This window comes from Rhodococcus sp. GA1, from assembly GCF_024321955.1.
Taxonomy (GTDB): Bacteria; Actinomycetota; Actinomycetes; order Mycobacteriales; family Mycobacteriaceae; genus Rhodococcus; species Rhodococcus pyridinivorans.
On sequence record NZ_CP097186.1, the window covers coordinates 2697690 to 2811570 of the forward strand.

At 67.2% G+C, this 113881-nt stretch carries 113 protein-coding genes and 6 pseudogenes (1 of these 119 running past the window's edge); 60 read left to right on the top strand and 59 right to left on the bottom strand.

The window, feature by feature from the left end; genetic code table 11:
* Positions 1–80 precede the first annotated feature (80 nt).
* A complete protein-coding gene (locus M3330_RS12735; protein ID WP_235367013.1) occupies positions 81–257 on the bottom strand; it encodes a hypothetical protein in 177 nt (58 codons plus the stop codon).
* A 17-nt stretch (positions 258–274) separates the two neighbouring features.
* On the opposite strand from M3330_RS12735, the gene M3330_RS12740 reads away from it, so the two are divergent.
* Genes M3330_RS12740 through M3330_RS12750 form a run of 3 tightly spaced genes read left to right on the top strand, consistent with a single transcriptional unit; the run spans position 275 to position 2368 of the window.
* Positions 275–664, top strand: coding sequence for an Atu4866 domain-containing protein (locus M3330_RS12740; protein WP_255024907.1), 390 nt, complete (start codon positions 275–277; stop codon positions 662–664).
* 22 nt (positions 665–686) lie between these two features.
* Positions 687–2087 carry an amidohydrolase family protein gene (locus M3330_RS12745; RefSeq protein WP_064852022.1) on the top strand — a complete coding sequence of 467 codons (1401 nt, stop codon included), beginning with the start codon at positions 687–689 and terminating at the stop codon, positions 2085–2087.
* Positions 2088–2110: 23 nt separating this feature from the next.
* On the top strand, positions 2111–2368 hold the full coding sequence (locus tag M3330_RS12750; protein ID WP_006550703.1) for an Atu4866 domain-containing protein: 258 nt from the start codon (positions 2111–2113) through the stop codon (positions 2366–2368).
* Between the two features lie 21 nt (positions 2369–2389).
* On the opposite strand, the gene M3330_RS12755 is transcribed toward M3330_RS12750, so the two are convergent.
* On the bottom strand, positions 2390–3181 hold the full coding sequence (locus M3330_RS12755) for a nucleotidyltransferase domain-containing protein (protein WP_255024908.1): 792 nt from the start codon (positions 3179–3181) through the stop codon (positions 2390–2392).
* 734 nt (positions 3182–3915) lie between these two features.
* On the opposite strand from M3330_RS12755, the gene M3330_RS12760 reads away from it, so the two are divergent.
* Together M3330_RS12760 and M3330_RS12765 are read left to right on the top strand one after the other, a co-directional pair.
* Positions 3916–5052 carry a tyrosine-type recombinase/integrase gene (locus tag M3330_RS12760; protein WP_255024909.1) on the top strand — a complete coding sequence of 379 codons (1137 nt, stop codon included), beginning with the start codon at positions 3916–3918 and terminating at the stop codon, positions 5050–5052.
* 2 nt (positions 5053–5054) lie between these two features.
* Positions 5055–6071: a hypothetical protein gene (locus M3330_RS12765; RefSeq protein WP_100167943.1), complete on the top strand. Its 1017-nt coding sequence runs from the start codon at positions 5055–5057 to the stop codon at positions 6069–6071.
* Between the two features lie 130 nt (positions 6072–6201).
* Here the strand turns inward: M3330_RS12765 and M3330_RS12770 are convergent, their stop codons facing one another.
* Positions 6202–6402 carry a hypothetical protein gene (locus tag M3330_RS12770; protein WP_006553262.1) on the bottom strand — a complete coding sequence of 67 codons (201 nt, stop codon included), beginning with the start codon at positions 6400–6402 and terminating at the stop codon, positions 6202–6204.
* A gap of 182 nt (positions 6403–6584) precedes the next feature.
* Positions 6585–7120, bottom strand: a pseudogene (locus M3330_RS12775) (HAD-IC family P-type ATPase); the annotation flags it as partial.
* Between the two features lie 15 nt (positions 7121–7135).
* Here M3330_RS12775 and M3330_RS12780 point away from each other — a divergent pair.
* Positions 7136–7372: pseudogene (locus M3330_RS12780) on the top strand (arsenic resistance protein); the annotation flags it as partial.
* 84 nt (positions 7373–7456) lie between these two features.
* Here M3330_RS12780 and M3330_RS12785 read toward each other — a convergent pair.
* Positions 7457–8380 (bottom strand): cation diffusion facilitator family transporter, encoded by a 924-nt coding sequence (locus M3330_RS12785; RefSeq protein ID WP_039958313.1) that lies wholly within the window; start codon positions 8378–8380, stop codon positions 7457–7459.
* Between the two features lie 176 nt (positions 8381–8556).
* Between M3330_RS12785 and M3330_RS12790 the strand changes: the two genes are divergently transcribed.
* The 7 genes from M3330_RS12790 to M3330_RS12820 all read left to right on the top strand — a co-directional run bounded on the left by M3330_RS12790 (position 8557) and on the right by M3330_RS12820 (position 16220).
* A complete protein-coding gene (locus M3330_RS12790; RefSeq protein WP_228045308.1) occupies positions 8557–10599 on the top strand; it encodes a cytochrome c oxidase assembly protein in 2043 nt (680 codons plus the stop codon).
* A 319-nt stretch (positions 10600–10918) separates the two neighbouring features.
* A complete protein-coding gene (locus M3330_RS12795) occupies positions 10919–11632 on the top strand; it encodes a M23 family metallopeptidase (RefSeq protein ID WP_225623919.1) in 714 nt (237 codons plus the stop codon).
* Between the two features lie 36 nt (positions 11633–11668).
* Positions 11669–12031, top strand: coding sequence for a BlaI/MecI/CopY family transcriptional regulator (locus tag M3330_RS12800; protein ID WP_033098755.1), 363 nt, complete (start codon positions 11669–11671; stop codon positions 12029–12031).
* Positions 12028–12975, top strand: coding sequence for a M56 family metallopeptidase (locus M3330_RS12805; RefSeq protein ID WP_006553269.1), 948 nt, complete (start codon positions 12028–12030; stop codon positions 12973–12975). The genes M3330_RS12800 and M3330_RS12805 overlap by 4 nt, the downstream gene beginning before the upstream one ends.
* Positions 12976–13086: 111 nt before the next feature.
* Complete coding sequence (ctaD, locus tag M3330_RS12810; RefSeq protein WP_255024910.1) at positions 13087–14865, top strand: cytochrome c oxidase subunit I; 1779 nt, start codon at positions 13087–13089, stop codon at positions 14863–14865.
* Between the two features lie 40 nt (positions 14866–14905).
* The gene (locus tag M3330_RS12815; RefSeq protein WP_085989315.1) at positions 14906–15436 is read left to right on the top strand and encodes a hypothetical protein; all 531 of its coding nucleotides are present in this window, start codon (positions 14906–14908) and stop codon (positions 15434–15436) included.
* Positions 15437–15584: 148 nt separating this feature from the next.
* Positions 15585–16220 (top strand): hypothetical protein, encoded by a 636-nt coding sequence (locus M3330_RS12820; RefSeq protein WP_006553272.1) that lies wholly within the window; start codon positions 15585–15587, stop codon positions 16218–16220.
* Positions 16221–16326: 106 nt separating this feature from the next.
* On the opposite strand, the gene M3330_RS12825 is transcribed toward M3330_RS12820, so the two are convergent.
* Both M3330_RS12825 and M3330_RS12830 read right to left on the bottom strand, forming a co-directional pair.
* A complete protein-coding gene (locus M3330_RS12825) occupies positions 16327–16956 on the bottom strand; it encodes a vitamin K epoxide reductase family protein (protein ID WP_006553273.1) in 630 nt (209 codons plus the stop codon).
* Positions 16953–17624, bottom strand: coding sequence for a thioredoxin domain-containing protein (locus M3330_RS12830; RefSeq protein WP_006553274.1), 672 nt, complete (start codon positions 17622–17624; stop codon positions 16953–16955). Before M3330_RS12830 ends, M3330_RS12825 begins: the two co-directional genes overlap by 4 nt.
* Before the next feature lie 173 nt (positions 17625–17797).
* On the opposite strand from M3330_RS12830, the gene M3330_RS12835 reads away from it, so the two are divergent.
* Both M3330_RS12835 and M3330_RS12840 read left to right on the top strand, forming a co-directional pair.
* Complete coding sequence (locus M3330_RS12835) at positions 17798–18367, top strand: copper resistance CopC family protein (RefSeq protein WP_006553275.1); 570 nt, start codon at positions 17798–17800, stop codon at positions 18365–18367.
* A 123-nt stretch (positions 18368–18490) separates the two neighbouring features.
* Positions 18491–19726 carry an Nramp family divalent metal transporter gene (locus M3330_RS12840; protein WP_006553276.1) on the top strand — a complete coding sequence of 412 codons (1236 nt, stop codon included), beginning with the start codon at positions 18491–18493 and terminating at the stop codon, positions 19724–19726.
* A gap of 34 nt (positions 19727–19760) precedes the next feature.
* Here M3330_RS12840 and M3330_RS12845 read toward each other — a convergent pair whose 3' ends face one another.
* The 10 genes from M3330_RS12845 to M3330_RS12890 form a co-directional block, all read right to left on the bottom strand.
* On the bottom strand, positions 19761–20033 hold the full coding sequence (locus M3330_RS12845) for a DUF4229 domain-containing protein (protein ID WP_006553277.1): 273 nt from the start codon (positions 20031–20033) through the stop codon (positions 19761–19763).
* A gap of 59 nt (positions 20034–20092) precedes the next feature.
* The gene (locus tag M3330_RS12850; protein ID WP_033098562.1) at positions 20093–20830 is read right to left on the bottom strand and encodes a DUF305 domain-containing protein; all 738 of its coding nucleotides are present in this window, start codon (positions 20828–20830) and stop codon (positions 20093–20095) included.
* Entirely contained in the window at positions 20823–21530 is a 708-nt protein-coding gene (locus M3330_RS12855; RefSeq protein ID WP_033098563.1) for a DUF3105 domain-containing protein, read from the bottom strand. Before M3330_RS12855 ends, M3330_RS12850 begins: the two co-directional genes overlap by 8 nt.
* A 202-nt stretch (positions 21531–21732) precedes the next feature.
* Entirely contained in the window at positions 21733–22572 is an 840-nt protein-coding gene (locus tag M3330_RS12860) for a M23 family metallopeptidase (RefSeq protein ID WP_033098564.1), read from the bottom strand.
* 84 nt (positions 22573–22656) lie between these two features.
* The gene (gene lnt, locus M3330_RS12865) at positions 22657–24129 is read right to left on the bottom strand and encodes an apolipoprotein N-acyltransferase (RefSeq protein ID WP_226950135.1); all 1473 of its coding nucleotides are present in this window, start codon (positions 24127–24129) and stop codon (positions 22657–22659) included.
* Positions 24130–24303: 174 nt separating this feature from the next.
* Positions 24304–25281: a c-type cytochrome biogenesis protein CcsB gene (ccsB, locus tag M3330_RS12870; protein WP_006554179.1), complete on the bottom strand. Its 978-nt coding sequence runs from the start codon at positions 25279–25281 to the stop codon at positions 24304–24306.
* A 3-nt stretch (positions 25282–25284) separates the two neighbouring features.
* Positions 25285–26901, bottom strand: a complete 1617-nt coding sequence (locus M3330_RS12875) for a cytochrome c biogenesis protein ResB (protein WP_006554180.1) — start codon at positions 26899–26901, stop codon at positions 25285–25287.
* On the bottom strand, positions 26898–27713 hold the full coding sequence (locus M3330_RS12880; protein WP_033098587.1) for a cytochrome c biogenesis CcdA family protein: 816 nt from the start codon (positions 27711–27713) through the stop codon (positions 26898–26900). Before M3330_RS12880 ends, M3330_RS12875 begins: the two co-directional genes overlap by 4 nt.
* A gap of 2 nt (positions 27714–27715) precedes the next feature.
* Positions 27716–28339, bottom strand: a complete 624-nt coding sequence (locus M3330_RS12885) for a TlpA disulfide reductase family protein (protein ID WP_051121670.1) — start codon at positions 28337–28339, stop codon at positions 27716–27718.
* A complete protein-coding gene (locus M3330_RS12890) occupies positions 28336–28968 on the bottom strand; it encodes a TlpA disulfide reductase family protein (RefSeq protein WP_006554183.1) in 633 nt (210 codons plus the stop codon). Before M3330_RS12890 ends, M3330_RS12885 begins: the two co-directional genes overlap by 4 nt.
* A 234-nt stretch (positions 28969–29202) precedes the next feature.
* Between M3330_RS12890 and M3330_RS12895 the strand changes: the two genes are divergently transcribed.
* Positions 29203–32217 (top strand): Tn3 family transposase, encoded by a 3015-nt coding sequence (locus M3330_RS12895; RefSeq protein WP_039583599.1) that lies wholly within the window; start codon positions 29203–29205, stop codon positions 32215–32217.
* A 23-nt stretch (positions 32218–32240) separates the two neighbouring features.
* Here the strand turns inward: M3330_RS12895 and M3330_RS12900 are convergent, their stop codons facing one another.
* Positions 32241–32909 (bottom strand): TetR/AcrR family transcriptional regulator, encoded by a 669-nt coding sequence (locus M3330_RS12900; RefSeq protein WP_039583585.1) that lies wholly within the window; start codon positions 32907–32909, stop codon positions 32241–32243.
* 129 nt (positions 32910–33038) lie between these two features.
* Here M3330_RS12900 and M3330_RS12905 point away from each other — a divergent pair, with 129 nt between their 5' ends.
* The 13 genes from M3330_RS12905 (at position 33039) to M3330_RS12965 (ending at position 42209) form a co-directional block, all read left to right on the top strand.
* The gene (locus tag M3330_RS12905) at positions 33039–34610 is read left to right on the top strand and encodes an MFS transporter (protein WP_039583601.1); all 1572 of its coding nucleotides are present in this window, start codon (positions 33039–33041) and stop codon (positions 34608–34610) included.
* A gap of 12 nt (positions 34611–34622) precedes the next feature.
* On the top strand, positions 34623–34904 hold the full coding sequence (locus M3330_RS12910; RefSeq protein ID WP_225623914.1) for a universal stress protein: 282 nt from the start codon (positions 34623–34625) through the stop codon (positions 34902–34904).
* Positions 34905–35032: 128 nt separating this feature from the next.
* Positions 35033–35650 (top strand): recombinase family protein, encoded by a 618-nt coding sequence (locus M3330_RS12915; RefSeq protein WP_006553200.1) that lies wholly within the window; start codon positions 35033–35035, stop codon positions 35648–35650.
* 143 nt (positions 35651–35793) lie between these two features.
* Complete coding sequence (locus M3330_RS12920) at positions 35794–36045, top strand: hypothetical protein (RefSeq protein ID WP_255024911.1); 252 nt, start codon at positions 35794–35796, stop codon at positions 36043–36045.
* A 340-nt stretch (positions 36046–36385) separates the two neighbouring features.
* Positions 36386–36781 carry an iron dependent repressor, metal binding and dimerization domain protein gene (locus M3330_RS12925; protein ID WP_006554184.1) on the top strand — a complete coding sequence of 132 codons (396 nt, stop codon included), beginning with the start codon at positions 36386–36388 and terminating at the stop codon, positions 36779–36781.
* A 109-nt stretch (positions 36782–36890) separates the two neighbouring features.
* Positions 36891–37268 carry a BlaI/MecI/CopY family transcriptional regulator gene (locus M3330_RS12930; RefSeq protein ID WP_033098566.1) on the top strand — a complete coding sequence of 126 codons (378 nt, stop codon included), beginning with the start codon at positions 36891–36893 and terminating at the stop codon, positions 37266–37268.
* A complete protein-coding gene (locus M3330_RS12935; protein ID WP_006554186.1) occupies positions 37265–37699 on the top strand; it encodes a hypothetical protein in 435 nt (144 codons plus the stop codon). Before M3330_RS12930 ends, M3330_RS12935 begins: the two co-directional genes overlap by 4 nt.
* Positions 37660–38181: a M56 family metallopeptidase gene (locus M3330_RS12940; protein ID WP_051121672.1), complete on the top strand. Its 522-nt coding sequence runs from the start codon at positions 37660–37662 to the stop codon at positions 38179–38181. Before M3330_RS12935 ends, M3330_RS12940 begins: the two co-directional genes overlap by 40 nt.
* A 196-nt stretch (positions 38182–38377) precedes the next feature.
* On the top strand, positions 38378–38977 hold the full coding sequence (locus M3330_RS12945; RefSeq protein ID WP_006554188.1) for a cadmium resistance transporter: 600 nt from the start codon (positions 38378–38380) through the stop codon (positions 38975–38977).
* Between the two features lie 58 nt (positions 38978–39035).
* A complete protein-coding gene (locus M3330_RS12950; RefSeq protein ID WP_081263498.1) occupies positions 39036–39398 on the top strand; it encodes a helix-turn-helix transcriptional regulator in 363 nt (120 codons plus the stop codon).
* The gene (locus M3330_RS12955) at positions 39395–41353 is read left to right on the top strand and encodes a cation-translocating P-type ATPase (protein ID WP_033098567.1); all 1959 of its coding nucleotides are present in this window, start codon (positions 39395–39397) and stop codon (positions 41351–41353) included. Before M3330_RS12950 ends, M3330_RS12955 begins: the two co-directional genes overlap by 4 nt.
* The gene (gene lspA, locus M3330_RS12960; protein WP_051121673.1) at positions 41350–41865 is read left to right on the top strand and encodes a signal peptidase II; all 516 of its coding nucleotides are present in this window, start codon (positions 41350–41352) and stop codon (positions 41863–41865) included. The genes M3330_RS12955 and lspA overlap by 4 nt, the downstream gene beginning before the upstream one ends.
* Positions 41862–42209, top strand: coding sequence for a DUF3703 domain-containing protein (locus tag M3330_RS12965; protein WP_033098568.1), 348 nt, complete (start codon positions 41862–41864; stop codon positions 42207–42209). The genes lspA and M3330_RS12965 overlap by 4 nt, the downstream gene beginning before the upstream one ends.
* 447 nt (positions 42210–42656) lie before the next feature.
* Here the strand turns inward: M3330_RS12965 and M3330_RS12970 are convergent, their stop codons facing one another.
* From M3330_RS12970 to M3330_RS12995, 6 genes are all read right to left on the bottom strand, one after another.
* Positions 42657–43469: an SURF1 family protein gene (locus M3330_RS12970; protein WP_039958570.1), complete on the bottom strand. Its 813-nt coding sequence runs from the start codon at positions 43467–43469 to the stop codon at positions 42657–42659.
* Positions 43457–44011 (bottom strand): DUF6308 family protein, encoded by a 555-nt coding sequence (locus tag M3330_RS12975; protein ID WP_006554193.1) that lies wholly within the window; start codon positions 44009–44011, stop codon positions 43457–43459. The genes M3330_RS12970 and M3330_RS12975 overlap by 13 nt, the downstream gene beginning before the upstream one ends.
* A complete protein-coding gene (locus tag M3330_RS12980) occupies positions 44008–44982 on the bottom strand; it encodes a hypothetical protein (RefSeq protein ID WP_255024912.1) in 975 nt (324 codons plus the stop codon). Before M3330_RS12980 ends, M3330_RS12975 begins: the two co-directional genes overlap by 4 nt.
* Positions 44983–45222: 240 nt before the next feature.
* Entirely contained in the window at positions 45223–47019 is a 1797-nt protein-coding gene (arsA, locus tag M3330_RS12985; RefSeq protein ID WP_006554195.1) for an arsenical pump-driving ATPase, read from the bottom strand.
* 54 nt (positions 47020–47073) lie between these two features.
* A complete protein-coding gene (gene arsD, locus M3330_RS12990; RefSeq protein ID WP_006554196.1) occupies positions 47074–47469 on the bottom strand; it encodes an arsenite efflux transporter metallochaperone ArsD in 396 nt (131 codons plus the stop codon).
* 29 nt (positions 47470–47498) lie between these two features.
* Complete coding sequence (locus M3330_RS12995; protein ID WP_231414144.1) at positions 47499–47861, bottom strand: low molecular weight phosphatase family protein; 363 nt, start codon at positions 47859–47861, stop codon at positions 47499–47501.
* A 118-nt stretch (positions 47862–47979) separates the two neighbouring features.
* On the opposite strand from M3330_RS12995, the gene M3330_RS13000 reads away from it, so the two are divergent.
* Genes M3330_RS13000 through M3330_RS13015 form a run of 4 tightly spaced genes read left to right on the top strand, consistent with a single transcriptional unit; the run spans position 47980 to position 50640 of the window.
* Positions 47980–48387, top strand: coding sequence for a helix-turn-helix transcriptional regulator (locus tag M3330_RS13000; protein WP_006554198.1), 408 nt, complete (start codon positions 47980–47982; stop codon positions 48385–48387).
* A 35-nt stretch (positions 48388–48422) separates the two neighbouring features.
* Entirely contained in the window at positions 48423–49463 is a 1041-nt protein-coding gene (gene arsB, locus M3330_RS13005) for an ACR3 family arsenite efflux transporter (protein ID WP_006554199.1), read from the top strand.
* 25 nt (positions 49464–49488) lie between these two features.
* Positions 49489–50139 (top strand): arsenate reductase ArsC, encoded by a 651-nt coding sequence (locus M3330_RS13010; protein WP_006554200.1) that lies wholly within the window; start codon positions 49489–49491, stop codon positions 50137–50139.
* A 45-nt stretch (positions 50140–50184) separates the two neighbouring features.
* Positions 50185–50640: an arsenate reductase ArsC gene (locus M3330_RS13015; protein WP_033098575.1), complete on the top strand. Its 456-nt coding sequence runs from the start codon at positions 50185–50187 to the stop codon at positions 50638–50640.
* A 28-nt stretch (positions 50641–50668) separates the two neighbouring features.
* Here M3330_RS13015 and M3330_RS13020 read toward each other — a convergent pair whose 3' ends face one another.
* From M3330_RS13020 to M3330_RS13035, 4 genes are all read right to left on the bottom strand, one after another.
* Positions 50669–51646, bottom strand: a complete 978-nt coding sequence (locus tag M3330_RS13020) for an arsenic resistance protein (RefSeq protein ID WP_064061720.1) — start codon at positions 51644–51646, stop codon at positions 50669–50671.
* Between the two features lie 83 nt (positions 51647–51729).
* On the bottom strand, positions 51730–52497 hold the full coding sequence (locus M3330_RS13025) for a MerR family transcriptional regulator (protein ID WP_039586197.1): 768 nt from the start codon (positions 52495–52497) through the stop codon (positions 51730–51732).
* Between the two features lie 60 nt (positions 52498–52557).
* Positions 52558–52875, bottom strand: coding sequence for a hypothetical protein (locus M3330_RS13030; protein WP_006554203.1), 318 nt, complete (start codon positions 52873–52875; stop codon positions 52558–52560).
* An 18-nt stretch (positions 52876–52893) separates the two neighbouring features.
* Complete coding sequence (locus M3330_RS13035; RefSeq protein WP_064061719.1) at positions 52894–53781, bottom strand: metalloregulator ArsR/SmtB family transcription factor; 888 nt, start codon at positions 53779–53781, stop codon at positions 52894–52896.
* Positions 53782–53881: 100 nt separating this feature from the next.
* Between M3330_RS13035 and M3330_RS13040 the strand changes: the two are divergent.
* Both M3330_RS13040 and M3330_RS13045 read left to right on the top strand, forming a co-directional pair.
* Positions 53882–55095 (top strand): annotated as a pseudogene (locus M3330_RS13040) (NAD(P)-binding domain-containing protein).
* Between the two features lie 176 nt (positions 55096–55271).
* A complete protein-coding gene (locus M3330_RS13045; RefSeq protein WP_065996612.1) occupies positions 55272–55655 on the top strand; it encodes a hypothetical protein in 384 nt (127 codons plus the stop codon).
* Between the two features lie 920 nt (positions 55656–56575).
* Here M3330_RS13045 and M3330_RS13050 read toward each other — a convergent pair.
* The 4 genes from M3330_RS13050 to M3330_RS13065 form a co-directional block, all read right to left on the bottom strand.
* A complete protein-coding gene (locus tag M3330_RS13050; RefSeq protein ID WP_052040179.1) occupies positions 56576–57553 on the bottom strand; it encodes a hypothetical protein in 978 nt (325 codons plus the stop codon).
* The gene (locus M3330_RS13055) at positions 57550–58539 is read right to left on the bottom strand and encodes a hypothetical protein (protein WP_006554208.1); all 990 of its coding nucleotides are present in this window, start codon (positions 58537–58539) and stop codon (positions 57550–57552) included. The genes M3330_RS13050 and M3330_RS13055 overlap by 4 nt, the downstream gene beginning before the upstream one ends.
* Positions 58540–59190: 651 nt before the next feature.
* Positions 59191–60447, bottom strand: a complete 1257-nt coding sequence (locus tag M3330_RS13060) for an IS701 family transposase (RefSeq protein WP_006554210.1) — start codon at positions 60445–60447, stop codon at positions 59191–59193.
* 794 nt (positions 60448–61241) lie between these two features.
* Positions 61242–62813 (bottom strand): FMN-binding glutamate synthase family protein, encoded by a 1572-nt coding sequence (locus tag M3330_RS13065; RefSeq protein WP_255024913.1) that lies wholly within the window; start codon positions 62811–62813, stop codon positions 61242–61244.
* A gap of 122 nt (positions 62814–62935) precedes the next feature.
* On the opposite strand from M3330_RS13065, the gene M3330_RS13070 reads away from it, so the two are divergent.
* On the top strand, positions 62936–65311 hold the full coding sequence (locus M3330_RS13070; RefSeq protein ID WP_255024914.1) for an FdhF/YdeP family oxidoreductase: 2376 nt from the start codon (positions 62936–62938) through the stop codon (positions 65309–65311).
* Between the two features lie 7 nt (positions 65312–65318).
* On the opposite strand, the gene M3330_RS13075 is transcribed toward M3330_RS13070, so the two are convergent.
* A complete protein-coding gene (locus M3330_RS13075) occupies positions 65319–66317 on the bottom strand; it encodes an MBL fold metallo-hydrolase (protein ID WP_037216366.1) in 999 nt (332 codons plus the stop codon).
* 98 nt (positions 66318–66415) lie between these two features.
* On the opposite strand from M3330_RS13075, the gene M3330_RS13080 reads away from it, so the two are divergent.
* Both M3330_RS13080 and M3330_RS13085 read left to right on the top strand, forming a co-directional pair.
* Complete coding sequence (locus M3330_RS13080) at positions 66416–66895, top strand: TspO/MBR family protein (protein WP_006553109.1); 480 nt, start codon at positions 66416–66418, stop codon at positions 66893–66895.
* A 512-nt stretch (positions 66896–67407) separates the two neighbouring features.
* A pseudogene (locus M3330_RS13085) lies at positions 67408–67839 on the top strand (carotenoid oxygenase family protein); the annotation flags it as partial.
* Here the strand turns inward: M3330_RS13085 and M3330_RS13090 are convergent.
* Complete coding sequence (locus M3330_RS13090; RefSeq protein WP_255028904.1) at positions 67818–68009, bottom strand: hypothetical protein; 192 nt, start codon at positions 68007–68009, stop codon at positions 67818–67820. The pseudogene M3330_RS13085 and the gene M3330_RS13090 overlap by 22 nt on opposite strands.
* A 94-nt stretch (positions 68010–68103) precedes the next feature.
* Positions 68104–69387, bottom strand: a complete 1284-nt coding sequence (locus tag M3330_RS13095) for an APC family permease (protein WP_006553112.1) — start codon at positions 69385–69387, stop codon at positions 68104–68106.
* A 68-nt stretch (positions 69388–69455) separates the two neighbouring features.
* On the opposite strand from M3330_RS13095, the gene M3330_RS13100 reads away from it, so the two are divergent.
* The 4 genes from M3330_RS13100 to M3330_RS13115 all read left to right on the top strand — a co-directional run bounded on the left by M3330_RS13100 (position 69456) and on the right by M3330_RS13115 (position 72265).
* A complete protein-coding gene (locus tag M3330_RS13100) occupies positions 69456–70214 on the top strand; it encodes an ArsR family transcriptional regulator (RefSeq protein WP_024102393.1) in 759 nt (252 codons plus the stop codon).
* A gap of 13 nt (positions 70215–70227) precedes the next feature.
* Positions 70228–70614, top strand: a complete 387-nt coding sequence (locus M3330_RS13105) for a VOC family protein (RefSeq protein WP_006553114.1) — start codon at positions 70228–70230, stop codon at positions 70612–70614.
* A gap of 42 nt (positions 70615–70656) precedes the next feature.
* Positions 70657–70839, top strand: coding sequence for a hypothetical protein (locus M3330_RS13110; protein WP_006553115.1), 183 nt, complete (start codon positions 70657–70659; stop codon positions 70837–70839).
* A 79-nt stretch (positions 70840–70918) separates the two neighbouring features.
* Positions 70919–72265 carry a phosphotransferase family protein gene (locus M3330_RS13115; protein ID WP_033097489.1) on the top strand — a complete coding sequence of 449 codons (1347 nt, stop codon included), beginning with the start codon at positions 70919–70921 and terminating at the stop codon, positions 72263–72265.
* 4 nt (positions 72266–72269) lie between these two features.
* On the opposite strand, the gene M3330_RS13120 is transcribed toward M3330_RS13115, so the two are convergent.
* The 3 genes from M3330_RS13120 to M3330_RS13130 are packed head-to-tail and all read right to left on the bottom strand — an operon-like array spanning position 72270 to position 74751.
* Positions 72270–73886: a cation acetate symporter gene (locus tag M3330_RS13120; RefSeq protein ID WP_016692584.1), complete on the bottom strand. Its 1617-nt coding sequence runs from the start codon at positions 73884–73886 to the stop codon at positions 72270–72272.
* Positions 73883–74257, bottom strand: a complete 375-nt coding sequence (locus M3330_RS13125; RefSeq protein WP_006553118.1) for a DUF485 domain-containing protein — start codon at positions 74255–74257, stop codon at positions 73883–73885. The genes M3330_RS13120 and M3330_RS13125 overlap by 4 nt, the downstream gene beginning before the upstream one ends.
* Positions 74254–74751 carry a nuclear transport factor 2 family protein gene (locus tag M3330_RS13130; protein WP_006553119.1) on the bottom strand — a complete coding sequence of 166 codons (498 nt, stop codon included), beginning with the start codon at positions 74749–74751 and terminating at the stop codon, positions 74254–74256. Before M3330_RS13130 ends, M3330_RS13125 begins: the two co-directional genes overlap by 4 nt.
* Positions 74752–74876: 125 nt before the next feature.
* Between M3330_RS13130 and M3330_RS13135 the strand changes: the two genes are divergently transcribed.
* From M3330_RS13135 to M3330_RS13155, 5 genes are all read left to right on the top strand, one after another.
* Positions 74877–75476: a TetR family transcriptional regulator gene (locus M3330_RS13135; protein ID WP_019288842.1), complete on the top strand. Its 600-nt coding sequence runs from the start codon at positions 74877–74879 to the stop codon at positions 75474–75476.
* 86 nt (positions 75477–75562) lie between these two features.
* On the top strand, positions 75563–76759 hold the full coding sequence (locus tag M3330_RS13140; protein ID WP_006553121.1) for an acyl-CoA dehydrogenase family protein: 1197 nt from the start codon (positions 75563–75565) through the stop codon (positions 76757–76759).
* Entirely contained in the window at positions 76756–77496 is a 741-nt protein-coding gene (locus M3330_RS13145; RefSeq protein WP_255024915.1) for a hypothetical protein, read from the top strand. The genes M3330_RS13140 and M3330_RS13145 overlap by 4 nt, the downstream gene beginning before the upstream one ends.
* Complete coding sequence (locus M3330_RS13150; protein ID WP_024102387.1) at positions 77493–78368, top strand: alpha/beta fold hydrolase; 876 nt, start codon at positions 77493–77495, stop codon at positions 78366–78368. The genes M3330_RS13145 and M3330_RS13150 overlap by 4 nt, the downstream gene beginning before the upstream one ends.
* The gene (locus M3330_RS13155) at positions 78365–80062 is read left to right on the top strand and encodes an AMP-binding protein (RefSeq protein ID WP_255024916.1); all 1698 of its coding nucleotides are present in this window, start codon (positions 78365–78367) and stop codon (positions 80060–80062) included. The genes M3330_RS13150 and M3330_RS13155 overlap by 4 nt, the downstream gene beginning before the upstream one ends.
* 38 nt (positions 80063–80100) lie before the next feature.
* Here M3330_RS13155 and M3330_RS13160 read toward each other — a convergent pair.
* Positions 80101–81097, bottom strand: a pseudogene (locus tag M3330_RS13160) (MFS transporter).
* A gap of 75 nt (positions 81098–81172) precedes the next feature.
* Positions 81173–81502: a GYD domain-containing protein gene (locus tag M3330_RS13165; RefSeq protein ID WP_006553126.1), complete on the bottom strand. Its 330-nt coding sequence runs from the start codon at positions 81500–81502 to the stop codon at positions 81173–81175.
* Between the two features lie 127 nt (positions 81503–81629).
* Between M3330_RS13165 and M3330_RS13170 the strand changes: the two genes are divergently transcribed.
* Positions 81630–82037 carry a TIGR03618 family F420-dependent PPOX class oxidoreductase gene (locus tag M3330_RS13170; protein ID WP_024102384.1) on the top strand — a complete coding sequence of 136 codons (408 nt, stop codon included), beginning with the start codon at positions 81630–81632 and terminating at the stop codon, positions 82035–82037.
* A gap of 25 nt (positions 82038–82062) precedes the next feature.
* On the opposite strand, the gene M3330_RS13175 is transcribed toward M3330_RS13170, so the two are convergent.
* On the bottom strand, positions 82063–82644 hold the full coding sequence (locus M3330_RS13175; protein WP_033097483.1) for an HdeD family acid-resistance protein: 582 nt from the start codon (positions 82642–82644) through the stop codon (positions 82063–82065).
* 98 nt (positions 82645–82742) lie between these two features.
* On the opposite strand from M3330_RS13175, the gene M3330_RS13180 reads away from it, so the two are divergent.
* Together M3330_RS13180 and M3330_RS13185 are read left to right on the top strand one after the other, a co-directional pair.
* Entirely contained in the window at positions 82743–83555 is an 813-nt protein-coding gene (locus tag M3330_RS13180; protein WP_024102382.1) for a DUF72 domain-containing protein, read from the top strand.
* A complete protein-coding gene (locus tag M3330_RS13185; RefSeq protein WP_006553130.1) occupies positions 83552–84067 on the top strand; it encodes a hypothetical protein in 516 nt (171 codons plus the stop codon). The genes M3330_RS13180 and M3330_RS13185 overlap by 4 nt, the downstream gene beginning before the upstream one ends.
* Positions 84068–84080: 13 nt before the next feature.
* Here M3330_RS13185 and M3330_RS13190 read toward each other — a convergent pair whose 3' ends face one another.
* Positions 84081–84593, bottom strand: a complete 513-nt coding sequence (locus M3330_RS13190; RefSeq protein WP_006553131.1) for a MarR family winged helix-turn-helix transcriptional regulator — start codon at positions 84591–84593, stop codon at positions 84081–84083.
* Positions 84594–84663: 70 nt separating this feature from the next.
* On the opposite strand from M3330_RS13190, the gene M3330_RS13195 reads away from it, so the two are divergent.
* The gene (locus M3330_RS13195; protein WP_255024917.1) at positions 84664–86076 is read left to right on the top strand and encodes an FUSC family protein; all 1413 of its coding nucleotides are present in this window, start codon (positions 84664–84666) and stop codon (positions 86074–86076) included.
* A 63-nt stretch (positions 86077–86139) separates the two neighbouring features.
* Here the strand turns inward: M3330_RS13195 and M3330_RS13200 are convergent, their stop codons facing one another.
* Both M3330_RS13200 and M3330_RS13205 read right to left on the bottom strand, forming a co-directional pair.
* Entirely contained in the window at positions 86140–86538 is a 399-nt protein-coding gene (locus M3330_RS13200) for an Lsr2 family protein (RefSeq protein ID WP_006553133.1), read from the bottom strand.
* A gap of 37 nt (positions 86539–86575) precedes the next feature.
* Positions 86576–87652, bottom strand: a complete 1077-nt coding sequence (locus M3330_RS13205; RefSeq protein ID WP_006553134.1) for a nucleoside hydrolase — start codon at positions 87650–87652, stop codon at positions 86576–86578.
* Positions 87653–87711: 59 nt separating this feature from the next.
* On the opposite strand from M3330_RS13205, the gene M3330_RS13210 reads away from it, so the two are divergent.
* Together M3330_RS13210 and M3330_RS13215 are read left to right on the top strand one after the other, a co-directional pair.
* A complete protein-coding gene (locus tag M3330_RS13210; protein ID WP_006553135.1) occupies positions 87712–88518 on the top strand; it encodes an acyl-CoA thioesterase domain-containing protein in 807 nt (268 codons plus the stop codon).
* A 19-nt stretch (positions 88519–88537) separates the two neighbouring features.
* On the top strand, positions 88538–89188 hold the full coding sequence (locus M3330_RS13215) for a cyclase family protein (RefSeq protein ID WP_006553136.1): 651 nt from the start codon (positions 88538–88540) through the stop codon (positions 89186–89188).
* 49 nt (positions 89189–89237) lie between these two features.
* Here the strand turns inward: M3330_RS13215 and M3330_RS13220 are convergent, their stop codons facing one another.
* A complete protein-coding gene (locus M3330_RS13220; RefSeq protein WP_006553137.1) occupies positions 89238–89909 on the bottom strand; it encodes a FadR/GntR family transcriptional regulator in 672 nt (223 codons plus the stop codon).
* 277 nt (positions 89910–90186) lie between these two features.
* Here M3330_RS13220 and M3330_RS13225 point away from each other — a divergent pair.
* A pseudogene (locus M3330_RS13225) lies at positions 90187–91603 on the top strand (2-isopropylmalate synthase).
* On the opposite strand, the gene M3330_RS13230 reads toward M3330_RS13225, so the two are convergent.
* Positions 91572–92303, bottom strand: a complete 732-nt coding sequence (locus M3330_RS13230; protein WP_006553139.1) for a M50 family metallopeptidase — start codon at positions 92301–92303, stop codon at positions 91572–91574. The pseudogene M3330_RS13225 and the gene M3330_RS13230 sit on opposite strands and share 32 nt — an antisense overlap.
* A 53-nt stretch (positions 92304–92356) precedes the next feature.
* Between M3330_RS13230 and M3330_RS13235 the strand changes: the two genes are divergently transcribed.
* Entirely contained in the window at positions 92357–93055 is a 699-nt protein-coding gene (locus M3330_RS13235; RefSeq protein WP_006553140.1) for an AzlC family ABC transporter permease, read from the top strand.
* On the top strand, positions 93048–93377 hold the full coding sequence (locus tag M3330_RS13240; RefSeq protein ID WP_006553141.1) for a branched-chain amino acid transporter permease: 330 nt from the start codon (positions 93048–93050) through the stop codon (positions 93375–93377). Before M3330_RS13235 ends, M3330_RS13240 begins: the two co-directional genes overlap by 8 nt.
* On the opposite strand, the gene M3330_RS13245 is transcribed toward M3330_RS13240, so the two are convergent.
* Entirely contained in the window at positions 93347–94585 is a 1239-nt protein-coding gene (locus M3330_RS13245) for a glycosyltransferase 87 family protein (RefSeq protein WP_006553142.1), read from the bottom strand. The two genes, M3330_RS13240 and M3330_RS13245, sit on opposite strands and share 31 nt — an antisense overlap.
* A gap of 232 nt (positions 94586–94817) precedes the next feature.
* On the bottom strand, positions 94818–96059 hold the full coding sequence (gene aztD, locus M3330_RS13250) for a zinc metallochaperone AztD (protein ID WP_255024918.1): 1242 nt from the start codon (positions 96057–96059) through the stop codon (positions 94818–94820).
* A 217-nt stretch (positions 96060–96276) separates the two neighbouring features.
* On the opposite strand from aztD, the gene M3330_RS13255 reads away from it, so the two are divergent.
* Positions 96277–97464: an ATP-binding protein gene (locus M3330_RS13255; RefSeq protein WP_006553144.1), complete on the top strand. Its 1188-nt coding sequence runs from the start codon at positions 96277–96279 to the stop codon at positions 97462–97464.
* A gap of 22 nt (positions 97465–97486) precedes the next feature.
* On the opposite strand, the gene M3330_RS13260 is transcribed toward M3330_RS13255, so the two are convergent.
* Positions 97487–98161, bottom strand: coding sequence for a nitroreductase (locus M3330_RS13260; protein ID WP_019288835.1), 675 nt, complete (start codon positions 98159–98161; stop codon positions 97487–97489).
* A 110-nt stretch (positions 98162–98271) separates the two neighbouring features.
* Positions 98272–99279: an NAD(P)H-dependent glycerol-3-phosphate dehydrogenase gene (locus M3330_RS13265; RefSeq protein WP_200358909.1), complete on the bottom strand. Its 1008-nt coding sequence runs from the start codon at positions 99277–99279 to the stop codon at positions 98272–98274.
* A gap of 157 nt (positions 99280–99436) precedes the next feature.
* Between M3330_RS13265 and M3330_RS13270 the strand changes: the two genes are divergently transcribed.
* From M3330_RS13270 to M3330_RS13280, 3 genes are all read left to right on the top strand, one after another.
* Positions 99437–99886: a helix-turn-helix transcriptional regulator gene (locus tag M3330_RS13270; RefSeq protein WP_039958298.1), complete on the top strand. Its 450-nt coding sequence runs from the start codon at positions 99437–99439 to the stop codon at positions 99884–99886.
* A 5-nt stretch (positions 99887–99891) separates the two neighbouring features.
* Entirely contained in the window at positions 99892–100302 is a 411-nt protein-coding gene (locus tag M3330_RS13275) for a VOC family protein (protein ID WP_006553148.1), read from the top strand.
* An 80-nt stretch (positions 100303–100382) separates the two neighbouring features.
* Positions 100383–102782 carry an excinuclease ABC subunit UvrA gene (locus tag M3330_RS13280; protein ID WP_247848111.1) on the top strand — a complete coding sequence of 800 codons (2400 nt, stop codon included), beginning with the start codon at positions 100383–100385 and terminating at the stop codon, positions 102780–102782.
* Here the strand turns inward: M3330_RS13280 and M3330_RS13285 are convergent.
* The 9 genes from M3330_RS13285 to M3330_RS13325 all read right to left on the bottom strand — a co-directional run.
* Positions 102772–104013: a benzoate/H(+) symporter BenE family transporter gene (locus M3330_RS13285; RefSeq protein ID WP_024102367.1), complete on the bottom strand. Its 1242-nt coding sequence runs from the start codon at positions 104011–104013 to the stop codon at positions 102772–102774. The genes M3330_RS13280 and M3330_RS13285 overlap by 11 nt on opposite strands.
* 12 nt (positions 104014–104025) lie before the next feature.
* Positions 104026–106755 (bottom strand): LuxR family transcriptional regulator, encoded by a 2730-nt coding sequence (locus tag M3330_RS13290; RefSeq protein WP_220666994.1) that lies wholly within the window; start codon positions 106753–106755, stop codon positions 104026–104028.
* Positions 106752–108095 carry an aromatic acid/H+ symport family MFS transporter gene (locus M3330_RS13295; protein ID WP_200358905.1) on the bottom strand — a complete coding sequence of 448 codons (1344 nt, stop codon included), beginning with the start codon at positions 108093–108095 and terminating at the stop codon, positions 106752–106754. Before M3330_RS13295 ends, M3330_RS13290 begins: the two co-directional genes overlap by 4 nt.
* Before the next feature lie 100 nt (positions 108096–108195).
* On the bottom strand, positions 108196–108993 hold the full coding sequence (locus M3330_RS13300) for a 1,6-dihydroxycyclohexa-2,4-diene-1-carboxylate dehydrogenase (RefSeq protein WP_006553153.1): 798 nt from the start codon (positions 108991–108993) through the stop codon (positions 108196–108198).
* Complete coding sequence (gene benC / locus M3330_RS13305; RefSeq protein WP_019288829.1) at positions 108990–110609, bottom strand: benzoate 1,2-dioxygenase electron transfer component BenC; 1620 nt, start codon at positions 110607–110609, stop codon at positions 108990–108992. Before benC ends, M3330_RS13300 begins: the two co-directional genes overlap by 4 nt.
* A 32-nt stretch (positions 110610–110641) precedes the next feature.
* The gene (gene benB / locus M3330_RS13310; protein WP_006553155.1) at positions 110642–111145 is read right to left on the bottom strand and encodes a benzoate 1,2-dioxygenase small subunit; all 504 of its coding nucleotides are present in this window, start codon (positions 111143–111145) and stop codon (positions 110642–110644) included.
* Positions 111146–111159: 14 nt separating this feature from the next.
* Positions 111160–112533, bottom strand: coding sequence for a benzoate 1,2-dioxygenase large subunit (gene benA / locus M3330_RS13315; protein ID WP_006553156.1), 1374 nt, complete (start codon positions 112531–112533; stop codon positions 111160–111162).
* Between the two features lie 321 nt (positions 112534–112854).
* The gene (locus M3330_RS13320; protein ID WP_255024919.1) at positions 112855–113847 is read right to left on the bottom strand and encodes a 2Fe-2S iron-sulfur cluster-binding protein; all 993 of its coding nucleotides are present in this window, start codon (positions 113845–113847) and stop codon (positions 112855–112857) included.
* Positions 113848–113849: 2 nt separating this feature from the next.
* Positions 113850–113881 carry the end of a cytochrome P450 gene (locus M3330_RS13325; protein ID WP_255024920.1) on the bottom strand. Its footprint extends 1180 nt past the window's final position, so only the last 32 of its 1212 coding nucleotides appear in the window; its start codon lies beyond the right edge, outside the window; the stop codon is at positions 113850–113852.

Sequence of the window (113881 nt, forward strand, 5' to 3'; positions counted from 1 at the left end):
ACCCAGGCACACACCGGCCTGTTCCGGCCGCCCATCCGCCCCGACAGTGGAACTCGCCGGATCTCCCGGCACCCCGATCCTCATCTGGAGTACACATGACCATCCCCTTCACTCCCGAATTGTTCGAACTCATCCGCGAGAACGCCGGCGGGCATCGTCCGCTCCTGTTCGGCAATGCCCGGATCATCACCGGCGACGCCCTGATCGGCGATTTCGACCGCGGCGACGTCCTGCTCGGTGGCGCTCGTGTCCGGCAACCTTCGCAATCCTGTCCGTGTCTCGCGACGACTCGGAAACAGATGTGCTGCAACGATTCATCGATGATGCCGACGCCGCGCACACGGTCGTCGTCGACGGTGAGATAACCCTCTGGGGCGGTCGATCGGTCCACGCCGACGACCCGACGGAGACCCCGACCGCCACGGACGTGGCATCGGACCGTCATCTCGGAACTTGGATCGACGAAACGGATTTCGTGCACCAGCACCTGACCGCGGACGGTCGCTACGACGAGACCCGCGGTGGACGCCCGCATGCATATCAGGGCTCCTATCGGATCACCGGCGGCCGCATCGACTACCGCGACGACCTCGGATTCTGGGCCTTCGGCGAATTCGTCGACGGCACCCTGCAGCACGCCGGTTACACCTTCCACCGCGCCTGACACTCATCGGAAAGCCACCACAATGAAGACAACTCTCGCCGATTTCACCGCGGCCCACGACAGCGACCGTCCGATCCTGCTGACCGGTGGCGCCGTCGTCACCATGGACCCCTCGATCCCGGACCTCGATGCCGGCGACGTCCTGCTCGTCGGCCCGCAGATCATCGCGATCGGCGCCGACCTACGCTCCGATCCCGGGCACGGTGCCGCAGCAGCCTCGGCACTCGTGGTCGACACCCGCGGCGCGATCGTCGGCCCCGGTTTCGTCGACACCCACCGTCACGCCTGGGAAGCGCAACTGCGCCGGAGCATTCCCGACGTTTCCGACCTCGGCGAATATGTCATGTCGACCCTGGCCGGCGTCGCCCCGAACTACGCACCGGAGGACATGTACATCGGTACCCGTCTGGCCGCGCTGACCGCGCTCGACTCGGGCATCACCACCATGCTCGACTTCTCGCACAACTCCCGCACTTCCGCGCACTCCGATGCTGCACTGAATGCGCTCATCGACACCGGAATTCGGGGCGTGCATGCCTCGATGGGTCCTCACTTCGGTGAGTGGGATCGTCAATGGCCCAAGGATATGAACCGGTTGGTGAGCGACTTCCACGGCGCCGCAGACGGTCTCGTCACGGTGCGGCTGGCCGCCCTGGCGACCGACGAGATCGCCGGACCTGCGATCGCCTACGGGCCCGAACTCGCTGCTTTCGCACGTGATCTCGGTGTGTGGACGAGCATCGACGCGGTTTTCGGGATACCGTCGTCGGAGGCGATCCTGCGCTGGGCACGGATGGGGATCCTCGATCCGACCCTCACCTTGATCCATGCGACCGGCCTGACCCCCGAGGCGTGGACGGCGATGGGGGATGCCGGTGTCACGGTTTCCCTCGCCCCGACCTCCGACGCCCAGATCGGCCTCGAATCGGCGGTGCCCGCTGTGGACGAGGCTCTCGCCGTCGGGATCCGGCCGGGTCTGAGCATCGACGTGGAGGTCGCGCTCGCGAGCGACATGTTCACCCAGATGCGGACCCTGCATGCCATCCAACGCATGCGCGCCACCAATGCTGCATACGGAACGGAGGAGACCCGCAACCGGATCACCACCCGCGACGTCCTCGACTTCGCCACCCTGCAAGGCGCGCATGCCAACGCGCTCGGGCACGTCACCGGTTCGCTGACACCGGGCAAGGAGGCCGACCTGCTCATCGTCCGCGCCGACGACATCAACAACATGCCGCTCAACGACGCCGTCGGCACCCTCGTGCTCGGCTCCGACGCACGCAACATCGACACCGTCCTCGTCGCCGGCAACCCGCGCAAGTGGGCGGGTTCGCTGGTCGGCGAGGACATCGACGCCCTGCGCGAGGCCGTGATCCGTTCCCGCAACGCCATCATCGGGCGGGTGGCGGCGACACTGTGACGACCTCCAGGGAAGTGAAGGACATGAAACAAGCCGGGCACCCGTTCGTCGGACTGTGGGTGACCGCCGACGGTAACATCCGCCAGCGTCTGCTGCCGGAGGGGCGATACGTCGAGGCCCGCGGCAGCCGGGAAGCTGCCTACACCGGTGACTACCGGATCGAAGGAACGATGATCTACTACCGTGACGACACCGGCTTTTCCGCCGACGGTGAGTTCCGCGACGACGTGCTGTACCACGCGGGAATGGTCATGTATCGGCACCTGAGAGCGCGGCAATAGGAGTGCCGATCCGGACGATGGTCATGCGGGCCGTTCGGTCGCAGCCAGGAGCTCGTGCAGCACGCCTTCCTGGAAAGTCCGTGCTTGCCGACCTGAAGGCGGAAGCTCACCGGAGCGTGCTGCGATGGACTGTTCGATCGCCTCGACCGGCTGGTAGCCGGTCCCGAGTAACCGTCGGCCGGCGTCGATTTTGGACAGCCACTTCCCGTAGCGATGTCGAACCAGCGCGCGACAGGCTCCGAGGACCGCGTCGTCGGCTCCGGGTGCGGGCCGGTCATCGGCTGGGCCGGGCAGCGCCATCCACCAGCGCAGCGAGTCGACCAATAGGCTCTGTAGTTCCTCCGGTGCCAGCTCGGCGAATGTCTCCGGGGCCGGCGGTCCCGCCAACACCCGGCCGCTCTGGTGCAGGATGCTGCGGTCCAGTCCGTACCAGAACGTCCCGTCGGCTGCCGGGCGGTCTGTGGGCTGAAGTGTCTGCCGGAAGGTCATGTCCGGCCCGTCGTTCAACTCGAGCTCGAAGCCCGGTTCTCCGGTGCCCGACTGCGCCGTAGCTATGGTGTAGACCACCAGTTCCAGACCTCGGGCCGGACATGGCAGGGCGCTGTGCCGCAGCCGAGCGATCAACTCCCGCTTCATCGTTTCGCTCAGGGGGTCGCGGCAGAGCAGGGCGATGTCGATGTCGCTGCGGCCGGGATGGAAGGCGTTCAGGGCGAGCGACCCGGCCGCGTACGCCCCGACGAACTCCGCACCGAGCACCTCCCGGGCAGTGTCCACGACGGCTTCGAGGTATGGCTCTACATCGATATTCGGCACCACCCCATCATGCGCGGCACACCGTGCCGTGCACACGATGCATGCCTCTACGTAGTGAGGCGCACGATGCAGGCCACCCAAGTATGGTCACTGAGCTTTCCGGTCTCCTCCGTGATGGCCCACGTCCGCAGACCTGTGCAGGCCAGGTCGGAAGCGATGTGATCGATCCACGGCCCGTGCTCGACCTCACCACCGGTATGCAGACTCCATCGGCTCATTACCGCCATGGATCGTGGATTACCCCGGTAACCGTGGTTCGTGTCGACAGGCCACGCGAGCATGCCACCGAAGCGCCTCGATCCGCAACCGAGAGGCGACCAAATTACTGGTTGACACAACAAGTTCTTGGTATCTGGCACAGTACATCGACAGTCTGATCTCGGTCGCACGTTTTGGTAAGGAATGACAGGGCACGTGTGCCGAAAACTATTGTGGGAAAATCGGTTTAATCATAAGGCTATGACTTGGTGTATCTGATGTGGCCCGATCGGTTCGGATGGGGCTGAAGAGTTGAGACGCTCTACTTCCGGAGGGAAGGACTGGGTCGGGGATGAGCGCTGGAGTTTGGCTGCTTATGTCAAACACGCGTGGTGGTGCGCTAATTGTCATTAGCGCACCATCGCCCCCGAAACACCTGTTGAGCGCCTTTTCCTGCTCGAGAGCGTCGGTGCGGGACGGTAGGCTCCTGTTTCGTGCCCGATGACCTGATCAGCCACCGTCCGGACGACGTTTCCGTGCCTGTGCCGACCGAGTCGGCCCCAGCTGCGCCGTCGGTGCCGGTGTTGCCGACCGAGACCCTCGTGCAGGTGGCCGGGACAGCGGGGCGGTCGCGGTCGGAGTCGACCCGCCGCAACTACGCCGCCGACTGGCAACGCTTCACCGCCTGGTGCCAGCGCGAAGGACACGCCCCGCTGCCGGCGCATCCGCTCACCGTCGCCGCCTACCTCCACGACGCGGCATCGACGGTGTCGGAGGTGGGGGAGCGGGCCTACTCACCCTCGACGTTGGCCCGCTGGGTCGCCGGGATCGGCTTCCACCACCGCCGCGCCGGCCACCCCGCCCCCGGAGCGGACGAGCTGGTCACCGCGACCCTGTCCGGGATCCGCCGGGACTATGCGGCGGCGGGGGAGCGGCCCCGCACCCCGCGGGCGCCGTTGCTCACCGCCGACATCGTCACCATCGTCGAGAAGATGCGCGCCGATACCGGCAGTTGGGCCGCGGAGGTCCTCGAACGCCGCGACTCCGCCATCTTCTTGGTGGGCTTCGCCGGGGCGTTTCGCCGCAGCGAACTCGTCGCGCTCACCTGTAGCGACGTGTCGCTGCACCGGCTCGACGGGCTGCACATCAAACTCCGGAAATCGAAGACCGATCAGGAAGGGCGGGGGAGTATCCGGGCCCTGCCGTTCACGCACAGCCACGTCAGTTGCCCGCCGTGTGCGTGGATGCGGTGGGCGCAGGTCGTCGCCGCCTTCGACACCGGGGGCCGCCCCGCCGTCATCCGGCTGCTCCGCACCGCCGAACCCTTCGAGGCGCACGTCTGCCGGGGATCGCGACCACGCATGGCGCCGTCCTCGCCGTGGTTGCGGGCGATCCGCAAGCACGGCAACCTCTCCGACACTGTCCTGTCGGGGGCGGCGGTACACAAAGCGATCCGGCGCCGCGCCGAACAGGCCGGCTACGACCCCGACATCGTCAAACAGCTCGGTGGTCATTCGTTGCGGGCCGGATTCGTCACCCAGGCCTTCCGCAACGGCGCCTCCGCGCACGCGATCATGCGCCAGACCGGTCACACCACCCCCGCCATGCTCGAGACCTACGCCCGCGAACACGCACCACTCATCGGCAACGCCGTCACCAATCTCGGCCTGTGACCGTGAGCGCCAGCGCCGGACGAGAGTTCTTCCGCAGCACCGATGTTCACGATGCCGACCTCGACCTGCGGATCCCCGCCCGCTACCGCCATGACTGGGCCCTGTTCACCGACTGGTGCACCGCCGCCGACCACCATCCCATCCCCGCCGCACCCGAATCCCTGGCGTTGTTCCTGCACGAGCACCCGGCCGTGGTCGCGACGCAGCGGCGCCGCTTGTCGGCGATCAACGCCGTCCACACCGGGCACGGCTATCCCGCCCCGGGGCGGACCGAGATGGTGCGCCGGCACCTCGACACCACTCGTGCTTCGCGTCTCGACCGGCTCGGGCGCCTTCTGGTGCAGCGGGCGGCCGAACTACCTGTCGAGGGATGGCCGAGCGGACTGTTCGGCCGCCGCGACGCGCTCCTGCTGGTCCTCGCCGCCACCGGCATGACCTTCACCGACCTCACCCGGCTGCGCCGCCGCGACCTCCGCCTCGACGGCAACACCCTCGTGGTTACCACCCGGACCGGCGAAAGATTCCGTCTCCCACCGGATTCCGAGACCGGGGACAACCCCGCGGTCGCGATCTACCAGCGGTGGGCGCAGATCCAGGCGTTCCTCGACCAGTATCCCGGCACCCATCTGCTGCGCCATCACCTCACCGACCCGAGCGAGATCATCACCGATCCGCTCGATGCGGAACAGGCTCGGCAACCGCTGTTGTGTCCGATCGACCGCTGGGGACACCTCCCACACGCGCAGCCGATGACCCCGCAATCGGTGTCGGCGCTGACCCGGGCGCACCTGTCCGGCCGGGCCCCGGTACGGAAGGTGTTGCCCGTTCCCCCGCAAGACGATGTCGACGCTTGGGTCGAGCCTGAGATCGACCTCGACGCCGGCTACTACGACCGCGGTACCACCGCCCGCCGCCGCGATCACCAGACCCTCGAAGACCTCACCGACGTCTTCGACGAGATCGAAGCCCGCACCGATGCGCTCCTCGAGGACCTGATGGGGGTGCTTGAGGGACTGTGAAGGGAGTCTGATGGAGTCGCCCGCTGGACGTGCACGCATGCCGTGCATTCATGCAGTTGTCGTCGGTCTTGATTCTCTCCGACGCATCCCACAGGAGTGCGCCAGAGCCACAGTTAACGAGCGCCGTCGATCAGGACAAGGCAGAACCGGATCCCGCCGAGCCGGTCGCCACGCCCGCCAACCACAGTGCAATGCACTCCGGCGTAAAGCGCTCCCACTTGCACAAGTTGAGGGCAGGCACGGGTGGGGCGGTGTCCGCAGCAGCGGTACCCATCGAACCCGCTCCGAGCGCGGCGGTCACAGCGGTCACGACGACGAACTTGCGCAGCATCAGGTGCCTTCCATAGACGTACATTCTGTGACATCGGAGATGGAGCACTTCGTTACCACAGTATCGATGCGGTCACCGAGGGAAAACCGATGCCATGCTCTTCGAAATCGGTGACCACCTGAAGCAGATGAGACAGGTGAGCGTCGAAGGTGGATTCGGCCAGATGACTAACGGTGGCGAGGTCACACGTGCGCAGCGGAACTGTGTCGGTCTGTGCGGACAGCACGGCGCCATTCGGTCTCTCGCAGCAATCGCAGTCCGTTGAGACCGACGAGGATGGTGGAGCCTTCATGACCCGCCACTCCCAGCGGCAGCGGCAGCGTGCCGACAAGGTCCCAGGTCACCAGGACCACGATGACCGAGGCGGCGATGACGAGGTTGGCGATGACCAGGCGTCGAGCCCTCCGGGCCAGGTGGATCACCGCAGGGATGGCGGTGAGGTCGTCACGGACGACGACCGCGTCGGCGGTCTGCAAGGTCAGATCCGATCCCGCGCCACCCATGGCGATACCGACATGCGCAGCGGCCAGCGCGGGAGCGTCGTTGATGCCGTCTCCGACGACGACCACTTTCGCTCCGTCGGCCTGCAGCGCGCGTACGGCGGCGACCTTGCCGTCGGGCAGCAGCCCGGCCTGCAGGCGCAGCGGCTCAGCGATCAGATCGGCGACCTCGGAATAGGTCTAGCTGCCGAAGAGCGTGTCGAACTGGCGAGTGCTGCCTCTGTCGACCGGCTGGGCCGTGGACGCTGTACGGGTTGCTGTTCACGATCGTGCTCCTATTCGCGCTCCAGGGCGAACAGATCACGTCGCAGCCATGGGACGTCGTGCGCATCGCTCTGCCTCTGCTCACCTATTTTGTCCTCATGTGGGGCGGCGGGTTCCTGTTCGGCGCCGCGATCGGTCTGGGCTACGAGCGCACCACCACCCTGGCGTTCACCGCCGCGGGCAACAACTTCGAACTGGCCATCGCAGCCTCGGCGACAGTGACCGTAGGATCGAAGGAGCTGCAGCGTGCGCCGTGTTCGTCCCAGGGACTCCTGGTGGGTCTGTGGAGGTCACCACGAGAGTTCGCGACAGCGTCCCTCGCCGTCGTGGGGTTCGACCTGCAGGGTGGCGTGTTCGAGGCCGAAGCGTTCCGCCAACAAGGTTTGTGCCGCTGTGAGCACGGCTGTGGAGTCCGCGTCGGATTCGGTGACCAGATGTGCAGAGGCCACTTCCATGCCCGAGGTAAGAGTCCAGACGTGCAGGTCGTGGGATTCATGGACTCCAGGAAGGGCATTAAGGGCGGCGTTGACCTCGGTGATGTCGATACTCTTCGGGGCTTGTTGGAGCAGTATGCCGATCGCGTGTCGGCCGAGATTGTAGGCCCGGGGCAGGACGAAGAGTCCGATGGCGACACCGATGAGCGGGTCGGCGTACCGCCAGCCGAACACGATGGTCACCACACCGCTGATAAGCACGCCGACCGAACCGAGCATGTCGGCCAGGACTTCGAGGTAGGCCCCGCGGACGTTGATGCTCTCCTTGGCGCCGGCGCGCAACAGGAGAAACGAAATGACGTTCATGGTGAGGCCGACCACGGCAACGATGGTGACGGGCAGGCCGGGGACTTCGGGTGGGGCGGACAGTCGTTGGAGGGCTTCGTAGAGAATCCAGAGGGCGACGCCGAACAGCAGGAGTGCGTTGAGCAGGGCGGCGAACACTTCGGTGCGGTACAGGCCGAAGGTCCGGTCCGGTCGGGTGCGGGCACGCTGGGCGACGGTGATAGCGGTGACGGCCATCAACACGCCGAACACGTCGGTGAACACGTGCGCGGAGTCGGAGAGCAAGGCCAGCGACGAGGTGGAGAGTCCGACGACGACCTGGAGCACAAAGGTCACCAGGCCCAGGGCCACGGCGATCCACAACCGTCGGACGTGTCGGCCGGAGGCGCTGGTGGCTTGGGCGGGCGAGAGGCCGTGTCCGTGTCCGTGGCTCATCGTTTTCCTTTCTCAAGACACCGACATCATATAGTCATATGCGCATGAATATATAGGATGGTCGCGAAAATTGGATCGGCACGATCAACTATCCTTCATAGTATTTCGGCGGCGAGGCGCGGCCTGCAGGTTCGGCCGGCGGGAACGGGCGAACAACGGACGAGGTGAGGTTTTCCGTGGCAGGTACCAGTAGAGCTGTAGTCGGCATGATGGTCTCTTGGACGGCAGGCGCGGCCCTGGTGGCGGCCGCCCTGGCGGCCGTGTCGAGCAGCGAGGTTCTGCGGTTGCTCGGGCTGCCGGATCCAGGAGTGCTCACGAGATACGGACTCCCGGCCGCCACCGCGATAGGGGAAGTGGCGGCGGTGGTGATGATCGGGTCGTTGCTGGTGGCGGCGGTGCTGGTACCACCACAGCGTTCCGGGCTGCTCGATGTCGACGGTTACCGCGCGGTGCGGACTGCGGGCGCGGCTGCAGCGCTATGGGCAGGATCGGCGCTGGTGCTGATTCCTCTGTCGTTGTCGGACACCTCCGGCCAACCACTGAGCACCGTGTTCGCCGATCCGGTTCCGTTCGTGCAGTCGGTGGGGCAAATCGAGGCATCCACCGCCTGGCTGTGGACCGCGTGTATGGCTGCCGCGGTGGGGCTGGGATGCCGCCTCATTCTGCAGCACCGGTGGACACCGTTGTTGCTGGTCCTGGCGGTAGGGAGCCTGATGCCACGCGCGTTGACGGGACATTCCGCCGGGGGCGGATCGCATGATCTTGCCACCAACAGCCTGATACTTCATCTGGTGGCGGCCGGACTGTGGGCCGGGGGATTGGCAGCGTTGGTGTTGCACGCCGTGCGTGGTGGCGGACATCTCGATGTCGCCACACGCCGGTTCTCCGCGCTGGCGACGGTGGCATTCGTGGTGATGGCTGCGTCGGGAATAATTAATGCTCTGGTGCGGGTTCCGCTTCGGGAGTTTCTGTCCGGCCCCTACGGACTTGTGGTCCTGGCCAAGGTCGTCGCACTCGGTGTAGTGGGGTGGCTGGGCTGGCGCCAACGGACGGTGGCGATCACGGCTCTGGCCGCCGACGCGTCGAATCGGGGGACGTTCATACGCTTGGCGGTAATCGAATCTGCGGTCCTGACGGCCACGATTGGACTCGGGGTGGCGTTGGGCCGTACTCCGCCGCCATTGGGCGAACGTCGCGAACCCAGCCTGGTCGACGAAGTCTTGGGGTACGGGTTCGATGGTGCCCCGACGCTGGGCAGGTTGCTGACGGAGTGGCGGTTCGATCTGTTACTGGGAACCGCAGCGGTCGTGCTGGCAGCGCTCTACCTGCTGGGAGTGCGGAGGCTACGTGCAGTGAGGCAGCCGTGGCCGGTCCGGCGCACCGTGTCCTGGCTTCTCGGCTGTCTAGTGTTGCTTCTGGTGACATCCTCCGGGGTCGGGCGCTACGCCCCGGCGGCGTTCAGCGTGCACCTGCCCGCATCCGCAGCGCTGGCGATCGTGGTGCCCATGTGCTTGGTTCTGGGCGCTCCGCTCACCTTGGCGGCCCGCGCGGTTCGCTCCGGCCCCAGCGATGCAGTTCCAGGAGCCCGCGACTGGATGCGGGCGATTTTCGCCAGCACCGCACTGCGATGGGTGACCCATCCCCTGGTGGCCGCGGTGGTGCTCGTGGGCACCTTCTACCTGTTGTATCTCGGAGGACTGTACGACGGCGGCTCCTACCCGGGACGCATGGTGCTCGATATGTGGTTGCTGGCGGTGGGGTTGGTCTTCTTCTGGGTCACCGTCGGGATCGATCCTGTCCCCGTGCCGCAGGGACCGTTGACGCGCGTGGGAGCAGTGGCGGTCGCGCTGGCCGGCTACGCGTTCTTTCTGGTCGCCCTGATCATGGCGGATTTTGTGATCGCCGCCGAGTTCTATACCTCACTGCAACTGGGTTGGTTCGACGACTTGGCTGCCAATCAGCGACTCGGTGGAAACCTGGCGTGGGCCGTCGGCGAGCTACCGCTGCTACTGGCCACCGTGCTCGCGCTCGTGCGATGGAGTTCGATCGAAAACCAGCGTGCCCGGAAGCGGAACGACCAGGTCGACCGCGAGGGAGATCGCGAACTGGCCGCGTACAACGCGATGCTGAACGGACTGCACCCACACTCTCGTACCGCGGCAGCAGCCGACGCCGCTGACTCCGGCCACGACCCCAAGCGCGAATCGGAGACCGGGTAACGATCCGGTATTGAAACTATGCAGAATAGTAGTAACGTGTCGGTGTCCGTCACCGTTTCGTTATCACGCGAGCGGGTGCCTTCTTGAGGATGCGATCTTGGCCCGACACCGTAAACCAGAGCCCCAACTCGTCGTTCCCCGCCGCTCTGACTGTAGTACTGCAGCGTGGCCTGTTCCCGAGCCGACCGATCCCATCGACGCAGGTCGCGATGACGCTGCTTTCCCGACGACAGTGGCTGTCCTGGACCCGGCAGAACGTCTCGATATCGAGCATCGGGATGCCCTTGCCGAGCATGCGGACGCCCTCGCCCCGAGGCCGATCCGAAGCAAAGGCGCGCATCGCCGAACGAGCCCAGGAACCAGCGGACGCGTGCTGGCCGTGTCGGTAGCGGCAGGCGCGCTGCTGGCAGCAACGACCTCGAGCGCCCATGCCGCCTCGGTCCCTCCCACGGTCAGCGACGAGATCGAGGCCGCGTCGCAACCCTCAGCCCCTACGGATGTGCTACCCCAGGCCCCCCAGGTGTTGCAGGCCGTGCAGGTGCCGATGCTGGCAGACTTCGCGGATCAACTCGACCGGGCACGGATCCGGGAGGAGCGCCGACTCATGCAAGAGGCCGAGGCGCGCCGCCCGAAAACGCTGATGCCTGTCAGTGGCACGCTCACGTCGAACTTCGGACCCCGCTGGGGCACGAGCCACTACGGGCTCGACATCGCCAACTCGATCGGCACCCCGATCGTCTCGGTGACCGATGGCACGGTACTCGAGGCCGGTCCCGCCTCCGGCTTCGGACTGTGGGTACGAATCCTGCAGGACGACGGCACGATCGGGGTGTTCGGGCACATCGATCAGGCCTTGGTTTCTGCAGGTCAGCGCGTGCGAGCCGGGGAACAGATCGCCACCGTGGGCAATCGGGGACAATCGACCGGGCCACATCTGCACTATGAAGTGTGGGGACCGGACGGCCAGAAGGCCGATCCCATGGCATGGTTGAACGCACGAGGGGTTCAGATCGCGTCAGATGCACGCACATAGATAAGGGATAATCGGCGAATGTCTGCGAGGGAAGCCATACACAGGTTGGGGGGTCTCGAAGCCGAGGTGATGAACGAACTGTGGTCGACCGACGAGCCACAGTCGGTCCATGGCCTGGTCGAACGGCTTCGCGATCGCAAGGAATTCGCCTACACCACCATTTTGACCGTGGTCACCCATCTGTATGAGAAGGGCTGGGTGCAGCGAGAAAAACGCAGTCGCGCCTACTACTATTCGCCCTCACGCAGCCGGGAGGAAGCCACCTCCGAGGCACTGCGCGCCCTGCTCGACAGCAGCACCGACCCCAGCGCGGTGCTGCTGCATTTCGCCAAGACGGTCAGCGACCGCGAATACGATGCCCTGCGCCGGGGCTGGACGGGCCGGGCCGCCGACCAATGACATTGGCCCTGGTCCTGTTGCTCGGCGCCGCCCTGATCTCGATGGCGGCCCCGCGAATGCTCGGTCCGCTCGCCGCCACCTCCGTGCCTCCCGGAGTCCTGCTGGCGGCGTGGCTGGGCAGCATAGCCGGGGCCTTGTTCTTCGGCGCCTCCGCGGTGGTCACCTTGGCCTGGCCCGACCATGCGCCTGCCGAGACCGCGGTCGAGGCCGTGGTGCGGTGTCTGTCCGCGGTTTCCCACGCGATGCAGCCGTGGATCACCGAAACCCTGGCCGCTACCGGAGCCCTGGCCCTGCTCACCATAACCGTGCGAGCCGTGATCCTGGGTCGGCGGTACACCAGAGAACAAACCCGTCTACTCGACTACCACCGTGATGTGGTCTCCATCGTCGCCCACTCCCGCGACGACGGTGTGATGTGGCTGGCGCACCCGATGCCAATGGCCTACAGCGTGGCCGGCCGACCCGGATTCGTGGTGGCTACCGACGGGCTCTCGCAGTGTCTGAGCGGTTCCGAACGCGATGCTGTCCTGGCCCACGAGCGGGCACACCTGCGAGGCAGTCACCACCTGATCGTCACCACATGTGACATCTTGGCCGCGGTGCTTCCGGCAGTGCCGTTGTTCGCCGCCGCCCCGGCCGCGGTCAAAACCCTGGTCGAACTGACCGCTGATCAGCACGCTGCCCGCGCCACCAGCACGGCGACGGTGTGCTCGGCGCTGACCGTGGTCTCCGCTTCGACATTGCCGCAGCCGGCCGGGACCTTGGGGTTGAGCAACGAGATCTCGCTGCGACTGCTCAAGCTGCGCGTGAGCTGGCGGACGCGGTGCCCGAAGGTGTCGTACGCCACAGCTGCGGCGTTGTCGATGGCGATGCCTGTCGCTACCGCGCTGGTCGGGCTGGCGGCGACCTCCGCGGCCGTGTGCCTGACCCTCGCTCAGGCATGATCCGGCACGGGCGACCGAACCGACCCTAATTACTATGCAGCATAGTAATTAGGTACGCTCGAGGGCGTCTCATCACCGTGCGCTCGCGCGAAACTTCGGATCGGACAGCACATGACCGCTCTCGCCCCGCCACCCTGGCCTGCCGCTACCCGCCCCATGCCGGCGCGGCGCGGCCCCAAGGGTGCGTTCATCCACAAAATGATCACCACGACCGACCCGAAAGTACTGGGTCAGATGTACCTGGTGACCGCGTTCGCGTTCTTCGCGATCGGAGGCCTGATGGCCCTGATCATGCGCAGCGAACTGGCCGCGCCGGGTCTGCAGTTCCTCTCGAATGAGCAGTACAATCAGCTGTTCACCATGCATGGCACGATCATGCTGCTGATGTACGCCACTCCTGTGGTGTTCGGCTTTGCCAACTACATCCTTCCACTGCAGATCGGCGCGCCCGATGTCGCATTCCCCCGGCTGAACGCCTTCAGCTACTGGCTGTATCTGTTCGGATCCCTCGTTGCAGTCGGCGGCTTCATCACCCCCGGCGGCGCCGCCGACTTCGGCTGGACCGCGTATGTGCCTTTAAGCACGGAAGTGCACTCCCCCGGCATGGGCGCAAATCTATGGATCGTGGGCCTGGCCATCTCAGGACTGGGCACCATCCTGGGCGCAGTCAACTTCATCACCACCATCGTGTGTATGCGAGCCCCCGGCATGACGATGTTCCGGATGTCGATCTTCACTTGGAACATTCTCGTCACCTCCATCCTGATCCTCATCGCCTTTCCGCTGCTGACCGCAGCGTTGATGGGGCTGCTATACGACCGGGTACTCGGCGGTCACCTCTTCGATCCCGCCACCGGCGGAGTGATGCTCTGGCAGCATATGTTCTGGTTCTTCGGTCATCCCGAGGTCTACATCATCGCGCTGCCGTTCTTCGGCATCGTCTCCGAGATTTTCCCGGTGTTCTCCCGGAAGCCGATCTTCGGTTACACCGGCCTGATCTACGCCACCCTCGGCATCGCGGCCCTGTCGATCGCGGTGTGGGCGCACCACATGTATGCCACCGGCGCGGTGCTGCTGCCGTTCTTCTCGTTCATGACCTTCCTGATCGCCATCCCGACCGGAGTGAAGTTCTTCAACTGGATCGGCACCATGTGGAAGGGGCAGTTGACTTTCGAATCACCGATGTTGTTCTCCGTGGGTTTTTTGATCACCTTCCTCTTCGGCGGCCTGTCGGGCGTGATCCTGGCCTCCCCTCCTATGGACTTCCAGCTGCACGATTCGTACTTCGTGGTGGCGCACTTCCACTACGTCGTGTTCGGCACCGTGGTGTTTGCGACCTATGCGGGTATCTACTTCTGGTTTCCGAAGATGACCGGTCGAATGCTCGACGAGCGCCTAGGCAGGTGGCATTTCTGGTTGACATTTCTGGGCTTCCATTCCACCTTTCTCGTCCAGCACTGGCTGGGCAATGAAGGCATGCCCCGCCGGTACGCCGACTACCTGCCCTCGGACGGATTCACCACCCTGAACACGATTTCGACGATCGGATCTTTTGTCCTCGGTGCCTCGGTGTTGCCATTCGTGTGGAACATCTTCAAGAGCTACCGCTACGGGCAGATCGTCACTGTCGACGACCCCTGGGGCTACGGCAACTCGCTCGAATGGGCGACTACCTGCCCGCCGCCGCGACACAACTTCACCGAACTGCCGCAGATCCGCTCCGAACGGCCGGCGTTCGAGCTGCACTACCCGCACATGGTCGAACGCATGAGGGCCGAGGCACACGTGGGTTTCGGTGGTGCGCCCAGGAGCACCGAAATCGCTAAGCGTGAGCTTGCCGAACCGCGGAGCACCGGCGAGGCCTCGGCACGCACCGATAAGAAGGAATAAATCGTTCGCCGTCTCGGCGCCGAAAGATCGGAAAATACCGTTGAAGACCAACATGCCGGTGGTGACCGTGCCGGCAACAGACCGAGCCACCGCGGCATTGGCCGACTGGCTCATCCGAGACCTGACCGCCGTGACGCTCGAGCATGCAGGGCTTCCGGATCCTCAACGGTTACGTCGCCTGCCGCCGATCACCGCCGCGCACATCGGCAAGCCGGGTAAGTTGCGCCGACATGTGCGTGCGTTGGAACATGTTCTCGGGCAGGTGGATCGGCATCTTCGTGCCGGTGCGCACCTGCGCGAGCATGGCCTAGGAACCGAGTCGGTACCGGCCGTGCCGACAGAGCTCTTCGACGTGGCGGCGGACCTGGCCGGCACCGTCGTCGAGCGTGGCAGTCCGGCTGCGGCACTGGCCAATCGGGCGGTGCTGCTCGCGGCCGGAGTTATCGGCCGGGGGCTGGGGGTAGTCGATGCCTCCGCGACCTGGTCCGCTACCGCGGGGTCGTATTGCGCGATCATTGCGCAGTTGTGGCGGGACGAGCCCCAGGCACAGGTGCTGGTCGATCCCGGGTAGAGGGCTGGTGCCTGGTCCGAGGGGTGCGGGTACCTGCGCCGGTCGGTCCTCGGACGGATCGGGCTGGATCCATCCGAGGGCCGACCGGTCTGCTCCGCTTTGGACGGTCGCGGTCACCGGAACATTTTCCCAGGGCGGAGGTCGAGTTATGAGCGAGTCGGGTGACCGTAGTGATCCGGACGAGGTACAGCCCGGCGACGAGTCGACTGTCTACCCCGATCCGGTCCACCGTCGACAGGAGCTGGCGGCCGCCGAAAAGAGGGTCGCCGGACAGATCGATCCCGGGATGCGTGCGGTGGTGGTCGCTGCAGTGGTGGTGGTGGTGGCGGTCTCGTTCTCACTTCCGCACAACGGTGGCGCCAACGGCTGGCAGGTGCTGGCCGGCTCTACGGTGGCACAGGCCGAAACCATCACCCTTCCTTCGCGGATCTTTTTGGTGCTGGCAGCGGTGTTCGGGATCGTGCTCTCGATGCTGGCGCTGGTGACCCGACGATGGGTGCTGGCCTGGTTTGCCAGCGCCGGGTGCACGCTGGCGATCGTGTTCGGTGTGCTTGCCGTGTGGTCGCGGCAGACCCTCGATCCCGTCGCCGGTGGGGCCGGCCCGGGCATCGGCTTGTTTTTGGGGTGGGGAGCGATGACCGTCCTGGCGTACCACTGGATCAAGGTGGTTTGGGCGCGGTCGTCGCAGATGGTCGAGGCCGAGGCTGCCCGTCGGGCTGCCGAATCCGAGCTGCCCGAGCAGTACCTGCACCGGCTTCCTCCACCACGCGAGGACGGCACGTAGTCGTCCGAGCATTCCCGCGCGCCTCGCAAAAGGTACCTCGCGATGGGGAGAATATCGCTCGATGCGCCGTGAGTGAGCGGAGGCTGCCGCTACCCGGAAACTTTTGTCAGATCAGGGTTTGCCAGTACGGCCAGAAGGCGTGCGCTACCAGGGCGGATACAGTCAGCGTCCAGACGGTGGGGACCACTGCATGCAGCCGGTGCAGCCGCTGCCATGACCGCAACGGTCGATGTTTTTGCACCGCCTCGAGGTGCAGCAGGCAATACCACCAGCCGAGCACGCTGACCAGCCACACCACCATGCAGTACGGGCACAGCGCTTCGATCCGGTAGAGGCTCTGGAAAATCAGCCAGTGCACGAAGGCGACCGCCGCGGTCAGGCCGGCGAACAGGCCGTTCCAATACCAGCGGGGCACGCCGGCCCCGGCCAGGACCGCTACGGCGGTGGTCAGTACGACCGTGAAACCGATGACGCCCAGCAACGGATTAGGGAAGCCGAACAGTTCCGCTTGCCACGAGGTCATGATCGACCCGCAGCTGATGACCGGGTTGATGCTGCACGAGGGCCGATAGGCCGGATCGGCCAGCACGGCGAACTTTTCGACGGTGAGTACCAGCGAGGCTAGTAGCCCCGCTGCGCCGCAGACAACGAGGATCCAGCCCACCCCCGTGCTGCCGAGCGTCCGACCCGACGCCTCGTCGGTGGCAGGCGCCGCCGGACGCGTCGGGGCGCTCACTCGGCCAGCGCCGCGTCGATCCGGGCCCGTAGCTGTTCGTAGGTGGGCATGGGGGGCAGCTCGACGCCGTTGAGGAACAGGGTGGGTGTGCCTTGTACACCGAGGGTAAGACCGTCGTCGAAGTCCCGGTCCACGCGCGCGCTGACGGTGGGATCGTTGACGTCCCGCTCGAATGCGGCCATATCCAGGCCCAGTTGTTCGGCAAAACCCCAGAATACTTTTTCCTGGGACTGGCTCGACTCGCCCCACTGTGCCTGGGTGTCGTACATGAGCTGATACATCGGCTCGAGACGCCCTTGCCGGGCCGCGGCTTCGACGACCCGTGCGGCCAGATGGCTGTTGGTGTGGCTGGGAATGGGGAAGTAGCGGATCCCAAAGTCGATCCGCCCGACGTACTCGTTGCGGATTTGTTCCATCACCGGGTACAAGGCCCGGCAGGACTCGCATTCGAAATCAAGGAATTCGACGAGTTGGACCTTGTCGTCGGGGGCCGTGGACAAGGTACGGATATCTGGGGTCCACACCGGTGCCGTGGCAGCGCCGGGCGCCTCTTGGCCAGTCGTCCCGGCGTTCGTCCCGGCCCTATTGGTGTAGAGCAACACCGACAACAACACCACGAACAGGGCGACCAGAGCCGCGGACACTTTCACATTGGTCGTCAGTTTCATATTCTCGTCCGTCTCGGTGTCTGAGCGAGCCGGTAGCGTCACCGACCAACCGTAAAACTACGGTACATAGTAGATGGGCTAGGGTAGACCCCGATCAGCACCCTTTGCGTTCTCTCGACAGGCCACCGCGCCGGACGCTGCGCCGGGGTAGGGAGCCGAGAAAGTATGTTCCCATGACCAGACTCATCACGATCTTCGCCGCGGCCGCCGCGGTGCTGCTCCTCGGCGTCGCGCCCGCGCAAGCTCACAGCATGTTGATCGGTTCGACTCCCGCCGCCGACGCCACGGTGGCAAGTTCCCCGGACGGAATCGAACTCGAGTTCAACCAACCCATCAACACCGCTTTCGCCACCGTGACACTTACCGACAGTTCGGGCACTCAACGGGGAAGCTCCGAGGCGATTGTCGACGCAGAACGGGTGCGGCTGGCCATCCCGGAGCCCTTGACCGCAGGGGAGTATACCGTCGGCTACCGGGTCGTCTCCGCCGACGGCCATCCCATCACCGGTTCCTACGCCTTCACCGTCACCGCGGCGGCCGGGCAGACACCGACCTCCGAGGCTCAGGAGGCGTCCCCCTCGTCGGGCGCAGCCGAGCCCGAGACCACCGAAGCGCAGGTTGCCCCTGAGGACTCACAGTCCTCAGGCTCGTCGATTCCGTTGCTGCTGGGGTTCGCAGTACTGGGGGTGCTGGTCATCGCCGGGGGCACCTGGGCGGCAATGCGCGCCTTCCGGAAGAGCTGACACCGGACTCGGCGAGGAGGTGCTGCCCGCAGTCATCTCCTCGCCGGGACTCTGTGCACACCGCGACTTCTTGAAATTTCGGTTCCCCTGACTTTTAATTCAGGGAAACCTTTTGGAGGGCGGATGACGCTGACGCGCAATGTCGGGCCAGTGCAACGGTGGCGCCGTGGGACTCTTCTCGGACCGGCATTCGTCGCCTCTATCGCCTACGTCGATCCGGGCAACGTGGCCTCCAACGTCAGTGCCGGGGCCCAGTTCGGTTATCTGCTGGTGTGGGTCATCGTGGTGGCCAATGTCATGGCCGCGCTGGTGCAGTACCTGTCCGCCAAACTCGGTCTGGTCACCGGCAGGTCGTTGCCCGAGGTGCTCCGCGAGCGCATGTCCCTACCGGCGCGCTTGGCGTACTGGGGACAGGCGGAACTGGTCGCCATGGCTACCGACCTGGCCGAGGTCATCGGCGGCGCCATCGCCCTGAACCTACTGTTCGATCTCCCGCTACTGACGGGAGCGTTGATCACCGGAGCGGTCTCGTTGCTCTTGCTGCTGGTGCAGGACACGCGTGGTCAGCGCGGTTTCGAACGGGTCATCACCGGTCTGTTGCTGGTCATCGCGATCGGGTTCGTCACCAGCCTTTTCGTTGCCCCGCCCCCCGCCCACGCCGTGGCCGCAGGACTCGTGCCGCGCTTCGACGGTGCCGAATCGGTGCTGCTCGCGGCGGCCATGCTCGGTGCGACCGTGATGCCGCATGCGGTGTACCTGCACTCGGGACTGGTCCGGGATCGTCACGGTCATCCCGAGCCCGGTCCGCGACGGGCCGTGCTGCTGCGGGTCACACGCTGGGATGTCGGACTGGCCATGGTGGTGGCGGGCACGGTGAATCTGGCCATGTTGCTCACGGCCGCGACAACGTTGCAGGGCCGGGAGGGGGTCGATTCGATCGAGGAGGCGCACACGGCGCTGGGCCTAGAACTCGGCTCGACGGTAGCGCTGCTGTTCGCGCTGGGCCTGTTGGCCTCCGGGTTCGCGTCGACCTCGGTGGGTGCCTACGCTGGGTCCTTGATCATGGACGGGCTGCTGCGCAGACGGATACCGCTGCTGGCGCGGCGCTTGATCACCCTGGTGCCGGCGTTGGTGGTGGTCGCGCTCGGGACGGATCCGACCCGGGCCCTGGTGCTCTCGCAGGTGGTGCTGTCGTTCGGTATTCCTTTTGCGTTGATCCCTCTGGTGCGTCTGACCAGCGATCGGGCGCTGATGGGCATCGACGTCAACCATCGGCTCACCACCATGGTGGCGTGGGTTATTGCTGCCACGATCACGGCGCTCAATTTGGTGTTGATCTATTTGACGGCGCGGCCTTGACTGCGTCCGTTCCGAAACATCGGATTGATGAGGATCAGGGCCGGGGCCGTTTCGGTGGGTATTTTCGCTGGTTATCGATGATGCGGATCTCGTCGTTGATCCGGGTGCGCAGCCGATGCAGGGCTACCAGCGACACTGCTATCCCGGCGAGTACACCGACAAGGAGCGTCCACGTCAGCGACACCTCGAGTCCGAGAAGGTGGACGCCGGCCACCGCGGCGCCGGCGCAGCCGGCGACCACCGCCAGACGGACTGCGGTGTAGAGGAACACCAGGCGGGACACCCGCATGGTCGACGACTGTTTCATGATCGCTCCTGAGCGCCGACCCGGGACGGTGCCGGTCCGGGTCCTGGCAGTTTCGCCGGTCAGTTCATCGGTAAGGGTGCGGCGCCGTGGGCCGTAAGTAGTTGCTGCATCGTCGTCGATTCGGCTTGCTGGGTGTCGGCGATCTGTCGGGCCAGCGTCGTGACCACTTGTTCGGTGGCGTTGGCCGCGGCGTAGCGTGCCATCGGCAGGCCGCCTTGATGGTGCCGAAGCAGCAGTTGCAGGTACAGGGTGTCGAATGCGGGGCCGGTGGTGCGTCGTAGCGTGTCGAGTTCGGAGGTGGTGGCCATCCCGGGCATCCGTGGTCCTTGGATGGCCGATCCGGGCGGCATCGCCGCGTGCTCGGTCATACCTGCCGCCGTCCCGGCGCTGTCCTCGGTAGCGCGCATCCAGGTCATCGGTTCCCCGGCCGCCTGCAGCGGTCGGTCCCATACGGCCAACCAGCCCTGCATCGTGCCCCATTGGCCCTGCTGGGTGGTGAGCACGTCGTAGGCGAGGGTGCGGACCGCCGGGTCGGTCGCGTTGGTCAGCGCCATGGCCGACATTTCTACCGCCTGGCTGTGGTGCACCGACATGTCCTGGGCGAAGCCAACCTCGACCGAGTCCTGTGCAGGTGGCTCGGGATGACCGCCTCTCAGTCCCGAGGCACCGATACCCAGATAGAGACCGACGACGAGCGCGAACACACCCACGGCGAGCGTGCGGCCGAGCCTGGCCCATCCACCGGCAGCGGGAGCGGCGGGGGCAGTGAGGACGGGAGTGTCGTCGGACTCAGCCATTGCCGGGTCCGAGGTTCGAGCCTGTCGCCGGGGCGGCGGGGGCAGACTGCTGGCCCACGGTCATGGGGACGGCGTCCGGCCCCGGCGCGGACGCATCGAACGGCGGCGGAGCGCTCGGATCGAAACTGCCTGGAGTGGTGGAGCAGGTGGCACCTGCCTCGGGGTGGGTGTTGGGGTTTCGGCGCAAGGCAGTGATGAACTGGGCGAGTCGATCGTCTTCGGAGTCATCGAGCGCGAGGCGGTGGCCCCAGGACTGCACCGAGATCGGGGATGGCAAGCCCGGATAGGGCGACATCAGGGTGTAGGGCTGGCCGTCGACCTTCGCCTCCAATGTTGACACCTCGTCCCCGGTGACCTTCTGCGGGTCGTACGTAATCCACACCGCGCCGTGTTCGAGCGAATGCACCGCGTTCTCGCTGCGGATCGGTTCGGAATAAACCGTGCCGGTACAGGTGGCCCAGTACTGATCGTGTGGGCCCCCCATCGGGGGAGTCTGGTCGTAGGCCACCCGTTGCGGTGCCTGCACATGCGTTCCGGCCGGGTAGTCGATCTTCTCCACCCCGTCGATCACCGCAGACGGATCGGGGTTGTCCGCACTGGGCACGTACTTCTGGGCCTCGGTGCGTTCGGAGATCTTCGGGACGAGGTTGTACGCGATGGCCCCGATCAGGGCGATGATCACCACGGCAGCGCCGATCATCGGCCACGGCACCCGGTGCGAGTCGGCTAGGAGGAGCGGTCCCGGTCGCTTTCGGGGCGTCTGCGACTTCGGTTTGTCTGAGCTGTTCACCGCGTTTGCCTTCCTCGGCACCGATAGGCCGTCGCCCTACCGTAAATACTATAAATCATAGTTTTCCACGTGGGGGCCGTCGGAGGCTGCCATCGCCGAGCCGACGCGGCGGCTATGCCATCCGCGACAGGTCTGTCGGGGGTACACCCCGTTGCTGCAGCCACTGGGTCGGATCTACCTTCGTACCGGCCGGATCGGTGGTTTCGAAGTGCAGGTGCGGACCGGTGGACTGACCACGATTGCCGACGGTGGCGATCTGCTCACCGGCTTGCACACGCTGATCTACCTCAACCAGCGTTTCGTTGATGTGGCCATAGGTGCTGGTGGACCCGTCATCGTGCCGGACCTGGACCCACAGACCGAACCCGGAGGCCGGGCCGGAGTCGATCACGGTGCCCGAGGCGGCAGCATAGACCGGGGTGCCGATGCTGTTGGCGATGTCCAGACCGGCGTGGGACGAACCCCATCGCGGTCCGAACGCGGAGGTCAAGGTGCCCGAGACCGGAGCGACGGCGAGGGGCTGCAGTGTCGGTGTCGCCCAGGAGGCTGCGTTTGTCGGCACCGCTGAGCTCGACGGCAGGGCCGGAACAGTGGCGGCAGGGGACACTACCGCGGGAAAACCCGGAACCGCGGCGAGTTGGTCGAGCGCCGCCTCGACCTCCGGCAGAGCGGCCAGTGCTGCGAGTTCGGCTGGCAACGGGACCGGTGCAGGCGCGGCGGCATGCACACCACCCGAGGTCGGCTGGGCAGCCGCGGTGCCCGGAGCGAGAATCTGAGATCCCACGATCAGCAGTGCGCCGGTCGCGACCGACGATGCACATGCCCCGGTCGTGGCGCGGTTCGTCGGCGCCCGGTGCCGCCCCCGGCGTCCTTCGGATCCTGGCGCGGAACCCGGTTCTATATCGGTAAGGTAACGGATTTGGTTCCGGGTTGATGCATGGTGCCGTCCCACAATAACGCTCCTGACATGCTCTTTCGATGTAGATCCGCCGTTGCCGCGACGGGTAAGATAACGAAACGATATACTAAGAAGGCGCTAAAAACTACCTGTCTTAGTAATTGGGTGGGTGTGGGCCTTCTGGCGACCGATGAGCAGGATCCACATCACGGCCGCGGCGGCGAGCACCTCAGGGCCCGAACCGAGCCGGGTCGCCCAGGTCAGTCGGGTACCCAGGGGCAGCTCACCGACGAGGACGTCGGCGGTGAACATCGCACTGCGGTTGGTGACCGCGCCGTCGGGAGTGATCAGAGCGCTGACGCCGCTGGTAGCCGCGACCACCACGGACCGCCCGTGCTCTACCGCCCGTAGCCGAGACATGGCCAGCTGCTGGTAGGTCATCTCGGTGCGGCCGAAGGTCGCGTTGTTGGTGGGCACTACCAGCAACTGGGCGCCTGCCCGCACCGACTCGGCAACCGCATCGTCGAAGGCAACCTCGTAACAGGTCGCCACCCCCACCGGTACGCCGTTGAGCTCGACCCGGCCGGTACCGTCTCCGGGGATGAACCGGCCTGCCTGCGCGGCCGCCGGCCACAGGCGCTCGATCACCGGGCGCAGCGGCAGATATTCCCCGAATGGCACCAGGCGCCGCTTGAGGTGCCGGGCCCCGGGACCTGTCACCGGATCCCACACCAGCGCACTGTTACCGCTGGTGCCGTCCCCGTTGTCGAGCACGGCACCGACGAGGATGGGCACGCCGATGGCGGCAGCGGCCTCATCGAGCTCGGCGTGGGCATCGGCCTGACGCAGCGGATCGATGTCCGAGGAGTTCTCCGGCCACACCACCAGCTGCGGCCGGGGCGCGCGACCCGACGCCACGTCGACGGCAAGTCGTTCGGTCGCCGCGACGTGATTGTCGAGCACGGCCCGACGCTGGGCGTTGAAATCGAGCCCCATTCGCGGCACGTTGCCTTGCACGGCCGCGACCGTGACCGTCGATGCCGGGAAGCGGGCGGAGTCGCGCATCCCGACGAGCGGTGCCGCCGCAAATGCGACCGCTGCCAGCAGCATCGAACCCATCGCGACCGCAGGCCGCCGCTCGCGCGCAGCGATCACGGTTGTGACCACCGCGGTGCCGATCACCGCGACGGCGAAGCCCACACCGGCAGGCCCAGCAAGGGAAGCCAGCTGCAGAAGTGGCCCCTCGGCTTGCCCGAAGGCCAGCCGTCCCCACGGAAATCCTCCGAACGGAATCCGTGCGCGTATTGCTTCGGTGACCACCCAGGCGGCGGCAATCGATACCGGGGCCGCCGGGCGGCGGCTGAGCGCCGCGGCCAGGGCGCCGAATATCCCGACCGCGAGCGCCTCGATCGCTGCAAGCGCCAACCAGGGCACTGGTCCGACGTAGACACCGACCCAGGGCAGCAAGGGCAGAAAGAACCCCAACCCGGCCAGGTAGCCGTAGCCGAAGCCGGCGCGCCTGCGTCGGCCGTGCAGTACGGCGGTGAGCACGGCAATGGCGAGCGGGGCCAACCACCATCCCGTGCGGGGTGGGAAACTGGCATAGAGCATCAGCCCGGCCAGAATCGATGCCGCACTACGCACCGGCACCGACAACTCCGGTCCGCGGCGGCGCACCGAGGTAGGGAGCGCCACGGTGGTGGCCCCCTCACTCATCGACGAGTTCCCTCCTATTAGGCGGACGCGCAGACCCCTGTACACACAGGTACACATGCCCAGGGTGTGTCAGTTCAGTCCGGCATAGGAGTGCAGCCCCGAGACCACCATGTTGATGATGAACAGGTTGAACAGCATAGATACGAACCCGGCAATGTTGATCCAGGCCGCGCGGGTTTCCCGCCAGCCGGCGGTGGCCCGGGCGTGCAGGTAGGCGGCGTAGATCACCCATGCGATGAACGAGACGGTTTCTTTCGGGTCCCAGCCCCAGAACCGGCCCCAGGCGGCTTCGGCCCAGATCGCGCCGAGGACGACCCCGGCACCGAACAAGGGGAACGCGAAGATCGTCGTGCGGTAGGCGAGACGGTCGAGGGCGCGGGCGTCGGGGAGCCGTTGCATGAGTCGGGCCAGCCGGGTATCCGGGCGTTTTTCGGCGTTCAACGCCAGCAGAAACAGCGTGCTGGCCACCCCGGAGACGAGGAAAACTCCGCTCGAGACGGACACGACCGAGACGTGGATCGGCAGCCAGAAAGACTGTAGCGCCGGCACCACCGGGGCGGCATCGGCGTAGAGCACGGTGCCAGCGACGAACAGCAGGATCAGCACCGGGATCAGCGCGAATGCCCACAGCACGCGCAGCGCCGGGCGGCGCAGCACGATCAGCCCGGCAAGTACGCCCACCGCGCAGGTGACGGTGACGAACTCGTACATGTTGCCCCAGGGGAAACGCGCGGTGGCCAGCCCGCGCAGCACCATCGAACCAACGTGCAAGATCAGGGCGATCACGAGGACGCTGACGCCCATGCGGCCGAGCCGGTCCGAAAGGTCCCGCCGGGGTGGCTCGGCGACCCGGCCCGGCCTGTCGGCGGGGACCGCAGAGGTGGTAGAAGTGGCAGAGGTGGTGGCGGCCGCGAGGATGGGTGCGGTACGGCGCACCCGCACGGCCGCGAATTCGGCGATGAACAGCACCAGCGCCAGTAAGTAGATGGCGAAGGCTGTTTCGAAGCTCAGGTCGGAGTAGCGGGCGAGGGTGTCGTCAATCGGCATACGCTATCGGTCTTCCTTCGGAGCAGAGGGCACATCGGGTAGCAGGCGCTGACAGATGTCGGTGAACTCCGAACCCCACCCGGCCTGGTCGGTACGGGCCAATCCCCCCAGTTCGAGGGCGGTGCCGGCGCCGTCAGGGCGCAACCGCACCCAGATCCGGCGGCGCTTGATCACCAGCGAGGCCAGAAGTCCGCCCATCATGGTGATTGCGAAGACCAGCACCCAGTTCTGCGCGGGATCATGAGAGACCTGCAGGTAGGCGAATTCCTCGGCGCCGTCGAACCGTACCGCGGTACCGTCGGCCAGGGTCGTGGACTCGCCGGGCTTCAGGTTGACGCGGTCCTGTTTGACCAACCGGCCCTGATTGATCATTTCGGAGTTCAGCTTGAAGATCGACTGCGGAATGCCGGTATCCAGGCCGGTATCGCCCTTGTAGATGTCGATGGCCACGGCCGGATCCAACATGTCGGGGAACACCGAGGTCAGCAAGGTGCCGTCGAACGCTGCGGTGGGCGCGAACAGCCCTTCGAGCGCGATCTGGTTGCGGCGGCGCTCGTCCGGATCCGGGTAGGTGCCGCCGGGCGGATCGAAACGCAGGGCGCCGCTGCTGAGGAACGTGGTGGCGTCCTCGGGGGCGAACTGCAATGTTTCGGTGCGCGATTGTCCGTCGGGGAAGGTCACGGTGAACCGGGGCGCGTAGCCGTGGCCGGTGAGGTAGACCCGTTCGTTGCCCAGGCGCAGCGGTTCGTTGACCCGCAGTCGGTGCTGCTGCCAGCGGTCGGTGCCCAAGTCCTCTCCGTTTTGGTAGGAGATGTTCGAGGTGAACATCTTCGCTTGGCCGTTGTCGAGGTAGTCGGCGGAAAAGTCCTCGACCCTGACGCAGAAGGGCTCGAGTCCGGTGCCGTCGGTGGCGGTACCGGCTCGGAACGAGTCGTACACCGCCGGGGAGGTGTTGCAGAACCCGGGACCGCCGTCGGCGATGACGATCACCGCGCCCTCGTACCCGAACAACCGGCCGGTGGCCACCGCCACCAACAACCCCACCAGGGAGAAGTGGAAGACCAGGTTGCCGGCCTCGCGCAGGTAGCCCTTTTCGGCGGAGATCGACCGGTGCCCGTCGTCGCCGGTGCGGGTGACCGTTCGCCACCGGCGCAGCACGGTCTGTACCTGCTCGAGAGTGTCGTCGATGGGAGTGTCGAGTTTTCCCTGGTGGTGGTGCGGCAGCCGGGACAGATTGCGCGGTACCGCGACCGGCTCACTGCGCAGCGCCCGCAGATGCTCGCGCAGGCGCGGGAGCAGACATCCGATGAGCGAGATCATCAGCAGCGCGTAGATGGCGGTGAACCAGAAGCTGGCGAACACGTCGAACATTTCGAGTCGGTCCAGGAGCGGGCCGAGAACCGGGCGGGCGGCGATGTACTCGTCGACCTTGCCGACGTTGAGGTTGCGTTGCGGGAGCAGCGCCCCGGGGATCGCGGCGACCGCGAGCAGGAACAGCAGCACCAGGGCGGTGCGCATCGAGGTGAGCTGACGCCACAGGTTCCGGGCCTGGGCGAGGGCGCGGCGCCACGGAGGAGGACTCGGTAGCGGTGGTGCCGGATTCCGGTCGGTGAGGGTCATATCGGTAGCACCACGCTGGTGACGAACTCATCCCGGATCCACGCGATGAACAACTCCCATGCCCCGGTCAGCAGAGCGATGCCGACCGCGAGGAGCATCACGCCGCCGACGATTTGAATGGTGCGAGAGTGGCGGCGCAGCCATCCGACACCGCGCAGGGCCGAGGACGAACCGAACGCCAAGGCGATGAACGGCAGTCCCAGTCCCAGGCAGTACGCGACGATCAACAGCACTCCGCGGGCGGCGGTGGTGCCTTCGGTGCCGGCCGCCACAGACAGCACCCCGGCCAACGTCGGGCCCAGGCACGGTGTCCACCCCAGCGCGAAGACCCCACCGAGCAGCGGGGCGCCGGCGAGTGAGGAGATGCGCCGGGGCGCAAAACGGGTGTCCTTCTGCAATGCCGGAATCAGGCCGATGAAGGCCAGGCCCATCACGATGGTGATCACCCCGCCGAGGCGTTGGAGCAGTTCCTGGTTGATCCGCAGTGCCCCGATCACCCCGAATACCGAGGCGGTGGCCAGCACGAACACCACGGTGAAACCGGCGACGAACAGGCCGGCGGCGCCGGTGACCCGCCACCGGCCCGTGGTGTGTACCCCGGCGGTGCCTACACCGGCAGGGGTCAGGGCCGGTGCTTCGGCGCCGGAGACGCCGGCCAGATACGACAGGTAGCCGGGCACCAGGGGCACCACGCACGGAGAGGCGAACGAGATCAACCCGGCCAACAGACAGGCGCCCACCGCCAACAGCAGCGGCCCGGACGCGGCCGCGGTCTGGAAACTCGCCCCGATTCCCTGCGCGAGCACAGTCACGGTCACTGTTCGGCCGCCACGCGTTCGATGACCGGTTGCAGGTCCTCGGTCAGCAGGGCCCGCAGGAACACCGCCGCGACGCGATGCTGCCGGTCGAGGACGAGCGTGGACGGGATGACGCTGGTGGGAAAGGCGCCACCGAGGGCGGTCAAGGTCGCCATCGGCGGGTCGTAGATCGATGGGTAGGACACATTGTTGTCGATCACGAAGTCCTGGGCCTTGTCGCGCTGGGGATCGCGGACGTTGATACCGAGAAACTGCACTCCCAGATCCTGGGTGGCTGCGTAGGCGCGCTCGAGATCGTCGGCTTCGCTGCGGCACGGGGCGCACCACTGTCCCCACAGGTTGAGCACGACCACCTGGTCGGCGTAATCGGCCAGGTCGACGGTGACGCCGTCGGTCATCAGGTCCGGGCCGGAGAGCGCGCCGAGGGTGCCGCGGTCGGCCGGCGGATCGTAGAAAATGTCGGTCTGTCCACCGGGGGCGACGAAATCGAAGGTGCCACCCTGGGCGACGGCGTCGGAGCCGGTGCCGCAGCCGCTCACCCCCACCAGCACCACCACGGCCAGGACCACTCGGCCCAGCAGTCGAGACGGCCGGCCGCCTGTCGGCTTTACGCCGGTCATCGCAGCAGCCCGTTCACCGCGGCACGGACCTGGTCCGGGCCTGTGAACACCGCGGGCTCGGCGATCCGGTCCACCGAACCGTCGCGCTGCAGAAGGAAGGTCAGCGGCAACACGGGTGGGCCGGCCAGTGCCTGCTGTGCCCGGTCGTCGGTGTCGACGAACGAGGGGTAGCCGATGCGCAGGTCGGTCATCAGCGTCGCGGCGGAGCCCGCGGTGTCCTGCACGTTGATCCCGATCACCCGCACCGCGCCGGGCTCGCGGGCGTAGGCATCGAGCACGGGCATTTCTTCCCGGCACGGTCCGCACCACGAGGCCCACACGTTGAGCAGGGCCGGTTCCCCGGCCAGGGCGCCGCCGAGATCGACGGGGCGGTCCGAACCCAGGCACCGCACCGTCACCTCCGCCAGGGGACCTGCAGCCCCGATGCCCGTGCCGGTCGGGCAGGGCGGGGTCGCGCCCGGGTCGGGCAGAGCGTTGCGTGCCGGGGCGGGGCGGGCGGATACCGCGGTCGGCTGTAGCCCGGAATCGGCTGGGGTCACGGTGTCGTCCTCCCGTTGGGGCCACAGCGCCACCACGAACGCGACGATCACGAACAGACACGTGATCGACCATGCGGCTCTGGTAGACATGTGGCCCCTCTCCGTTGTCGTCCGACCGAAATACTACGCGAGATAGTATTTCGATCGGACGACCGGTCGGGATCAGCAGCACATCATGGGGTAGCCGTAGCATCCGCCGGAAATCGGGCGGATTTGGCGTATCCGACTGGTGGGCACGGGGTTTCGAGTTCGGCATGCACTGTCGACTGGTTGGTGCTTGACTGCCGATGATGATGTTGGTCGGTGCTGGTGGAGGCTGAGGTCGTGGCGACGCGGATGTTCGCGGACGAGGAGTTGGAACGACTGCGGGGATTCCCGGAGATCAGCCGCGAGGAGCTGTTCCGGTACTTCACGCTGACGCCTGCGGATCTGGCGTTCGTGGATCCGGGCCGGGGCCGGGGCCCAGCCGAGCGGCTGGGCTTGGCGATCGCGTTGTGTACGCTGCCGTGGCTGGGATTCGTGCCGGATCGGCTGGTCACGGCTCCGCCGGTGGCGGTGGCTCGTGTCGCCGAGCAGTTGCGGTTGGATCCGGTGGTGATCGGTGCCTACGGCAGGCGAGCCAAGACCCGCACCGAGCATGTGCGCCTGGCCGCGCGGTACCTGGGATGGCGTGCGGTCGGTGCGCTCGAGTTCAAGGAGCTCGATGAGTTCCTGCTCGCGCGGGCGATGGAGCACGATTCCCCGACTCTGCTGTTCCGGCTGGCGTGTGAGTATCTGATCTCGGCGAAGGTGATCCGGCCAGGCCCGGTCACCGTGGTCGAGCGGGTCGCCCACGCCCGCCACCAGGCCCAGACCGAAACCTATGACCGGCTCGCTCACGAGTTCACTGCGGCGCGGTGCGCGGAGTTGGACGGCTTGCTTGTCACCGACGCTTCGCTGGGGATCTCGCGGTTGCGGTGGCTGTCGACCGGGCCGGTGGAGGCCTCGGCGGCCGCGGTCCGCGCCGAGGTCGACAAGCTGGGTTTCCTGCGCGGGTTGGGCGCTGATCGGCTGGATATGTCGGTGCTGCCCGCCGAGCGGCGCCGGTTTTTGGCCACGATGGGCCGGCGCCTGAGTCCGCAAGCGCTGCAACGTCGGGATCCGCAACGCCGGTATCCGATCCTGCTCACGGTGCTGGCCCAGTCCGGCACCGATGTCCTCGATGAGGTCGTGGCGTTGTTCGATCAGGCGATCTCGGTGAAATTCGGTGCTGCCGAACGGAAGATGCAGCAGCGGCTGGCCGAACGAGGAAAGACTGGAGAGGACCGTCAGGCGCTGCTGGACGATCTGTTGGAAATCGTCACCGACCCCGGCGTTCCGGATGAGGAGATCGGTGCGCTGATCCGCGGCGAGAAGATCGGGTGGGAGCGCCTGCGCGCGGCGATCGCCCAGGCCAAGCCCAGGTTGCCGCGTGATCACGGGCATCTGGCGGCGTTGGATTCCTCCTACAACTACCTGCGTCAGTTCACCCCCGCGGTGCTCGAAGCGGTGCGCTTCTGCGGCGGTACCGCCGCGACCGAGTTGCTGATCGCGGTGAACATGCTGCGCGAGTTGAACGCGACCGGGCGGCGCAAGGTCTTCGATGACGCCCCGACCGGGTTCGTGCCGATGAAGTGGCGCGGCTACCTCGACGAGGCCCGCAAATCCGGCAGCGCGACCGCGTATCGGCACTACTGGGAGTTGTGTGTGCTGCTCGGATTGCGTGACGGGTTGCGCAGCGGGGATGTGTTCGTGCCGGGCTCGCGCCGTTACGCCGACCCGGCCGCCTACCTGCTCACCACCGGGCAGTGGGAACCGCAACGCGTTGAGTTCTGCGGCCTGGTCGGGCGATCCGCCGATCCTGGCGTCGCGCTGGCCACCGTGGTCGCCGAACTGCACGACGCTCTCGGTGAGCTGGAGGAGGTGCTGGCCGGCGGGGACGGCCCGGTCCGGCTGGACGAGGGCGGGGATCTGGTGATCTCGCCGCTGAGCGCGGAAGATGTTCCCGCCGAGGCGATCACGCTCAAGGCCGAGCTGACCGAAATGCTGCCGTTCGCGCCGATCGTGTCGCTGCTGATCGAGCTGGACAAACGCACCGGCTACCTGGACTGCTTCACCCACGCCGGCGGTCAGGCCACCCGGACGCCGGAGCTCAAACGCAACCTGATCGCGGTACTGCTGGCGCACTCGACGAACCTGGGGTTGACCCGGATGGCCGAGGCGTGCGGAATCACCTACGACATCCTGGCCTGGACCGACGAGTGGTATGTGCGCGAGGAGACCCTGCGCGCGGCCAACCTGGTACTGGTCGGCTACCACCAGCGGCTGCCGCTGACCGCGGTGTTCGGCGCCGGAACACTGTCGTCGAGCGACGGGCAGCGTTTCCCGACGCGCGGTAAGTCGACCACGGCGCGGCCGTTGAGCCGCTATTTCGCCAGCGAGGGCCTGTCGACCTACACCCATGTCAGCGACACCCACGCCACCTACGGCACCAAGGTCATCGTGGCGACCAAACGCGAAGCCCACTACGTGCTCGATGAGATCCTGGGCAACGCCACCGATCTGCCGATCACCGAGCACGCCACCGACACCCACGGGGTCACCCTGGTCAACTTCGGGTTGTTCGACCTGCTCGGGATGCAGCTCTCGCCACGGATCCGGGATCTGGGGCGGATCACCCTGTACCGGCCGGGCCCGCGCGCCGAGGCCGAGGCCCGGTTCCCGCACGCGGGCCCGCTGATGACCCGCAAGGCCAACCTGGGTTTGATCGCCGAGCACTGGGACGATCTGCTGCGGTTGGCCGGATCGCTGAAGTTCGGGCACGCCACCGCGTCGCTGTTGGTCGGCAAGCTGTCGGCGTCGGGGCGGCAGAACACCCTGGCCGCGGCGCTCAAGGAGTACGGGGCGCTGCGGCGCACCATTTACGCCGCGAGATACCTCTCCGATCCGGACTACCGGCGCAAGATCTCGCGGCAGCTCAACAAGGGCGAGTCGCTGCACGCGCTGCGCCGCGACCTGCTCTATGCCCATGAGGGGATGATCCGGGCGCGCCACCTCGAGGACCAGACCGAGCAGGCCTGGTGCCTGACCTTGACGACCAACGCTGTGATCGCCTGGACCACAGAGTATTACGGGTTCGCTGTCGAGCAGATGCGCCGGACCGGGCAGCGTATCGATGACGAGGTCCTGGCCCACATCAGCCCGGCCCACAGTGCCAACATCAACTTCTTCGGCGCGATCGAGGTCGACATCGACGCCGAGCTGGCCCAGCTGGGCCCGACCGGGTACCGGCCGCTGCGGGTGCGCGACACCTTGTTCTGACCGCGCGGAACCGGGGCCCGTGGTTACGGCGTGGCGATGTCGATAGCGGTGTCTGCTGGCGTGGGTGTTCGGTGGGCGGTGAGGAAGTTGTCGACGAGCCGGGTGCAGTCGTCGTGGTCGATGCTGCGTAATCCGGTGAGACGGGCGAACACGATCGGGCCGAGGAGTTCGATGATGGCGAAGGTGGTGTCGAGCTCGCCGAGCATCGCGCGGGCCTCGGGACTGGTGAGGATCTGGTCGAACGGGTGGCGGTACTGCTCGATGACGCGCGCGCGCAGCGAGGTGACCGCGGCCGGGTCGGGGTGGTCCTCGCCGATGGAACCCATCGCCAGCCAGGCCAGGGTGGTCATCTGCACCGGAGCCTGTTCGATGAGGTCGGCCTGGCTGGCGAGCAGCGCCAGGAGCCGCTCACGCACGGGCCCGGTGCCGGTCGGTGTGTCGACCTGGGGAAGTAGTCGTTCGAAAGTCGCCGCGAGCAGCTGGGTGGTGCTGCCGAAGTGCCGGTAGAGGGTGGCGCGGGCGACCTTCGACACGCGGGTGACCGCCTCGACGGTGACCGCCTCGACACCGCCGGTGGACAGCAGATGGGTGGCCGCGTCGAGCAACCGGTTGCGTGAGCGCGCCAGTCGCGGATCGGCCTGCTCGTCGTCCGCGGCGAGCGGGTCGGTCGCCGCCGGGCCTGAGTCGGTCATGGACGCGCCTTCCTCCGAATTCGTGTCGTTGAACTCTTGATATGGGTGAACTCTATCCCACCCCCCAACCACTATGATACGAATGGTCTCGTACAGATACCGTTGGTCTTCAAAGTCGGGGAGGTGCCGGTGGCCACACCCGGAACGGACACTGTCGAGATCGCCCGCTGGACCAGGGCCCAGTGGTGGATGCTGGCGGTGTCGTGCCTGGCGGTGGCGCTGGTGGTCGCGGCGATGGCGGCGTTGTATTCGGCGTTGCCGCAGATCGCGCTTGCGACCGGGGCCACCCAAGCCCAGCTGACCTGGATCGTCGACGGCTACACGCTGGTGCTGGCGTGTCTGGTGCTGCCCGCCGGCGCCGTCGGTGACCGTTACGGGCGCCGCGTGGTGCTGGTGGTGGGGTTGGTGGTGTTCGCCGCCGCCTCGGCGCTGCCGCTGCTGCTGTCCGACCCGGCCTGGTTGATCGCGACGCGCGCGCTGGCCGGGGCAGGCGCCGCGCTGGTGATGCCCTCGACGCTGTCGATCCTCACTGCAGGGTTCGCCCCCGCTCATCGCGGCCGGGCGGTGGGGATATGGGCCGGGGTCGCCGGATCCGGGGCGATACTGGGGATTCTCGGTGCCGGGGTGCTGCTCGAACGATGGTCGTGGCTATCGGTGTTCGTAGGGTTGACCGTGGCCGGGGCGGTGCTGGCGGGGTTGGCGTGCACCATCGCCGAGTCCCGCCAGCGCGAGCATCCGCAGGTGGACTGGGTGGGCGCGGTGGCGGTGGCGGTCGCTGTCGCGGCGATCGTGTTCGCCGTGATCGAGTTCCCCGCGCGCGGCTGGGCCGACCCGCTCGTCGCCGCCGCCGCCGGGGTCGGCGTGGCCGCGACGGCGGCCTTCGTGGTCGTCGAGCTGCGCTCGGCGGCGCCGCTGCTGGATGTGCGGTTGTTCGCCCGCCGTGGTTTCGGTGCCGGGTCGCTGTCGGTGACCATCCAGTTCCTGGTCACCTTCGGGGTATTCCTGCTGCTTGTGCAGTACCTGCAGCTGGTCTTCGGTTACGGGCCGCTGGCCTCGGCGCTGGCGTTGGCGCCGATGGTGGTGCCGCTGGTCGTGATCTCGGTGATCGCGCCGTGGCTGTCGAGCCTGGTCGGGTTACGGGTGATGACCGTGGCCGGCCTGCTCACCATCGCCGCCGGGCTGGTGCTGGTGAGCCGGCTGACACTCGCCGCGCACTACCTCGACCTGCTGTGGCCGCTGCTGATCATGAGCGCGGGCCTGGGATTGTGCACCGCGCCGGCGACCTATGCCATCGTCGCCGACACCCCCGAGGCCAAACACGGGGTCGCCGCCGCGGTCAACGACGCCGCCCGCGAGATCGGCGCCGCGATCGGGATCGCCGTGGCCGGCAGCGTGCTGGCCGCCGGCTACACCCACCGCATCCAGCCCGCCCTGCCCCAGTTGCCCGAGCCCGCCCGCGGCCCGGTCGCCGATTCCCTGGCCGCGGCGCTGCAGGTCGCCGACCAGGCCGGACCGGTGGCCGCACCGCTGGCCGAGTTCGCCAAGGCCGCGTTCGTGCACGGCAGCGGCCAGGCCGCGCTCGCCCTGGCCGCCCTCACCACCGTCGGGGCGATCGTGCTGGCAGTACTGGCCCCCGGCCGCGCACCACGCCGCCGATACATCTCGACCATTTCCCCCGCAAAACACGCTCCCTTCTCGTGAAAGACGCCCGTCATGACGGCCTATCGCACGATCATCGTCGACACCGACGGATCCGACCGCTCCTACCGTGTGGTCGACCACGCCGCCGAACTCGCCCACGCCACCCACGCCCGGCTCCTGATCATCTGCGCCCGCCACCCCATCGACGCACGTGAGCTCGGGGCGGACCTCGACCGGCTCGGACCCGACGCCTACCAGCTACGCGGCACCACTCCCACCGAGGCCATCCTGCGGACCGCCCACCAGCACGCCCTCACCCACAACACACCCCCACACACCGATAACACCCCCTGACCTGTTCCGTAACCGGATCGGCCACCGGAACACCACGCAGAGCCAACGTCGGCCCAGCTCACCGGTGTTCCGTAGAGGTGTTCCGCTGACTGTGCCGGTCAGCCCCCGCTATCTGGAACACTTTCGGCATGGGTGAGCCGTTCCGCGTCGGATACTGCCGCTGCTCCACCGACGAACAAGACGTCGAGATCCAAACCGAGCAGCTATTGGCGCTCGGAGTGCCGCGTGAGCGGATCTTCATCGACAAAGGGTTCTCCGGGACCACCCGCAAGAACCGGGCCGGGCTCGACAACGCACTCGCCGCCGTCACCTCCGCCGCGGCGGCCATCGACGGGCGACAGGTAGTGCTGACCACGCCGAAGTTCGACCGATTCGCACGCAACATGGCCGAAGCAGGCCAGACCCTGACCGAACTGCGCGAGCGCGAGGTGCTGTTCGGACTCGGGAGCTCGATCTACGACTGGAACGACCCGTTCGGCAAGCTCTTCCTGCAAACCTTGGCCATGGTCGCCGAATTCGAGGCCAACCTCAACCACCTACGCACCCGCGAGGGCATGGCCAAGGCCCGCGCGAAAGGCAGGCTCAAGGGCAAGCAGCCGAAACTTCCTCTCACGGCACGGAAAACAATCCACCGCCGCTACCACGACCCCGCCGACGACGCGAGCCTGGCGGACCTGGCCGAGGAATACAGCGTCGGCCGCTCCACCATCCACCGCATCGTCAGCAGTGCTGCACCACGAGCCTGAGAATTCACCAGCCTGTCGTCAGGATCCCGCTACTTTGCACTTCCTGACAACCTTGGGTTGCGGGCCCTTACGTCCCACACGAGTTCTGGCCCGAATCGGATCGTCGGCGAGCTGGGCGGATACGCCGCGCCCGCCAGGAGCCGGTGGCGAGACAGACGATCGTTTCGACCCAACAGGCCGAGCGGATCACCGACCGGGCACTACGCCATATCCGCCCGATTTTCGGCAAATGCTACGGCTACCCCATCATCGACGCACACATCTGGCATGCGCCGCTGAGCATCATCACGTGGCAGTCCCACAGCGCCTGCAAATTCGCAATCATTCCCTGCATGTTTCACCTCCTCCTCGATCGCGATGCGCCGCTTTCGCGCATCTACTATCTCCGTACGTAGATAGTAGATGTAGACGGGAACGCTGGTCCTGGGCTCGTCCAGCAAGGAAGCGTTCATGCCGAAAACGACCGGTTCACCTCCGCTGTGGCGCCCGTGGCGGGTTCACCACCTCGAGGCGGTGGAGGACTACCTTGCGAGCCTCTACCGTCGGAGCGGCCGCTGCGAAGAAACCTCGACCACGGCGCGGGCAGCCCGTCTGGGCTGGAGGCTGTCAGCAGTGTCAACCATGCACCGACGCCAGGGGGCCGCCGATCTGATCGTCCGCCCCACGGCGCACCGAGCGGAGTTGACCGGCCACGGCCGACAACACGCGAGAAACGTGGTGCGGCGGAACTGCCCGGTGAAGACCTTCAGGGCACCGGAGTTGTCCCTGCTGTGGATCGAACTCCCGAGAGAGGCCGACCGGCTCGAGCATGTTGTCGGCATACTGTTCGAGGTCCGACTCGTCCGGGTCCTGGGATATCCGCGGTCGAACCCGTTCGGCAGTCCCATCCCGTTCCCGACCGAAGACCGCGCCGAGTCGTGGCCCGATCTTCTGACCGCCGTCCTGCCCTGTCGACGATTCACCGTTCGGCGCATCGCCGATCACGACTCGGTGGCGCTCGGACTGCTGACCGGAGTCCACATCGGCCTGCACACCGTCCTGACCGACGTGGTGCTCGATCCGGTCACCGACCTGGTGCACTTCGACACCGCCGGCCACCGGCACATCCATCCGCTCGGTTGCGCTCAGTAGGTGCACGGTCGATCCGGGTGATCGGGAGGGTCAACGGCGGTGACCGGCCGCGGACGCATCCGGCCCGCCTTACCCTGGGAGAACGGCAGACACGAAAGCGGAGGCAACGGTGCGGGTGAAGGGGTTCGGTGAACTCGAGGCCGTGGTGATGGACCGGATCTGGGAGCGCGAGGGCACCACCACGGTCCGGCAGATCTTCGACGCTCTCGCCGCGCACCGCGACATCGCCTACACCACGGTGATGTCGACGATGGACAACCTGTACCGCAAAGGGTGGCTGGCACGGGTCCGCACCGGCAAGGCATTCACCTACTGGCCGACACTGAGCCGGGAACAACACACGGCTCGGCTGATGCGCGAGGTGTTCGACGCGGGCGGGCAGACCGATCTGGTCTTGACCCACTTCGTCGAGCAGATGAGCGCGGAGGAGTCGGCGAGCCTGCGCCAAGCACTGCGTCGACTGTCCGGCGGCGAGGACACCGCGTGATCCCCGTCCTCTGCCTGCTGCTCTACGCCGCCGCCGTCGCGGTGTTCGGTCCCGTGGTCCTGGCACGGCTGACCGCCGCCGGGATCGCCCCGCGCCTGGGCGTGGCCGCCTGGCTGAGCGCAATCACAGGTGTGTCCGTCGCCGCAACCGCTGCCGTGGCGATTGCCCTCGTCGACGTGCTCGGCAGAGGTGGTGACGCCGCTCGATGGATCGTCGACTGTGTCGGCGCGCTCTCGACAAGCGTCGGCGAGCACTCCGGCGCAGACATGCGTCTGCTGTCGGGAATCGTATTGTCCGGGGGGCGGCCGTGGGGGTCGTCGGGGCGTGGCGGATCTGCCGGGGTGTGCAGCGCCGCCGAGCCCGCACCCATGAGCACGCCCACCTGGCCCGGATGGTCGGACGTCGCATCCCCGATCTCGACGCAGTGGTGATCGACTCCGAGGAACGAGTGGCGTACTGCATAGCCGGACGCGAAAGATCGGTGGTGATCACCCGTGGCGCGTTGGCGGTGCTCGATCCCCGGCAGCTCGCCGCCGTCCTCGCGCACGAGCGAGCCCACCTCGGCCGCCGCCACTCGCTGGTGCTCGATGTCGTCCACAGTGTGGCAGCGGCACTGCCCGGGGTTTCCCTGTTCCGGGTCGGCGCCACCGAGATCGGGCGTCTGTTCGAGATGTGCGCTGACGACGTGTCGGTCCGCGGACAGGGAAGGCGGGCCCTCCTCGGCGGTTTGCTCGCCTTGGGTGGGCATCCGGCCCCGGAAGGTACCCTCGGCGGCGGCGGTGGGCTCACCGCCCGCGCCGCGCGGCTGGTCAGCCCGCCTCCGCCGCTCGTTCGTCTCGGCGTCACCGTCCTGCTCGGGGCCGTCATCGTCACTGTCCTTGCGGGGCCGTTGATGTGCACCTTGATGGATTGAGGCGTTGGGCGGCACCCGAGGTCCCGGGGGCCGGGGGCCGGCGTGGCCGAGGGCGATCCCACCAGGGCGGCGACTCTGTCATCGTCGAAACCCGATATAATCCCCTTCAATCGATTATAGGTGTGCGCCGAAGCGTTGCTGTCTTCCCGGATCGCTCGTAAGCGGACGGGTTCGGGCGCCGGGTCGAAAGGTGCTCATGAATCTGCTCGCGTCCGTCCTGCAGGCGGTCGGCCTGTTTCTCGTGACCAATATCGACGACATCATCGTGCTGTCGCTGTTCTTCGCTCGAGGAGCCGGGGTTGGGGGCACCACCACAGCGATTTTGGTGGGACAGTATCTGGGATTCGGCGCCATCCTCGCCGCCTCCGTTCTGGTCGCAGTGGGGGCGACGACCTTCTTGCCGGAGGAGGTGATCGCCTACTTCGGTCTGATCCCTCTGCTTCTGGGTGCGTACGCCGCATGGCGGGCATGGCGGGGGCGAGGGGAGGACGACGAACAGAAAACCGCCGGTAAGAAGGTCGCGGTAGGGACGGTCGCCGCGGTTACGTTCGCCAATGGAGGCGACAACATCGGGGTCTACGTCCCGGTGTTCGTCACTGTCGGAGCCCCCGCGGTGGTGGCCTACTCGATCGTCTTTTTGGCCTTGGTTGCAGTTCTGGTCATCGCGGCGCGCTACCTCGCCACCCGCAAGCCGATCGCCGAGGTTCTTGAGCGCTGGGAACACGTGCTGTTTCCGATCGTGTTGATCGGTCTCGGCGTGTTCATTCTCGCCGAGGGTGATGCATTCGGGCTGTGAGGATGCCCGCCGGTGACCCGACCTATTCATATCGTTGAGTGCCGGTTATTATCGTCATATGACGATCAATGATGTGGGTTGCCACGCCCGCGAATCCGTGGATTCGGCAGTGGCGTTGTTCCACAGCCTCTCCGACGGCACCCGCCTAGCCATCGTGCGCCGGCTCGCCGGCGGTGAAGCCCGCGTGGCGGATCTGGTGGGCGCGCTCGACTTGGCGCAGTCGACGATTTCCGCGCATGTGGCGTGCCTGCGGGACTGCGGTCTGGTGCAGGGCCGACCCGAGGGCCGGCAGGTGTTCTACTCGCTGACCCGACCGGAACTGCTCGATCTGCTCGCCGCGGCCGAAACCCTCTTGGCCGCGACGGGCAACGCCGTCGCGCTGTGCCCGAACTACAGCACCGACACCGGGGAGAAGTCGTGAGTGACGCGTGCGGTTGCGGCCACGACGAACCCCGCGTCGAGGGTGAGGAAGACCACGAGCCCGACAAGTGGTGGCAGGTCACCGAGATTCGGGCGGCCGCCGTCGCCGGGCTGCTGCTGGTTGCCGCCCTGGTCGTGGGGTGGACCGACGGCCCCCACCCGGTGAAGCTGACCCTCGAAGCCCTGGCGCTGATCGTCGCCGGCTACACCTTCGTCCCCTCCACCCTCACACGCCTGGCCCGCGGCAAGATCGGGGTCGGCACTCTGATGACGATCGCCGCCGTCGGCGCCGTGCTGCTCGGCGAGGTCGGCGAGGCCGCGATGCTCGCCTTTCTGTTCGCCATCAGCGAGGGCCTCGAAGAGTACGCGGTCACCCGCACCCGCCGCGGCCTACGCGCCCTGCTGAATCTGGTGCCGGACACCGCCACCGTCCTGCGTGGCGGTCGTGAACAGACCGTCGCCCCCGCAGAGTTGGTGCTCGGGGAGATCATGATCGTCAAACCCGGGGAGCGGCTCGCCACCGACGGCACCATCCGCACCGGCCGCACCGCCCTGGACACCTCCGCGATCACCGGCGAATCCGTCCCGGTCGAGGCCGCACCGGGCTCCGAGGTGTTCGCCGGCTCGATCAACGGCACCGGCGTTCTCGAGGTCGAGGTCACCGCCGGTGCGCAGGACAACTCGCTGGCCAAGATCGTGCGGATCGTCGAGGCCGAGCAGTCCCGCAAGGGCGAGGCCCAGCGTCTGGCCGACAAGATCGCCAAGCCTCTGGTTCCGGGGGTGATGGTTGCCGCGGCGCTGATCGCCGCGATCGGCAGCGTGTTCGGCGATCCGCTGGTGTGGATCGAACGCGCCCTGGTGGTGCTGGTCGCCGCGTCCCCGTGTGCGCTGGCCATCGCGATCCCGGTCACGGTGGTCGCCGCGATCGGCGCCGCGTCCAAGCTCGGTGTCCTGGTCAAGGGCGGTGCCGCCCTCGAAGCGTTGGGCCGGATCCGCACCGTCGCGCTGGACAAGACCGGCACCCTGACCCGCAACCGCCCCGAGGTCATCGACGTCGCCACCACCGGCGGCGCCACCCGCGGCGACGTCCTGAACGTCGCCGCCGCCCTCGAGGCCCGCAGCGAACACCCCCTCGCCGCAGCGATCCTCGCCGCCGTCGACGACTACACCCCGGCCGAGGACGTCGATGCGGTCCCCGGGGCCGGACTGACCGGACACGTCGGCGGCATCCCCGCCCGGCTCGGCCGGCCCGGCTGGATCGATCCTGGCCCCCTGGCCGCGGATATCGAGCGGATGCAGCACGCCGGAGCCACCGCGGTGCTCATCGAATGCGACGGCGCCCTGATCGGCGCGGTCGCGGTGCGCGACGAACTGCGCCCCGAAGCCCGCGACGTCGTCGCTGAGTTGCGCCGCGACGGTTACACCGTGGCGATGCTCACCGGCGACAACGAGCGCACCGCACGAGCGTTGGCCGCCGCCGTCGGCATCGACGAGGTCCACGCCGATCTGCGTCCGGAGGACAAGGCCCGCATCATCGACACTCTCCGCGGTACGCGGCCGACGGCGATGGTCGGCGACGGCGTCAACGACGCCCCGGCCCTGGCCACCGCCGACCTCGGGATCGCGATGGGCGCGATGGGCACCGACGTCGCCATCGAAACCGCCGATGTCGCCCTGATGGGTGAGGACTTGCGGCACCTACCCCAAGCCCTGCAGCACGCCCGACGCTCCCGGACGATCATGTTGCAGAACGTCGGCCTCTCGCTCGCGATCATCACCGTCCTGATGCCCCTGGCCCTGTTCGGGATACTCGGGCTGGCCGCCGTCGTCCTGGTCCACGAGATCGCCGAGATCATTGTGATCGCCAACGGGGTGCGCGCCGGACACGCCCGGAGCCTGACCGCGACAACAGAATCGACAAAGTCATCCGTGCCGGTCGCCGGAGCTCGGTCATGACAGATAAGGACAACTCCGTGTCGTCCGTAGTGCCCGTGGGCAGGCGGCGTTGCGGCCGAGGTATTCTCGTCGTGCTGGTGGGTGCCCTGGCTGCGGTCGCGTTGGCCCTCGATCCGGTGGCGCGCGACGCGCTGTCCGGTGGGCGGGCAATCGATTTCGGGTTGTTGCAACTACGGTTGGCCTACAACACCGGGGTCGCGTTCAGTCTCGGTGACCAGCTCCCCCCTACCGTCGTTCTTGCCGTCACCGCTGCCCTCACCGTGACGATCGGCGTGTTCGCCTGGCGCACTGCACTCGACAGTCCACTGATCCAGACCATCGGCCTGGCCGCGATCGTCGCCGGCGCCACCGCCAACGTCGTCGACCGCTTCCTTGATGGCAAAGTCACCGATTATTTCCACACCGGGTGGTGGCCCACCTTCAACCTCGCCGACACCTACATCACCTGCGGTGTTGTCCTCGTCGTCGGCGCCCTGCTTCTCGCAACCTCCAACAGGGACCACATCTCATGAGTCGAATGCCCGAACAGCTGCGCACCCTCTACACCGCGGAGATGACCGCCGCTCGACATAGCAGCGACGATGTCAGGCGCTGGCGCCACCTCGAACGCGCCCACATCTTGTCCCAGCCCTACCCGTGGCCGCACACCCGCAACCACCTCGCCATGTTCACCTTGGCGCTGCGCCAGCGTGATCGCCGCGAGGCTGTGGGCCAGGTCGTGCGGATTCTGCTCGCCGCTCCCGGCTCGGCGCTGGGCCGCTACCCTCAAGGCAACACCGGGCGTACTTCGGCGGGGCTGATGACCCCGATGCAGGTCCCGGAGGATCTGGTTTCGATGCTCACTCGACCCACCTGACACCGCGCCTCTCGCTGCGATTGAGTCAGACGGAACAACAAGTCCGGTAGTGCACCGTCTTCCTCATCTACTACTTGCTGTCCGAGTTCGAAAGGGGCCAGTCAGGGACCACCCGCACGTTGTGCTGCGCAGACACGGATTATGTTGAGGTCCGGGCAATCATGTGGCGGCCAGAATCGCAGGACTCGACTTGCCCTCATACCGTCGAACCGAGGTGAACGAGTCCTGCGACCTGACTCTCCCTTCCCTCAGAAGGGAAGAAAACCTTCCGTCTCATTCTACAGAGCAGATCCCGAAACCGGCACGGCACTTTGTGTGCTGGAACTTTTTTGCTCGAAGCATGAGGAACCGCTGGGCGTTGATGCTGAAATGTGCGCGGTCCAAAGATGGCCGTCGCTGCCCGCGTAGCTCGTGGACTGTCGAATCGGAGCACAACGTTGGGCTCGGTTACCGCGGCCGGCCGTACCGGGCGGCGAGACTCTCGCTCGCGGAGAGCGGCGTCTCGTCGTCGGTTCGGGTGGCCTTCACCTTGCGGCGTTCCCTCAACTCCGCCCACACGAAATACCCCAGTCCCATTGGGGCCATGATCCCGAACGCGAGCCACTGCAGCCCGTACGACAGATACGGACCCGCATCAAGTTGGGGAAGTGGGATGACTCCGAGCCCGCCCGGCTGGTGAGCATCGAGTTGTAGGTAGACGTCTTCGAGTTCGAGACCCGTCACAGCCGCGACCTGCGGCGCGTCGATAAAATACACTTGCTGATAGCCCGCGTCAGTGAAGGGCTCCTTGCCGTCCATTGTGCCTTGGGACTTGCGGATCCGAGCATCGAGCGAGACATTTCCGCCCGGTGCGGCGGGGATTGCGGGGACCTCGCTACCGCGTACCGGACGCACATAACCTCGATTGACGAGAATCGTCCGACCATTACCCAGCGCAAACGGCGTGAGCACTTCGTACGCGGGTTGGGATTCGACGCTGCGCAACCGGACGAGCACATCAGAGTCGGGCAGATACGAGCCCTGCGCGACGACCCGCCTCCACTCGTCGTCGATCGTCGCACTGTCACCGCCGAGCAGCTCGGCGACAGGGACCGGGTCCTGCGCCATCGATGCCGAGATCCGCGCATTCCGATCCTCGGTGCTCGTGTTCTTGCTCAGCTGCCACGGGGCGAGCAGGGTGAAGCACCCATACGCGAAACCGACTACCACCACGGCCAGAATGAACCAGCTCGGACGGAGAAGAAACATCACACGGCGCACTTGTTCACGGTAGACCCCAGAGTGGACTCTTCTGCCATCGCATCCCCTCTCGACGCGCTCAACGCCCAGCTGCTGCGGCGCCTCCACCTCGACCTCACCCACCTGACCTTCGAGTCGAGGATGGGGAACAATCCGGGGCGTTTGAGGTGGAGCACCTTGCTGATCTTGGCTACCCCCACGCGCCGGGGCGCGGCCGTGCGGAAATGGTCGTAGAGGGCTTCGGCCCGGTCGTAGAGCTCGCCGCTGATGTTCGGGTCGGCCTCGACCAGTTGTGCTTCGATCGGCGCCGCCGCCCACGGGGCGTCGACGGCGGTACGGATGAACCAGTCGAGTTGGGCGTGGCTGATGCGGGAGCGCACCTTGTGGGTGCGGGCGATCTCGTCGGCGGTGATCTCCTTGAGTGCTCCGGGTCCGGGCAGGTCGTAGCGGGCCACGGTCACCGCCGGATAGCCGTGGGCCTTGGCGGTCGCGGTGTCGATGTCGATGCTGCGTCCGGCGATCACCAACACGGTGGCCCCGTCCTCGCCGCGGGTGCGGTTCATGGCTTCTGCCGCCCGGCCGGGTCCGGGTCGGTGTCGTTGATGCCTCCCAGATCGGTGTATGGAGTCGCAGCGGACGTGTCTGCGGTCGTCGCAGCGGCGATTTCCGTCGGGTCCGGCCGGCTCGAGATGCGGATCGTGCGAGCGAGTGCCCGCAGGTCCTGGAGCGAGCGGATTCCGTCCGGGACGCTGTCGTCACCGGGTGACCGTAAGGCGTTCGAGTTCAGCGGGTTGGTGGCATGCCGCTCTTCTCCATCCTCGTCCGCGTACGGAGAACGGTCTCCGAGCATCTGGCGGCTCAATTCGCGCATCTGGCGACATTCCTCGATCTTTTCGACGGCCTGCTGTGCTCGGATCTTTTCGGGCTTGAGGTACTCCTCGATCCGTCCGATGTCCGTGGCGAGGTGCGCCATCGCGGGGGCGATCTTCTCCAATGCCTGTATTGAGCGTTTCTGCAGGGAGTGCAGTGAGTCCGAGTGCGTCGAGAATGTTCCCCACCTATGAACGCTCATGTCGAGCACGAACGTGTCGCTGTAGGTATCACGCTCGTTGGGGGCAGATCCGTAGGTGATGGTCACGGTGACTCGATCGGGGATCTGTTCATCGTTGCGGATGGACCGGTCGGGGTCGTCCGGGTCCTCTTTGCCGATGAAATAGATGTTGAACAGTTCGTTACCGGGCATGAAGGTGGGGATGGGGTCGGCGTAGCGCTTGAGGAGGAATGCGATGATGCTCGGCTGGCCGCTGTGGGTAGGTTGCTCAGCCAGTGGTGGGTCGAATTCAACCTTGACGTTGTACGCCATCGAGGGTCCGAAGTTGCGTACGACCAGAGACGCCGTCCGAGCAGATAGTTGAGGATCGATCACCAATTCAGCACCGACCATCGGCCGTGATCGGTCCCGACTGTCACGCTTCGTCGCCCGCAACGTGCGAACAGCCACGAAAGCTGCGGCGACCGCCGCCGCTGCGGCCACGACCGTCGCACCACCACCGACAGCCGCACCCACCGCGGACACAAGATCGGTGGTGTCGGACGCAAGGACAGTCGGCACAGTTCTTCTCCACGGGTATTCAGGCGGCAGGGTGGGCGATAATGTCCGATACATCGTCGCAGCATCGAGTTTCAATACTCGAGCGGCGAGTAGCTCCCGATTCTGGGTAGACCTGTGGACGGACTTCCGCGGGAGAAGTTCCGCTGAATCCTCTACAGGTAGCTACTGCACCGGCGACGGTTCCGGACGCAGTTCGGCCAAGGATCCCACCGCGGTGATTCCGACGGGTTCGGTGGTGGATAGCGGAATCACCGCGTACCGGTCGGCAAGCTCACCCCGGACCTTGTCGATCTGCTCGAGTTCGGCTACGGCCCGCCGGCGGAGCAGCGGTGCGGTGGGCTCCGCTGCGGCAAGAGAGTTGTTGACCACCCACGCCCACGGCTCGATACCGGCGCGTCGCAAATCGCCCTGCAGACCGGCGGCCTCGAGCACCGGAGTGGTCTCGGCGAGCGTGACCAGCACAATCTTGGTCTGTGCCGGGTCCTGCAGCCGCATCAAAGGAGTGGTGAAGCGTCCGCCGTCGCCCATCTGCCGGGCGATCTCACGGTGATACGAGCCGGTCGCATCGAGCAACAGCAAGGTGTGACCCGTGGGGGCGGTGTCGACGACGACAAACTTGCGGCGTGATTCGTGGATGACCTTCGAAAACGCCTGGAACACCGCGACTTCTTCGGTGCAGGGGGACCGCAGATCTTCGGCGAGGGTGGCGCGGCCGGCGTCGTCGAGCCCGGCGCCCTTGGCGGCCAGCACCCGGTTGCGGTAGGCCTGACTGGCCTCATGGGGGTCGATGCGGGAGACCTCAAGATGGTCGAGTTCCCCGGCGAGAGTGTCGGTCAGGTGCGCGGCAGGGTCGGTGGTGGTCAGGTGCACGTCATGGCCACGGCGGGCCAGTGCCACCGCGATCGCGGCGGCGACGGTGGTCTTACCGACCCCGCCCTTGCCCATGCACATCACCAAACCGTGCCCGTCGGACTCGATCTCATCGACCAGATCCGCCAGGGAAGCATCGGTGACCGCCGCGACGTCCGGATCGACGCCGACGGCACTCGAGGCCGTGGTGATGTCGAACAGGGTGGCCAGAGCGTCGAGACCGACCATGTTCACCGGCTTGAGGGCGACCAGATCCGTGGGCAGCGCCGCGATCGCGGCGGGAACCGCGGCGAGCGCCGCCTGTTCGCGGTGATGCACGGCGGTGGCCAGCTGATCGGTGTCGTCGACGGGGGCGGGCAGCACGCCGTTGACGACCACATGCTGTCTCGTCATGCCGATCGCGGCGAGTTCGTCGTGGGTGCGGGCGATTTCGGTCAGCGCAGAGCGGTTGGCGCGGGCGACGAGCACCAGGCGGGTGCGACCGGGATCCGACAGCGCCTCGACCGCGCCGGCGTACATGGCCTTCTGCTTGTCGAGGCCGGCGAGCGGCCCGAGGCAGGACGCGTCGCCCTTGCCGTTATCGAGGAATTCGGTCCAGTTGCCGGGCAGCTGCAGCAGCCGGATGGTGTGGCCGGTGGGGGCGGTGTCGAACAGCACGTGATCGAACCCGGCGACCCGGTCGTCGGGATCGGTGAGCAGCGAGGTGAATTCGTCGAACGAGGCCACTTCGGTGGTGCACGAGCCGGACAACTGTTCGGTGATCGACGCGATCTCCGCGTCGGGCAGCAATCCGCGGACCGGGCCGACGATGCGTTCACGGTAGGCGGCGGCGGCCTGTTCGGGATCGATCTCGAGCGCCGACAACCCCGGCACCGCGGGGATCTCGGTGATCGTGTTGCCGATGCTCAGACCGAAGACCTGCCCGACGTTCGACGCGGGGTCGGTCGAGACCAGCAGCACCCTCTTGCCGGCTCGGGCCAGGCGCAGCGCCGACGCGCACGCGATGGAGGTCTTGCCGACCCCGCCTTTGCCGGTGAAGAACACGAACCTGGGTGGGTCGGTCAGGAACGTCGGGTCGGTGGCAGTCATGGCAGCAGATACTCCTCGTCGGACGGATCGGCGGGCGGGTGCGGATCTGGGTGGTCAGCAGCAGGTGGACTCGTCCGGTGTGCAGCACGAGTCGTTGTCGTCGGCGAGCCCGAGCATGGTCACCCCGGACGGCGCTGCGGCGGGAACATCGAGTCCGGCCCACGTGGCGAGCTCGGCGCGGGTCGGGTAACGCCCGGTGGCGACGGTGACGTCGTCGACGAGCACCAGCGGAAGACCGTCCGATCCGGCAAGTTCGAGGAACTTTGTGACGGTCTCGTTGTGCGCGAACGCGAGCGGGTCGTTGGCCAGATTGTGGCGGGTGATGGTGGCGCCCTGCCCGGTCAGCGCGGCCATGTCGGCGGTGAAGGTGACCAGGTTCTGGTCGAGGTCCTCGCCGCACACGCCGGTGTTGCAGCACAGGGCCGGTTCGAAGACTGCGATCGTGCTCATGGTGTTCTGCTCCTGGTTGGGGTAGGTGCTCAGCGGGTCGCGTCGAGTAGCCGGGTGGCGAGTTCGTCGACGCGGGTGGCGATGTCGCCGCGGACCAGACGCATCCGCTCGATACCGTCGACGCCGCGCTCGGACGGCTCGTCGATGTCCCAGTTCTCCACGACTACGCCGGCGGGCGCGTCGACGTGGGCTTCGCCGCCGAGGGTGACGACGAGGTCGACCTCGGACAGCAGCTGCGGATCGATCGGCTTGGGGTACTCGCCCGCGGTGGGTGCCCCGACTTCCTCGAGAACCTGCATCGACAGGGCGTTGAGCGACGAGCCGGGCGTGGTGCCGGCCGAATGGACAACGATCCGGTCGCTTGCGGTCTTGCGCATGAGGGCGGCAGCCATCTGGGATTTGCCGCCGTTTTTCACGCACACGAACAGCACCGAGGGTGTGGGCACGAGGGGTGGTCCTTTCCGACGGACTCGGGTTGACGATTGAATTGATAGAAGTCAATATAGACGTATGTCGAATCAGATGTCGAGCGAGGCCGAGCTGTGCTGCCCTCCACTCTCGCGTGAGCCCCTGACCTCCGATTGGGCCGGCGACCTGGCCCGCATGTTCAAGGCCCTCGGCGATCCGGTGCGCCTGCGCATGCTCAGCATGATCGCCAGCCACCAGGGCGGCGAGAGTTGCGTGTGCGACATCAGTCCCGCCTTCGACCTGTCCCAGCCCACCATCTCGCACCACCTCAAGGTGCTGCGCGAAGCCGGACTGCTCGACTGCGAACGCCGCGGCACCTGGGTGTACTACCGGGTGATCCCTGCCGCGCTCGAGCAGTTGTCCGCAGTGCTGGCCACCGAATCGGGGGTGCTACCCGGATCGACCTGTGCGTGCACCCCGGCCGAACCTCATCAGGAGACCGTTTCGTGACCACCACCACCGAAAACCGTTCTGTGGCAGGAAAAATGTCGACCCTCGACCGCTTCCTGGCCGTGTGGATCGGCATCTCCATGGTCGTCGGCCTGCTGCTCGGCCGGATGATCCCCGGGCTCGGCGACGCTCTGAGCGTCCTCGAGATCGACAACATCTCGCTGCCGATCGCCCTCGGTCTGCTGATCATGATGTATCCGGTGCTCGCGAAGGTGCGCTACGACCGTCTCGACACCGTCACCGGCGACCGCAAACTGCTGATCTCGTCGTTGATTCTGAACTGGGTACTCGGCCCGGCGCTGATGTTCGCCCTTGCGTGGTTGCTGCTGCCGGATCTGCCCGAGTACCGTACGGGTCTGATCATCGTCGGCCTCGCACGCTGCATTGCGATGGTCATCATCTGGAACGACCTCGCGTGCGGCGACCGCGAAGCCGCCGCGGTGCTGGTCGCGATCAACTCGGTGTTCCAGGTGATCATGTTCGCCGTCCTCGGCTGGTTCTATCTCTCGGTGCTGCCGGGATGGCTCGGACTCGAGCAGACCGCTTTCGACGTCTCCCCGTGGCAGATCGCCAAATCGGTGTTGATCTTCCTCGGCATCCCGCTCGTCGCCGGTTTCCTGACCCGGCACTTCGGTGAAAAGGCCAAGGGCCGTGACTGGTACGAAGACACATTCCTGCCGAAGATCGGACCGTGGGCGCTGTACGGGTTGCTGTTCACGATCGTGCTCCTGTTCGCGCTCCAGGGCGAGCAGATCACGTCGCAGCCGTGGGACGTCGCGCGGATCGCGTTGCCGCTGCTCGCCTATTTCGTCCTCATGTGGGGCGGTGGGTTCCTGTTCGGCGCCGCGATCGGTCTGGGTTACGAGCGCACGACCACCTTGGCGTTCACCGCTGCGGGCAACAACTTCGAACTCGCTATTGCCGTGGCGATCGGCACCTTCGGTGTCACCTCGGGTCAAGCTCTGGCCGGTGTCGTCGGTCCGCTGATCGAAGTGCCGATCCTCGTCGCCCTCATCTATGTCTCGTTGGCGCTGCGCAAGCGTTTCAAGAGTTCAAATACCCCTGCTGTGCAGTAAAAGTCGATACGCCAGGAGGCGACCGATGTCTTCACACCCCGCACAACCGGAACTGCTCATGCCTCAGGCGGTGCTGCAGCGTTCCGCCGAGCACCTCGCCGACAAGTACGCCGGGGTGTTCTCCCCGCAGACCGTGGAACGGATGGTGTTCGAGTCGTACGCTGCGCTGCGCCGCACCGCCAAGATCCACACGCACCTGACCGCCCTGGCCACCCGGTTCGCCGGCGAACGCCTCACCGCGCTGGCACAAGCCGACGGTGCGATCACCAAGGACGTACCGGAGGTGCTGTTCGTGTGCGTGCGCAACAGCGGCCGCTCCCAGATGGCGGCGGCGTTGCTCGCCCACCACGGCGTCGGACGCGTGCATGTGCGCTCCGCCGGATCGGCGCCCGCATCGTCGATCCATCCCGTTGTCGTCGAGGCGATGGCCGAGATCGGGCTCGATCTCGGCGCCGAATACCCCAAACCGCTCACTGATGATGTGGTGGCGGCCGCGGACGTGGTGGTCACCATGGGCTGCGGTGACGCCTGCGCGGTGTATCCGGGCAAGCGCTACCTCGATTGGTCGCTGCTCGACCCGGAAGACGAGTCGCTCGAGGCGGTGCGCGGCATCCGCGACGACATCGATGCCCGGGTCCGTGTCCTGCTGACCGAGCTCGGCGCTGTCTCTGTCTGATCTTGTCTCTGCCTGACCTTCCTCTACGAAAGGACGTTCCACTTCATGACCACCCACTCCGCCACCGATCGCACGCCGTCGGTGCTGTTCGTGTGCGTGCACAACGCCGGCCGTTCCCAGATGGCCGCCGGGTTCCTCACCGCCCTGGCCGGGGATCGGATCGAGGTCCGCTCCGCCGGCTCCGCTCCGGCCGCGCAGGTCAACCCCGCTGCGGTCGAGGCGATGGCCGAGGTGGGGATCGATATCTCCACGCAGAATCCGAAGATCCTCACCGTCGACGCAGTGCAGGCCTCCGATGTGGTGATCACCATGGGGTGCGGCGACACCTGCCCGGCATTCCCGGGCAAGTCCTACCGGGACTGGGTGCTCGAGGACCCGGCCGGGCAAGGGGTCGAGGCGGTGCGGCCGATCCGCGACGAGATCAAGGCCCAGGTCGAGGCGCTGATCGCCGAGCTCGTTCCAAACGTCGCCCGCGCATCAGCGTCCCCGCACTGTCGATGACCTGATCATCGACAGTGCGAGCGATGCCTCACGGCAGAGATGCTGTCGGTGTGTCGGGAACCATGCGTGGCACGAGCCGGACGTAGAGGACCATGCCGACGAGCTCGACCAGGGTTTGCGTGACGACGATGACGGGGGTCAGGGCATAGCCGGCCGGTAAGGCGAGCGCGAGCGGAAGTACCACGAGCGAATTGCGGGTGGCACCACTGAAGATCAACGCACGTGAGCGGCCGACGTCGAACCGGAACACTCGTGCCGCGATGAATCCGAGTCCGGCCATGAGAATCAAGAAGGCGGCGTAGACGGGGATGACCGTGCCGACGTGGTGGAGTTCGTCGCGAATTTTCGGGATCTGACCAGCCACGACGACGAACAGGGTTCCGGCCATCAGTGGAACCATCGCCGCGGTGAACGCGGTGGTGAGCACGACACCGACACGGCGCCGTGCAGCCAGGGCCTGCGTGACCCACGCCAGGGCGAGCGGTGCGACGATCAGGATGAGAAACGCCTCGAGGAACGGTGCGACGTCGACGATATCGGTGAGCTCTGATCCCATGAACAGCCACAACAGCAGCGGCAGTGCCGCCATCTGGGCGAACATCAGCAGCGGTGAGGCGGCAAGCAGTCGCCTGCTGTCACCTCCGGCGAGACCGGAGAACACGATGACGTAGTCGATGCAGGGCGTGAGCAGGGTCAGCAGGATGCCCAGCAGCACGGCCTGCGGGAATGTCACCACCAACGTCAGGGCGGCGACGACGAGCGGGACGACGACGAAATTGAGAACCAGGGCCGCGGTGAGGAACCGGCGGTCGCGGACGGCCTCGGCCAGTGTGGTGAACGGCACCTGCAGGAAGGTGGCGTAGAGCAGTGCCCCGAGCAGCGGGTAGATGCTCGCTTCGAACACCGACGAGGAATCCGGCAGGGTCAGTCCCACGACGGCGCCGGTCACCAGGGCACCGAGGTAGACGAGGATCTGGTGGCGTTCGAGCCACTGGGTCGCGGACATGCGCTGGTAGAGGCCTTTCGAGGCGGGTCGAGCGAGGCAGCAGTGGGGACCGGCTGTGAAAGCCAGGGATGTGGGACCGGTGGTCAGCGAGCAGGTGGGGCGCTCGTGCCGTCGCCGAACAACGCGCGCACCATTTCTGCAGCCGCTGCCGGTGCCCCCACGTCGAGGATCACTTCGGTACCGCGCAGATGCAGGTCGAATTCGTAGAACGGGCAGCAGTGCTGCTCGGCGGCGGCGAGTTCGGCGAGTGCACCGACTCGGTCGATGGGCAGGCGCAGTCGCACATCCGCCGGACCGGGTTCGCGGACAACGTCGACGAGTACCTGCTGCCACCGGTGCACACGTTCCCCGTGGTCGGCGGCGTCGAGGGAGCAGGCAATCGGCGGGTCGGCCGGCACGGTGATCGCCGCGCCAGGCGCAGCGAAAGGAGGGTCGACGACCTGGGTGCGGGGCTGCGGCGCAAGGAATCCGCAGCCGGCATCGCACGGCTCGGCGCGATCAGGCAGGTCGTCGAGCTGGGCAAGAGCATGCCGAAGCGTGTCGGTGAAGGCGGCGAGTTCCGCGGTCCGGGTGGCGGCCTCGTCCAGGCGAGCGGCCATCTTCGGGCGTAGCTGCGCACGGACCTCGGCGCAGGGATCGTGCTCCCACACCGCCAGTAGTTCGCGGATCTCACCCAAGGGGAGTCCCACGTGCTTGGCCGCCTGGATGAACGCAACGCGGTCGACATCCCGATCTCCGTAGACGCGATATCCACTGTCGGTGCGCCCCGCCGGGACCAGTCCTGCGGATTCGTAGAACCGCAAGGTGGTGGCCGGGACACCGGTGTGTTCGGCGAACTGGGAGATCAGCATCGTGCTCACTCCTCGACGGTAAACCTTCGAGTCGACTCGAAGGTCAAGCCCGACACCGGCTCAGCCCTGCCGACCTTCGACCCGGCGGAGCACGTCGATCAGCTCCGCGGTGCTCGGGGCGCCGCCGGGTCCGTCGGCGGTGCGGTAGACGCGGCAGGTCAACCCGACACCCTCGGTGGGACCGAACGGGTCGATCCCGTCGATGCGGATCGTCGGGGAGCCCGCGAAGGCGGCGCGCTCAGCAGCCTCCGGGGTCTCGATACGGCGCAGCCGGATCGGGGTGCCGGCGTTGCCGGTTGCGGCCAGGGCCTCGGCGAGGCGGTCGCGGGCGAGCTGCCAGTTCGGGCAGCCGTCGAAGTACAGCAGTTCGATATCCATGGCGGTCGGTCCCGTTCGTCAGTGGTTGTCAGCGGCGGGAACGGACTCGGAGCGGCGTTCGAGCAGTACCGTATCGCGCCACACCCCGGCGAGTTTGCCGATGCGTTCGCGCACACCGACGGTGCGAAACCCCGCCGAATGGTGCAGGGCGAGGCTGGGACGGTTCTCCGGGAAGATGGAGGTCTGCAGCGTCCACAGTCCGGCCTGATCGGCGGCGATGACCTGGGTACGCAGCAGCGCTTTGCCGACCCCGCGTCCGCGCATGCCGTCGCCGACGTACACCGAGTTCTCGGCCACCCCCCGGTAGCACTCGCGCCCCGACACCGGGCTCAACGCTGCCCAGCCGACCACCTGGCCCTCGATCTCGGCGACCCACCGATGCCCGGGCAGCCACTGGTCCTCGAGGACCTCGCGGGTGGGAACCTCGGTGGTGAACGTTGCGGTACCGGTGGCGATGCCCTCTCCGTAGATGCGGCGCACCGCCTCCCAATCGCGGTCGGCGAGCGGGCGCACGCTCACGTCGGCCGGGACGTCCTCGGGGCAGCACGGCCGTGCGGTGAGCACACCCATGACCGCGTCGGCGGCACTGGGTAGGTCGCTGCAGCAACTCGGGTTGACCATCACCACGGTGCTGGTGCCGTGTTTGCCGGTGGTGACGAAGCCGACGTCGGCGAGCTTGCGGACGTGATGGGAGATGGTGGGCTGGCCGATCCCGAGGATCTCGGCGAGTTCCCCGACGGTGATGCCGGCCGGGCGGGCGGCGACGTGGTGCAGCAGCCGCACCCGGGTGGGCTCGGCCAGGCAGGCGAACCACCCGGCGTAGGTGGCCGCGTCCTCGGGGCTCAGGGCGTCGATGTCCACCTCCGCGCCGGGGATGGCCGGGGTCGGCAGGCCGAGTGATGTCATACCCCCACTATATCGATCGGCATCGATGGCTGCATTCATCGATGCCCATCTATATTCTGGCGGCAGCTTAGATCGATACCCATCGATGAAAGGATCTGTTATGAGCGAGTTGCCCGTCGTCGTGGTGGGAGCCGGACCGATCGGCCTGGCCGCCGCCGCTCACCTGCGTGAAGGCGGCCTCGAGCCGCTGGTACTCGAGCGGGGTACCAGCGCCGGAGCCGCCATCACGCAGTGGCACAGCGTCCACACCTTCTCCCGCTGGGCCGAACTGATCGACCCCGCAGCCCGCGTCTCCTCGACACCACCGGCTGGAGCGCCCCCGGCGTCGACTCCTACCCCACCGGCCAGGACTGGGCCGGCCGGTACCTGACCCCGCTGGCCGACGCCCTCGGCGACGCGGTCCGGCTCGACCACCAGGTCATCGGCATCGCCCGCCGCGGCCGCGACCGGATCGTCGACGCCGGACGCGACACCGAACCGTTGTCGGTGCACGTACGCCACCGCGACGGCACCGAATCCCGCCTGCTCGCCCGCGCCGTGATCGACGCCTCGGTCACCTGGGACACCCCCAGCCCCCTCGGCGGTGAAGGACTGCCCGCCCTGGGCGAGCGCGCCGCCGCCGAGAAGATCACCTACCGCGTCCCGGACCTGGGCGAGGACGCGGTGCGCGCCCGCTACGCCGGCCGGCACACCGTCATCGCCGGTAGTGGCCACTCAACGCTCAATGCCATCGTCGCGCTGGCCGAACTCGCCCGCACCACCCCCGGCACCCGGCTGACCTGGGTGCTGCGCCGCGGCGACGTCGGGCTGCGCGCCAAGACGGCCGTCGACGCCGGACTCCTCGAGGTCGTCACCGGCTTCCGCACCGCCGCCGTCGAACCCACCACCGACGGTCAGCTCACGCTGGTCTCTGACACCGGCGCCCGCATCGACGCCGTCGGCGAGGTCATCGCCTCGACCGGGTTCCGCCCCGATCTGTCGTGGCTCTCGGAAATCCGCCTCGACCTCGACCCGGTCCTGCAGGCCCCGACCGCGCTGGCCCCGCTGATCGACCCAAACGTGCACTCCTGCGGCACCGTCTATCCGCACGGAGTCGCCGAGCTCTCCCACCCCGAACCCGGCTTCTACGTCGTCGGCATGAAGAGCTACGGCCGGGCCCCGACGTTCCTGGCGATGACCGGATACGAGCAGGTCCGCAGCATCGCCGCCGCCCTGGCCGGTGACCACGACGCCGCGGCCCGGGTCGAGCTGACCCTGCCCGACACCGGGGTGTGCGGCGGCGCCGGAGTCTTCGACGAATCGACCAATCCCTGATCCCCCGCTCCCAAGGCCATCACTCGTATCGCAGTCAGATGCGGCGCCGACGCATCGATGCCCGCCTCGTACATGTCGGTGACTGATCGAGCGCTGTGCGTGCGCCTGTAGCTTCCACCGCCGACCAGCTGTCCGAAGGAAACCTCCAAGTCCCGGTTCCCGGTTATCCGGAGATAGTGACCGAAAAGCCGGGTGAACTGATCCGGGGAAAGGCTGATCGCTATGTCGTTGTCGGCTACGTCGTGTCGTCCAGCCGTGCGAGCACCCGTGACAATTACATCGGCGCCCAGTGTGCCTGCGGCACTGGCCAACGCAGCCGCTCGATGGCGGTCGGCGATCGACAACTCATCGTGGCCAGCGGCTACCTCACCACGGTGATGGTCGAGCTGCGAGTAGACACCGAAGAAGTGTCCTGTGGCGCCCAGCACCTGGTCAACGCCAACAAACCCCTCCACCCCCACGACCGAGGAGTCACCCCTTCGGGGAGCCTCGTCCACGGTAGTGAAGTGAAAGCGGTACCACCGGTCGATGCCGAGAGCATTCATCCAATCGGATGGTGAATCGTCGTCGTTCTGAACGACAAGGCAGGACTCGATCTCGCTCCTCGTCAAGAGCGCTACCAGCGCCTCCACCGAGGATTGTTCGAGGGTGCCAGTGTCAACGAGAACTCTGATCTGACGAGTCGCCGGTTGTAGGGGATACAGCGGAACGCTCTCGCGTCCAGGAGAACTGACAGGTGGTCGAACGTAGCGGACGAAACGATGATTGGGGAGACCCCGGGGCACAATCAGCGGCACGATATTAGATTCGCATCTCCTGGCCCCGGGACCATCCAGCGACATCGCCGTCGGCGGCACATCACGTGAATAATCTGTGATCACCTGGTGTAAGTCGCTGGACCTGGCACCTGACGTAAGTGTCGATACTGATGGTGACAGTCCGGAGGCACGGGAGTGTCCGAGCGGGCGGGGATGTCGTCCCCATATCGTGCCGCCGCCGGTTGATGTCGGTGTCTGGTTCACCGGCTCCACGACCGTACCGACAAGGCGTTGCAGAAGCTCGCGGTGCCGGCCGGATGCTGCGCGAGGCAGGTGGGCAATGGGCTACGCCGCCGCAGCGTGCTGGCACGAAGTGGACGGGGAAGGGATCGGGTGCATTCGGTCGCCTCTCGGCGAAAGGCGCAACACGGCTCCAGCCGAACGGAACTCCGTGAAGGCAAAGGGTTGAGCCCGGGGGACACGGAAACGCACCCGATCCGGACAGTGCAACGCGCCCCTGCCTCCGGCTATTCCCGGCGCGAGTTGTCGTGGGCACGATAGCGTGAACTGCACCAGTGGCTCGGACCCAGGCTTTCTGATCCGCGTCGATACCGATGCGTGCAGTGCGTGCGATGCGTGCACGCATCGCGAGCCATGCATGCACCGTGGGTCGCGGACAGCGTGCGAGGTCTGGGGCTCCTCTCGAACAAGGAATGCCGGGCTTACAGCTCCAGGTCGGGGCCAGCCTGGGGACTGTGGTCGGGTGGCTCCGGCTGGGCCGGGGTCGTACTACCGCCGGGTGTACCGGGCTTCGAGCGTGGTGGGTGACCGGACACGGCGGCGCGCAGAGCCGACAGCAACGCCTCCTGTCCGCTGGGATCACGAGCGATCTGCTGCGCGGTGCCGGTGTCGCTTGGCGGTCGGGCCGTGTGGGGGTCGACCACGTAGCGGCGAATGAGACCGGACAGACGCGCCGGGGCGATAGTCAGTCCGTCGATGCGCTGGCCGCGGTCGAGCATGGCGACCAGCTCGTGCAGAGCCCGGGCTGCGTCCTTGCGGGCACCGGTACGGGCGGTGTGCAGCTTCCAAGCGGGAAACCGGTCTCGGTGTTCATGGGTGATCGACAACAGGGTGCACAGGTCGGCGACATCCTTGGCGGCGAGGCGGCTGCGCCAGGCGAGCGCCTTGAGCACCACCGCCTGCTCGACGCCGGGCACCGGCACCCCGAAACGCACGGTCTCGCCGGTCGTCAGGCGTGCCCGCACCCGCACCCGAATCGGGTCGGCGGCCAGCGCGAGGGTCAGACCGGGAATGGCGTCGAAGCCGCGCCCGGCGTACTCGACGCGTTCGATCCGGCGACCACCGGTGCCGGGAACCAGGAGATCAACCGACAGGGGAGTGCCGTCCCCGGAGGGTGCCTCGTAGTGGTTGCCGGTCACCAGCCGATAACCACGGGCAAGTAGCGCGGTGTGGAAGGTGGCGTCGGCCGCGGCGACAGGGTCCATGCCTGCATCGGCGTCGGCGGTGACCCGGGCAGCGGTGTCGGTGGGGTAGAGGCGACCGAGCAGGTGCACCATGTGCCCGCCGACGACCCGATAGTTGGCCCCGGCCGTGGCCGCGGCGAGATCGGCCAACGCCCGCAGGCCGCGGTCGGCGGCATTCGACGCGGCGAGGATCTCCACCTCGGTCGTATCAGTCACAGAGCAGCCTTCTGACGGATCGTGGCGAGCACATGATCGGCGGCTTCGGCGGCATCAGCGCCACCGGTGCGCAGCACATCGCCCGCAGTGATCAGCGGATCGGCCAACAGCACTGGCTCGCTGATCTCCGCGGTGCGCCACAGGGTCGGATCGGCGGGGACCTGCACGGCCATGGTGTGTTCGGCCTCGGTGGCGGGACTGAAGCCCGCGGCGGCGAGGTCGACGAACCGATCGGTGTAGAGCATCGCCCGGGTCGGCAGCCGCCATGGGGCGTACACATCGGCCGCGGCATCGCCGCTGACCAACACTGCCACATCCTGCCGGGCGCAGAAGTCAACAACGGCGGTGGCCTGGGCAATCACTGGATCCAGGCCGTACCAGTAGGTCACGGCGCCACCGGGACCGGGATAGCCGGCCAGATAGTCCGCGAGCAACTCCTCGGGGGATGCGGCGAACCAGCCGTGCTCGGTGCGCCGCGCCGCCTGTAGCTGTTTGAGGGCGAATGAGACTGCCTGCTGGGAGACCTCCAGTGTCTCGGCGAGCCGGTGTTGGGTTTGCGCCCTATCCGAGAGCAGCAGGACCCGGGCCAGAGCCCAGCGCACCCAGGGTTTGCGGCCCCGGGCAGCAGATGCGGCAGGGGATGTAGGGGTTGCGTTTTCGGTCACGTCGTAGCGCGCGCCGGCGAATACGAGTAGGTCTTCGTCCACGGCGATGAGATCGATTTCGCCGTTTGTCGCGAGAGTGCGCAGATGCGCCGTGGCGTGTGGGGTTACCACGAGCACGCGCCGGGCTGGGCCCGGTTCGGCGAGCAGCCGGGCGAGGACCGTGGGGGTGGGTGGCCGCCGGGATATGCGCACCCGGGTCGGCAATTCCCGGCCGTCGGGCAGAGTCAGGTCCCAGGCGTCGAGGGAACCGGAGACAAGGCGGATGCCGGCACGACGCAGCAGCGCGATCGCGCCGGAGAGAAGCTGTGATGTTTCGGCCATGCTCGTCCCCTCGACGTGTACAAGCTTAGATGAGAAATCCTACTTTATCTTGTATTAGCTGCTAGAGCGTATAAGAATGTCGAAGTTCGCCCGGTCGCTGGTCGACTGGAGGCACGAGCGGGCACCGAACGGTGGAGCGGCTCGGCGCCGGCGTGCCTAACGTGACGGTGTCCGGTTCTGGTCCACCCTTCCGTGACGATCCAGCGGCGGGGTCGGTATCACCGGTTGTCGGGGTGAGACGGTCGCCGGGTCCCGATCCAGTGAATACCGTCGGGGCCAGGCGAATACGGGTGCGGCAGGTAGCTGGGACAGAACTCGCCGGTGTGCCAGGCGCTCGCGACTGTCTCCGGATCGTCGGGTGCGAAACCTGCTCGGATTGTGGGCAGGTGTTCGCGCCAACCGACCAGGCCGGAGTCATCGCGACCCCATACCCGCACCACCAACGTCATGACCGAATCCGCCCAGCTCAGCCGTTCGATCTCGTACACCCCAGTGTCCCAGGATCGTGCCGACAGATGTCTGGTCAGCGCGGACAAAAAGCGCATATCCTAGTAGTACTTTGTTAGGTTGGGAAGGTGTGATGGCAGGTCGGGCAGGTACCGATCCAATAGGCCAGTGTGCGTTGGAGTTCGCGCACAATGCCGTAGAGGGTCAGTCCCGCCCGATCGCTTTTGGGTCGGTCAGCCGCAGGGTGGTGAGAAACAGGTGTGCGGCGGTGACGAGGATGACGTGGTGGTGCCAGCCGAGCCAGGAGCGGCCCTCGAAGTGGTCGAGTCCGAGACCGGTTTTCAGTTCCCGGTAGTCGTGTTCGATGCGCCAGCGGATCTTGGCCAGGCGCACCAACTCTGACAGCGGGGTGTCCTCGGGCAGGGTGGCCAGCCAGAAGTCGGTGGGCTGCGCCGCGCCCGCCGGCCATTCGGCGAGCAGCCACGCCTGCGGCAGGGTTCCATCCTCGTCGCGGGGAATGGTGCGGTTCGCGGGGCGGATCCGCAGCGCCACGAACCGTGAGCGCATCACCGCGGTCGGGTTGCCCGGACCGGTCTTGGTTCCGCGGCGCCAGGTGACCTCGGTCAGCGCGCCTACTCCGGCCGCCAGAACGAGATCCCTGCAGGTCACGGCCGGTGGGTAGCGTCGGGTCGGAGGCCGCCCGCGCCCGGAGTACGCGGCGGCGGCCGGGACTGCATCGGCGGGGTGCGCGAGGGTGGCGCCCTTGACCGCCACGACATAGACCAGATCGCGGTCGGTCAGGCCCTGCCGGAAGGTCGCCGAGTCGCCGTAGCCGGCGTCGGCGACGATCACCGGCGGGATCCGGCCCCACGCGATCAGCTCGTCGAGCATCTCGAGAGCCATCACCGCCTTGGTGCGATAGCGCTCCTCGGTCGGGATCGCGTTGCGTCGCCGGCGAGCGGTGATCGCCGAGGCCGTCTCCGGATCGTCGCACCGCTGATCGTCCCAGCTCTCAGGCAGATACAGCCGCCAATCCAAGGGTGCGGACGCGGTATCGGTGGCGGCGTGCACACTGACCGCGACCTGGCAGTTTCCGACCTTGCCGAGGGTGCCCGAATACTGCCGGGCCACACACGGCGAGGCGTCACCGTCCTTGGCGAATCCGGTGTCGTCGATCACCCACGCATCCGGGGAGATCAAATCACACGCTTTGCGGGACAGTGTTTTCCGGACCGGTACCGGATCCCACGGTGAGGTGGTGACGAACTGCTGCAGGCGTTGGTGATCGATCCCGAGGCGGTCGGCCATCGGCTGCATCGACTTGCGGCGCCCGTCGAGCATCAACCCTCGCGCATATACCCCGGCCGTTGCTCGCTGGTCCTTGCGTTTGAGCGAGGAGAACACCTCGCCGATGAACGCATCGAGACGTTCACCGACATCGGTCAGGGCTGCGGCATCCACCTGGTTATCGTCTCGGACATCTCGCCGAATCTCGAGGCCTCACACCAGGAAGTGGTGAACCTAACAAAGTCCTACTAGTCCGCTTGTTCGAAGTCACCGTGCCGGACGGTCGGCAGTTCCTCACCGACGTCGCTGGTGCTGTAGTACTCGTGGCGACCGTTGTTTCCGGTGCCTCGGTTCCGGTCCATGGCCGAAGTCTGCCAGGCGGAATTGCCAGGATCCCTACCCTGAGTCGCAGTGTCGCACCATCACACACAGTGGTCCAGAACCCGGTTTCCGACCCCACAGAGGATCCCCGGTAGCAACTCGCACGTGCCAGCGGGCTTGACGGCCTCTCGACGTGGCGTCCTTCGGATCGCAGGATGGCGCTGATTGGCGGGGTCACCCTTGCGCAGTTCCGCCACTGCGATAAATCATGGATAACCCCGATTATCCATCAAGTTCCGGTGGGTAAATGCGGTCTACGAGGAGGGGCCGTCGCTGATGCGCTTCGACGAGTACTGCGGGCCGGCCGGCGCGTCCTCGGTGGCATACCGCCACCCAGATGGTTCTGTCGTCGCCGCGAATCAGGGGCCACCTGCGAGGCACACGTCCGCCCGACTGCGGCGCCAGTCGACGTCCGCCCAGGGCGCAGACATCCGGTAGCTGGGGAGCCCTGGCGCGCCGACAGGCTGTGCGATCGGATCGGTCGCTGGAGCACCGTCATCCGCAGTAAGAGGGCGAGCAAAGTTGCTAGTTAACATAACGAGGCATTATCGGCCGCATCGCTTTGTCGATCTTTTGACCACAGGTGATTACGACGTAGCCGTCGACTCCTCCGTCCCACCCGGTGTCGTCACCGCTTCCACGGTCATCAGACGCGTGATCTCCTCCCGGTCCGCCTGCGACGGCAGTCCCCACCCGTCTCGGTAGCCGTACAGCTCCCGCAGGGTGACGGCGCGTCGATTGCCGTCGGCGATCTCGATGTCGTCGACAGTGATGAGGCCGGGATGCGCCACACCCGTGGCCTGCGCGATCTTGAACACGTCGCGGCGGAGGGCTTCGATGTAGTCGGCGACGCGGTCGGCCTTGGTCGGGACGTCGAGTCCTCGGGTGAGCCAACGGTTCTGCGTCGCCACGCCGGTGGGGCACCGGTCGGTATGGCATTTCTGCGCCTGGATGCATCCGATCGAGAACATCGGTTCGCGGGCGACGTTGACCATGTCGCATCCGAGCGCCATCGCCACCACCGCGTTGTCGGGCAGGCCGAGTTTGCCGGCACCGATGAAGGTGACGTCGTCGGTCAAGCCGGCTTCGGCGAATGTCGCGTAGACCCGCGCGAAGCCGCTGCGGAACGGAAGCGATACGGCGTCGGCGAACACCAATGGTGCAGCGCCGGTTCCACCTTCGCCGCCGTCGATGGTGACGAAGTCGACTCCGCGGTCGGTCTCGCTCATCTGGCGTGTGAGTTCGTCCCAGAAGGTCGTGTCGCCCACGGCGGACTTGATCCCCACGGGAAGTCCCGTTTCGGCTGCGAGCAGTTCGACCCAGTCGAGCAGGCTGTCGATGTCGTGGAACTCCGTGTGCCGCGACGGGCTCACGCAGTCCTTGCCGACGGGGATTCCACGGACCTCGGCGATCTCCGGGGTGACCTTGGCTCCGGGTAGCAATCCGCCCAGTCCGGGCTTGGCGCCTTGGCTGAGTTTGATCTCCAGGGCACGCACGGGTGCCGATTCGACGACCCGCTTCAGTCGTGCGAGGTCGAAGTGTCCGTCCTCGTCGCGGCACCCGAAATAGCCGGTGCCGATCTGGAAGATCAATTCTCCGCCGTTGCGGTGGTACGTCGTCAGGCCGCCTTCACCGGTGTTCTGCAGGCATCCGGCCGTCCCGGCACCCCGGTTGAGTGCTTCCACGGCGGCACCGGACAGCGAACCGAAGCTCATCGCCGAGATGTTGACGAACGACTCGGGACGGAAGGCACGGGTACGTCCCCGGGCAGCGCCGAGCACCTTCGCGGACGGGAGCGACACCTTGTCGCCCCCGTGAGGGGCACTCGACGGCGGCAGGTCCGAGAACGTGCGGTGCTTGATGATCGTGTACCCGTCGGTGTACTCGATGTCGTTGTCGCTGCCGAATCCGAAGGTGTTGGTGACGTTCTTCGACGAAGCGTATATCCACCGGCGCTGATCGCGGTTGAACGGCCGTTCCTCGTTGTTGTTCGTCGTGATGTACTGCCGCAGTTCGGGTCCCAGCGACTCCAGCAGATAGCGACCGTGCCCGAGAATCGGGAAGTTGCGTAGCAGCGAATGTCGCTTCTGCACAAGATCGTAGGCACCGACAGCGGCCGCCGCAGCGGCCGGGATTCCGAGCATTTTCGACCGTCCCATTTCCCGAGAGTACGTCCGGGTGGGGCTGCGCGATGCGGGTCCGGGCGTAATCGCCGACCCGTTTCGGCAGGCGGCGGACCGGGGTACTCCTCGGCAAACCGTGCGTGGGGAGAGGTGATCGAATGCGGAACCGTGACCGGCGGGCCGACTACGACGAAGGCGACCTCGAGGTCGAAGACCGGAAGAAGGCCGCAGCGGGTGTCACCGGCGTCGCCGTGGCGGTGAAGCGATCCCTCGAGCAGATGGGGCTGGTGCGTTCGGTCGAGGCACTGCTCGAGTTGAACCAGGCCGAAGGGTTCGACTGCCCGAGTTGCGCGTGGCCCGATCCCGACCCCGGTCATCGCAAGATCGCCGAGTTCTGCGAGAACGGCGCCAAGGCCGTCGCCGAGGAGGGCACCAAGCGACGTGCCGACCCGAGCTTCTTCGCCAGGTACAGCATCGCGGAACTGGCCGAGCACAGCGAGCTGTGGCTCGGCAAGCAGGGCCGCATCACGCATCCGATGGTCAAGCGGCCCGGCGCCACGCACTACACCCCGATCGAGTGGGACGAGGCCTTCACCCTCATCGGTGAACAGCTGAAGTCGCTGGACAGCCCCGATCAGGCCACCTTCTACACGTCCGGACGGGCATCGAACGAAGCGGCCTTCGTGTACCAGCTGTTCGCGCGGGCGTTCGGGACCAACAATCTGCCCGACTGCTCGAACATGTGCCACGAGTCCACGAGCATCGCGCTGCAGGAGTCGATCGGCATCGGCAAGGCCAGCGTCACGCTCGACGATGTGCACCACGCCGAGCTGATCATCCTGCAGGGGCAGAACCCCGGCACCAACCACCCGCGCATGCTCACCGCACTCGAAGAGGCCAAGCAGAACGGCGCGAAGATCCTGACGATCAACCCGCTGCGCGAAGCGGGGCTGGTCAACTTCCGGAACCCGCAGACACCGCGCGGCGTGCTCGGTCGGGGAACGGATCTGTCCGACCTGCATCTGTCGATCAAGGTGAATGGCGACCTCGCGCTGCTGCAGGCGTTCGGGTCGCTGCTCGTCGAATGGGACGCGCTCGACCACGACTTCGTGCAGAGCCGCACCCGGGGATTCGACGAATGGGTCGAACACGTCCGGGACATCGACTGGGGCGAGGTGGTCGCCGCGACCGGCCTGTCGCGTCAGCAGATCACCGAGGCCGCGCAGATGCTGCGACGCTCGAAGGCAACGGTCTTCTGCTGGGCCATGGGCCTGACTCAACACCGCAACGCGGTCGCGACCATCAAGGAGATCTGCAATCTCGCATTCGCGCAGGGCAACATCGGTAAGCGCGGCGCCGGCCTCATGCCCGTGCGCGGACACTCGAACGTCCAGGGCGACCGCACGATGGGGATCTGGGAACGCGCGCCGCAGAGTTTCCTCGACGCGGTCGAGAAGGAGTTCGGTTTCGATCCTCCTCGTGAGAACGGTTACGACACGGTCGATTCGATCAAGGCGATGCGCGACGGCAAGGTGCGGTTCTTCCTCGGCCTCGGCGGCAACTTCGTGCAGGCGGCACCCGACACCGCTGTCACCGCGGAGGCGATGGCAGGTATCGACATGACGGTGCACATCTCGACGAAACCCAATCGTTCCCATCTGGTCTGCGGCAGAACGGCATTGATCCTCCCGGCGCTCGGGCGTACCGACAAGGACGTCCAGGCCTCGGGACCGCAGTTCGTGTCGGTCGAGGACACGACGTGCGCGGTCCACGCCTCCCGAGGACCGCTGAAACCGCCCGGCGGGCACGTGCGTTCGGAGGTCGCGATCATCACGGGCATCGCCGAGGCCACGCTCGGCGACCGCTACGGGATCGACTGGAAGGCGATGCGCGACGACTACGCGAACATCCGCTCGCGCATCTCCCGCGTCGTCCCGGGTTGTGAAGGGTACGAGGTCAACGTCCGGCGTCCGGGAGGATTCATCCTGCCGCATCCGCCCCGCGACACCCGAATCTTCGAGACAGATTCGGGTAAGGCGGAATTCGCCGTCTCGCCGGTAGAAGTGGTTCAGGTCCCGCCGGGGCATCTGTTGCTGCAGACGATGCGCAGCCACGACCAGTTCAACACCACCATCTACGGCCTCAGCGACCGCTACCGCGGCATCGAGGGCGGCCGTCGCGTCGTGTTCATGCACCGGGACGACATCGCCGCACTGGGTTTCGACGACGGAGACTTCGTCGACCTGTTCACACGATGGGACGGCGACGACCGCGAACGGTGCGCCACGAGGTTCCGGATCGTCGAGTACGACCTGCCGAGGGGAAGTGCGGCCGCCTACTATCCGGAGACCAACCCTCTCGTCCCGCTCGATTCGACTGCACTGAAGAGCAACTGCCCCACCTACAAGTCGATCGTGATCTCCCTGACGCCCGCCGGAAGTCGCGACGACGAGTGCCCGGATGTGCTCGGAACCGCGCCCGCGGGATCGGACTGGTCGCACAAGACGACCCCGGAGCCGAAGCACCTGTCCTGACCGTCGGTCAGGACGCCTCGAATGCTCCTTCGCGCAGCAGTGTTTCGGCCGTCACGAAGGCCGCAGCGCGTCGCCTCACGGTGGGCGGTGCCGGTGGGTTGCCGTTCCACTGGTCGAACAGGGTGCTCAGGCTCAGTGCGATGCGCTCCGGCGACTCCCAGTGACGCCACGCATCGAAATCTTTCGTGAGCAAGAGTTTCCGTGCTGTTTCGAGCGGGGTGAGTCCGGCCCGGTGATGATCCTGGGCGGCATCGCGCAGCCACAGCCAGTAGTCGCGCAGTGCTCGGATCTCCGCCGCACCGCAGGTCGGTCCGTGTCCGGGCACGTACACCGCGGCGTCCCAGCCGAGCAGACGGTCGAGCGCCGACAACCAGTTGTCGAGCGGGCCGTGCCACAGGATCGGCGTCGACCCGATGAACAGCAGGTCGCCGGTGAAGACGACCCCGGCATCGGCCACGCGGACGACGAGGTCGCCGGCCGTGTGGCACGGTCCGAGTTGCTCGAGTTCGATCGTGCGACCACCGATGTCCAGTGAGGTGGCGGTCGCGAAGGTCGTGTCGGGCATCCGCGGGGTGCGGCGCGGGAATCGGGCACCGCCGCGGACCCGCGCCATGTAGGCACCGGCCGCACCGATGGGGCCGGGGACGCGCCGGATCAGGGAGCCCGTGCCGGCCAGCACGGTGAGGGCGCGCGGTGGAAGATCCTCGCGCATCCCGTCCAGTGCGGCGGCGCTGGTGGTGATCCGCGCGTCGGGCGGCAGCGTGTCGTTGCCCCACCAGTGGTCACCGTCGCTGTGGGTGTTCACCGCGTCGGTGATCGGAGCATCGGCGACCAGCGGTGCCTGCGCCTCGGCGATGCGCTGCGCCCATGCGACGTCCCATGCGGTATCGACGACCAGCGACGCCGTTCCCGGTGCGACGACCAACCCGGTGTTGGCCTCACCCCAACCGCCCGGGGTGCGCACGAACGCCCAGACCCCGTCACCGACCTGCTGCAATCCACTCATGTCGACCTCCCGGCCCGCCACCCTACCGAGGTGTCCGTTTCGTGCGCCTTCGGCTCGGGTAGCCGACGATCAACCGTCATCCACAGGAGCCGACAGACATGAGACTCAGTACCGTTCTCGCGACCGCCGCTGCCACCACGACCACCGCGATCGTCGGATCGATCGCCTCCCAGGACACGGACTCCCGGTGGTACCGCAAGTTGCGCAAGCCCGGTTTCCAGCCTCCGGCCGCGGCGTTCCCGATCGTCTGGACGGCGCTGTATGCCGATATCGCTGTCACCTCGGCCGTCGCGATCGACGAGTACACCGACGCCGACGACTACGCGGGTCGTCGCAACTACATCGCGGCTCTGGCTACGAATCTCGTTCTCAACGCGTCGTGGTCGTGGGTGTTCTTCAAGTGGCATCGGTTGATGCCTGCCACTGTGGTCGCCGCCCTACTCGCCGCCAGTACCGCAGATCTGACCCGCCGGACGGCCGAGGCGAATCCGGCTGCGGGGGCCGCGCTGGCTCCGTACTCGGCGTGGACGGCGTTCGCTACGCTGCTGACCGGACGGATCGCGCAGCTCAACCGCTGATCCGCGTGAGTCAGGACGGTAGATCGCGTTCGTGACATACGCGGCGACGTCGGCGTGGGTCATGTGCCGGGCGGGGAGAGCAACTGGCTGAAGACCACGCCCACCATGAATTCCACTGCTGTCTCCGGGGTCGGCCCGAGGTGCGCAGCCAGGGGGTGGGCCGGTGATGTGCTTCAGTGCCCCCTCGGTGACGATGTCGACCAGTGTGCTGCCCTTTCGGAGCGGATGAGCCACGGTTCGTCGGCGAATCGCAGGCGACCGAGGACAAGTTGTTCGAGAGTGTCGAGCTCGTGGTTCACGATGACGCCCAGCAGATGGCCCTTCGATGCGTACCGGCGATAGATGGTTGGACCGTGGTGGTCGGCTGCACGGGCCCGCGACGATCCCGATTCCCGAGCTCGGATTCGTCCACGACTTCGCGCTGACCGATCGGCACATGGTGTTCGTGCTGGGACCCTGCTGGTTCGGAATCCCGTCCCGGTTGCACTGGGGTTGCGCCCTTCGACGATGCGTTGTCGTACCGACCGGAACTCGGCACCACCATCGTCCTGGTGTCGCGGGACGGTGGTGACCCGGCGACCTTCGAACACGACGCGCTGTTCCACTTTCACGTCACCAACGCCCACGAGGCCGGCGATCGCACCGTCGTCGAACTCGTCGCGCACGATCCGGCCGGCGGCTGGGAAGGGTAGAACGGTCACCTGCGCAACTATCGGGGCGATGCCGGACCGGCCTTCGGCGGCACGCTCACTCGGCTGACCGTCGACCGCAGGGCCCGCCGCATCACCGCCACCGCGCTCGACGATCACGGATGCGAATTCCCTCGACTCGACCCGCGGTTCGCCACCACCGAACATCGCTACAGCTACACCGCGTCGGCATCGGTCCCGGGAGGGGATCCCGACTCGGTCACCATGATCGATCACCGTACGGGCACGACGAACCGGTACACGGCCGAGGCCGGCACCACCGTCTGTGAACCTCTGTTCGCACCGGCAGCGACGCCGAGGGCGGCGGCTGATCGCTGACGCTCGAACACCAGCCTGCGCGCAGGGGCAGCAGGCTTCTCGTCCTGCGCGCCGACCGACCGGTCGCGGCGGTGATCCTGCAGCACTACGTGCCGATGACCTCCCACGGCGCGTTTCGGCCCGACAGTGGCGCTACCTCCGACCGGCGGTAGGCCGATGGGCATCTCATTCCTGACGGATCTACCGTTGCGGTTCAACCGGTTCCGGCTGGGACCTGAAGCGCCGACGTGTGGCGTAGATCAGCGCGCCCACTGCGATCACGGCCGTACCGGTGAGCACCGATGAGCCGGGCAGCGTGAACGCCAGGGTCAGGCATCCGGCCAGCCCGAGTGAAGCGATGATGCGCCCGCGTCGCCCGCCCGGAAGCGTCCAGGCGGAGGCGTTGGCGACGGCGTAGTAGACCAGCACCCCGAACGACGAGAATCCGATCGCGGCACGGACATCTGCGGTTGCGGCGACGACCGCGACGATCACTCCGACAGCGAGTTCGGCTCGATGTGGCACCGCGAACCGGGGGTGCACCGCGGCCAGCGCGTGCGGCAGATGCCGGTCCCGTGCCATCGCGAAGGTGGTGCGCGACACTCCCAGCACCAGGGCGAGCAGTGAACCCAGAGCGGCAACGACGGCCCCGGCGCGCACCACCGGCTCCAACCACTCGACCCCGGCCGCGGTCACCACACTCGACAACGGTGCAGTCGCTTCGGCCAGCGTGCGAGGGCCCAGTACCAGCAGCGCGACCGAAGCGACCGCCAGATAGACGAGCAGGGTGACGCCCAGTGCCATCGAGATCGCGCGCGGTATCGTGCGCGCCGGTTCGCGTACCTCCTCGCCGAGGGTGGCGATCCGCGCGTACCCGGCGAAGGCGAAGAACAACAACCCGCCCGCCTGCAGCACCCCGCCCACGGTGATGTCGGTGCCGAACCCGAGTCGGGCCACCTCGGTGGAGCCGGAGGTAGACCCTGCGACAACCACCGCGGCGAGTACAGCCAGCACGATCGCCACGATGATCCGGGTCGCCAGTGCCGACTTCTGGACACCGCGATAGTTCACCGCCGTGAGCAACACGACCGCGGCGACCGCAACCGCGTGCGCCTGCTCGGGCCAAATGTAGAGGCCGACGGTCAACGCCATGGCCGCGCACGAGGCGGTCTTGCCGACCACGAAACACCAGCCTGCCAGATATCCCCAGAACTCGCCGAGCCGTTCGCGTCCGTACACATATGTGCCACCGGAGACCGGGTACCGTGCCGCCAGCCGTCCCGACGAGGACGCATTGCAGTACGCCACGATTGCCGCCACCGCGAGCCCGATCAGCAGGCCCGACCCCGCAGCTCCGGCTGCGGGCGCCAGGGCCACGAAGATCCCCGCCCCGAGCATCGATCCGAGGCCGATCACGACTGCGTCGGCCGCCCCGAGGCGCCGTTGTAACCCCTCGGGCGTGCCCGTCCCTGTCGTCTCCGACATCACGGCTCCTTCGCGCGCATCCAAATTGAATCAAAATGATTTGATGTATCTGGTGCTATCATCGGGTGATGAAGTCGGTGCGTCAACCTGTCCCGGCCTTCGTGCAGTTGGCCGCCCACCCGGTGCGGTGGCAGCTGCTCGCGGCGCTGTCCGGCGGCGACTATCGGGTCCGGGAGATGGTGTCACTGGTCGGGGAGCCGCAGAACCTCGTCTCCTATCACCTCCGCCTGCTCCGCGACGGCGGGCTGGTGCGGGTTTCCCGCAGCAGCTTCGACGGCCGCGACAGCTACTACCACCTCGACCTCGACCGGTGCACCGAGATGCTGGCCGGCGTAGGTGCCGCACTGCATCCGGGGTTGGGGTGCAACCGCCCGCCTGTGACGTTCACATCCGAGACGCCCTCACCGGTGCTGTTCGTGTGCACAGGCAACAGTGCGCGCTCCGCAATCGCGGAAGCTCTGCTCCGGCAGCGCACCGGCGGGACCGTCGACACGACCAGCGCAGGCACCTGCCCGAAACGGAACATGCACCCGAACACGGTGCGGGTGCTGCGAGAAGAATTCGGGATCGACATCGCCGACCGACATCCCCGCCACCTCGACAGCCTCGCCGGCCGCCGGTTCGGCACGGTGATCACCTTGTGCGACAAGGCCCGCGAGGTATGCCCCGAATTCGACGGCGAGACTCGCCGGATCCACTGGAGTATCCCCGACCCGGCGGCGGCCGGCGGTGCCGACGAAGAGACCTATCCGGCCTTCCGTGTCATCGCGGCCGAGATCGACACCCGCATCCGATATCTGTGCGAAACCCATGCCGTCACAACATGACCAGGAGCAACCGATGACCACTACCGACGAATACGTCAGCGTCCGATACCTCGTCGACGACGTGCCCGCGGCCGTCGCCTTCTACACCCGTTATCTCGGCTTCACCGTGCTCACCCACCCCGCGCCCGCTTTCGCCGATGTGATCAGGGGTTCGCTGCGGCTGCTGCTGTCCGGGCCGGCGAGTTCCGGGGCCCGCGCCACCCCCGAGGAGTTCGTCGGTCCGGGCCGTAACCGGATCCACCTCGTCGTCGACGACCTCGACGCCGAGATCGCTCGCCTGCGTGGTGCCGGCATAGAACTCCGAAGCGATGTGGTGACCGGTCCGGGCGGTCGTCAGATCCTGCTCGCCGACCCCGCCGGCAATCCGATCGAACTGTTCCAGCCGGCGGCCGACAGATGACCGACCCCGAAGCGCCGACCCGCGATGGGTGATGATGGAGGCATGCTGGAAACACCCGTCGTCATCGGTATCGGATCCATCTGCGTGGGGTTCGTCTTCTTCATGCTCGCCGCGACGGGGACGCGATCACGCTGGGACAAGAAGATCACGATCACGCTGTTCGCGCTCGCCATCGTCTTCATGACGATCATCCCGGTGATCGGCGCGGTGGGGTTCGCGGCCTGACCCTCCACGGCCGAAGTACTCGCACACCGCGGATCACCGTGGGAGTATCCACCGCAGGAAACCGAACAGGGAGGTCGCGGTGGGTGGCGTCAGCGGTGAATTGAAAGACGAACTGACGAAGCGTCTTTCGTCGGTACTCGACGGCAGTTGGACGCTGCGGCGCATCGAACGGCTCACCGGTGGTGCGAGCCGCGAGACCTGGGCGATCACCGCGGTGTCGGCCACCGGCGACACCCGGGAGTTGATCCTGCGCCGCGACCCGCCAGGACGCGAGGACGCACGCAGGATCGCAATGGAAGCGGCGTCCTTCGACGAGGCCGCCCGCATCGGCGTGCCCGTGCCCGACGTGATCGACCGCAGCGGCGACGAACCGCACCCCGGGATCGGCGCCTACCTCGTGATGTCGAAGGTGCCCGGCGAGGCACTGCCGCAGAAGTTGTTGCGCGACGAGAATCTGGCCGAGGTCCGCGCCGCACTGCCCTACGAACTCGGACGCATCCTCGCCCGGATCCACCGCATGGACATCGAGGCCGTACCGAACCTGCCCGAACACGACCCGCTGACCTCCCTGTTCGACGAGTACCTCACCAACGGCAACCCCGTGCCGACGCTCGAGGCCGCGTTCGCCTGGCTCCTCCGCAACCGTCCACCGGCGACCGGGAAAGCGTTCGTGCACGGCGACTTCCGCAACGGGAACCTCCTCGTCGACGCGGAGGGCGTGCGCGGGGTGCTCGATTGGGAACTGGCGCACGTCGGTGACCCGATGGAGGACCTCGGGTGGCTGTGCACCCGGACCTGGCGTTTCGGTTCGCCGCATCCGGTGGGCGGATTCGGTTCCCGCGACGACCTGTTCCGCGGGTACGCCGACGAATCGGGCGAGAGTCCCGACCCCGAGGTCCTCCACTGGTGGGAGGTCTACGGCTCGCTGCGGTGGGCGGTGATCTGCCGGATGCAGGCCGCCGCAGCGGCGACGGGAGGCGACAACACCCTCGAACTGCTCGCCATCGGCCGGCGCGTCGCCGAGTGCGAACACGACCTGCTGGACCTGCTCGACGTCCCTCCCCACGACGAGACGGAGACTCCGCCCGCCACCCCACAGTTCCTGGGAGCACCGCCCGTCGAGGAGCTGCTCGGGGCAGTGCGCGAGTTCGTCCTGGAGGTCGGGGCGGGCGCCGATGCGAAGACCCGCTACCGCAGCCGGGTGGCGGCGCACGTTCTCGGCATCGCCGCACGGGAGGCCCTCTTCGCCCCGGCGGTGCGGGAGACCTATCGGGTGCGGCTCGCCGGGCTCGGCTACCGCTCCGAAGCCGAACTCGCCCTCGGTGTGCGTGCAGGACGAGATCACCTCGACGACCCGCAGGTCGCCGAGGTGATCAGGGGGTTGGCCGCGAACCGGCTGAAGGTCGCGAACCCGAAATATCGCTGACGGATCAGTGCGTGGCGGCGACCTCCGCGCCGATGCCGGTCTCCGCGCGCACCAGCATCTCCGCGAACTTCTCGTCCTCGAGGCGGCCTCGTCCCCGACGCTTCTCGCCGACGATCGATCCGATCACGCACGCGGCAATGCCGAGCGGCATGGTGACGATCACCGGGAGCTGGATGGTCAGGGGAGCGGGGCCGCTGCCCATCCACAGGGCCTCGGTGAACATCAGGCTCACGACCGTCGAGACGAGACCGGTGAGCACACCCCAGACCGCGCCGGTGGCGTTGAAGCGCCGCCAGTTCAGACTCAGCACGAGAGCGGGCAGATGCGCACTGCCGGCCACCATGAACGCCATGCCCATGAAGAAGGTGATGTTGGTGTCGTCGCCGATGAGCATGGCCAGGCCGATGGCGAGGACGCTGAAGGACACGGCCCCGTACCGGGCGATGCGGGCCTGGGCCTGGTCCTCCCGGGCCTGCTCGTCCGCGTCGAGATTCTCGATCGGTTCCTTCCGCGTGACCGCCGGCCACACGTCGCGGGCGAAGGTGCCGGCCGCGGAGATCACGACACCGGCGACCACTGCGACGATGGACGCGAAGGCGACCGCGGCGACGAGTGCGAGCGCGATGGACCCACCGACCGTGCCGGCTCCGCCACCGAGTTCGGTGACGAGGACGGGTGCCGCAAGGTTGCCACCGGGCCCGACGAGATCGGTGCCGTTCGGTCCGAGCACGGCCGCGGCGCCGAAGCCCATCACGATGACGATCAGATAGAACAGGCTGCACAGCGCGACGGTCCAGCCGAGCGAGCGACGTGCCGTCGTGGCCTCGGGGACGGTGAAGAACCGGATGAGGATGTGCGCCATTCCGGCGGTGCCCAGGGCGAACGCGAGCGCGTAGGAGACGAGGTTGATCGCGCTGGTCTGGCCGAAGATCAGGCCGGGGGACAGGATCGCGTCGCCCGCGACGGCGTTGTCGGTTGCGGCGTCGAGGACTTTCGGGAATGCGAACCCGAACTGCGCCAGGATGCCGAAGCACACGATGATCGCGAGCACCGACAGGATCGTCGACTTGATGACCTGCACCCAGGTGGTGGCGAGCATGCCCCCCACGAAGACGTAGATGCCCATGAGCGATCCGGCGACCACCACCGACAGCCAGAACGGGATGCCCGAGACGGATTCGAGGAGCACACCCGCGGCGACGAGCTGGGCGAGCAGCACGAAGGTGCCGGTGGCGATCGTGCTCAGCGCGACCGCGACCCGCACGTTCCGCGAGTCGGTGCGGAAGACGAGGACGTCGGCGAGGGTGTACTTGCCGAGATTGCGCATCTTCTCCGCGAGGAGGAACAGCACCGGCAGGAACGAGATGACGGACGTGAACAGGATGACGGTGCCGTCGACGCCCTTGGAGAAGATCAGACCGGTGGTGCCGAGGAAGCTACCGGCGGAGATGAATTCGCCCGCGATGGCGAATCCGTTCTGCCAACTCGAGATCGAGCGACCTGCGGCGAAGAATCCGTCGGCGCTCTTCGCGCGCCGGGATGCAGCGAAGGTCACCCATAGGGTCAGGGAGATGACGGCGCTGCAGATCGCGATGGCGAGATAATCGGCGTCACCGGTCATGATGCGACCTCCTCGGATGCGGGACGGTTCCGTTCGACGGCCACCACGGCGTCGTCGACGGCGGGGCCGATGTAGGTGCGGGAGAGACGGAAGTACGCCCAGACCAGCACCCAGGTTCCGGCGAACTGGGAGAACACCACCCACAGCGACAGCGGGATGCCGAGGACGACGGTGGCGCCGAGTTGGTCGGGGAACCCGATGAAGGCGACGAGGAAGGACGTGAACAGCACGACGGTAATGCCACCGAGCGTGTTGGTCACGCGGGCGCGTCGGCGACGCAACTCGGCGATCTCGGGAAGACGGAGCATCCGCGTCCAGACGAGCTCGTCCTCCGGGGACGAGGTGGGGACGCCGTTCACGGTGTCGGTCATGCCCGCACCGCCGCGCCGCGGGCGCTGTCGAGCGCGAACAGGTTCTCGTCCCACCCGGCCTCGAGCGGTCCGAAGAAGTGGAAACGCACCTGCTTGACCTTGTATAGCCAGCGGCCGTCGACCTTGACGACCTCGTCGTTGTAGCGACCGGCCGCGATCGCGGGGGTGCCGTCAGTGACGCACGGCTGCCACAGGAACGAGCGCACGGTGGCGCGGTCACCGTCGAGGTCGATCTCGAGGTTCGTGATGAAGTGCCAGAAGGAGGTCAGGCCGCCGTCGGCGAGTCCCGCGAAGAAGGTGCGCATCTCCTCCTTTCCTTGCGGGTGGGACAGGCCGTCGAACTCGCCGTCATCGGTGAACAGCTCCATGAGCGCGTCCCAGTTGCCGTCGTCGAGGTGGCGGCAGTACTGCGCATCGAGCTTCCGGATCGCCTCGAGGTCTTCGAGGTGGGTGATGCGGTCGAGCAGGGACGGTCCGGGATGGGGACTGGACACAGCAGATCCTCCGTTGTGCGTTTTATTAACGTCCGTTCATGTGAGCTGGACCATAACAAGCGTGCGCATGCCCGTCAACGGGAAGGTTCTTGCTGGTCGGCGCGATGTGTGCCTACTGTGCAGGGATGAACAGCCGGTCGAACGGAGCGTCCTCGTCCATTCGGGAACGGATTCTCGAGACCGCGCTCGACGAGTTCTACGAGTGCGGATTCCACGGGGCGACGATGCGCAATATCGCCAACGCCGCAGGTTGCAGCGCTGCCAACGTCTACAACCACTTCGAGAACAAGTCGGAACTGCTCGTGGAAATTCTCCGCCGCGCGAGTGACGAGCAGTTCACGGCGACCCGCAACGCGCTGCGCAAGGTCGGTGACGATCCGGCCGAGCGGTGGCGCGCGGCGGTCGCGGCCCACGCGCTGTACACCGCGCGGAATCCGCGGGCCTGCCTGGTGGCGAATTCGGAACTGCGGTATCTCGGCCCGCTCGACCGCAAGCGCGTGGTGGGCTCACGCGACGCGCAGGAACAACTCTTCGTCGATATCGCGGAAGGCGGTGTGGAGCAGGGACTTTTCACGATCGAACGAGTGCATCAAGGGGTCACCGCGGTGCTGACGATGTGCGCCGGCATCCCCCTCTGGTTCCGGGAGAGCGGACCCCTCTCGGCACAGGAGGTCGCCGACGATTTCGCCGGATACGCGCTCAATCTGGTCGGATATTCGCGCTGAACCGTTGACGGGTCATGGGTGCCGTGCTGTACTGGGTGAACAAGCGTTAATGACCTACTCCGGTCCATCGAAGGAGTGCACCTCCCATGACCCACCGCCCCTCGCAGCCGCGCACCGATTCCCCGCGCTATCTCACCGAGGAACGCCTCGCGATCCGCGACCTCGCCCGTGACTTCGCGATGACGAAGGTGCTGCCCGTCGCCAACGAACTCGACCCGGTCCAGGGCGCCATCCCCGACTCCCTCAAGAAGGAGATGGCCGAGATCGGCTTCTTCGGGATCATGATCCCCGAGGAACACGGCGGTCTCGGGCTCGGCGTCTTCGAGTACTGCCTCGTGGCCGAGGAACTGTCGCGGGCATGGATGAGCGTGTCGGGTCTGCTCGCCCGCGGCAACGGCATGGGCGGTGGATTCACCCCCGAGCAGGAGGCGGCACTGCTGCCCAAGGTCGCGCGCGGTGAGTACCTCGGCGCGTACGCCCTGTCGGAGGCCGAGGCCGGCTCCGACGTCGCGAACATCTCGTGCCGCGCCGTGCGCGACGGCGACGACTGGGTCGTCAACGGCACCAAGATGTGGTGCACCTACGCCGACGAGGCCGACTACCTCGTGCTCTTCGCCCGCACCGACCCGAACAAGGACCCGGCCAAGCCGCATCGCGGCATCAGCGCCTTCCTCGTCGAGAAGGAACGCGGCGTGTTCCCCGAGGGCATCTCGGGTACCAAGGTCCGCAAGATCGGCTACTTCGGGTGGAGCACCTGGGAACTGTCGTTCGACAACTTCCGCATCCCGGCCGACAAGATGCTCGGCGAGGAGGGCAAGGGCTTCTACCTCGCCGTCTCCGGCCTCGAGGTGGGCCGTGCCCACACCGCCGCCCGCGCCATCGGCCTCGCCCGCGCCGCGCTCGAGGATTCGATCGAGTACGTGCACACCCGCCGCCAGTTCGGCCGCCCCATCGGCGATTTCCAGCATCTGAGGTTCAAGATCGCGAAGATGGCCGCCGACATCGAGGCCGCACGCCAGCTGATGTACTCGGTCGCCACCGACATCGACACCGGCCGGCGGTGCTCGCTCGAGGCGTCGATGTGCAAGCTCGTCGCCACCGAGATGGCCGAGCAGGTCACCAGTGAGGCCGTGCAGATCCACGGCGGCGCCGGATACACCACCGACTTCCAGGTCGAACGCCATTGGCGCGACGCACGTCTGACGAAGATCTTCGAGGGCACCAGCGAGATCCAGATGCGCATCATCTCCGACGAACTCCTGGGAAGGCCCGAGCAGGCATGAGCGCACACACCGTCACCCGCCCGCTCACCGTCGGGGACCGCACCGCCTCGGAACCCTGCACCGTGGCCGATGTCCTGACCGCCTCCGGTACGGTGGCACCGGCGAACTCACCCGTCCTCGGTGCCCTGGCCGTCGCCTCGCTCGTCCCGTCCGTTCCCGGTGGCGTACCGTCCGGATTCGACTGGAACGCAAACGATCCGGTCTCCGCATCGGACGTCGTATCGGCGGACACCGTGATCACCCGCGTGTCCGGACGGACCGCGCACCGCTACGTCCGGCTCGTGGACCAGGCCGGCACGGTACGCGAATCCGGCACCGAGACATGGACCTTCGACGACGAACAGCCGACGGTTCCCGAACTGGACTTCTGCACACCCGCCTGGGGCGCACTGCTCGCCGAGAGCCTCTCGGAAGACCGGGACTTCACTTCCTCGCTGTCCACCTGGGACGGCACCATCGGACTGCGCAGCGGCGAGATCGAACTGCACCTGCGCATCTACAAGGGGCGGATCGTCGACGTCATCCGGCGCACCCCGCACGGCGCGACGTTCACCTTCGTCGCGTCCGACCACGCCTGGACCGATCTCGTCCTGTCCGAGGAGAACGACTTCATGCGCCGCGCCATCCGCGGCGAATTCTCCTCCACCGGAGACGGATACGAATACCTACGCCTGACCAAGCCGCTCAACACGATCATCGGGCACGCCCGTGCCCTCGCCCGAAAGGCCCGCTCATGATCGAGGCCCGCTACCTGGAGATCGGCGGAGCGCTCGGCTTCGTCGAGATCGTCACTCCCGACGCACGATCCGGCAACGCGCTCGACGCGACCGATCTGCCCACCGTCCTGTGTATCCACACTGCGGGCCAGAGCGGCGTGCAGTGGCGCCACGCGGCCCGGGATCTCGCCGACCGCGGCTACCGGGTGGTCGTCCCCGACCTGCCCGGCCACGGACGTTCCGAACCGGCACCCGGCGGCCCCGTCACGAGCCTGATCACCTACGGCGACTGGTTGTGCGAGGTGCTCGACGCGCTCGGGATCGACCGGCCGTTCGTCATGGGCTGCTCGATCGGGGGCAAGCTCACACTCGAACTCGCGACCCGCCCGGACCGTCCGCTGTCCGGGGCCGTGGCGATGGAAGCCGAGCCCGGCCCGGGCCGCGTCAACGTCACCGGTCTGCGCCGCGAACTCGAGGACGTCGCCGGACCGTCGCGCTCCGAGCGCACCTATCTGGGAACTCTTGCATCCGTGGGACGTTCGGTTCCGGAGGTGAAGGCGCACACGATCGCGCTCATGCACAAGCGGGAGGACCCGGAGATCTCGTCGTCCGACCTCATCGGCTGGGGAACCCACGACGTGCGCGACCGCCTCGACCGGGTGACCGCACCGATCCACCTCGTCGCCGGCGTCGACGACCCGTGGATCGACCCCGACGCCGTGGCCCGGGCAGCGGACACCATCAACGACGCACTTCCCGGACGCGCCCGCTTCACGGCACTGGCCGGTATCGGGCACTATCCGATGGAGGAGATCGACGACTTCGCCGCGCTCGCCGACACCTGGATCGGTGAACTGCGCCGGGTCGCTGTTCCCGAGGAGGCAGCGCTGTGACCACCACCCGCACCGACACCCTGCCCGCACTGCTCGACGGGCTCGCCGCCGCGAATCCGGATGCCCCGATCGCCTACGACATCGTCGACGACGTGGCGGTGGCCCGCAGCCGCGGAGAGTTCCGCGACCGGGTCGAGGCCGTGCGCAGCGAACTCGACGGCATCGGCCTGCGCGCCGGCCAGTGCATCGCGGTGATGTTGCCGAACTGGTCCGACGCACTCGTGTGGCAGTTCGCGGCCTCCGCGCTCGGTGCCCACGTCATCGGTGTCAACACCCGCTACAACACCCGTGAGGTCGCGCACATACTCACCGCCGCACGACCTGCCGTCGTGTCCGTGCCGGCCGCCTTCCACGGACTCGACCTGTTCGGTCGGCTCACCGAGGCCGCGGCGTCCGTGCCCGATGTGGCCACCCCGGTGGTTGCGGTGGTGCCCGGACCGGCGAACCCCTCGGCGTCCCCGGCCGACTTCGATCTCGGCGGAGGCGCGTGGACGGCCGGCAGCGGCGACACGCGTGGCGCAAGCGCTCCCGAGACCCCCGACACCGCGACACTCACCCCGGCCGGGATCGACGACGATCCCGAGGATCGGATCGCGGTGGCGTTCACGACATCCGGTTCCACGGGCGTGCCCAAGCTGGCCGCACATCGCGGCAACGCGGTCGTCCGTCACGGACGCGCCGACGCCGCGATCATGAAGGTCGCCGAGGGCGACGTGGCGCTGTGCGTGCTCCCGGTCTCGGGGGTCTTCGGTTTCAGTACCGCGATGGCGGCGCTCGCCGGTGGGGGAGCGCTGCTCATGGAGACGGTCTTCGATCCGGATGCGGTTCTGCGCCGGATGCGGGAGGTCGGGGTCACGCACGCGGTGGGCGCCGACGACCTGTTCGGCCGTCTCTACGACGCCTGGCACGACGGCGAACGCGTCGATCTGTCGTCATTGCGCTGGGTCGGCATCGCCGACTTCCTCGGCCGCTCCCACGAGATCGCCCGATGGCTGCGCGACGAATTCGGCACCCACACCTCCGGTGTGTTCGGTTCGTCCGAGGTCTTCGCCCTCGCGATGCTGTGGAACGCCGACGATCCGGAATCGGTGCGTTGGAACGGTGGCGGACGCGCGGTCGACACGGCGATCGAACTGCGGGTCGCCGATCCCTACGACGATCGGGTCCTCCCGGCCGGCGAACAGGGCGAACTGCAGTTCCGCGGCCCGAACGTCGTCGACGCCTATCTCGGCAACCCCGACGCCGCCGCGCGCGCGTTCACGGCCGACGGTTGGTTCCGCAGCGGCGACCTCGCCGTCGACCTCGGCGAGGGGGGTTTCCGTTACGTCTGCCGGATGGGCGACGTCCTGCGCCTGCGCGGCTTCCTCGTCGACCCCGCCGAGATCGAGACGCGTCTGGCGGAGCATCCCGGCGTGGCCACGGCCAAGGTCGTCGGCATCACCGGCGACGGCGGCTACACGGAGGCGATCGGTTTCGTCGTCCCCACCGACGACGCACCCGCGGACACGACGTCGGTGACCCTTCGGGCCTGGTGCCGCGAGACCCTCGCCGCCTTCAAGGTGCCCACGGCGATCCATGTCATCGAACGGATGCCCACCACGGTCGGGGGCAACGGCTCGAAGATCCGCGCCGTGGAACTGCGCGAGTGGGCCCGCGAGTGGGCCGGTAGCGAACGCGACTTCCGAGCCGGATAGCGTCCTGCGTCGTCACGATCCGCACGCGGTCGCGTCGCTCAGTTGCGGCCCATCGGTGCGGTCGTGGCGACGCGGCCCCTGGTGAGAATCGACAGCGACGCGGCGACCGCGCACAGGGACGCTCCGGCCCACCACGCGTAGGTGTAGGTGCCGAGGTTGTCGCGGATGACCCCGGCTCCGAAAGCGGCCGCCGCGGCACCGATCTGGTGGGAGGCGAACACCCAGCCGAACACGATGGTTCCGCGGTCGCCGAAGATCCGGCGGCACAGCATCGCAGTCGGCGGCACGGTGGCGACCCAGTCCAGGCCGTAGACCACGACGAACAGGATCATGCTGGGGTGCACGGACTCCTGCAGCAACCAGGGCAGCAGGAGCAGACCCACGCCGCGGAAGGTGTAGTAGAAGGCCAGCAGCTTGCGGGGGTCGAACTTGTCGGTCAGCCATCCGGAGGCGATGGTGCCGACGATGTCGAAGATCCCCACGGCGGCCATGAGGCTCGCCGCGGTGGTCGTGGGCATGCCGTGGTCGTGGGCCGACGGGATGAAGTGGATGCCGACGAGTCCGTTGGTGGTGGCTCCGCAGATGGCGAAGGCGATCGCGAGGGCCCAGAACGCCCGGTGACGCACCGCGAAGACCAGCCCTTCGAGAGCGCGGCCGACGGCACCACCGGTCGCCCGTGCCGGCGCGATGTAGGTCTCGGGGTCGGCCCCGTAGGGCAGGACGCCGCGCTCGTCGGGATGATCGCGGATCACCGCCCACACCAGCGGGACGACGACGAGCGCCGCCGCGGCGATCACGAGGGAGGCCTGCCGCCACCCGACGTTCTCCGCGAGCGCGGCCACGGGAGGGAGGATCACCAGCTGGCCGGTCGCGGAACCGGCCGAACTCGTCGTGCAGCGGCACCATGAGCGCGCCGGGTGCCGCCCGGAAGCCGGCGGCGCCGAACAACGCGAGGAAGGCCACCGCGGCGACCCACCATGCCGGGTGGATGCGGGCCGGTCGGTGGTCACTGCGCTGGGCCGGGCGCACACTCATCACGAATTCACTTTCTTCGAGAAAGCAACAGGATGAGCAGACGATACCCAGCAGTGCGTCGCGGGAGGCGAGCGGTCAGCCGTCCTGACTCCCCGGCGTCCGGTAACTCGCGTCGCGGCGCGCGGCCTCGTCGACCTGTTCGGGGGTGAGCAGGGCGATCGGCGTGGAGCGCGCGGCGCCGGAGGCGATGGTGCGGAGTTCGAGTGTCGCGGCCGCGATCTCGTCGGGCACCTCGCCGAGCACGTACAGATCGTGACCACCGAGCGCGAAGTGCACCGAATCGACCGTCCCGCCCACACTTTCGACCATCCGGACGATGGCGTCGCGCCGGGACGTACCGCCGTCCGTGAGCAACCCGCGTGCGCCGTCCGCGGTGTAGTTCACCTGCCAGAGATATCGCGGCATGATCGTCTCCTTTCGAGGATCCCGACCTCCATGGTCGGTCCTCCCCTCGTCACCCGGGACGGTTTCGCCGGGAATCGCGGCCTAGTCTCGATATCGAGATCCATCCACCGCATCGAAAGGGAGTGCCGTGCCGAAACGACCCGTGCCCGGGGCCGTCGCAGAATTCCTCACCCAGCCCAACTACGCCACGATCAGCTCTCTGCGCCCGGACGGTCATCCGGTGTCCGTTCCGACCTGGTACGTCTACGAGGACGGCCGCATCCTCGTCAACATGGACTCCACCCGTAAGCGCCTCGACTACCTGCGGAACGATCCGCGGGTGAGCCTGTCGGCGATGGATCCGCAGGACTGGATCACGCACGTGAGCCTCCAGGGGCGGGTCGTCGAATTCACCGACGATCCGTCCCTGGAGGACATCGACCGGATCGCTCGCCACTACACGGGCGAGCCGTACCACGCGCGCGACGGCAAGCGCGTCAACGCGTGGATCGAGATCGACCGCTGGCACGCGTGGGGTCGCCTGCGCAACGCCTGAGATCGATCGGGGAAAAGGCCGGTGGTCAGATGACGCCGGCCTTCTTCGCCGTACTGCGTGCCTGGAACGCCAGGATGATGAGCAGCACGCCGAACAGGATCGCGTAGATGCCGAGCAGGACGATCAGGCTCAGGATGCCCTCGCCGGGGAAGATCAGCAGCACGATGCCGAACAGGACGGCGACGACGCCGGCGAGCACCGACCACACCCATCCGGACTCGGGGACCTTCCGGAAACGGATGCCGCCGACGATGCCGGTGATGCCGAACAGGATGGCGTAGAACGCGATCACGTACAGCAGTGCGAGTGCGGTGATGCCGGGCCAGAACAGTGCGACGAGGCCGGCGAGGACGGAGACGACGCCCATGGCGAGCCACCAGCCCCAGCCCTCGGGCTTGTCACGGACCGACTGGACGACCAGTACGATGCCGTCGATGATCGCGTAGGCCGCGAAGACGACCACCAGCGCCCACACGGTGATGCCGGGCCAGACGAGTGCGACGACACCGAAGAGGACCGCGAGGATGCCGCGCAGCAGCACCACCCACCAGATCTGCTTCAGTAATGATCGGAACGGATCGTTGGAAGAAACCGAGCTCGTGGACATGACGGCTCCTGGCGTGTGATGTGATCTTGTAGCCCAGAGGATAAGCGCGGTCGTGCTGTTTCGCGTGCCGAATCGAAGCCGAGGTTACGCTCGGAAACGTGGCCGGGGCGAGGATCGGGATATCGGGATGGCGCTATCCGGGCTGGCGCGGAGACTTCTATCCGGAAGGACTCGTCCAACGCCGGGAACTCGAGTACGCCGCCCAGCGGTTCGGATCGATCGAGATCAACGGCTCGTTCTATTCGCTGCAGCGCCCGAGCAGCTATCTCGCGTGGCGGGACGCCGCACCCGACGACTTCGTCTACGCCGTCAAGGGCGGGCGGTTCGTCACCCACATGAAACGGCTCGCGGGTGTCGACGACGCCCTCGCCAACTTTTTCGCCTCCGGTGTGCTCGCGCTCGGCCCGAAACTCGGTCCGGTGCTGTGGCAGCTCCCGCCGACCCTCGGTTTCGAGGAGGACAGGTTCGCGGACTTCTTCACCCGGTTGCCCCGCACGACGATGGCCGCCGGCGAACTCGCCCGCCGGCACACCGACAAACTCGCCGACGATCGGGTGTGGGTGGAGGTGGACGCCGAGCGTCCGCTGCGGCACGCCGTCGAGGTGCGGCATCCCGACCTCGCGAGCCCGCAGGCCGTGGAGTTGCTGCGCGCGCACGACATCGGGCTCGTCGTCGCCGACACGGCCGGAAAGTTCCCGTTCCTCACCGACGTCACGAGCGATTTCGTCTACGTGCGGATGCACGGCGACAAGGAGCTGTATGCGAGCGGGTACACCCCCGACGTTCTCGACGTGTGGGCCGAGCGGATCCGCGGATGGCTGGGCGACGGCCGGGACGTCTACGTGTACTTCGACAACGACATGAAAGGCTGTGCACCGCACGACGCGCTCGCGTTGCAGGAACGCCTGTGACCGGGCGTCCGGAGGAAGGACAGGAGATCGCTGTGTGGCCCGACCACTGGCCGAGAACGCCGCGGGAGATCGCGACGGCCACCGCCGATGCGCTCGCCGCTGCCCGCAGCGAGTCGGCCGAGCCCTTCGACGAGGCGGTCGCGGTACTGGTCGACCTGCCCTACGAGCAGGTCACGGCCGTGCACGCGGGCATGGTCCGGGAGTTGCTCGAGGAACTGCATCCCGACGGTCTCGCCGGTGAGGACGTGCAGGCCGTGCTCGAACGCTCCGTCCGTTCCGGACTGCGATGGCTGCCATCGCTCGAACCCGAAGCCGTTGTTGCTGTGCTCACGGGTGCGCTCGGAGTGTCCGATTCCGACGCCGAACGCCCGAAGATCCGTCCCGAGCAGTATCTGGCCGCGGGCCTGCTCGTCGTCGCCGATCTCGTCGCTGCGCGCCGCGTGGCTCCCGAGGCGTATCTGCGCCGCGCCGTGAGCGAGATCGAACGGGCCGAGACGCAGGAGATGCCCTGACCTGTTCGGGGGATCAGGCCGGATAGTGGTTCTCGACGTTGCGGACGACCTTGCGCAACAGGTCGGACAGGACCTGAACCTCGTCGTCGTCGAGTCCGTCGAGCATCTGCCGCTCGCGTGCCAGGCGTCGCGGGAACTCCTTCTCGACGAGTGCGCGCCCGTCGTCGGTGAGGGTGAGGAGGACGACGCGGCCGTCGCGTTCGAGTCGTGTGCGTTCGACGAGACCGAGTTTGGCGAGTCGCTCGGTGTGCTTCGTCGTCGACGCACCGGAGATCCCCGTGATCGAGGTGACCTCGCTGGCGCGTAACGGGTGGTCGCTGCGGGCGAGCGCGCTGAGTACCTCGAACTCGCTGCGGCTGATGCCGCTCGGTTCGAGTTCCCGATCGAAGTAGGTGAGCGCGAGCGACCCGATGCGGGTGATGCGACCGATCACGTCGATGGGGCGCAGGTCGAGGCCGGGGTAGTGGGCGGTCCATCCGAGACGTACGCGATCGACGTAATCGGGCTGGGGCGTCTCGGAGGGCATGTGGCAAGTCTAACGGCAGCGGACGAACAATTTCATAGATATTTTACTAGTGAAACAATAGGGTGGACGGATGCTGGACCGCCGACTCGACGACCGCCCTCAGCTCCGTCACACCCGGAGAGCGCTCGCGCATCCGCTGTCGGCGAGCGCGTGGAAGGACGCCCTCGAAGTGCGGCGCGGCGATCCGACCGTGGCCGTGGCGCTGCGCGTGGGGTTCGCGACGATGCTCGCCCTCGTCGGCGGCGGTCTGCTCGGTTACGGACAAGTCGCCGGCTTCGCCGCCCTCGGCGCACTCACCAGTGCCTTCCTGCGATACGAACCGTATCCGCGTCTCGCCGTGCGCCTTCCGTGGGTCGGCCTCGGCATCGTCGGTTACACCGCCTTCGGGGCTGCGCTCGGCGCGATGGGCGCCCCGCTGTGGGTGCAGATCGTTGCGCTCTCGCTGGGCTCGGCCGTCGCGTACTGGGTGTTCACGGCCTTCTCGCTCATGGGCCCCGGCCCGGTGATCCTCATCTTCGCGGCCGCCGGCGCCGCCGGTTTCTCCGACGGATGGGGCGATGCGGGGCTGGTCACCGCCGCGGCGACCATCGGTGCTCTGCTCGGATATGTCATCGCGATGCTCCCCGCGCTCTCCCATCCCCACACGCCCGCTCGTCTGGCGGTCGCACGCGCCCTCGCGGCGGTCTCCGCCGTCGAGATCCGCGGTGCGGACGCCGTTCCCGCTGCGCGACAGAGCATCCGGAAGGCGCGCGAGACCGTCGCACTGAACGCCTCGCGACGTCCGGACGCCCATGTCCACGAACTGGCCGCACTGCTCGACGCGGCCGAGACGGTTCTCGACAGCGGGTCGCACGACACCTCCCGCGCACGTTGCGACGATTTCTCCCGATTCGAGAAGGAACTTCGGAAAGCGCGGCGCGACATCGAGATTCCGCGTGTCGATGCCGAGGGGCGGCCGGTGCTGCCCACGCCGCCCGGCTTCGTCCGCGCAGGATGCGGTCGTCTGCTCGACCGTCTCGTGCTGATCGGAGCGGCCCGGATCTTCGTGGCGTCGTTGCTCGCCGCGTCGTTCGCCGCATCGATCGGGCTCGACCATCCGTTGTGGGCTGCGATGGGTGCCATGGCGGCGCTGCAAGGATTGAACTACCGCAATACTGTTCAGCGCGGTATCCAGCGTCTGATCGGAAATGTCGGCGGCGCCATGATCGCTGCCGTGCTGCTCGCGCTCGACCTGGGCTACTGGCCGGTGGTCGCGGCCGCCGTGCTGTTCCAGACGCTCACCGAACTCACGGTGACCCGGAACTACGGGCTCGCCTCGGTCGGGGTGACGACGATGGCGTTGCTGCTCACCGGTCTCGGGCAGCACGCGGGTCCGGGCCTCGCCGTCAACCGGGTCGCCGACACCGTCATCGGCGTGGTCGTGGGCGTGATCGTCGCTGCGGTGACCATCCGACGCGACGACCGGCACCATCTCGTCGCGTGACGAGGCGGCACCGGTCGTCGGTGGCGTTCATGGCCTGCCGCGGGGGAGGCAGCCGGGTGATGCTCAGGAGTGTGCGGCTTCGAACCGCTCGAGGATGTGACGCGGGATCCGGCCGCGCGAGCTGACGTCGTAACCCTTGTTACGGGCCCAGTGCCGGATCGCGGCCAGTTGCTCCGGCGACCGGGTGGGCGGAATCGCCTTGTGAGTCCCCGCCGTCCGTGTGCGGGCCTTCGTTGCCGTCTGCTTCGGCGTGATGGTGCGGGTGCTCGAAGCGGGCTTCTCAGGTGCCTTCTCGTGCAACCACGGGCGGAGTACCGCCAGGAACTTGTCTGCGTTCGCCGGCCGCAGGTCGATTTCGTACTCGTCGTCGTCGACCGTGATGCGGAACGACTGCGCCAGGCCGTCCATGATCGGTTGGCCGTCGATATCGTCGAAATATTGGACGCGCACTTTCTGTGCCACGTTTATCTCCTTGTCCCCGAACTGTGCGCTGTCGACGCTAGTTCTTACTCGGGGGTAGGTTCAAGTCGCGAATGTACGATCCCACCCGCTCGACGAAATGATCGAAGAACTCTGCCGGACGGGTGCCCGCCACGATATCCGCGTTCGGCGTCCTCTGCCACATACCGGACAGATCGGCGACCGTCGTGCCCCGGGTGAGCCGTCCGTCGAGCTCGACGTCGACCGTCGCGGGCCGGGAGGTGTAGGGAACCGTGCCCAGCGCGACCGCCGCGGCGAACGGGTCGTGCACGTGCGCGAGGAAGCCCAGGCCCTGGTCACGGTGGAATTCCATGTAGAACCGCAGTGCATCGGAGATGTGGCGGACGAGAGGGACATCGGCCGTCGACCGCGTACCGCGCGGAGCGTCCGGGGACAGCTCCCCGGATCGGGGCACACCGACGACGTCCCCGATCTGCGCGACATGCTCGGGATGCATCTCGATCGACTCCGTGACGTCGAGCGGGCACACGATCGGTCGCCGGTCCGGAGGGACGATCGAGAACGCGTCGAACACGACCTTGGCGGCCTCCGGATCCACCGCGACGTTCCATTCCGAGGTCGGCGTCGTATTACCGGGATGGTGGAAACACCCACCCATGATCACGAGGCGACGCAACCGCGACGGCAGTTCCGGGTCGATGCGCAGGGCGAGGGCGAGGTTGGTGAGCGGGCCGGTGACGAGCCCGGTGAGCTCTCCCGGATGCTCGCGGGTGAGATCGACCCACGCCTGCGCGGCCGATCGCGGCGACCGCGACTGCGACGCAGCGGGGAGTTCCGCATACCCGATCCCCTGTGGACCGTGCGTGTCCTCGGTGGTCATCAGTGGCGCGACCAGCGGAACCTGCGATCCGGCAGCCACTTCGATATCGGACCGACCGCACACCTCGAGCCACGACAGCGTGTTGGCGGTGACCTGGTCCACTGGCACGTTCCCCGCCGTGCACAGGGCGGCGACGATCTCGGCTTCCGGGCTCGCGACGAGATAGAGCAGGGCGAGAGCGTCGTCGATGCCGGTGTCGACGTCGACGATCAGGCGGGTACGGGCAGCCGGAACATCGGGTTCGTGTACATGCACGATCCCATCTTCGGGTATCCCGATGAACGCACCGCGGCCGGTGCTGGGAGAATTCCCGAATGCACGAGCGCAAGAACCGCGGTTTTTTCACCGAGGACGACGGTGTCTACCTGCCCACGAAGTATGCGACCAGCCCGTGGTCGGACACGATGCTCAACGGGCCGTGTGTGAGCGGTCTGGTGGCGCGTGAGCTCGAGATCCACCATGCCGTCGAGGGTTTCGTCCCGTCCCGGTTCACCCTCGATCTCTTCAGGCCGGTCCGCAACGAGCCGATCACCTTCACCACCACCCGGGTGCGCGACGGCAACCGCATCCGCGTCGCCGACGCGAACCTGATGCAGGGTGGAGAGGTGTCGGCGCGCGCGACGCTCACCTTCCTCCGCAAGTCGGCGCCGCCGCCCGGGTCGGTGTGGTTGCGCGGCGAGTCCCCGACGCCTCCTCCCGGTTCCCCGGAGACGCAGCCCGGGCCGCTCGAGTACTCGTCGTGGTACGGCAGCGACGGCCCGGGATGGACGCGGGTGCGGTCGGAACACCAGAACTCCGATCGCAAGCGCCTGTGGTCGCGGCAGCTGCCGATCATCGTCGGCGAGGAGCTGTCGCCGTTCGTCAACACCGCGACCGTCGGTGAGGGCACGTCGTTCGTGACCAACTGGTCGGACAAAGGTGTCGGCTACATCAATTCCGATGTCACCCTGGCACTGTCCCGTCTGCCGGAAGGACCGGAGGTCGGTATCGAGGCCGACAACCACATCAGCAGCGAGGGCATCGCGGTCGGCACGGCGGTGCTGTTCGACCGTCTCGGCGCGTTCGGCACCGGTGTGGTCACCGCGCTCGCGAATGCGCAGCGGCAGGTCGATTTCGGCTGACCCGAACAGGAGTGATGTCATGCGTGTTCGGCGGATCGTCGACCTGACCCACATCGTCTCCCCGGCCATCCAGGTCTATCCCGGGGATCCGGCACCGACGTTCACACCGCACGCCACCGTCGAGACCGACGGATTCGACCTGATGCGCATCGACATGGGATCGCAGACCGGCACCCACGTCGACGCGCCGCGACACGTGCGCAGCGGCGGCGCCGCCATCGACGCGGTACCGCCGGAGAACTTCGTGGGACGCGGAGTGGTGCTCGACGTGCGCGCCCGCGTCGGCGCCGGTGCGCTCGTCACCGCCGACATGTGGGGTGGGCCTGCGATCGGCTCCGGCGACATCGCGCTGGTCCTCACCGGCTGGTCGCGGTATTTCGGCACCGACCGCTATTTCGAGCATCCGGCCCTGAGCGTCGACGCGTGCCGGTGGTTGCTCGACCGCGGCGTCCGCACGGTCGGAATCGACGCGCCGAGCGTGGATCCCACGGGCGACGAGACGCTCGCAGCGCACCACGTGCTCGCCGACGCGGGGGCGATCATCTGCGAGAACCTGCGCAATCTCGACGCGATCGACTTCGCGGATCCGCTCGTGTCCTTGCTGCCGATCCCGTTCGCGGGCGTCGACGGGGCCCCGGTGAGGGCGGTCGCGATGCAGATCGAGAAGTGACCGTCCCGCACCCGGGAGGTCGAGAACCGTCCGCAGAGAACCGGCCCGGCTATCGGCCGAGTGCCGTCGTGAGCGAGGACAAGTGGTCGCGGGTGACGGCGGCGGCGGTCACCCCGTCACGGTCCGCGATGGCGTCGTAGATGCGTCGGTGGGTATCGTGGTCGGCGTCGTCCCCGTGGGTGCCGCGCGTGCGGAGCATTTCGATCATGGCGTGACGGTTACGGGGTGTGAAGCCGTCGAACAGGTCGAGAAGGATCGGGTTGTGTGCGGCGACCACGATGGTGCGGTGGAAGACGATGTCGGTGTCGACGTGTTCCTCGATGGCCGTGCGATGGGTTTCGCGTTCCCGCAGTGACTTCTTCAATGCCCGCAGTTCGGCGGGGGTGCGGCGCGCGGCGGCAAGGGCCGAGGCCTCGACCTCGACGGCGATGCGGGCCTCGATCACGGCGAGGATGTCGGCGCGCGCGACCGTGCGCGTCCAGTCCTCGGGTGCGTCGAGAGCGGTGACGAACACGCCGGCGCCCTGCCGGGTGGTCAGGATGCCGCGTCCGGCGAGCTGACGGATCGCTTCGCGGACGGTGGAGCGGCCGACGCCGAGCTGCGGAGCCAGCGTCGTCTCGCCGGGCAGCTTGGCGCCGAGCGGCCATTCTCCGGATCGGATGCGTTCGAGGAGCAGTTCGGCGGCCTGGTCGGCGAGAGGCTCGCGGCGGACGACGGTCATGGTTCCATCATCGCAGAGTCGCCTACTCCTCTACTTGTCCGAGGAGTTATGTCAGCCTTCGGGACATGCGCTCCTTCGCGTTCCTTCTCCTTCGCCGCCACGGCGGGGCCTAGCCGGACCGGCTCCCCGTCGTGGAGTCGAACACGCGCCGGTCCCTCGTAACGACGATCGACGAAGGACTTCTCCGATGAGCACCAGCACGTTCCCGCGAATCTTCACTCCTGCCGGTCCGGTTCCTGCCGACGCCCCCGTCTGGAACAGGTAGCGGCACTCCGCCATGCCCTCACATCGCTACCGCGATGTGTACTCTCGCGTGGAGGTTCCACTGGCGCAACGGAACTGGCCCACACAACGTCTGACCGCGGCCCCACTGTGGGTGCCGGTGGACCTGCGCGACGGTAACCAGGCACTGGCCGAACCGATGGATCCCGGCCGCAAACGCCGCTTCTTCGAGCTGATGGTCGCGATGGGATATAAGGAGATCGAGGTCGGTTATCCGTCCGCCTCGCAGACCGACTTCGACTTCGTGCGCCTGATCGTCGAGACCGACATCGCGCCGCCGGACGTCACCATCGTGGTGTTCACCCCGGCACGTCGCGACCTCATCGAGCGGACTGTGGAATCCGTCCGGGGTGTCCGCAACGAGGTCGTCGTCCACATGTACACCGCGACCGCTCCCACCTGGCGCGAGGTCGTCCTCGACCGCGACCGTACCGCGCTGACGGAACTGATCGTCGCCGGTGGCCGCGACGTCCTGGAACTGGCCGGCGACCTGCCGAACGTGCGGTTCGAGTTCTCACCCGAGGTCTTCAACCTCACCGAACCCGACTACGCGCTCGAGGTGTGCGACGCGATCACCGAGTTGTGGGACGACCCCCGAACGGCCGGTGATCGTGAATCTTCCGGCCACCGTCGAGATCGCGACCCCGAACGTCTATGCCGACCAGATCGAGTACATGCACACCAACCTCGCGCGACGCGACGCGGTGATCCTGTCCGTGCACCCGCACAACGATCGCGGCACAGGTATCGCGTGCGCCGAACTCGCCGTCCTCGCCGGGGCGCAGCGGGTCGAAGGGTGCGTGTTCGGCAACGGGGAACGCACCGGCAACGTCGACATTGCGACACTCGCACTGAACCTCCACGCACAGGGCATCGATCCGATGATCGATTTCTCCGACATCGACGAGATCCGCCGCACCGTCGAATACTGCAATCGCATCGAGATCCACCCGAGGCACCCGTATGTCGGCGACCTGGTGCACACCGCCTTCAGCGGCGGGGAGGTCACTGCGACCGAACTGTGGGAGATCTTCGACGCCGCATATCTCGCACGGCCGGACGTCCCGGGTGCACCGGTGCTGCGCGCCTTCGACGTGACCGACGCGGGCACCACGATCACGCTGGGTATCGGCGGCACCGAACACCGCAGTGTCCACGAGGGCGTGGGGCCCGTCGAAGCATCGACCGACGCTCTCGCCCGTCTCGGCATCGATATCGAGGTGCTCGGCCTCCATCAGAGCAGCGTCGGCACCGACGCACTCACCCTGATCGAATTCCGCAGCGGCGACGACACACGGTGGGCAGCGGGGCGTCACCGCTCCGTGCTCACCGCGAGCCTGCACGCGGTCGTCCGTGCTGCCGCCTGCATCCCGAGGCCACTCAGGACAGCTGGGTCACCACGATCCGTGTGACGCCGTAGAAGGCGGTACCCGCCGTGACGATCGCGAACAGCGCGATCCATACGGCCGCCGGAACGCGGGTCAGTCCGCGCAACTGGTCGGCGTCCGAACCCCGGCCACGACCGCGCGAATGGGTGCGGGCGAGTTCGAGGACCGGGCGGGTCGCGCCGAGGAGCAAGACCCATGTGATCAGGTACGCCGCGGTGTACCGGACGATCGGGTCCCCGAGATAGGCGGCCGCACCGACGAGCGCACCCGCGATCACCACCGAGACGAATCCGTACAGATTGCGGATCAGCAGCAACAGGACGGCGAGCGCGGCGAGGATCGACCACAGCACCGCGGCGGGCCGATCCAGGGTCAGCAGCGTCGCCGCCGCGAATCCCAGCACGGCCGGACCGGTGTACCCGGCGAAGGTGGTCGCGACCATGCCGGGGCCTCGCGGGTTGCCGGACGACACCATCACCCCCGAGGTGTCGCTGTGCAGACGGATGCCCGACAGCTTTCGGCCCACGAGCGCCGCGACCAGCGCGTGCGACCCCTCGTGCGCCTGCGTGACGACATGGCGGGTCTTCAGCCACAGCGGCCGAACGGTGACGAGCACGAGTGCGACGATCGCCGTTCCGACGACGACCACCGTCGGAGCGGGCTGGTCGACGGTCGACACGGCCTGCCAGGCGGAGGACACGACCTCCGTGAACGAGGTGGACACAGATCACCTTCCTCCGGGCCGGGCGCCGAGACTTCCGGCCCGGCGATAGCCTGATGAGCATGCCCGACCGTCGTACCCTCGAGATCCGCGCGGGTATCAAGGACTCCTGGGCCGTCGGGCTGGGACTGATCCCGCTGGGGCTCGCGTTCGGTGTGGTTCTCACCCAGGGCGGGTTCGAATGGTGGTGGGCGCCGATCTTCTCCACCGTCATCTACGCGGGGTCGATGGAGTTCCTCGCGATCGGTCTGATCGCGGCGGTCACGCCGCTCGCCTCGGTCGCCGCGGCGACGCTGCTGGTGAACTTCCGGCACGTCTTCTACGGCCTGTCGTTCCCGCTGCACCGCATCCGCAGCCGGCTCGGGCGTCTCTACGGCGTCTATGCGCTCACCGACGAGTCGTACGCGATCGTCGCCCCCAAGGCACGTGAGCCGCTCTCGGGTACCCGCATCCTCACGGTCCAGGTGCTCTGCCAGCTGATGTGGGTCGTGTCGGGCACGATCGGCGCGTTGATCGGGGCAGTGCTCCCCGACGGGCTCGCCGGACTCGAGTTTGCCCTCACGGCACTGTTCGCGGTGCTTGCGATCGATGCCTTCCGCGCCAACCGCGACGTGCCGGCGCCGGTGCTCGCGCTGGTCTGCGGTCTCGTCGCATTGCTGGTCGCGAAAAGCCAGATGCTCGTCGTCGGGCTCGGGTTGTTCGTGGTGTGCCTGTTCGTGCGTTTCGTCTACCGGAACAAGGTGGCCCGTGCCTGAGTCGGTGCCCAGCGCCGGATATGTCCTCGGCGCTCTGGCGGTGATGTTCGTCGTGACGGTCGCGTTGCGCGCGGCGCCGTTCCTCGCGTTGTCGGCGCTGAAGAACTCCGCCTTCGTCGATTTCCTGGGCCGTACGATGCCCGCGGGCGTCATGGTGATCCTGGTGATGTACACACTGCGTGACGTGGGGGAGTCGACCTGGCTACCCGCGACCGTCGGTCTCGCGGGCACGATCGCGGTGCATCTGTGGCGACGCAACGCCGCGCTGAGCACCGTTGTCGGGACGGGTCTCTATCTCGTCGCGTCGGCGTTCTGGACCTGAGCCGGCGCGGCGACGGTCTCCTCGCGCTCGACGGCGTTCTCGGCACCGGGGCGACGATGGCGCGCGGCGACCATCGCGGCGACGAAGACTGCGATCGCGGCCAGGCACTGCGAGGTCCCGAGGACTTCGAGGAGCAACTGCTCGACCCAGCCGCCGGAGGACGCCTCACGCAGCAGGTGGTTGGGTCCGATGAGGAAGACCACGGTGGCGGGCCCCAGCACGGGCCACCAGCGGCGGTAGGCCGGCGCGACGAGCAGCGGCACGAGGAACAGCGCGTACACCCAGTGGTGGGTGACGGCGATCGGAGCGGCGAGCAGCGACGCCAGGCCCACCAGGGCCACCGCGACCACGGGCTCGTCGGCACGCAGGAAGCGGTAGGCGGCCCACGCGGTACCGGCCACGACGACCAGGGCACCGGCCAGCCACAGCGCCTTGGCGGTGCCGTCGGAGAAGTCGAAACGGGCGATGAGACCGGTGAGCGCCTGGTTGCGGAAGAACGACGGGTCGCCGGCGCGGTCGGTCGCGAAGAACTCCGTGGTCCAGAAGTAGACGGTCGAATCGGGGCGCAGCCAGTAGCCGAACGCGACGGTCGCGGCAAAGGCGCTCAGCGCGCGGAATGCCGACGGCCAGTCGCGGCGCAGCAGGAAGATCAGGCCGAAGGCGGCCGGGGTCACCTTGATGGCGGCGGCCAGCGCGATGCCGACACCGCGGAAGCGCTTCGGGATCACACCGAGCAGGTCGGCGACCACCAGTGCCATGAGCACGATGTTGATCTGGCCGAACGTGAAGTTGGAGCGGAACGGCTCGAGCCACAGTACCGGTCCGAGCGACGCGGCTGCGATCAGGCTCGGCTGCGACATGTCGAGTCGCTGGTAGACGACCTCGAGCACCCACCACACGAGAGCGATGAGTCCGATCGTCCACAACACCTGCAGGGCGGTGCTGCCCACCAACGCCATCGGGGCGAAGAGGAACGCCGCGAAGGGTGGGTAGATGAACCGGAAACCGGAATGGCTGAAGAACCCCTCGGTGTACAGCGGGGTGTGGTGCAGGAAGGCCCAGCCGGCATCGCGGAAGACGTCGAGATCCATGAGGTACTCGTTCAGCGCGTCGCGCAGGTATCCCGCGACTGCCAGCGCCGAGACCGTCAGACCGATGGCGATCAACAAGGATCGAACAGGTCGGGTACGGACTTCGGTCAACAGCACGGGCGGTACCTCCCGGTAGGAAACAGGTGCGTCGCCACGTTACACAATCGTTGTCTTCGGGATCAGGCGCCGAGAATATCGCCTCCCCAACCGTTTTGGTCGGGAAATCCGTTTCGCGAACTTGGGGAGTGAGACGGATCACGTTGCGGAAAGATCTCGACCGGCCGGACGTGAGGGGAGTATTCGTCTTTCTAGCTCCACAGCTAGAAAGACGAATACTCCGGTAGCGGAGTCAGGCGACGCCGCTGATCTCGTTCGGGGTGTGCGGCAGTTCGACAGAGCGGATCTCACCCGAGGTCACGTCCACCGCGTACAGGGAATCGGTGGCGGGATCGGTGACGAACGCCGTATCGCCCCGCACCTCGAGTGCGGGCCGAGGTGCCTGCCACTCGTCGGGCTCGGTCCACGGCTCGAGCACCTCGATCCGCCGGACGATCTCGCCGGAGTCGGGATCGATCACGTGGAGGTTGCCGTCGGTGCCGAGAACGAGTGCTTCCCCTGCCGGTCCGCGACCGAGGGAGCGGAAGGTGTAACTCGTACCGAGGTCGACGAGACGCACCGACGCCGTGCGGGTGTCCACGAGCGCGACGCGCTCGGGACGCTCGAGCTCGGCGTCGGGATCGGTCTTGTAGTCGCCGAGGACGACGGGCGAGTCCTCGCTGCCGGCCTGGTTCCCGATCCGGCCGTAGGGGTCGGGCACCGGCGCCTTCGTGAACGTTCCGTCGCGGAAGATCACCATGCCGTCCTCACATCCGAAGGCGACGACCCCGTCGGCCGCGACCGTCTCACCGTGCACACCCGGGCACTGTTCGGTGCGCGTGATCTCGGTGCCGTTCTCGTCGAGCAGCGCCACACCGGTCCGATCCTCGGAATCGCCGAGGGTGACGAGCATGCCGCCGTCGGGCATCGGGACGGCCACGCCGTGGTGGGCCTCGGGGAGCGCGCGACTGTCGAGATCCGGCAGGTCGGTCGCCGAGGCGAGATCGGCGGGGTCGAACACGTCGATGCGTCCGGTGCCGTCGTCGAACAGGGCGGTGACCCCGGCGTGCGGCACGACGTGTCCGGGCTTCTCGGCGGCGAACGTCAGGTCGGTGAGCGTGGGTGCGCCGGTGTAGTGGTGACCGTGGTCGCCGTGGGCTTCCGTCCAGCTGCCGGTGTCGAGCACGCGGAATCCGCCTTCGGTGGAGATCAGCACGTGGCGTCCGTCGCCGGCAGGGGAGAGGCGGTTGAAACCGTCGAGTGCGAAGTCGTCGACGACGGTGAGTTCTTCTTCCTCGACGACGAGGACGCCGCCGTCGTAGGTCAGGGCGAGGCGCGGCTGCGCCGTCGCCACTTCGGAAGCGGCGGCGGAGGTCGTCGTCTCGGGGGTGTCGGCCGCAGTGGTGTCGGCCTCGGTCGTACCGCCGCAGGCGGCGGCGAAGGTCGCAGCGACGACGGTGAGGGCGGCGCCGCCGTAGCGGGAGAGCGTTGTCATGGGGAAAGAAATAGCTACTATCGAAAATGAATGTCAAAGTCTGAAATGCGCATGCGTGCATGTCGCTCCGGGCGGCCGAGGTTGCAGTTGTTGTCGAGAAATCGCCGAAATGTCGACAACAACTGCGGTTTCGAGCTCGGACATACGCGAATACGGCCGTCTACGACACGCACTAGATGAGCTCAGAATCCGATGAGTTCGCCGTTAGCATCGACGGATGGATCCTGTCCGCAACCCGTACGCCCCGGGCGCGGGACAGCGCCCGCCCGAGCTCGCCGGCCGCGAGAAGCAACTCACCGCGTTCGAGGTGGTCCTCGAACGGATCGCCCGGGAACGACCCGAACGCAGCGTCGTCCTCACCGGCCTCCGCGGTGTCGGTAAGACCGTCCTTCTCAACCATCTGCGCTCCGCCGCCATCGCGAAGAGCTGGGGCACCGGCAAGATCGAGGCCCGTCCCGATCAAGGACTGCGACGCCCCCTGTCGTCGGCGCTGCACATGGCGGTCCGCGAGATCGCCGCCGCGCATCCGGATCCGGAATCGGTGGAGTACTTCCTCGGGGTGCTCAAGTCGTTCGCGCTGCGGGCTACCGCCGACAAGGGCATGCGCGAACGCTGGCAACCCGGCATCGATGCTCCGGCCGTGAAAGGGCGGGCCGACTCGGGCGACATCGAGATCGACCTCGTCGAACTGCTTGTCGACGCAGCAGGACTCGCACGCGACGTGGGCGTGGGCATCGCGTTGTTCATCGACGAGATGCAGGACCTCGGCTCCGACGACGTCTCAGCGATCTGCGGGGCCTGCCACGAGCTGAGCCAGGACGCCGCGCCGCTCATCGTCGTCGGGGCCGGTCTGCCGCACCTGCCCGCGGTGCTGTCGGCGTCGAAGTCCTACTCCGAGCGGCTGTTCACCTACCACCGCATCGACCGGCTCGACCGTGCGGCAGCGGATCTCGCGCTCATCGCGCCTGCGGCACGAGAGGACGTCGAGTTCACGCAGGACGCCCTCGACCTGCTGTACGAAACCGCCGACGGCTACCCGTATTTCGTGCAGGCCTATGGTAAGACGACCTGGGACGTCGCAGCGGATTCGCCGATCACCGCCGACGACGTGCGGGTCGCGGCACCGACTGCGGAAGAGGAACTCGCCGTCGGCTTCTTCGGCTCCCGCTACGAACGGGCGACCCCCGCCGAACGCGAATACATGCGGGCCATGGCGGATCTGGCGGGCGACGACGGGCCTGTCGCGACCTCGAAGATCGCCGTCGAACTCGGACGGAAGCCTGCCTCCCTGTCACCTGCGCGCGACGGATTGATCAAGAAGGGCCTGATCTATTCCGCCGAGCGCGGGTTCATCGGGTTCACCGTTCCGCACTTCGGGCGGTACCTGCGCGCCCAGAACGACTGACCCGGCCGGGGTGATCGAAAGTTCAGTCGACCCACTCGACGGTCTCGTCGAGCGACGCGCGATTCGTGCGACACGCATTGGCCGGGTGCGCCTCGTCGGCGTAACCGAACGAGATGGCGCAGACGATGTCGCGGTCGTCGCCGATGTTCAGTTCGCGTCGCAGCGCGGTGGCCGTCATCGCGACGGCGGCCTGCGGGACGGCGGCGATGCCGAGCGACTCGGCGGCGAGCAGCAGGGTCGAGACGTAGCCACCGCAGTCGACGGCGCCGTACACGCCGAGGGCCTTGTCGGAGGTGATGATCGCGACGTGCGGTGCGCCGAAGAAGCGGTAGTTCTCGAGCATCTGCTCGGTGCGGCGCTGGTAGTCGTCGCGGGCGATGCCCAGCGCGTTGTACAGGGCGTAGCCGGCGCCGCGGCGACGCTCGGCATAGACGCCGCGGTATTCGGCGGGTCCCGGGATGTCGGGATCCATGTTCCCCGAGGTGGCCTGCGCGTAGACGGCGTCGCGCAGGCGGTTGGTGGCGTCGCCGCTGACGATGTGCACTTGCCAGGGTTGGGAGTTGCACCAGGACGCGGTGCGCTGACCCATCTGCAGCATGCGTTCGATGTCCTCGCGCGGGACCTGTTTCGTCAGGAAGGCGCGGCAGCTGAAACGGGTGTCGAGCAGGGACGACAGCGCGTCGGCGGCAGAAGTCATGTCACCACGATGGCACATCACTTCACCGAGCGTTCGTTCAGCCGGTCGGGAGCACACGACAGGCGACTATTCGGCTTTCTACGATCCGTCCGAGAAAGCGGTAGAGAAGGTCAGACGATGTCCCTCTCGTCGCCGGGTGTGACCCGGCGCAGCCCCCGATAGGCATCGGTGGGGGTGCTCTTCCCGGTCACCACGGCCGCGACCTCGGCGGCGATCGGCATCTCCACCCCGTACTCGCGGGCGAGTTCCATGACCGTCGGCGCGGTCTTCACCCCTTCGGCGACCTGCCCCAGCGCCTCGACGGCCTCGTCGATGCTGAGCCCGCGCGCCAGCGCCTCACCGACCCGGCGGTTCCGCGACGACGGACTCGTGCACGTCGCGATGAGATCACCCATCCCCGTGAGGCCCGCGAACGTGCGCGGATCCGCACCCATGGCCTCACCGAGACGCGTCATCTCCGCCAGCCCACGGGCGAGGACCATCGCGCGGGTGTTGTCGCCGACTCTGAGCCCTTCGGCCATGCCGGCCGCGATCGCCACGATGTTCTTGAGGATCCCGCCCAGTTCGCAGCCGAGCACGTCGGTATTGCGATAGACGCGGAACAACGACGTGGCGAACAGTGGTTGCAGCGCCGCACTCACCGCTTCGTCCTGCATCGCGACCACCGACGCGGCGGCCATGCCGTCGGCGATCTCCCCGGCGATGTTCGGACCCGCGAGCAGCCCGACGGGGTGCCCCGGAAGGCATTCGGCGATCACCTCGGTGGGCCGCAGGCGGGTGCCCGGCTCGAGGCCCTTCACGAGCGAGACGACCGGGACCCACGCGCGGATCTCGTCGACAACCTGCTCGAGTGTCTTGCGCACTGCATGCGACGGCACACCGATCACCAGGACGTCGGCTTCGCGGGCGGCCTCTTCGAGATCGGAGGTCGCGCGCAGGCCCTGCGGCAGTGGCCGTTCGCCGAGATATCGACGGTTGCGGTGCTCGGTGTCGATCTCACGCGCGATGTCGTCGTTGCGGGCCCACAACGTCGTCGGGGTGTTGCGTGCGGCCAACGACGCGATCGTGGTTCCCCACGATCCCGATCCGAGAACGACGACGCGAACCGCACGAGCCATCGGTGACCTTTCGTCCGTACGGGCAGGTATCGACAGAGTGTCAGTTTTCCGGTCCCGGCGGGTCCGGTTTGTGGTCCCGGGATCCTCGCGGGGCGGATGTGCTGTGGAGGCGCACGACGACAGGATCGAGGCGGCGCATCGTGGCACGATCGGACCCGTGCCCGGTAAACCCGTCACCGATCAGCGTCTGCGCGACCTCGCGTTGCTGCGCCGCGTCCGCGACCGCATCGACCGCGAGCACGCCCAGCCCCTCGACGTCGAGGCCCTCGCCCGCGGCGTGAACATGTCGGCCGGCCATCTCAGCCGCCAGTTCAGGCTCGCGTACGGCGAGTCGCCCTATTCGTATCTCATGACCCGGCGCATCGAGCGGGCCATGACGTTGCTGCGACGCGGCGACCTCACCGTCACCGAGGTGTGCTTCGAGGTGGGCTGTTCGTCGCTCGGCACCTTCAGTACCCGGTTCACGGAACTCGTCGGCGTGCCCCCGAGCGTGTACCGCAAGCAGGCGTCCGAGGAGACGAACGGCATCCCGTCGTGCGTGGCGAAGAATGTCACCAGACCGATCAGGAATCGAGAAGCGCGGACGGGTCCGCCGGTCATACCGTGATCGGCATGGACATCACCATTCACCAGACATTCCTTCCGCACACCGATCCCGAGGCGTCCCTCGCGTTCTACCGCGACACCCTCGGCTTCGAGGTCCTCAACGACGTCGGTTACGCCGGGAAACGTTGGATCACCCTCGGCCGCGGCGACACTCCCGGCACGTCCCTGGTGCTGTACCCGCCGGACGCCGACCCCGGCATCACGGAGGAGGAGAACGCCACCATCGCCGAGATGATGGCCAAGGGCACCTTCGCATCGATCATCCTCGCGACGAAGGATCTCGACGGGACGTTCGAGCAGCTGCAGGCCGGCGACACCGAGATCGTCCAGGAACCCACCGACCAGCCGTACGGCGTCCGCGACTGCGCTCTCCGCGACCCCGCGGGAAACATGGTCCGCATCCAGCAATTGCGCTGACCGATCCCACGATCGGCCTTACTCTCCGATCGTCGCACCCGTTCCGCCCCGCATCCGTACGACCACTGGAGTCTTCGAACATGACCTCGACGAAGGACACACCGGCACATGCAGCGCACGTCGCCGACACCCACGATGCGATCCGGGTCCACGGAGCGCGCGTGAACAATCTCCGCGACATCAGCGTGGAGATCCCCAAGCGGCGATTGACGGTGTTCACCGGTGTCTCCGGCTCGGGCAAGAGTTCGCTGGTGTTCAGCACGATCGCCGCCGAGTCGCAGCGCCTGATCAACGAGACGTACAGCGCGTTCGTGCAGGGATTCATGCCGACCCTGGCCCGCCCGGACGTCGACGTGCTCGACGGCATCACCGCGGCGATCATCGTCGGCCAGGAACGGATGGGATCGAATCCGCGCTCGACGGTGGGCACCGCCACCGATGCCAACGCGATGCTTCGCATCCTGTTCAGCCGGGTTGCGGAGCCGCACATCGGTCCGCCCAACGCCTACTCGTTCAACGTGCCGTCGGTGCGGGCCAGTGGTGCGGTGACGGTGGAGAGGGGCGCGGGGAAGACCCAGGCCGAGAAGGTGACCTTCAACCGGCTCGGCGGCATGTGCCCGCGATGCGAGGGCAAGGGCAACATCTCCGATTTCGACCTGACCGTGCTCTACGACGACGGTCTCTCCCTCAACGAGGGCGCCCTGAAGATCCCCGGCTACAGCATGGACGGCTGGTACGGCCGGATCTACCGCGGCTGCGGCTTCTTCGATCCCGACAAGCCGATCGCGAAGTTCACCAAGCGGCAACTCCACGACCTGCTCTACAAGGAACCCACCAAGATCAAGGTGGAGGGCGTCAACGTCACCTTCGAGGGCCTGATCCCGAAGATCCAGAAGTCGTTCCTGTCCAAGGATCTCGACGCGATGCAACCGCACATCCGTGCGTTCGTCGAGAAGGCCGTCGTCTTCTCCACATGCCCGGACTGTGAAGGGACGCGTCTCGCCCCCGAGGCGCGGTCGTCGAAGATCGACGGCAGGAGCATCGCGGATGCGTGCGCGATGCAGATCAGCGATCTCGCCGAATGGGTGCGCGGACTGGATCTTCCGCAGGTTGCCCCGCTGCTGAAGAACCTTTGTCATCTGCTCGACTCCTTCGCGGACATCGGGCTGGGATATCTGTCGCTGGATCGTCCCACCGGCACCCTGTCCGGCGGAGAATCGCAGCGCATCAAGATGATCCGCCATCTCGGATCGTCGCTGACCGATATCACCTACGTCTTCGACGAACCGACGATCGGCATGCACCCGCACGACATCGCGCGGATGAACAACCTGCTGCTACAACTGCGCGACAAGGGCAACACCGTGCTCGTCGTCGAACACAAACCCGAGGCCATCGCGATCGCCGACCACATCGTCGATCTCGGCCCGCGCGCCGGCACCGAGGGCGGACAGGTGGTCTTCGAGGGCACCGTCGACGAACTGCGGCGTGCCGACACCCTCACCGGTCGTCACCTCGACGACCGGGCGTCGCTGAAACCGACGGTGCGCACCCCGAGCGGAGCCCTGAAGGTCCGCGGCGCAGACACGCACAACCTGCAGAACGTCGACGTCGATATCCCGCTCGGCGTGCTCGTCGTGGTGACCGGCGTGGCCGGATCGGGCAAGAGTTCGCTGATCCACGGTTCGGTGGCCGACGGCGACGGCGTGGTCACGATCGACCAGAGCCCCATCAAGGGCTCGCGTCGCAGCAACCCCGCGACCTACACGGGTCTTCTCGAACCGATCCGCAAGGCGTTCGCGAAGGCCAACGGTGTCAAGCCGGCCCTGTTCAGTTCCAACTCCGAGGGCGCCTGCCCGACCTGCAACGGCGCCGGTGTCGTCTACACCGACCTCGGGGTGATGGCCACCGTCGAATCGGTTTGCGAGGACTGCGAGGGCAAGCGCTTCCAGACCGCCGTGCTCGACTACACCCTGGCGGGGAAGAACATCGCCGAGGTGCTCGCCATGTCCGTCGCGCAGGCCCAGGAGTACTTCGCCGACGGCGAGGCACGCACCCCGGCGGCGTCGAAGATCCTGCAGCGACTGTCCGACGTCGGCCTCGGCTATCTGCGGCTCGGCCAGCCCCTGACCACCCTGTCGGGCGGTGAGCGGCAGCGGCTCAAGCTCGCCACCGCGATGGCCGAGAAGGGGGAGACCTACATCCTCGACGAACCCACCACGGGCCTGCACCTCGCCGACGTCGAACAGCTGCTCGGTCTGCTCGACCGGCTCGTCGAGTCCGGCAAGTCGGTGATCGTCATCGAACACCACCAGGCCGTGATGGCCCACGCCGACTGGATCATCGACCTCGGTCCCGGCGCCGGCCACGACGGTGGACGCATCGTCTTCGAGGGCACCCCCAGCGAACTCGTGGAGGAGCGGTCGACGCTCACCGGCGAGCATCTCTCCGAGTACGTCGGGGTCGGGGTCAGCGGCTGAAGTCCGGACGCTCCATCAGCCACGACACGGCCACACCCGCGACGAGCCCCCAGAACGCCGCGCCGATGTTCCAGACGGTGATGTTCGAGGCGGTGACCACGAACGCGACGAGCGCACCCATGGTGTGCTTGCTCGCGAACCCGGCCACGAAGGCGCCCTGCAACGCTTTGAGCATCGCCAGGCCGCCGAGAGTCGCGACGAACGAGGCGGGCGCGGCGATCATCCACCGGACGAACAGCGGCGCGAACAGTCCGAAGACGATCGCCAGCGTCCCGCATGTGATCGCCGCGGTGTACTGACGGGACCGTTCGCCCGACGACACGAGCAGCGCGTTGGTCGGTCCGGTCAGACAGGTCGACACGGCGCCGACGCACGCGGCAAGGAAGGACCACAGTCCGCACGCGATCGCCGAGACGTTGACGGGCGGATTGTGCCCGGCCGAGCGCAGCACCGCGATGCCTTGCCCGTTCTGCACCACCAGCACGGTGATCGCGAGCGGCACGACGAGTTCGAGGATCGCCGACCACGTGAACTGCGGGGCGGTGAACACCGGTGCGGCGAAGACCGCGCTGTCGGTCCCGGACGGTGAGAACCGGTCCGACAGCGCGACCGCGCCCACCCCGGCGAGCAGAGCGCCGAGGATGGGAGGCATCCACTTGCCGAGGACCGCAACGGAACTGAGCAGGAGGAAGACGATCACCATCGGTGCGGCGATGGCGACGTCGGAACCGAGCGCCGAAACCAGATCGATGCCGAACTTCAGGAACACCCCCGCGACCATCGCCATGACGATGGGCATCGGCAACGCTTCCATCACTCGGCGCACCAGTCCCGAGGCCCCCAGTACCGTCACGAGGGCCGCTGTCACGAAGAATGCGCCGACCACCTCCGCCCAGCTCAGGTGGGTGAGCGACCCGCCGACCAGCACGGTGCCGGGGATGGTCCAGAAGAACCCGAGCGGTTGCCGGTAGGCGACGCTCATCACGATGGTGAGCAGCCCGTTGAGGGCGAACACCCCGAAGATCCACGACGCCAACTGCGGTGCGCTCAGCCCGCCCGCGGCGCCGGCGGCGAGGATCACGGCGACCGGTCCGGTGCACGAGAAGACGAGCCCGATCAAGCCGTTCGCGGCGTATCGTGGGCCGAGATCCCGGAGTATCCCGCGCGGTCCGACGACGGGACGCACGGGGCGTTCGAACAGATCGGTCTCGGCGGTGGGGCGATCGTCCACGGCGGTCAATGATCAACCTCGATCCTGTTGTCGGAACTTCGCGGCGAGCTCGCTGCGCGAGCGGATGCCGAACTTCGAGTACACGCGGGTCAGGTGGTACTGCACGGTCTTGACGGACAGGAACAGCTCACCGGCGACTTCCTTGTTGGTGCGGCCCGACGCGACGAGTGTGGCCACGGCGCGTTCCTGCGGAGTGAGGGTCGTGAAATCCGAACGCGGGGTCTCGGTCTCGCCGTCGCCGGTACGAAGACCACCGGCCTTGAGTTCCCGGTCGCAACGTTCCACGTACGAGACGGCGCCGAGCGACGCGTACAGCTCACGGGCGGTGCGGATCACCGCGTCGGCGTCGCGGCGACGCCCCGCGCGGCGCATCGTCTGGCCGTACGCGAAGTTGATGCGTGCACGGTCGTAGGGCAGTGGCAGCGTGTCGATCTCGTCGAGTGCGTGTTCGAAAGCGTCGCGGGCGGCGTCGATGTCGCCGCGGGCTCCGAGGATGCGACCGCGCACGTAACCGAGGCGGGCCTTGGCGGAGCGGTGACCGCGTTCGGCGGCGAGTTCCTCGTGCGGCCGCAGGAATTCGTCCGCTTCGTCGACGCGTCCGGTGATCACGAGGGCGTTGCCGTAGAGATCCGGCCACGGCCAGTGGCCGGGTTCGTCGACGGCGCCCCGCTCGCGCATGGTGACGATCGGTTCCAGATAGCGCAACACGCTCGTGTAGTCGGAGACGACCTCGGCGCACTGCGCCAGGCACAGGCAGGCCGGTACGAGCATGAGCGGGTAGTCGTTGTTCCCGGCGCGGGCACGGTGGGCGTGTTCCCGTGCCGCGGTCCAGTTCCCGCGCAGCGCCTGGACCTGGGCGCCGGTCCAGTGGACGAGCGGTCGGAGCAGATCGAGTTGTGTCGCGTCGAGCTGCGCCGCCGCGCGATCGACGGTGCGCAGCGCGTCGGACCACGCACCGAGCGCGAATTGTGTTCGCGCGAGCCAGGCCTGCGCCCACAGCGAGATGCGCAGCGACCCGCCGCGGAAGATGGTCGGTTCGGCCGCCTCGAGTTCGGTCCGGGCGAGATCGGGCCGGTCGAGCACCAATGCGAGCCACCCCTCGGCCATGCGGATGCGCTGGCTCTGCGCTCCGAGTCGGATGACATCGGACAGAGCCGAATACGACTCGACGGCCTCATCGACGCGACCGGTCATCGCCAGCCCGAGTCCGCGGATGGCCCGGGACTCGACGACGGGTGGAGCCGTCTCGGGGAGGGTGTCCGCGGCACGATCGGCCCACAGGACAAGATCGTCGCCGCGCAGCCGTGCCAACGAATGCAACACCATGCGTTGCGAAATCGTCGCGGCGAGTTCGGGTTCGGATTCCGGATCGTCGAGCATCGACCACGCTTCGGTGAGAAGGTGGTGCGCTTCCGCGGCCCGCCCCCGCTGGATCGCGAGATAGCCGAGCACGGCGTTGCGCATCGGTCCGCTCGGCACGCTCTCGATCTCGGGGACGAACGTCTGGGCCTGGGGTAGGTCCGCCGCACCGGTCAGTGCGTCGACACCGCGGATCATCCTGCGGGTCCGTAGTTCTCGGTCGAGAGTGATACGGCTCGCGGTGATGAGCGCTTCGGCCGCTTGGGACCAGGCGCCGTCGGCGGCGCATCGCCGGGCGTAAGCGTCGAGGTCGGCGGCGAGTTCCTCGTTTCCGGTCGGTGTCGCGGACACCAGGTGGAACAACCGGGCGCCCTCGTCGTCGACGAGCGAAGCGGCCCGCGCGTGCAGGCTGTGCCAGCGGGCCGGGCCGATCTCGTCGGCCACGGCGGCGCGGGTCATGGGATCGGGGAACGACAACGACACCACGCCCCGCTGTTCACGCATCGTGAGCAGACCGAGCCGGTGGGCCTCGTCGAGCGGCCCGGTCGTGTCGCCGACCTCGGCGAGTTCGGCGACGAGCGCGAGGGATTCGGTGGCTCCCCGTGTCGCGGCGGTGTCCAGGACGGCGACCGATTCGACGAGCGCGCGCGTGTCCGGTGAACACCGGGCAAGGATGCGACCCACTTTCCCCGCGTGTTGTCTCGGTGCTGGGAAACGCGCCTGCCAGCGGTGCCATTCGTCGCGAGGGATCTCGTCGAGAAGCTGCAGGATCGAGCGGGTGTTCCCGAGCGTGTGTTCCTGCAGGCGACGCGCCGTCCACGCGGACAGGTCGACGCCGATGCGATGCAGTGCGAGTTGCGCGACATCCGGGGGCGCCAGCGCGCCGACGTGGAGGGTGTCCACGCGGTGGCTGTTCGAGAGGAGGTCGGCGGTCGCCGGGGCGACATCGTCGGGAAGCACGTCGGGCACGATCCAGATCATGAGCAGGGGACGTCCGTGCGCTCGCCTCAGCGACGACGACAGCGACTGCAACGACTCGGCATCCGCGTAGTGCGCGTCGTCGACGACGATCACCGTCGCGTCGTCGATCCGGTCGAGGAGCGTGCGTGCCGCCTCCACCGGGTCGCCCGCCGTGACGGTGTCACCGAGCAGCTGTTCGAGCACGGACCACGGATGGCCGGCTTCCCAGCGGGCCCCGGTCGCGTCGTGTACGGCGAGGTCGTCGTGGCGAGCGACGAAATGCGAAACGAGGGAGGATTTTCCGACGCCGGACGCCCCCTCGACGAGGACCAGCGAGGGGACACCCGCGCGGGCTTCGTCGAGGAGGCGTTCGAGTTGCAACAACTCGGAGTTCCGGCCGATCAGCACAACGTTGTCCGTCACACATCCACGGTAGTCGGCACGGGGCGATCGGAACTGCGGACCGGCGAGACGGACTGGACCGGGCGGGGCACGAACCACGTGACCAGACCACCGGCGAGCGCGATACCCGCGAAGATGTAGAAGTTCACGTTGTTCGCGAAGCCCGCGCCGATGAGCAGACCTCCGATGACCGGGCCGACGATGCCGCCCAGGCGGCCGAAGCCGGCGCACCACGCCACGCCCGCGGCGCGGGCGGGGGTGTCGTAGTAGTTGGACACGAATCCGTAGATGAGCACCTGGGTGCCGATCGTGCCCGTACCGGCGATCGCGACGGCGGTGAGCAGCACCGGCAGCGGGAAACCGAGCGTGAGCAGCACGAGGGCCACGGCCGCGAGGAAGAAGGTGGTGACGATGACGGACTGCGGTCCGCGGCCGTCGGCGACCTTCGAGGCGAGCAGGCCGCCGAGGATGGCGCCGCCGTTGAGGACGAGGAGGAAGGCGAGCGAGCCGTTGGCGTTGTAACCGGCGTCGGCCATGATCTTCGGCAGCCAGGTGTTGAGGCCGTAGGTGAGCAGCAGACCGGCGAAGCTCATCATGCCGAGCAGTCCCGTACCGAGGGCGTACTTGCGGGTCGCGAGTGCCGCGAAACCGATCTTCTCGGTGGAAGCGACAGGTGCTGCGGACGGCAGCGGGAAACCGAACTCCTCGCACACACGCTGCGCCTCGTCGGAGCGTCCCCGCGACTGCAGCCAGGCGGGCGACTCGGGAAGCTTCATCAGTGCCAGCGGGAGCAGGATGAGCAGCGGCAACGCGCCGATGAGGAACAGTCCGCGCCAGCCGATCGCGTCGCGCAGCAGGATCGCGAGCAGCGAGGCCATCACACCGCCGGCGGGGACACCGCTGTAGACGATGGCGTTGAACAGGTTGCGCTTGCCGGGCGGAGCGAACTCGGCGACCACAGCTCCGGCGGTGGCGACGAGACCGCCGACGCCGATGCCGGTGAAGAAGCGGAGCGCGCCGAACATCGTGATGCTCGTGGAGAAGGCCGCCGCACCCATGCCGACGGAGAACCAGACGATGTTGATCAACATCATCTTCCGGCGGCCGACGCGGTCACCGAACGCACCGGTCAGCAGCGCGCCGACCATGACGCCGATGAGCGCGTAGGAGCCGAGGGCACCACCCTGCTGGGCGGAGATCTCCCCGAGCTGGGTCGGATCGGCCATCAGGGTCGGAAGGACGGTGCCGTACACGACGAGGTCGTAGCCGTCGAAGATGATCGCGAGGGTGGCGAGCGCGACGATCCAGATGACGCTGCGCCGATGTTGTGGACTGGCCCAGGTCTGCGTGGCGTGGGGCATGCGTTGCTCCGGTCTGTGGGTGGAGTCACAAGAGGATTCGGGGAGAAAAGTGGCCTCACCGGGGGGACTGGCGCCTCCGGTGAGGCCGAGCGAGGGGCGGTCAGCCCAGATCGCCGCCGGCGACGGGAAGAACCGTGCCGGTGATGTAGGAGGCCTCCTCGGAGGCCAGGAAACAGATCGCGGCGGCCTGCTCGTCGAGCGTGCCGTACCGCTTGAGCAGGGAGGAATCGACGGTCTGGTCCACGATCTGCTGGTACCAGGCCTTCTCCTGCTCGGACTGCGGCGACGGACCGCGCGCGATCCGCCGCTCGGGAGCGACGGTGCCGCCCGGGGCGGTCGCCACCACGCGGACCCCGTAGGGGGCGAGTTCGAGGGCGAGCGACGCGGTGATCGCGTTGACCCCACCCTTCGCCGCCGAATACGGCACGCGGTTGACGCCGCGGGTCGCGACCGACGAGACGTTCACGATCGTGCCGGCGCGTCGCTCGATCAGATGGGGAGCGGCGGCGCGACACGTCCACAGAGTGGGGAACAGCGACCGCCGGATCTCCTTCTCGATCTCCTCCGGCGCATAGTGCTCGTACGGCTTGGCCCAGATCGTGCCGCCGACGACGTTGATCAGCACGTCGATGCGGCCGGTGGTGCGGACGGCGTGGGAGATCGCCTCCTCCGCGCCCTCGAAGGTCTCGAGATCCGCCGTCACCGAATGCGCCTTGCCGCCCGCCTCGCGCAGCTGCTCGGCCACCTCGTGGACGAGATCCGCGCGGTCGACGAGCACGACCTCACCGCCCTCGGCGGCGATGCGGGTCGCCACCGTGAGACCGATGCCCTGCGCGGCGCCGGTGATCGTCAGGCACCGTCCGTCGAACCGGCCCGGGAAGATCTTCGTTTCGATCATGAGGAGACACCTGCTGGGGCACCGCTGGCGATGGCGCGACGCATCGTCTCCTTGGCGTGCTGCGAGTGGACGACGATCAGGTCGCGCGCGGCGGCCTTGTCGCCCTTCTCGAACGCCTCGACGAGCTGCAGGTGCTCGTCGACGATGTGCTCCTCGATCCACTGCGCGTCGCGCAGGACCTGCTTCATCAACCGGGTGACCTCGAGCTTGTTGTAGGCCTCGAGCAGCACCGGGTTGGTGCAACAGCGGAAGAGGAACTCGTGGAAGGCCGCATTGGTGTCGGTGAACGCCGCGGCGTCGGTGAAGTGGTCGCCTTCGACCGACGCGCCGGACGCCTCGGCGAGGATGCGGAACTCGACGAGCTGCTCCGGCGTGAGCCGGCCGATCGTGAGTTCGACGACCCCGAGTTCGAGGGCCATGCGGGCGTCGAACTGCTCGTCCGATTCGGCGACGGGCGGATGCTCCTCGCCGATCTCGTAATTGCCGGGCTCGGGGTTCTCGAGCACCACCGGACGACCGGTCTCGGCGGCAGCCTTCTCCGCCGCGGCCTTCTCGGCGTCGGTGGCAGCGGGTGCGGTTGCCCCACCCGGGGTGGCCGAGGTGTTGAACTTCTCGAAGTAGAAGTTCGTCGGCTCGATACCGTTCTCGGACAGGTGGTTACGCACCGCCTCCACCATGGGCGGCGGACCGCACAGGTAGATGTCCACATCACCGTCGTTGAGGTGCGACGGCTCGAACAGACCCGTCACGTATCCCTTGTTCGGGGCGGACGACGCTTCGTCGGCGACGCAGTAGTCGAACGTGAAGTTCGGCAGCCGCTTCGTGTACTCCTCGAGCGCGTCGAGTTCGACGAGATCGTGATCGAAGGTGACACCGTAGATCAGGTGCACCGGCTGGTCCGAGCCGTCGGCCTCGATCTTCGACAGGATCGACAGCAGCGGCGCCAGGCCGGTACCGCCGGCGAGCAGCAGCGACGGGCGCTTGCGCTCGCGCAGGAAGAAGCTGCCGAATGGGCCGGTGAACTCCAGGGTATCGCCGACCTGCGCGCGGTCGCGCAGGTACTCGGACATCAGACCGTCCTCGGTGATCTTCACGAGGAACGCGAGCGAATTCTCGTGCGGGCCGGTGCTGAACGAGTACGAGCGGGTCGCCGGCTTACCGGTGCCGTCGTCGCTGCCGGGCACGCCGATGTTGACGTACTGACCGGGCAGGAACACCAGATCGTCACGGTTGTCGATCTCGACGGTGAACCCGACGACGCTCTCGGAGTAACGGCGCAGATCCGTGATGGTCGCGCTGTACGAGGCGGCCGCGGTCTTCGCGACATCGGAGGTGCTCGCGATCTGCACCACCAGATCGGATTCCGGCATCATCTGGCACGGCAGGCAGTAACCCTGCTCGGCCTCTTCGTCGGTGAGGGCGTCCTCGATGTAGTCGCCGCCGTCGTAGCTGCCCGATTCGCAGAAGGCCTTGCAGGTTCCGCACGCGCCGTCGCGGCAGTCGAGCGGAATGTTGATGCGTGCCTTGTACGAGGCGTCGGCGACGGTCTCGTTCGGGTTGACCTTGATGAAGCGGGTGACCCCGTCCTCGAAGCTCAATGCCACCTGGTAAGCCATGGCACGTGCCTCCTTTCGTGATCGGGGTGGAACTAGACGACGTAGACGTCGACGATGTGGTGGATGTAGTCGTTCTTCAGGACGATCTTCTTCTTCTTGATCACCGGCTGTGCGCCTGAGACATCGAGGGTGAGGAAGGTGGTCCCGAAGTAGGTGTCGGTGGTGTTGTAGCGGAAGTACAACGAGAACCAGTTGTGCCGCAGGTCGATTTCGGTGCCGCGACGCTCGAGGATCTCGACGTTGGTGATGTTGTGTCCTGTGCGGGGTTCGGGCAGCGAGGTCGCCGACGAACGGTCGGTGCGGATGCGGAACACCCGGTCCTCGAGGCCGCCGCGATTCGGGTAGTAGATCAGCGAGATCTCGGTCTGCGGGTTCTCGGTGAGAGCACCGTCGTCGTCCCAGGCCGGCATCCAGTACTCGGCATCGGGGTGGTAGCACTCGAGCCACTGCTCGAACTCGCGGTCGTCGAGCAGTCGGGCCTCACGGTAGAGGAACTGTTCGATGTCGGTCTGCGTGAATTCGTGTACGGCAGTCATGATTCCGGTTCCTCTCAGAGCGCGGACGGGTCGGCGGCGGAACTCTCGGCGGCGATGGCCTCGCGCATCGCTTCGAGCCAGTAGCCGTGCTGGATCGGGTACAGGCCTTCGTCCTCGGTCTTCACACCGCTCGACAGCACCTTCGTCATGCCGAGATCCTGAGCGACCTCGTCGGGTCCGTTGAGGATGTGGGTTGCACCGCGGCTCATGTCGTTCCAGGGCGCAGCCGATGCGAGGTAGGTCTTCTGGCAGGAGCGGAACTCCTCGAGATCATCCGGGGTGGCCATGCCGGTCGCGTTGAAGAAGTCCTCGTACTGACGGATCCGGTTGGCGCGGGACTCGGCGCTCTCACCCTTCGGTGCGATGCAGTAGATCGTCACCTCGGTCTTGTCCACGGAGATCGGGCGGAAGTGCCGAATCTGCGAGGAGAACTGGTCCATGATGTACACGTTCGGGTACAGGCACAGGTTGCGCGACGCGCCGACCATGAACTCGGCCTTCTTCTCGCCGAACTCCTTCGCGAGTTCGTCCTTGCGCGGGTACAGCGGACGGTCCTCGGGGTTGCCCCACCACATCCACAGCAACAGGTGGCCGTGGTCGAACGAGTAGTAGCCGCCGCCCTGCTTGCCCCAGGTGCCGGCGTCCATCGCCTTGGTCTCGTTGCTGGACTCACCGGCAGTGCGGCGCGCGGTGGTCGCGGCATAGTTCCAGTGGGTGGCCGAGACGTGGTAACCGTCGGCGCCGTTCTCGGCTTGCAGCTTCCAGTTGCCGTCGTAGGTATAGGTGGACGAACCGCGCAGCACCTCGAGGCCCTCGGGGGACTGGTCGACGAGCATGTCGATCATCTTCGTGGTGTCACCGAGGTGGTCCTCGAGCGACTTGACGTCGGGATTCAGGCTGCCGAACAGGAAACCGCGGTAGCTCTCGAAACGAGCGACCTTCCGCAGGTCGTGGCTGCCGTCGGTGTTGAACTGCTCGGGATAGCCGGCGTCGCGGGGATCCTTGACCTTCAGCAGCTTTCCGTTGTTGCGGAACGTCCAGCCGTGGAAGGGGCACGTGAAGGTGGTGCGGTTGTCGGTCTTGCGACGGCACAGCATCGCACCGCGGTGGCTGCACGCGTTGATCAGGCAGTGCAGCTCGCCTTCCTTGTCGCGGCTGATGACGACGGGCTGGCGGCCGATATACGTGGTGAAGTAATCACCGACGTTCGGGACCTGGCTCTCGTGGGCGAGGTACACCCAGTTGCCCTCGAAGATGTGCTTCATCTCGAGTTCGAAGATCTCCTCGTCGGTGAAGACGTCACGGCGGATCTGGTACCGCCCGGTGCTCGGGTCTTCGACGAGTGCGCCGTCGAGGCGAGTGCGCACGTGCTCCACGATGTCGGTCATGGGATCCTCCAGGTATCGGCTTCGTTCCCGGGACGGACAGGGCGTGTCCGACGCGGCCGAGCCTGTACTGAAGATTCGTGGTGACCGGGGTCTTTCTCCGGTCCGGCTCGACGCGATGTGTCCGGCGATATCTCCACGATGACAGCCTGTGGCTACGGTCACACCAGGCAAGTACCTAGGGATACCTAGGACCCCTGGGTGGGGGTCGGAAGGCCCTCGAGCGACCGGAGGCGGAAAGACCCCTCGACACGGCCGTACCGCCCGTGCGCATCGCGGTGCCGGAGCAGCGCGTGCGTACGAGCGGTACGGGGATGAGGGTATTCAGCCGGCCGGGGTGAACCGTTCGCGCCGGATGCGTCGCGGCGACATGCGGCGACGCTTGAACGCCTTCACCGATGCCTCGACGAACGCGTCCGATCCGCAGATGTAACCGGTGAACTCCTTCGCGGACGCGACGTCCTCGAGGAAAGCGTCGGTGACGTATCCGTCGCGGTCTCCGCCGCTCTCCCTGCTCACGCAGGTGATGTAGCGGAAGCCGGGATGGCGGGTCTCCAGTTCGCGGAGGAAGTCGACGTCGTACAGGTCCGCGCAGGTACGGACCCCGTGGTAGAGCAGGATCTGCCGGTCGGGGACGAGGGAGAGCGCCTGCCGGACGATGGCCTCGAGCGGGGCGAGGCCCGTCCCACCGCCGAGCAGGACGATCGGGCCGGTGCCCTCCAGGTCGAAGGTGAAGTCGCCGTACGGGCCGGTGACGGTCACGCGGTCACCCACGTCGATGCGCTCGAAGACCCATTCGCTCGCGACTCCACCGGGTTGCCGGCGGATGTGCAGTTCGAGCTCTTTGGCCTCGGAGGGCGGATTCGCGAGTGAGTACTGCCGTCGGATCTCGGTCCCGGGAACTGTCACCTCCACGTACTGCCCGGCCGAGAACTCGAGCGGTTCGTCGGCGGTGAGCAACACCTTGCGTGTGTCGGCGGCGATGTCGCGTACCTCGGCGACGGTGACGACGACGTCGCGCAGCACGTGCGTGCCGGCGGGTTCCTCCGTTGCGGAGGTCTCGAAGGCGACGTCGCCGCGCGGGGTGGCCTGGCACGCGAGGACGAATCCGGCCGCGAGTTCGTCGGCGGTGAGCGTCTCCTCCGGCGAGTTCCGATGATCGAGTTCGCCGTCGAGGACCTTGATCTTGCAGGTGCCGCAGGTTCCCTGGTTGCAGGAGTTGGGCATCCAGTTGCCGTTGCGCAGGAACGCTTCCAGCACCGTCCGACCGGGTTCGCAGGGAACGACGCCGGTGCCCGCGGTGAGTGTGTACGGCATGGTCAGATCTCCCACCGGGCGTGCAGGGTCTTCG

What these genes read in the sequence shown, in the direction of transcription:
- M3330_RS13190 (WP_006553131.1), bottom strand. Translation starts at nt 84,593, where the DNA reads ATGCCCTCCGAGACGCCCCAGCCCGATTACGTCGATCGCGTACGTCTC.
- M3330_RS13260 (WP_019288835.1), bottom strand. Translation starts at nt 98,161, where the DNA reads ATGACTTCTGCCGCCGACGCGCTGTCGTCCCTGCTCGACACCCGTTTC.
- M3330_RS12805 (WP_006553269.1), top strand. Translation starts at nt 12,028, where the DNA reads ATGACATTGGCCCTGGTCCTGTTGCTCGGCGCCGCCCTGATCTCGATG.
- M3330_RS12820 (WP_006553272.1), top strand. Translation starts at nt 15,585, where the DNA reads ATGAGCGAGTCGGGTGACCGTAGTGATCCGGACGAGGTACAGCCCGGC.
- M3330_RS13255 (WP_006553144.1), top strand. Translation starts at nt 96,277, where the DNA reads ATGGATCCTGTCCGCAACCCGTACGCCCCGGGCGCGGGACAGCGCCCG.
- M3330_RS13215 (WP_006553136.1), top strand. Translation starts at nt 88,538, where the DNA reads ATGCGTGTTCGGCGGATCGTCGACCTGACCCACATCGTCTCCCCGGCC.
- M3330_RS13020 (WP_064061720.1), bottom strand. Translation starts at nt 51,646, where the DNA reads ATGTCCGCGACCCAGTGGCTCGAACGCCACCAGATCCTCGTCTACCTC.
- M3330_RS12785 (WP_039958313.1), bottom strand. Translation starts at nt 8,380, where the DNA reads ATGAGCCACGGACACGGACACGGCCTCTCGCCCGCCCAAGCCACCAGC.
- M3330_RS12890 (WP_006554183.1), bottom strand. Translation starts at nt 28,968, where the DNA reads ATGTCTACCAGAGCCGCATGGTCGATCACGTGTCTGTTCGTGATCGTC.
- benC (WP_019288829.1), bottom strand. Translation starts at nt 110,609, where the DNA reads ATGGCTTACCAGGTGGCATTGAGCTTCGAGGACGGGGTCACCCGCTTC.
- M3330_RS13150 (WP_024102387.1), top strand. Translation starts at nt 77,493, where the DNA reads ATGATCGAGGCCCGCTACCTGGAGATCGGCGGAGCGCTCGGCTTCGTC.
- M3330_RS13025 (WP_039586197.1), bottom strand. Translation starts at nt 52,497, where the DNA reads ATGCTGATCTCCCAGTTCGCCGAACACACCGGTGTCCCGGCCACCACC.
- aztD (WP_255024918.1), bottom strand. Translation starts at nt 96,059, where the DNA reads ATGACAACGCTCTCCCGCTACGGCGGCGCCGCCCTCACCGTCGTCGCT.
- lspA (WP_051121673.1), top strand. Translation starts at nt 41,350, where the DNA reads ATGACAGATAAGGACAACTCCGTGTCGTCCGTAGTGCCCGTGGGCAGG.
- M3330_RS13110 (WP_006553115.1), top strand. Translation starts at nt 70,657, where the DNA reads ATGCTGGAAACACCCGTCGTCATCGGTATCGGATCCATCTGCGTGGGG.
- M3330_RS13095 (WP_006553112.1), bottom strand. Translation starts at nt 69,387, where the DNA reads ATGTCGGAGACGACAGGGACGGGCACGCCCGAGGGGTTACAACGGCGC.
- M3330_RS12835 (WP_006553275.1), top strand. Translation starts at nt 17,798, where the DNA reads ATGACCAGACTCATCACGATCTTCGCCGCGGCCGCCGCGGTGCTGCTC.
- M3330_RS12995 (WP_231414144.1), bottom strand. Translation starts at nt 47,861, where the DNA reads ATGGCTGCCGCCCTCATGCGCAAGACCGCAAGCGACCGGATCGTTGTC.
- M3330_RS13235 (WP_006553140.1), top strand. Translation starts at nt 92,357, where the DNA reads ATGAGCATGCCCGACCGTCGTACCCTCGAGATCCGCGCGGGTATCAAG.
- M3330_RS13165 (WP_006553126.1), bottom strand. Translation starts at nt 81,502, where the DNA reads ATGCCGCGATATCTCTGGCAGGTGAACTACACCGCGGACGGCGCACGC.
- M3330_RS12900 (WP_039583585.1), bottom strand. Translation starts at nt 32,909, where the DNA reads ATGACCGACTCAGGCCCGGCGGCGACCGACCCGCTCGCCGCGGACGAC.
- ccsB (WP_006554179.1), bottom strand. Translation starts at nt 25,281, where the DNA reads ATGCCGATTGACGACACCCTCGCCCGCTACTCCGACCTGAGCTTCGAA.
- M3330_RS12745 (WP_064852022.1), top strand. Translation starts at nt 687, where the DNA reads ATGAAGACAACTCTCGCCGATTTCACCGCGGCCCACGACAGCGACCGT.
- M3330_RS13055 (WP_006554208.1), bottom strand. Translation starts at nt 58,539, where the DNA reads ATGGCCGAAACATCACAGCTTCTCTCCGGCGCGATCGCGCTGCTGCGT.
- M3330_RS13265 (WP_200358909.1), bottom strand. Translation starts at nt 99,279, where the DNA reads ATGGCTCGTGCGGTTCGCGTCGTCGTTCTCGGATCGGGATCGTGGGGA.
- M3330_RS13320 (WP_255024919.1), bottom strand. Translation starts at nt 113,847, where the DNA reads ATGCCGTACACACTCACCGCGGGCACCGGCGTCGTTCCCTGCGAACCC.
- M3330_RS12855 (WP_033098563.1), bottom strand. Translation starts at nt 21,530, where the DNA reads ATGATCGGCGCTGCCGTGGTGATCATCGCCCTGATCGGGGCCATCGCG.
- M3330_RS13010 (WP_006554200.1), top strand. Translation starts at nt 49,489, where the DNA reads ATGTCTTCACACCCCGCACAACCGGAACTGCTCATGCCTCAGGCGGTG.
- M3330_RS12885 (WP_051121670.1), bottom strand. Translation starts at nt 28,339, where the DNA reads ATGACCGGCGTAAAGCCGACAGGCGGCCGGCCGTCTCGACTGCTGGGC.
- M3330_RS13000 (WP_006554198.1), top strand. Translation starts at nt 47,980, where the DNA reads ATGTCGAATCAGATGTCGAGCGAGGCCGAGCTGTGCTGCCCTCCACTC.
- M3330_RS13100 (WP_024102393.1), top strand. Translation starts at nt 69,456, where the DNA reads ATGAAGTCGGTGCGTCAACCTGTCCCGGCCTTCGTGCAGTTGGCCGCC.
- M3330_RS13220 (WP_006553137.1), bottom strand. Translation starts at nt 89,909, where the DNA reads ATGACCGTCGTCCGCCGCGAGCCTCTCGCCGACCAGGCCGCCGAACTG.
- M3330_RS12975 (WP_006554193.1), bottom strand. Translation starts at nt 44,011, where the DNA reads ATGAACCGCACCCGCGGCGAGGACGGGGCCACCGTGTTGGTGATCGCC.
- benB (WP_006553155.1), bottom strand. Translation starts at nt 111,145, where the DNA reads ATGACTGCCGTACACGAATTCACGCAGACCGACATCGAACAGTTCCTC.
- M3330_RS12875 (WP_006554180.1), bottom strand. Translation starts at nt 26,901, where the DNA reads ATGACCCTCACCGACCGGAATCCGGCACCACCGCTACCGAGTCCTCCT.
- M3330_RS13035 (WP_064061719.1), bottom strand. Translation starts at nt 53,781, where the DNA reads ATGACATCACTCGGCCTGCCGACCCCGGCCATCCCCGGCGCGGAGGTG.
- M3330_RS13065 (WP_255024913.1), bottom strand. Translation starts at nt 62,813, where the DNA reads ATGGGACGGTCGAAAATGCTCGGAATCCCGGCCGCTGCGGCGGCCGCT.
- M3330_RS12910 (WP_225623914.1), top strand. Translation starts at nt 34,623, where the DNA reads ATGACGGCCTATCGCACGATCATCGTCGACACCGACGGATCCGACCGC.
- arsD (WP_006554196.1), bottom strand. Translation starts at nt 47,469, where the DNA reads ATGAGCACGATCGCAGTCTTCGAACCGGCCCTGTGCTGCAACACCGGC.
- M3330_RS12945 (WP_006554188.1), top strand. Translation starts at nt 38,378, where the DNA reads ATGAATCTGCTCGCGTCCGTCCTGCAGGCGGTCGGCCTGTTTCTCGTG.
- M3330_RS12830 (WP_006553274.1), bottom strand. Translation starts at nt 17,624, where the DNA reads ATGAAACTGACGACCAATGTGAAAGTGTCCGCGGCTCTGGTCGCCCTG.
- M3330_RS13125 (WP_006553118.1), bottom strand. Translation starts at nt 74,257, where the DNA reads ATGACCGACACCGTGAACGGCGTCCCCACCTCGTCCCCGGAGGACGAG.
- M3330_RS12850 (WP_033098562.1), bottom strand. Translation starts at nt 20,830, where the DNA reads ATGGCTGAGTCCGACGACACTCCCGTCCTCACTGCCCCCGCCGCTCCC.
- M3330_RS13300 (WP_006553153.1), bottom strand. Translation starts at nt 108,993, where the DNA reads ATGATCGAAACGAAGATCTTCCCGGGCCGGTTCGACGGACGGTGCCTG.
- M3330_RS12950 (WP_081263498.1), top strand. Translation starts at nt 39,036, where the DNA reads ATGACGATCAATGATGTGGGTTGCCACGCCCGCGAATCCGTGGATTCG.
- M3330_RS12770 (WP_006553262.1), bottom strand. Translation starts at nt 6,402, where the DNA reads ATGCTGCGCAAGTTCGTCGTCGTGACCGCTGTGACCGCCGCGCTCGGA.
- ctaD (WP_255024910.1), top strand. Translation starts at nt 13,087, where the DNA reads ATGACCGCTCTCGCCCCGCCACCCTGGCCTGCCGCTACCCGCCCCATG.
- M3330_RS12750 (WP_006550703.1), top strand. Translation starts at nt 2,111, where the DNA reads ATGAAACAAGCCGGGCACCCGTTCGTCGGACTGTGGGTGACCGCCGAC.
- M3330_RS12915 (WP_006553200.1), top strand. Translation starts at nt 35,033, where the DNA reads ATGGGTGAGCCGTTCCGCGTCGGATACTGCCGCTGCTCCACCGACGAA.
- M3330_RS13030 (WP_006554203.1), bottom strand. Translation starts at nt 52,875, where the DNA reads ATGGATATCGAACTGCTGTACTTCGACGGCTGCCCGAACTGGCAGCTC.
- M3330_RS13295 (WP_200358905.1), bottom strand. Translation starts at nt 108,095, where the DNA reads ATGCCCCACGCCACGCAGACCTGGGCCAGTCCACAACATCGGCGCAGC.
- M3330_RS12840 (WP_006553276.1), top strand. Translation starts at nt 18,491, where the DNA reads ATGACGCTGACGCGCAATGTCGGGCCAGTGCAACGGTGGCGCCGTGGG.
- arsA (WP_006554195.1), bottom strand. Translation starts at nt 47,019, where the DNA reads ATGACTGCCACCGACCCGACGTTCCTGACCGACCCACCCAGGTTCGTG.
- M3330_RS12940 (WP_051121672.1), top strand. Translation starts at nt 37,660, where the DNA reads ATGGTCGGACGTCGCATCCCCGATCTCGACGCAGTGGTGATCGACTCC.
- M3330_RS13175 (WP_033097483.1), bottom strand. Translation starts at nt 82,644, where the DNA reads ATGTCCACGAGCTCGGTTTCTTCCAACGATCCGTTCCGATCATTACTG.
- arsB (WP_006554199.1), top strand. Translation starts at nt 48,423, where the DNA reads ATGTCGACCCTCGACCGCTTCCTGGCCGTGTGGATCGGCATCTCCATG.
- M3330_RS13140 (WP_006553121.1), top strand. Translation starts at nt 75,563, where the DNA reads ATGACCCACCGCCCCTCGCAGCCGCGCACCGATTCCCCGCGCTATCTC.
- M3330_RS13015 (WP_033098575.1), top strand. Translation starts at nt 50,185, where the DNA reads ATGACCACCCACTCCGCCACCGATCGCACGCCGTCGGTGCTGTTCGTG.
- M3330_RS13105 (WP_006553114.1), top strand. Translation starts at nt 70,228, where the DNA reads ATGACCACTACCGACGAATACGTCAGCGTCCGATACCTCGTCGACGAC.
- M3330_RS13135 (WP_019288842.1), top strand. Translation starts at nt 74,877, where the DNA reads ATGAACAGCCGGTCGAACGGAGCGTCCTCGTCCATTCGGGAACGGATT.
- benA (WP_006553156.1), bottom strand. Translation starts at nt 112,533, where the DNA reads ATGACCGACATCGTGGAGCACGTGCGCACTCGCCTCGACGGCGCACTC.
- M3330_RS12965 (WP_033098568.1), top strand. Translation starts at nt 41,862, where the DNA reads ATGAGTCGAATGCCCGAACAGCTGCGCACCCTCTACACCGCGGAGATG.
- M3330_RS13075 (WP_037216366.1), bottom strand. Translation starts at nt 66,317, where the DNA reads ATGAGTGGATTGCAGCAGGTCGGTGACGGGGTCTGGGCGTTCGTGCGC.
- M3330_RS13275 (WP_006553148.1), top strand. Translation starts at nt 99,892, where the DNA reads ATGGACATCACCATTCACCAGACATTCCTTCCGCACACCGATCCCGAG.
- M3330_RS13195 (WP_255024917.1), top strand. Translation starts at nt 84,664, where the DNA reads ATGCTGGACCGCCGACTCGACGACCGCCCTCAGCTCCGTCACACCCGG.
- lnt (WP_226950135.1), bottom strand. Translation starts at nt 24,129, where the DNA reads ATGCTCTATGCCAGTTTCCCACCCCGCACGGGATGGTGGTTGGCCCCG.
- M3330_RS13070 (WP_255024914.1), top strand. Translation starts at nt 62,936, where the DNA reads ATGCGGAACCGTGACCGGCGGGCCGACTACGACGAAGGCGACCTCGAG.
- M3330_RS13080 (WP_006553109.1), top strand. Translation starts at nt 66,416, where the DNA reads ATGAGACTCAGTACCGTTCTCGCGACCGCCGCTGCCACCACGACCACC.
- M3330_RS12845 (WP_006553277.1), bottom strand. Translation starts at nt 20,033, where the DNA reads ATGAAACAGTCGTCGACCATGCGGGTGTCCCGCCTGGTGTTCCTCTAC.
- M3330_RS13120 (WP_016692584.1), bottom strand. Translation starts at nt 73,886, where the DNA reads ATGACCGGTGACGCCGATTATCTCGCCATCGCGATCTGCAGCGCCGTC.
- M3330_RS13145 (WP_255024915.1), top strand. Translation starts at nt 76,756, where the DNA reads ATGAGCGCACACACCGTCACCCGCCCGCTCACCGTCGGGGACCGCACC.
- M3330_RS13280 (WP_247848111.1), top strand. Translation starts at nt 100,383, where the DNA reads ATGACCTCGACGAAGGACACACCGGCACATGCAGCGCACGTCGCCGAC.
- M3330_RS13210 (WP_006553135.1), top strand. Translation starts at nt 87,712, where the DNA reads ATGCACGAGCGCAAGAACCGCGGTTTTTTCACCGAGGACGACGGTGTC.